This is a genomic window from Pseudomonas sp. NPDC008258 (assembly GCF_042956345.1).
Classification (GTDB): Bacteria; Pseudomonadota; Gammaproteobacteria; order Pseudomonadales; family Pseudomonadaceae; genus Aquipseudomonas.
Window position 1 is genome coordinate 112,333 of sequence record NZ_JBIBGE010000001.1, and the last position, 115,343, is coordinate 227,675.

Consider the following 115,343-nt stretch of genomic DNA (forward strand, 5'->3'; position numbering starts at 1 on the left):
CGTTGATGCCTTCGCCCTGCTTGTACAGGTTGCCGATGGCTTCGGCGATGCTCGGGTGCCACTGCGCGGCCTGCAGCACCGCGTCGGTCAGCCCCAGGCGTTCGCCACTGGCGACCGGGGCCATGCCAATGGCCGGGCGGGCGGGCACCGCTTCGGGCGCATCGCGTAACAGCGATGGCCCGATCTGGCGCAGTTGGGGGTCTATATCATCGGCTGCCTGGGCAACCGGGTGGAAGTTGATGGCCAGGAGCCCGAAGGCTCCCAGCAACAGCGGTGACAGCGGACTGCTTCGCTTCACATAGTTCCCTTACTGCTGGTCGTCCATGCCGCCGGGCGTTTGCCCGGCGGGTTTGCAGCGGCCTCAGACAACGTGGATACCGTTCTGCACCCAGAGCTGGTGGCTCGGATCCTCCTGCGCCGTATATTGGTTATAGTCGATACCGTCGGCAGTCTGGTTCCCGACCAGGCTCCAGTTGTCCGTCATGTGCACCGAGTCGTTCGCGTCCCCCTTGATGATCAGTGTGTTGTTGCCGGTTTCGGTAATGGCCACCACGTCGGCCAGGTTCAGGGTCAGGGCCACCGAACTGGTGTCGTTGAGGTCGATGATTTCGATGTCGTGCACGCGCCCGACCAGGTTGCCCAGGTCGATGCTGGCATCGCCGCCGCCCCATTGCAGGGTGTCGGTACCGGTGCCGCCGTCGACGCTGGCGAAGTTCTGGTCGACGATCACCAGGGTATCGTCACCCGCGCCACCTTCCAGGGTGATGTGCCCGCCCTGGCTGCCCACCAGGTGGTCGTTGCCGTCGGTGCCAGCCAGTACGTCGGTGGTGGCGGCCACGCTGGCCAGTGCGACTGCCTCGTCACCGCTGTCGGCCACCAGCGAACTGAAGGTGGTAAGGCCGGCAGCGTTGTCCAGGTTGATGGTCAGCGTTGCCGTGTCGGTGGTGCCGTTGGGGTGGGTCAGCTCGTAGGTGAAGGTGTCGTGCTGGCCGACCGCCGCCGAGGTCAGCCCCGAGTTGAGGGTATAGGTGTAGCTGCCATCCGCGTGCACCAGCAAGGTGCCGTAGGTACCGGCCACGCTCACCCCGTTGTAGCCCGGGATGGTGTAGGTGTTGGCCGCCGTCAGTACGCTCAGCACGGTCAGTGCCGAACCCACGTTGTCGTCGGTCAGCAGGTTACCGGTCGCCGCTGTCGCGCCACTGACCACGAACTCGGTCAGGTGCGTGGTGGTGGCGTTGACACTGGTGGTGATCGAACTGGCCAGGCCGATGCCGCCGGCGGTGACCCGCACGTGGTAGGTGCCGGCGCCCTGGTTCTGGAAGGTATACCCTGCGCCGCCGCCGAGCAGGCTGATCAGCGAGCCACCGTTCACCGATTGCACCAGCACATACTGGCCGGTGGCCGGGTTGAGCTTGAGCAGTTCGATGGTGGTGCCGTTGAGCAGGCTCAACAGGTTGGTGGAGTTGACCACCACTTGCAGGTTGGCCGTGGTATCGGCCGCAACCGTGGTGGTGTAGGTGGCCTGCCGTGTGCCGATCAATGGCAGCGTCAGCGAACCGAGCGTGGCACTGCTGGTATCCACGCGGTTGGCCAGGGTCAGGTGGCTGAAGCCGACATCGTTCACTGCGTCGACCACCGTGGCCGGCGCGGCGTAGTTGATGTTGCTCCACACCTCGTTGGCCTGCGGGCTGTCGATGCGCACGTACAGGTTGGCGGTGTCGGACAGACCGTTCGGATGCACCAGCTGGTAGCTGAACACATCCACCTTGCCGACGCTGGCCGGGCTGCCGTTGGGCGTGTAGGTGTAGCTGCCGTCACCATGGATCACCAAGGTGCCGTACAGGCCCTGCACCGTGGTGGCAGTGCCTGCGGCAACGTAGCTGCCGTTCTTCAGTACTTGCAGCACGGCGCCGCTGTCCGGGCCGCGGGCGTCCACGGTGCCATCGGTGCCCACGTCGGTAATGACGTTGCCGGAGGTGGGGGTGCCGGTGCCGGTGAACTGGGTCAGGCTGGTGGCGGTGAGGTCCAGCGTGGTGGTGACCTGGGTCACCAGGCCAATGCCGCCACTGCCCACGGTCAGGCGGTAGTCGCCTGCTCGCAGGCTACCGATATCGACCTGCAGCCCGATCGGCAGCACGATCAGGTCGAGCAGCCCCTGGGTATTGCCAGTGGCGAGGGTTACCCAGTTACCACTGGCGTCTTTGACCTGCAGGGTGAACGTGGCGTTGTTGAGCAGCGCCAGCACGCTGTTGGTGGTCAACGTCAGGGTCGGGTCGACCGTGGTGCCGGCCGCAACCGTCCAGGTGTAGGTCTTGGTGAAGCCCGACAACAGGGTGGTGAAGCTGTCGGTGTAGGTCTTGGTGGCGGTGACCGGCACCAGGTTGACAGTGGCCGTTGCCAGGTTGTCGCTGGCATTGACTGGCGCGTTGGCATCCACATCCGGCGCGGTGATGTTGACGTTGCCCGACACGTTGCCGCGCGGGTCGGCCAAGGTTACCGAGAGGATCTGGCCGTTGTCCTGAGGCGGGCTCAGGGTCACGGTGAAGGTGCCGTTCTGCTGCACCGTTGCGGTTTGCAGCACGGTACCGCTGGCGCTGCGTACGGTCACGGTGGCACCCACTTCGCCGGTACCGGTCAGGGTACCGCCGTCGGCACTGATCACCAGGTTGCCGGCCGCGGCAGGTGGGGTCAGGTCCGGTGCGGTCAGCGCGGTGCCGGTGGACACGTTGCCGGCGCCGTCGGTGAGGGTGACGCTGAGCGCCTGGTTGTCGATTTGCGCGGCGGCCAGGCTGACCACGAACAGGCCGTTGCTGCCCACCGTCGCGGTCCCCAGCACGGTACCGGCGCTGTTGCGCACGGTGACCGTGCTGCCGATCTGGCCAGAACCGCTGACCGAGGTGCCGTTGGCGTTGATGGTGGCCAGCGGTGCGGCCGGCGCGGTGGTGTCCGGGGCCGTCAGACTGGTGCTGGTGGACAGGTTGCCGGCCGCATCGGCCTGGCGCACTACCAGCAGTTGCCCGTCGTTCTGTGGCGAGGTCAGGGTGATGCTGAAGGTACCGTTGGCTTGCACCACGCCAGTACCCACCTGGCCACTCGGGCCTTGCACGGTGACGGTAGCGCCTGCTTCGCCGTTACCGGTCAGTATCGTGCCCGCCCCGTTGATGACCACGTTGGTTGGCACTGCTGGCGGCTGCACATCGACAGCCGTGTAGCTGGTGCTGCCGGACGCGTTGCCGGCGGCGTCGGTCTGGCTTACCCCCAGTACCTGGCCATTGAGCTGCGCGGCGTTGAGGTTGACGGTGAACACGCCCCCGCCATTCACCAACGCCGTGCCAAGCACGTTGTTGCTGGCATCACGCACGGTCACTGTGGCACCGGCCTCACCGGTACCGGTAAGCACCAGGCCGTTGGCTGACAGGCTGGTGACCACCGGGTTGGCCGGTGGGGTGATGTCAGCTGCCTGCAGGAAGACCGGCTGGGATTCGCCACCTAGCAGCGAGACTGCCGTCACCGAGATGTGCTGGCCGTTGAGCTGAGGCGCACTCAAGGTGATGCTGAAGCCACCATTGCCGATGTTGGCGGACCCTGCCCCGATCAGGTTGCCTGCAGCATCGTAGACGCGAATGCTTGCACCGGTTGCCGCCGTACCGGTCAGGGTCAGCCCGTCGCTGCCCAGTACCGCGTTGGTTGGCGGCTCTGGTGGCGGCACCAGCGGGGTGATGTACGTCACGGCTCCCGAGGTGTTGGGTCCGTCGGACTGCGTCACGGAAAGGACTGCGGCTGAGCCCGGCGTCGGCGAAAGGTTGATCTGGAAGTTGCCCGCGGCATCCACCACCCCGGTTCCGATCACGGTTCCGTTGATGCCGCCGATCCTGACGGTGACCGTGGCATTGGCTTCGCCCTTGCCGGTCAACGAGCTGTAGGTGTTGTCGATCGCGAGGTTGCTCACCACCGCGGGCGGTGAGGTGTCGGTGGTCTGGTAGGTAGCGGGTATCGAGGCGTTACCGGCAGTGTCCGTGGACACCACTGTCAGCAACTGGCCGTTGTTCTGTGCCGGGCTGATGGTAACGGTGAACTGGCCGTTGTCACCGACCAACACCTGGCCGACGACGCTGTTGTCCGGCCCGCGCACGGTGATGGTGCTGCCGGCTTCGGCGGTACCGGTCATCGACGTGCCGGCGGCATTGAGCAACAGGTTGCTCGGCTGTACCGGTGGCGTCAGGTCCGGCGCGGTCACCAGCAGTGGCGAAGATGGGTTGCCAGTGGCGTCCTGAGCGATCAGGGTCAGTTGCTGGCCGTTGATCTGCGGGCTGCTCAGGTCAACCACGAAGGTGCCGTCTGGGTCGACCGTCACCTGGCCCAGCAGGTCGCCATTGTTGTTGATCACGGTGACCCGGGTGCCGGCCTCGGCGGTACCGATCAGCTGGGTGCCGCTGTCGTTGATGCTGGCAATCACGGTTGCCGGTGGCGTGATGTCCACCGCCGTCACCGTGCTGATCGGCGACACGTTGCTGCTGCCGTCGGTCAGGGTGACCTGCAACACCTGGCCATTGAGCTGGGCTGCATCCAGGTTGACCGTGAAGGTGCCGTTTGCGGCGACTGTGGCAGTACCGACTTCAGTATTGCCGACATACACGCGCACCGTGGTGCCCGCTTCGCCGGTGCCGGTCAGTACATCGCCTGCCGCATTGAGCCGCAGCTCGGTTGCCGCAGCTGGCGGTGTGTGGTCCGGTGCCAGCACGCTGACGGGTTCGCTGACGTTGCCGGGTGGGTCGGCCTGCAGCACCGACAGGACCTGGTTGTTGATTTGTGCGGGTGACAGTTCGACACGGAAGCTGCCGTCGGCAAGCACCGTGCCGGTACCCAGTACAGTGCCCGCTGCGTTGCTCACGATGACGGTTGCGCCGGCTTCGCCCAAGCCGCTGACCACGCTGCCGTCGGCATTGATCACCACTTGCGTGAGCGGGGCTGGCGGCGTGAAGTCCGGGGTTTGCAGGGTTGCCACTGCCGACACATTGCCGGCCGCGTCGGTCTGGGTGAAGCTGAGCAGCTCGGCGTTGCCCAGTGCCGGGGTGAGGGTGATGGTGAAGTGGCCGCTGGCATCGACGATGGCGCTGCCGATTTGCGCGCCGCCCGGATCCGTCACGGTGACGGTTGCGCCAACTTCCCCGCGCCCGGTGAGGGTGATGCCATCACCGGAAACGGACAGCTGGCTTGGCGCCGCAGGCGGTGTGGTGTCCGGCGCCGTGATGGCGCTGGCGTCAGACTGGTTGCCAGCGGCGTCGGTCAACACCACGTGTACTTGCTGGCCGTTGGCCTGCGGCGAGTTGAGGGTGACCTGGAAGGTGCCGTCGGCGCGTACCACCGCGGTACCCAGCACGCTGCCATCTGCCGCCAGTACCCGCACGCTGGCACCGGCCTCGCCGCTACCGTTGAGCAGGCTGCCGCCCCCGGCGAAGGCCAGGTTGGCGGCGGCATCCGGCGCCACACGGTCGGGCGCGGTCAGGCTGACGCTGTTGGACTCGTTGCCGGCAACGTCCCACTGCACGGCGCTGAGCTGCTCGCCGTTGATTTGCGGGGCGCTCAGGTTGGCGCTGAAGTTGCCGCTGGCATCGACCAGCGCAGTGCCCAGGTCGATACCGCCTTCACCTTTAACGGTGACGGTGGCACCCGGTTCGCCGCGGCCACTGAGAACCAGGCCGTCGCTGGACAGTACCAGGTTGGTCACAGGCAGCGGTGCGGTGGTGTCCGGTGCCAGCAGGGTGGCCGGCAGCGAGACTGCGCCGTCGCTGCCGGTGGCGCTGACCTGCAGCACTTCGCCGTTGGCCTGGGCACTGCCCAGGTTGACGGTGAAGGTGCCGTCGTTGGCGACCGGGCTGCTGCCCAGCAATACGCCATTAGGGCCATACACCTTGACCGTACTGCCCACGGATGCGGTGCCGGTTACCGACAGGCCGTCAGCGGCCAGGACCAGGTTGTCGGGTGTTGCCGGTGCCAGCAGGCCCGGCGCGGTGACGTTTTGCGCAGGGGAGACGTTCTGTGCGGCATCAGCCTGCACCACGCTGAGGCTTTCGCCAGTGATCGCGGCCGGCGACAGGGCCACGCTGAAGTGGCCGTCGGCGCCGACGGTGGCGGTGCCCAGCACGGTATTGTCGGGTGCCCGCACGGTGACAGTTGCGCCTGCTTCGCCATTGCCTGTCAGGGTGGCACCACTGGCGGAGACCGCCAGGTTGGTCACGGCCGCTGGCGGTGTGGTGTCGGCTGCGGTGTAAGGCGCAGCCGGCGACACATTGCCCGCCGCGTCGGTGGCGCTTACCTGCAAGGTCTGGCCGCTGGTCTGGGCACTGCCCAGGGTGACCTGGAAGGTGCCGTTGCTGCTGGCCACCGCCGTGCCCAGCACGTTGCCGCTGGCATCGCGCACGGTCACGGTGCAGCCGGCTTCGGCGTTACCGCTCAGTTGCAGGCCGGTACCCGACAATGCCAGTGCCGTCGGCGCTGCCGGTGGGGTGAAGTCCGGCGCGGTCACCGCTACGGCGGTGGAGGTATTGTTGCCCGCATCGGTCTGGGTCACGCTCAGGTGCTGGGCATTGAGCTGGGCACTGGTGAGGGTGAGGGTGAAGCTGCCATTGGCTGCCACCAGGCCGGTGCCAATGATGGTGCCGTCCGGGCCGCGCACGGTGACGCTGGCGCCTGCCTCGCCGAGGCCGGTCAGGGTCAGGCCGTTGTTGTTCAGCGCCACGTTGGTCAGCGGTGCTGGCGGGGTCAGGTCCGGGGTCGCCACGTTGACCGCTGGCGAGGTGTTGCCGGCGGCGTCCACTTGGGTCACGCCGATGGCCTGGCCGGTGGCTTGCGGGGTATCGAAGGTCACCGTGAAGCGGCCATCGGCACCCACGGTCGCCGTGCCAAGCACAGCCCCCGCGGCATTGCGCACCTGCACCGTGGCACCGGCTTCGCCGCTACCGGACAGTTGCCGGCCGTCCTGGCTCAGCACCGGATTGGTGATCGCGGCAGGCGGTGTCCGGTCTGGCGTGGCCAGGCTGGCCGGGCCGGATACGTTGCCCGCCGCATCGCTGAGGGTAACTTGCAGGGGGCTGCCGCTGGTCTGTGCAGCAGGCAGGGTGATCTGGAACTGGCCGCTCTGGTTGACGGTACCGGTCGCCAGGATGGCACCGCTGGCATCGCGAACCGTGACACTGGCGCCGGCTTCGCCCTGGCCGCTGAGCACGGTAGCCGCGCTGTTGAGGCTGAGGTTGCTGGCCGCCAGCGGTGCCTGCAGGTCGGGCGTCTGCACGCTGGTCGCCAGCGACACGTTGCCGGCTGCGTCGGCCTGGGTAACGATGAGGCTCTGGCCGTTGGCCGTGGTTGGGGCAAGGGTGATGCTGTACAGGCCATTGCTGCCGACCGTACCGGTACCCAGCAGGGTGCCCTGGGCATCGGTGACCCGCACCGTGGCCCCCACTTCGCCCTGGCCGGTAAGCGAACTGCCGTTGGTGCTGAGGTTGGCAGTCGGTGCGTTCGGCGCCGTGGTGTCGTTGGCCACGACGGTGGCCGGCACCGATGGCTGGCCATCGACCGTGGCACGGGCGCTGACTTGCAAGGTCTGGGCATTGAGCTGGGCGTTCTGGAAGAACACACGGAAGCTGCCGTCGCTGCCGACGGTGGCGGTGCCCAGGGTGGTGCCGCCAGAGGTCACGGTGATCAGCGAACCGATGGTGCCGGTACCGGTCAGCAGGAAGCCGTCGGCGCTGATCGCCAGGCCGGCAGGTGTCGCCACTTCGTTGCCGGTCGGGCCTGCCACCGGCACTTCGGTGGAGGTGTTGCCTGCCGGGTCGGTGACTACCACGGTGCCGGTGTCGCCAGTGGCAAGAGGTGGGTCGACCGGCACTACGAACGTGCCGTCCGGGCCTGTGGTGCCGCTGCCGATCGGGTTGCCGTCGGCGTCACGCACGACCACGGTACTGCCCGGTTCGGCGGTGCCGCCCACCGTGCCGCCATCCGGGCTGACGGTCACACCGGTGGCCGGTTGCGGGTCGGTGGTGTCGGGTGCTGTGGTTGTTACTGGTGCCGAATCGTTACCGGCTGCATCGGTCACCACGACAGTCACGGTTTCGCCGTTGGTCTGCGGGGTGTCCAGCGGCACGCTGAAGCTGCCGTCCGGATTGACCGGGGCGGTAACGACATTGCCCGCGCTGTCGGTGACGGTGACCGAACTGGCACCCGGCGCAGTGCCGGTAACAGTCGTGCCGTCTGCGCTGACCGCCACATCGCCGGGCACTGCCGGAGGGGTGATGTCGGGTGCGGTGATCGGGGTGATGTCGGAGACGTTGCCCGCCGCGTCGGTCAGGGTTACTTCCAGCGCCTGGCCATCCAGTTGTGCCGGCGCCAGTGGTACGGTGAAGTTACCCCCCGCTGGCACTACCACGCTGCCGAGCAGGTCGCCAGCGGCGTTGCGCACTTCAACGGTGCTGCCCGCTTCGCCTGTGCCCTGGATGGCATTGCCGCCCTGGGTGATGGTGAGGCCTGCTGGTGCGGCCGGTGCGCTGCTGTCGTCGGCAGTGAAGCTGGCCGAAGGCGAGGCGTTGCCACCGCCATCGATCAGCACCACCGACAAGGTTTCACCGTTGGTCTGGGCTGGCGCGATCGGCACTTCGAAGGTGCCGTCGCCGTTCACTTGGATGGTGCCCAGCAAATCGCCGGCCGCGTTGCGTACTTCCACGGTGCTGCCAGGTTCGCCCTGGCCGCTGAGCAGCGTACCTGCGGCGTTCAGGCCAAGGCCCTGGGCTGGCAGGGGCGCCTCAAGGTCCGGCGCGGTCACGGTGTCCGCAGGCGATGGGTTGCCGGCGTTGTCCGCCTGGCTCACGGTCAAGGTCTGGCCGTTTACCTGTGGCGGGTCGATGGTCACGCTGAAGCTGCCGTCTGGCTGCACGGTGGCGGTGCCTACCACTGCGCCGGCTGTGCCGGTGACGGTGACCTGGGCACCAGGTTCGCCGGTACCGGTCAGGGTGGAGCCGTCGCCGGAGAGGGTCAGGCCACCTGGAATGGCCGGCGCCTCGGTGTCCGGCGCAGCAAGGTCTACGGCTGCCGACAGGTTGCCGCTCGGGTCACGCTGCTCTACGGTCAGCGCCTGGCCGTTGGTTTGCGCTGTGCCGAGGGTGACTTCGAACGCGCCGCCTGCGCCGACCACCACGCTGCCCAGCACGCTGCCATCCGGCCCGCGCACGGTGACGGTAGCGCCCGGCTCGCCGATACCCGTAACGAGGGTACCGCTATCGTCAATGGCCGGGCTGCCGACCACCTGTGGCGGGGTAGAGTCCGGTGCAGTGAAGTCCACCGGCCCGGCACTGTTGCCCCGGCTGTCGGTGGCATCCACGGTCAGGCTTTCGCCGTTGCGCTGTGGCGCGTTCAGGGTAACGTCGAAGCGGCCGTCGCCGCCCACGGTAGTGGTGCCTAGTACATTACCGTCAGCATCGCGCACGGTGATGATCGAGCCACTCTGGCCCTGGCCGGTCAGGTGCACGCCGGCGCTGTCGATGGCCAGGCCCGAAGGTTGCAGCGGGCCGTCCAGGTCCGGCGCGGTGATGGTTGCCGTCGAGCTGTTGCCGGCGGCATCGCGCAGCACCACGTCCAGTTCCTGGCCGTCGGTCTGCGGTGGGTTGAGCTGCACGCTGATGACCCCGTCGGCGCCGACTTGGGCATTGCCCAGCACGTTGCCCTGGGCATCGGTGACCTGCACCGTGGTGCCGGGCTCGCCGCGCCCGGTGAGGGTGCTGCCATCGTTGCTCAGTTGCAGTTCGCTCGCCTCGTTGGGCGGCGTGATGTCCGGGGCGCTGACCTGGGTCGGCAGCGACGTGTTGCCATCTGCGTCGATCGCGACCACATCCAGCAGTTCGCCGTTGGCCTGGGCAGGTGAGAGACCGATGTTGAAGCTACCGTCGTTGCCAGCCTGGATGCTGCCTATCAGGTTGCCCTGGGCATCGTGCACCTCTACCAGGCTGCCTGGCGGGGCCGAACCGCTGATGGAACTGCCATCGGCAGCCACAACCAGCCCACTCGGGCTGTCCGGTACCGCGGTGGCCGGCACGATGATGGTGAGGCCTACCGAAGGGTTGCCGGCAGCATCGGTCTGCACCAGCACCAGGGCTTCACCGGCAATGACCGGGCTGTCGAGGTTGACCAGGAATGTGCCATTTGCCGAGACGGTGCCGGTACCGATCACGGTGCCGTTGGCATCGCGCACCTCTACCGTGGCACCGGCTTCGCCGCGCCCGGAAACGACCAGGCTGCCAGCACCCGCAATGACGTTGCTGATGATGCCTGGCGGGGTGATATCCGGGGTGGCGTAGCTCAGCGACACCGAGCTGTTGCCGGCTGCATCGGTCACCCTGACCGACACGGTTTCGCCGTTGGCCTGCGCCGGGTTCAGGGTAAGGCTGAAGCTGCCGTTCTGCCCGGCGATTGTGCTGCCGATCAGGTTGCCGGAGGCATCGCGCACATCCACCCGCGCACCTGCTTCGGCCGTACCGGTCAGGGTCACGCCATCGGCCAGCGCCAGGCCGGTCGGTTGCAGCGGTGCCACATGGTCGGGTGCAGTCAGCGGGCTTGGTGTGGACACGTTGCCAGCGGCATCGGTCAGGGTTACTTGCAGGGACGAGCCGTCGATCACCGGCGTTGGCAGTGTGACGGTGAAGCTGCCGTCTGCCTGCACGGTGCCGCTGCCCAGAACCTGGCCCTGGTCGTTGCGTACTTCCACGGTCGCGCCCGCTTCGCCGCGGCCCGAGACGGTACGGCCATCGTTGCTGATGACCAGGTTGCTGGCCGGGTCCGGTGGCGTGGTATCGCCACCGTTGTCGACAATGGGGGCCGTGATCGAGCCGGCCTGCGAGGCATTGCTGGCAGCGTCGGTGGCGGTGACTTGCAGCTGTTCGCCCGCCACTTGCGGTGGGGTGAGGGTGATTTCGAAGGCACCGCTGGCACCGACCACCACGCTACCCAGCACGGTGGTGCCATCGGCCGCCAGCACGCGCACGGTGCTGCCCGCCTCGGCGCGGCCGCTTACCACGGTACCGTCGGCGGCGATTACCAGGTCGCTTGGCGCGACTGGCGGGGTAATGTCTGGCGCGCTGACCTGCACCGGCAGCGACGAGGTGCCGTTGCTGTCGATGGCCACCACGTCCAGTAGCTCGCCGTTGGCCTGGGCCGGGTTGAGCACCACGGTGAAGGTGCCTTCGGCACCGACCACGATGCTGCCGACCAGCGTGCCGTTGGCATCGTGTACTTCCACGCGGCTGCCGGCCGGGGCCGAGCCGCTGATGCTGGTGCCGTCTTCGGCGACTACCAGGCCGCTCGGGCTGGTTGGCGTGACCACCAGCGGCACGTCGTAGGTCAGGGCCTCGGAGGCATTGCCGCTCGGGTCGGTCTGCACCAGGCTCAGGCGCGCGCCTGGCAGTGCAGCCGGGTCTAGGTCGAGCAGGAAGGTCCCGTTCGCGGTTACCAGGCCACTGCCGATCAGCGTGCCGTTGGCGTCACGCACTTCGACCGAGGCACCCGCTTCGCCACGACCGCTCAGGGTAAGGCCGTCGGCGCCGACCACGATGTTGCTGACCTCGGCAGGCGGGGTGATGTCCGGAGCATCGAACTGCAGGGGTGTCGACACGTTACCGGCAGCATCCACCAGGCGAATGTCGAGGACTTCGCCATTGGCCTGGGCCGGCGACAGGGTGACGCTGAAACTGCCATTTCCGTTGACCAGGCCAGTGCCTATCACGTTGCCCGAGGCATCGCGTACCTGCACGGTGGCACCGGGCTCGCCGCTACCGCTCAGGGTAACGCCGTCGGCCAGGGCCAGGCCGGTCGGCTGGGCCGGCGCCTGCAGGTCCGGGGTTACCACCGAAGCTGGCGCAGAGGCATTGCCGGCGGCATCGGTCAGCACTACCTGCAGGGTGCTGCCGTCCTTGACGGGCGGGTCGAGGGTGATCTGGAAGCTGCCATCCGGGTTGACTGTACCGTTGGCCACTACATTGCCCTGGGCATCGCGTACCTGCACGCTGGCACCGGCTTCGCCACGGCCGCTGAGCTGGGCGCCGGCCAGGCCGACGACCAGGTTGCTCGCGGCGTCGGGTGGCGTGGTGTCGCCACCGTCGATGTCTGGCGCGGTAACGCTGCCGGCACTGGAGGCATTGCCGGCAGCGTCGGTGGCAGTGACTTGCAGTACCTCGCCGTTCACCTGCGCCGGGTTGAGGGTAATGCTGAAGCTGCCGGTGGCGCCGACCACCACGGTGCCGAGCACAGTGGTGCCATCGGCGGCCAGCACGCGCACGGTGCTGCCCGCTTCGGCGCGGCCGGTGACCACAGTGCCGTTGGCGTTGATCGCAAGCTCACCGGGGATGGCGGGCGGGGTGATATCCGGGGCGCTGACTTGTACTGGCAGCGACGAGGCACCCGTGGCGTCGATTGCCACCACATCGAGCAGTTCGCCGTTGGCCTGGGCCGGGTTGAGGATGACGGTGAAGGTACCTTCGGCACCCACCACTACACTGCCGACCAGTGTGCCGTTGGCGTCATGCACCTCCACACGGCTACCGGCCGGTGCGGTACCGGTGATACTGCCACCATCGGCAGCCACCACCAGGTCGCTCGGGCTGGCCGGCGTGGTGGTGGACGGTACTTCGAATTGCAGCGCGTCGGAGGCGTTGCCGCTCGGGTCGGTCTGCACCAGGCTCAGTTGCTCGCCCGGCTGCACGGCGGGGTCGAGGTTGACGGTGAAGGTGCCGTTGGCGCCGACGATCACACTGCCGATCAGCGTGCCGTTGGCATCGCGCACTTCGACAGTGGCACCGGCTTCGCCACGACCACTGAGCACCAGGCCATCGGCACCGACCACGATGTTGCTGACCGCGGCTGGCGGGGTGATGTCCGGCGCCGTGAACTCCAGCGGTGCCGAGCCGTTGCCGGCGGCATCCACCACACGCACTTCCAGCGCCTCGCCATTGGCCTGGGCGGGGAACAGGGTGACGCTGAAGGTGCCGTCATCATTCACCAGGCCGGTGCCGATCAGGGTGCCGGCAGCGTTGCGTACCTGCACGGTGGCGCCGGGTTCGCCGCGGCCGGTGAAGGTGACGCCATCGGCCAGGGCCAGCTCAGTGGGTTGGGCCGGGGCTTGCAGGTCTGGCGAAGCGACCGAGCCGGGTTGCGAGACGTTGCCGGCAGCGTCGGTCAGGGTTACCTGCAGTGTGCTGCCATCGGTGACGGCCGGGCTCAGGGTGATGGCGAAGGTGCCATCCGGGTTGACTGTGCCGCTGGCAATCACATTGCCTGCGGCATCGCGCACCTGCACGCTGGCACCGGCTTCGCCACGACCGTTCAGCTGGCTGCCGGTAGCGTTGACCAGCAGGGCAGTTGGCGCTTCTGGCGGCGTGGTGTCGCCGCCGTCGATGTCCGGCGCGGTGACGCTGCCGGCCGTGGAGGCATTGCCGGCCGCGTCGGTGGCGGTGACTTGCAGTACCTCGCCGTTCACCTGCGGCGGGTCGAGGGTGATGCTGAAGCTGCCGGTGGCGCCGACCACCACGCTGCCAAGTACGGTGGTGCCATCGGCGGCCAGCACGCGCACGGTGCTGCCTGGCTCGGCACGGCCGGTAACCACACTGCCGTCGGCATTAATTACCAAATCGCTCGGGGCGACCGGTGGGGTGATGTCCGGTGCGGTTATCTGCACCGGCAGCGACGAAGCGCCGCTGCCATCGATGGCCACCACATCCAGCAGCTCGCCATTGGCCTGGGCCGGGTCGAGGGTGACGGTGAAGCTGCCATCAGGGCCTGCCACCACGCTGCCGATCAGCGTGCCGTTGGCATCATGCACTTCCACGCGGCTGCCAGCAGGCGCGGTTCCGCTGATGCTGCTGCCGTCCTCGGCGAACACCAGGTCGCTTGGGCTGGCCGGGGCGGTGGTAACCGGCACTTCGAACTGCAGCGCCTCGGAGGCATTGCCGCTTGGGTCGGTCTGCACCAGGCTCAGTTGCTCGCCAGGTTGCACAGCCGGGCTCAGGTCGATGAGGAAGGTGCCGTTAGCCGCAACCACGCCAGTGCCGATCAGCGTGCCATTGGCATCGCGCACCTCGACGGTGGCGCCGGCTTCGCCGCGACCACTCAGGGCCAGCCCGCCACCGCCGATCACGATATTGCTGACCGCCGCAGGCGGGGTGATGTCCGGTGCGTCGAACTGCAGCGGCACAGAGCTGTTGCCGGCAGCATCCACCAGGCGCACGTCCAGCGCCTCACCGTTGGCCTGGGCAGGCGACAGGGAGAGGCTGAACAGGCCGTCGGCACCGACTACGCCGGTACCGATCACGGTGCCGGTGGCATCGCGTACCTGTACGGTGGCACCCGGCTCGCCGCGGCCGTTGAAGGTAACGCCATTGATCAGCACTAGCTCGGTGGGCTGCGCAGGCGGCTGCAGGTCTGGCGAGGTGACCGAGCCGGGTGGCGAAACGTTGCCGGCGGCATCGGTCAGGGTCACTTGCAAGGCGCTGCCGTCGTTTACGGGCGGGGTCAGGGTGATGGCGAAGCTGCCGTCTGCACCTACGGTACCGGTAGCCAGGACATTACCTGCGGCATCACGCACTTCCACGTTGGTGCCCGGTTCGCCGTGCCCGCTCAGGCGGCTGCCGGCCAGGTCGATGACCAGGTCGGTAGGCGCTGCGGGTGGCGTGGTATCGACACCGTCGAGGTCTGGCGCGGTCACTGCACTGGTTGGCGAGGTATTGCCCGCAGCATCGGTGGCAGTGGCTTGCAGCACTTCACCATCAATCTGTGGCGGAGCCAGGTTGATGCTGAACACACCGGTCGGGCCGACCACCGCGGTGCCCAGTTCGGTGCCGTCGGCGGCGACGATGCGCACGGTGCTGCCCGGCTCGGCGCGGCCAGTGATGACGCTGCCGTCAGCGCTTACGGCCAGCTCGGCTGGCGCAGCCGGTGCGGTGATATCGGGCGCAGTGATCTGGGTGGGGATGGACGAAACGCCATCGGCATCGATGGCCACCACGTTCAGCAGTTCGCCGTTGGCCTGGGCCGGGGTCAGTTCGATGCTGAAGGTGCCGTCGGCATTGGCAATGGCGCTACCGATCAAGGCGCCGCTGGCGTCGTGCACTTCCACACGGCTGCCGGCAGGGGCACTACCGGTGAGGGTGGTGCCATCGGCATCGATGGCCAGCCCGCTGGGGCTGACCGGGGCAGTGGTCAGCGGCACATCGTATTCGAGCGGGGCCGAGGCGTTGCCGCTTGGGTCCACCTGCAGCAGCGTCAGCTGGTCGCCGGGTTGTACGGCCGGGTCAAGGCTGATCAGGAAGGTGCCGTTGGCCGTGACTACGCCACGGCCCAGCAGGTTGCCATCGGCATCGCGCACCTCCACCGAGGCACCGGCCTCACCGCGGCCACTCAGGGTCGTGCCGCCCGGGCCGACCAGGATGTCGCTGACGGTATCCGGCGGGGTGATGTCCGGGGCGTTGAATTGCAGCGGTGCCGAAGCATTGCCCGCGGCATCCACCAGGCGTACATCCAGCGCTTCGCCATTGGCCTGGGCAGGCGACAGGGTCAGGCTGAACAGCCCGTCGGCGCCGACGATACCGGTGCCGATGAGGTTACCGGCAGCATCGCGCACCTGCACGGTGGCGCCCGGCTCGCCGCGACCGGTAAAGGTCACGCCATCGGCCAGGGCGAGGTCGGTCGGCTGGGCGGGTGGCAGCAGGTCGGCCGAAGTTACCGAACCTGGCGGCGAGACGTTGCCAGCGGCATCGGTCAGGGTGACTTGCAAGGTGCTGCCGTCTTTTACGGCAGGGGCCAGGGTGACGGCGAAGGTGCCATCTGCGCCGACGGTGCCGGTGGCGATGAGGTTGCCGGCGGCGTCACGTACCTGCACGGTGGTGCCGGCTTCGCCACGGCCGCTGAGCTGGCTGCCGGCCAGGCCGATGACCAGGTCGATAGGTGCATCTGGCGGCGTGGTGTCGCCGCCGTCGATATCCGGGGCGGTGACCGAGCTGGCCACGGACGTGTTGCCAGCGGCATCGGACGCGGTAGCTTGCAGTACCTCGCCGTCGACTTGCGGCGGGTTGAGGGTGATGCTGAACACACCGGTGGCGCCCACTACGGCAGTGCCCAGTTCGGTGCCGTCGGCGCCGACGATGCGCACGGTGCTGCCCGGTTCGGCGCGGCCGGTGAGCACGGTGCCGTCAGCACTGACGGCCAGTTCGGTCGGCGCGGCCGGGGCGGTGATGTCCGGGGCAGTGATCTGTGCGGGCAGCGACGATACGCCGCTGTCATCGATGGCAACGACATCGAGCAGTTCGCCGTTGGCCTGGGCCGGGTTCAGTTCGATGCTGAAGCTGCCGTCGGCATTGGCAATGCCGCTGCCGATCAGTGTGCCATTGGCGTCATGCACTTCCACCCGGCTGCCGGCCGGGGCGGTACCAGTCAGGGTGGTGCCGTCGGCGTCGATGGCCAGGTTGCTCGGGCTGTCCGGGGCAGTGGTCAGCGGCACGTCGTATTCGAGGGCTACCGAGGCATTGCCGCTCGCATCGGTCTGCACCAGGCTCAGGTGTTCGCCGGGTTGGGCGGCTGGGCTCAGGTCGATCAGGAAGGTGCCGTTGGCACCGACCACGCCGGTACCGATCACGGTGCCGTTGGCATCACGCACCTCGACCGTGGCACCCGGTTCGCCGCGGCCGCTCAGGGCCACGCCACCGGCGCCGACCACGATGTTGCTGACCGCGTCTGGCGGGGTGATGTCCGGGGCATCGAATTGCAGCGGTGCCGACGTGTTGCCGGCAGCGTCCACCAGGCGCACGTCGAGCGCTTCGCCATTGGCCTGGGCAGGCGACAGGGTCAGGCTGAACAGCCCGTCGGCGCCGACTACACCGGTGCCGATGAGGTTACCGGCGACATCGCGCACCTGTACGGTGGCGCCCGGCTCGCCGCGACCGGTGAAGGTCACGCCATCGGCCAGGGCGAGGTCGGTCGGTTGTGCGGGCGGCAGCAGGTCGGCCGAAGTTACTGAGCCTGGCGGCGACACGTTGCCGGCGGCATCGGTGAGGGTGACTTGCAAGGTACTGCCGTCATTCACGGCAGGGGCCAGGGTGACGGCGAAGGTGCCATCTGCGCCGACGGTGCCGGTGGCGATGATGTTGCCTGCGGCGTCACGCACCTGCACGGTGGTGCCGGCCTCGCCACGGCCGCTGAGCTGGCTGCCGGCCAGGCCAATCACAAGATCGGTCGGTGCCAGCGGCGGCGTGGTGTCGCCGCCGTCGATGTCCGGTGCGGTGACCGAGCTGGCCACGGACGTGTTGCCAGCGGCATCGGACGCGGTAGCTTGCAGTACCTCGCCGTCGACTTGTGGCGGGTTGAGGGTGATGCTGAACACTCCGGTGGCACCCACTACGGCAGTGCCCAGTTCGGTGCCGTCGGCGCCGACAATGCGCACGGTGCTGCCCGGTTCGGCGCGGCCGGTGAGCACGGTGCCGTCAGCGCTGACGGCCAGTTCGGTCGGCGCGGCAGGGGCGGTGATGTCCGGGGCGGTGATCTGGGCTGGCAGCGACGACACGCCGCTGTCATCGATGGCAACGACATCGAGCAGTTCGCCGTTGGACTGGGCCGGGTTCAGTTCGATGCTGAAGCTGCCGTCGGCATTGGCAATGCCGCTGCCGATCAGTGTGCCATTGGCGTCATGCACTTCCACCCGGCTGCCGGCCGGGGCGGTACCAGTCAGGGTGGTGCCGTCGGCGTCGATGGCCAGATTGCTCGGGCTGTCCGGGGCAGTGGTCAGCGGCACGTCGTATTCGGTCGCCGGCGACACGTTGCCGCTCGTGTCCACCTGCACCAGGCTCAGGTGTTCGCCGGGCTGTGCGGCTGGACTGAGGTCGACCAGGAAGGTGCCGTTGGCACTCACCACACCGGTGCCGATTACGTTGCCGTTGGCATCGCGTACCTCGACGGTGGCGCCAGGTTCACCGCGACCGCTCAGGGCTGTGCCACCCGGGCCGACCAGGATGTCGCTCACGGCTTCGGGCGGGGTGATGTCCGGGGCGGTGAATTCCAGTGGGATCGAGCTGTTGCCGGCGGCATCCACCTGGCGGATATCCAGCGCTTCGCCATTGGCCTGGGCCGGTGACAGGGTGAGGCTGAACAGGCCATCGGCGCCAACGGTGCCGGTGCCAATGATGTTGCCGGCCGCATCACGCACCTGCACGGTGGCACCCGGCTCGCCGCGACCGGTGAGGGTTACACCGTTGGCCAGGGCCAGGTTGGTCGGCTGGTCGGGGGCGGTGGTGTCGGGGTTGTCGACGTCTGGTGCATTGATGCCGGCAGCCGGCGAGGTGTTGCCGGCTGCATCGGTGGCGCTGACTTGCAGGGCCTGGCCATCGGTTTGTGGCGGTTGCAGGGTGATGCTGAACAGGCCGTCCGCACCGGCTACCGCAGTGCCCAGTACTGCACCGTCGGCGCCGCGCACGGTAACGGTCGAGCCAGCTTCGGCGCGACCGGTGAGGGTGGAGCCCTGGGCATCGATGGCCAGTTCGGTCGGCGCCAGTGGCGCAGTCACATCCGGGGCAGTGACGGTGCCGGGCGCCGAGACGTTGCCCGCGCCATCGGTGAGGGTGACTTGCAGGTTCTCGCTGTTGATCTGCGGCGGGTTCAGGACCACGTTGAAGCTGCCATCGGCGGCCACGGTGCCGCTGCCGATGATGTTGCCGGCGGCGTCACGGATGTTCACCGTGGCGCCCGCTTCGCCGCGGCCGGTCAGGCGCAGGCCTTCCGGCGATACCAGCAGGTCGATGGGCGTGGCCGGTGCGGTGGTGTCCGGGTCGGAACCGCCGCTGCTGCCGCCACCACCGTTGTCAGCCGTTGCTGCCGCGCCGCCGACACCCAGCAGGCTGAGCCCGGCAATTGCCCAGGTTGGCATGGCGCTACCGGCAGTGCCGATACCCGCGACCAGTTCGTCCAGCGAGGTCACATCTTCAAAGGTGAAGCCGGTGAAGGCCGTTGCATCGTACTGGGCGTGCCACAGGGTGCCGTCTTCGCCGACGAAGACGATGTCGCTGCCGACCCCGGCCTGGTCCACGGCGAAGAAGTTGCCGATGGTGACCTTTTCACCGGACTTCAGGGTCACGATCAGATCTTGCCCACGTTGGGTCACGGTGGCGATCTGGTCGGGGGCTACCGGCATCTGCACGACGCCCGGACCTTTCAGGTTGATATTGCCCCAGGCGCTCTGAGTGGCGACTTCGGATTGCTTATCGGCGACGACGATGTTTTCCATGGATGCTCCCTGCTGGTATCCGAATCCCAGGCCCGACTCTTCGGGCCACAACCGCCGTAACAGAGCCCTTGCAGGGGGTGTTTCGCGCAGTCTCGACCAGGCAGTCGAGAAATGGGTGGTTAGGGAGATATAGCAGCCAGGCAGGAAGCAACCAGAGGCTTTCTGGGTTAATCCTTTTGTAGGTAAATCTCAGCGAAGCCCCAGCCGACGGGCCAGTCGGCTCAGGTTGGCACGGTCCAGGCCCAGCTCGCGCGCGGCTCCCGCCCAATTGTCCTGGTGCCGTTGCAGGCAGGCCTCGATCACCTGGCGCTGGTAGGCGTCGACTGCTTCGCGCAGGCCGCCTTCGGGGAGTGTTGCCAACGGCAGCGGGGTTGCGGGCGAGGGCAGGGCGCCCTGTGTTGCAGGTGATGCGCGCAGGTCCAGGTCAATGGCTTCGAGCGTGAGAATGCGGGGCCGGTCGGGGTGCTGGCCCAGTGCCTTGAGTGCCGAGCGGCCGATCAGGTGTTCCAGTTCGCGTACGTTGCCTGGCCAGTCGTAGGCCAGCAGCGCTGCCTGGGCTTCGTTGCTCAGGCGCAAGCTGTTGAGACCCAGGCGCGAACGGTTCTGTTCGAGGAAGTAGCCGGCCAATAGCAGCACATCCCGCCCACGTTCGCGCAAGGGCGGTACGTGCAGCGGGTACACGCTGAGGCGGTGGTAGAAGTCGGCGCGGAAGTTGCCGTTGCGTACTTCTGCCGCCAGGTCCCGGTTGGTTGCAGCGATCAACCGCACATCCACGCGGTGCTCGCGGTCCGAGCCCAGGCGTTGCAACTGGCCGCTTTGCAGCACGCGCAGCAACTTGGCCTGCACCGTCAGCGGCAGCTCGCCCACTTCGTCGAGGAACAGCGTGCCGCCGTTGGCCAGCTCGAACTTGCCCCGGCGTTCGCCGTGCGCACCGGTGAAGGCCCCGCGAACATGGCCGAACAGTTCGCTTTCCACCAGGGTGTCGGGCAGAGCGGCACAGTTGAGGCTGACCAATGGCTTGTCGGCGCGGTTGCTCGCCTGGTGCAGGGCCTGGGCCACCAGCTCCTTGCCAACGCCGGTTTCGCCAGTGATCAGTACGGTCAGGTCGCTACCACCGACCAGGCGGATTTCTTCCACAAGGCGCTTGTGCGCCGGGCTCTGGCCAATCAGCTCTTTGTCCTGGCCGCTGGCCTGGCGGTAGATCTCGGCGCGGTGGTGTTCATCTTCGGCGCGCAGGGCAAGGTGCTCGATGCGCTCGGCCACGGTCACCGTGGCGGCGGCCAGGCTGGCGAAGGCCTGCAGGGCATCCAGCTCCAGGCTCTGGAACTGCCCGGGGGTGAGTGCGTCGAGGGTAACCAGGCCCCACGGGCGCTCATCGACCATCAACGTGCAGCCCATGCAGTCGTGCACCTCAAGGTCGGCATCCGGGGCATTGACCAAGCCGTCGTAGGGGTCGGGAAGTTCGGAGTCGCTGGCGAAACGGGTGGGCTCCGGGCGGCTGAGCAAGATCTGGAAGCGTGGGTGCTCGCTGACTCGAAAACGCCGGCCCAAGGTGTCGGGGCTCAGGCCATCAACCGCCAGCGGCACCAGCCATTCACCATCCAGGCGCAGCAGCGCGGCGGCATCGCACGGCAACAGGCTGCGCATGGCCTGCAGCAGGCGGCGGTAGCGTTCCTGGTCGGGCAGGTCGCGTGACAGGTCACTGACCAGGGGCAGAAGGGCGGTAAGCAGCGGCTTTGCGGTCATAAAGACTCCTATTGGTCAATATGACTATACGCCTGAGCGTGTCGTTTTGACATGGTTTGCTTCAACCCCCTGATTTTACTGGCGAGAAAAGTTGGCACGATTGGTGAAATAGCCAAGGCAGTCATTTGAAGCCACAGGCTCAGGAGTTGTCGCAATGCTCAATGCCGAACAACGTGCAATCATCAAGGCCACTGTACCCCTGCTGGAAAGCGGCGGCGAAGCGCTGACCACCCACTTCTACAAGATGATGCTCAGCGAATACCCCGAGGTACGCCCGCTGTTCAACCAGGCCCACCAGGCCAGTGGCGACCAGCCCCGTGCCTTGGCCAACGGCGTGCTGATGTATGCCCGCCACATCGACCAGCTGGAGCAGTTGGGTGGCCTGGTCGGGCAGATCATCAACAAGCACGTTGCCTTGCAGATCCTGCCGGAACATTACCCGATCGTCGGCAGCTGCCTGCTGCGCGCCATCGAGGAAGTGCTGGGCAAGGAAATCGCCACCCCTGAGGTGATCGACGCCTGGGCCGCTGCCTATGGCCAGCTGGCAGACATCCTGATTGGCGCTGAAGAAAACCTCTATAAAGAGAAAGAACAGGCCGAGGGCGGCTGGCGCGGTACCCGCGAGTTCCGCCTGGTCCGGCGTGAGCAGGAAAGCAGCGAGGTCGTGTCGTTCTACTTTGCCCCGGTGGATGGCAAGCCGGTGCTCAAGGCTGAACCTGGGCAGTACATTGGCCTGAAGCTGGATATCGACGGTGCCGAGCAGCGCCGCAACTATTCCCTGTCGGCGCTGTGCGATGGCAAGGAATACCGTATCAGCGTCAAGCGCGAGGCGGGCGGCAAGGTTTCCAACTACCTGCACGATGAACTGGTGGTGGGCGAAACCCTGCAACTTTTCCCGCCTGCCGGTGATTTCACCCTGGCAGCCAGCGACAAGCCGTTGGTGCTGATCAGTGGGGGCGTGGGCATTACCCCAACCCTGGCGATGTTGCAGGCGGCACTGCAAACCCGGCGCGAGGTGCATTTCATCCACTGTGCGCGTAACGGTGCGGTGCACGCCTTCCGCGACTGGATCGATGGCCTGGCGGCGCGTCATCCACAGCTCAAGCGTTTCTACTGCTATGCCGAGGCGGACGGGGGCGCTGCGGCAGACGCGGTCGGCCTGCTGAGCGAGGAGCTGCTGGCCGAATGGCTGCCGCGGGAACGTGATGTGGATGCCTACTTCCTTGGGCCCAAGGGCTTCATGGCGGCGGTGAAGCGCCAGTTGAAGGCACTGGGTGTGCCAGAGCAGCAGAGCCGTTACGAGTTCTTCGGGCCGGCGGCTGCCCTGGAGTGATGTAGCGCCTGTACCGGCCTCTTCGCGGGCTCGCCCGCTCCCACAGGTACCCCGCTCCCACAGGTACCCCGCTCCCACAGGTACCCCGCAGCATTTGAAAGCTGTGGAGCACCTGTGGGAGCGGGCGAGCCCGCGAAGAGGCCGGTACAGGCTTACACGATTACTTCCTGCCTATATATAAGGAAAGATGAAAGCGGGCTCAGCGCTTTCATCATTAATCCTGCGTTAATCACGGTATCCTTCACTCCCGGGTGTCGAGGGGCTTGCCCCTGTGCGGCACCCGGGCAGCAGCTTTTTTGCCGCCCGGGGTTGAACCGACCTCGTTACGGCCGGTCTCAGCCTCACCGGATAGTCCTGCGCAGTGCCATCGCGCCGCTTCCTCGACACGCCCAGCGTGTAGACTTGCGCCCAGGCAGGCGGACCACGCTGCCACTATCCATCGAAGGAACCGGCAATGAACGAACAAACATCGCGCCTGAATCGGGAACGGCGCTTTCTGGTGCTGTTGGGCCTGATCTGCCTGTCGCTGATCGGCGGCGCCCTCTATATGCAAGTGGTGCTGGGCGAGGCACCGTGCCCGCTGTGCATCCTGCAGCGTTACGCGCTGCTGTTCATTGCCCTGTTCGCCTTCATCGCCGCAGCGATGCCCGGGCGCCGCAGCCTGACCTTCTTCGAGGCCATGGTGGTGCTTAGCGCAATTGGCGGAATCATTGCGGCCGGCAACCATGTGTATATACTCGCCAACCCCATGGTCAGCTGTGGCATCGACACCCTCCAGCCGATCGTGGACGACCTGCCGCTGGCCAAGCTCTGGCCGCTGGCGTTCCAGGTCGACGGCTTCTGCAGCACGCCGTACCCGCCGATCCTCGGTTTGTCGCTGGCGCAGTGGGCACTTGTGGCATTCGTGCTGACCGCCATCCTGGTTCCGCTCGGTATCTACCGCAACCGACGTCAGGGTTAGACAAAAGTCCTGAATTGCATGTGGTCTTTTACGCCGCATGACAAGAGCGAAAAGTTGCCCCCCGCTTGATCCAGATCAACCACGAAGCCTTGTAGAATGCGGCTTTGAGGGCTAGCAAGCGGGGTGCGACAAACTGTCGCGAAGTTGAATTATCGAGCAGCATTGTTACGCATTCTGTAAAAGACTGTTGCTCAATAAGTCATAGTCAAGGGTTGGCGACCTCACTACAATCGCCCCCAATTTCCGTTCGGCACTGCTTGCGAGTCGCAGGATTGAAGGAAGCCCCAGCGCTCCTTTTTGCTGACTTCGTCAAGTTTCGCCCAACGGCGATACCGGGCGGATACCCCTCCGCGTTTTCCCGCACCAAATGGACTTGGTCTGAAGTACAGGCCTGTTGCCTACGAAACCATAAGCACCGCTAACACGCTTGAAGCCAAGGTCCAGCAGTCGGACCCCAGGCCGGAGCGAGTACGGGCGCAAAATGCCTCACTTGGCAGGACGAAGTGTTGGCTACCAAAACACAAATTGCATTGAAGCAAGCTGATCTAGAGGTCGTGAGATGAGTAAAAAGCGTTACCCCAGACTGTTTGGCATATTGCCCGTTTTAGGCATGCTTTTACTCAGTGGGTGCAACTGGACCCTGCTCGACCCGAAGGGCCAGGTCGGCATTGAGCAAAAGAACCTGATCCTGATCGCAACCGGCCTGATGCTGCTGGTGGTGATTCCCGTCATCATCATGACCCTGGCGTTCGCCTGGAAGTACCGTGCTTCCAACAAGGCAGCCACCTACACCCCTGACTGGTCGCACTCGACCAAGATCGAGGCCGCGGTGTGGATCATCCCGATCCTGATCATCATCGCCCTGGGTTACGTCACCTACCACTCCACCCACAAGCTGGACCCATACCGTCCGCTGGATTCGGACGTGAAGCCGATCCAGATCGACGTGGTCGCACTGGACTGGAAGTGGCTGTTCATCTACCCGGAACAGGGCATTGCCACCGTCAACAAGATCAACTTCCCGGCCAACACCCCGGTGAACTTCCGCGTCACCTCCGACGCCGTGATGAACTCGTTCTTCATCCCGGGCCTGGGTGGCCAGATCTACGCGATGGCCGGCATGACCACCAAACTGCACCTGATCGCCAACGAGAACGGTGTGTTTGACGGTATCAGCGCCAACTACAGCGGTGCTGGTTTCACCGGCATGAAATTCAAGGCTACTGCCCAATCCCAGGCCGACTTCGATGCATGGGTCGCCGAGGTCAAGCAGTCGCCGTTGAAACTGGGCAAAGCCGAGTACGAAGCTCTGGCCAAGCCTAGCGAATACAACCCAGTCGCGCTGTACAGCGAGGCGCCAGCAGAGCTGTTCCAGACCATCGTCGACAAGTACGAAGGCATGAACCGCGGCAAGCCGGTCCACGAAGAAGCAGGCAGCAAAGATCTGGCCACAACCAAGGGTGTGGAATCGAGTATGCAACCAGCTGCCGGTGCAGAGGAGTAAGAGATGTTCGGTAAACTAAGCCTGGAGGCGATACCCTATCACGAGCCGATAGTCATGGTGACGCTTGCCATGATCGCGCTCGGCGGTATCGCTGTCGTCGGTCTTATCACCTATTTCCGCAAGTGGACCTACTTGTGGAGCGAGTGGCTGACTACTGTCGACCACAAAAAGATCGGCGTGATGTACATCATCGTCGCGATGGTCATGCTGCTGCGCGGCTTTGCCGACGCCATCATGATGCGTACCCAGCTGGCTGCCGCAACCGGTGGCTCCGAAGGCTACCTGCCGCCTGAACACTATGACCAGATCTTCACCGCTCACGGTGTGATCATGATCATCTTCATGGCGATGCCGTTCTTCACCGGCCTGATGAACCTGGCGGTTCCCCTGCAGATCGGTGCACGTGACGTTGCCTTCCCGTTCCTGAACTCCCTGAGCTTCTACCTGCTGCTGGCAGGCGTGCTGCTGGTCAACATCTCGCTGGGCGTTGGTGAATTCGCCAAGACCGGCTGGGTTGCCTATCCGCCGCTCGCGGGCATCCAGTACAGCCCTGGGGTGGGCGTTGACTACTACATCTGGGCGCTACAGCTATCCGGATTGGGTACGACGCTTACCGGCGTGAACTTCCTCGTTACCGTGATGAAGATGCGCGCACCTGGCATGAAGCTGATGGACATGCCGATCTTCACCTGGACCTGCACCTGGGCCAACGTACTGATCGTTGCTTCGTTCCCGATCCTGACTGCTGCACTCGCGCTGCTGACTGTTGACCGTTATCTGGACTTCCACATTTTCACCAACGAGCTTGGTGGGAACCCGATGATGTACGTCAACCTGTTCTGGGCGTGGGGTCACCCTGAGGTTTACATCCTGATCCTGCCGGCCTTCGGCGTGTTCTCGGAAGTAACTTCGACGTTCTCTGGCAAACGCCTGTTCGGCCACCACTCGATGATCTACGCATCGGGCGCGATCGCCATCCTGGGCTTTGCGGTATGGCTGCACCACTTCTTCACCATGGGTGCCGGCGCCAGCGTCAACACCTTCTTCGGCCTGGCGACGATGCTGATCTCCATCCCGACCGGTGTGAAGCTGTTCAACTGGCTGTTCACCATGTACCAAGGCCGCGTGCGCTTCACCGCGCCGATGCTCTGGACCCTGGGCTTCATGGTCACCTTCTCCATCGGTGGCATGACCGGCGTACTGCTGGCCGTTCCGGGTGCTGACTTCGTCCTGCACAACAGCCTGTTCGTAATTGCGCACTTCCACAACGTGATCATCGGTGGCGCGGTATTCGGCTACATCGCCGGTTTCGCCTTCTGGTTCCCGAAAGCCTTCGGCTTCACCCTGAACGAGAAGTGGGGCAAAGCTGCCTTCTGGTTCTGGCTGTCGGGCTTCTACGTTGCGTTCATGCCGCTGTATGCCCTGGGCTTCATGGGCATGACCCGTCGTCTGAACCACTCCGACAACCCACTGTGGGAACCCTACCTGTACGTAGCCGTTGTCGGCGCCGTGCTGATCCTGTTCGGTATTGCTTGCCAGCTGATCCAGATCGTCGTTTCGGTTCGCGACCGCAAAGACAACATGGACGTCACTGGCGACCCATGGGGCGGCCGTACCATCGAGTGGTCCACTTCGTCGCCACCACCGTTCTACAACTTCGCTCACATGCCTGAGAAAGTTGGCCTGGACGCCTGGCACGAAGCCAAGGAAGCCGGCGTTGCGTACAAGGTTCCGGCCAAGTACGAAGCGATCCACATGCCGAGCAACACCTCCACCGGTCTGTTCATGGGTCTGTTCCTGACCGTGTTCGGCTTCGCCTTCATCTGGCACATCTGGTGGCTGGTGGGCGCGAGCCTGTTGGCAACCATCGCAGTCTTCGTTCGCCACGCTGCACGTGACGACCAGGGCTACATGGTTCCGGCCGAAGAAGTGGCGCGCATCGAAGGCGAGCGCATGAAAGCGCTGGCCAAAGCAGGTGTTCTGCCTGCCGGCGCACGTGTCGAATCGTTTGAGCGGGTGTAATCAATGTCCAGTCAAGTAATGCACGGCGGCGCTGCTCATGGTCACGACCATGGGCATGACGACCACCACCACGACTCGGGCCAGATGACCGTACTGGGCTTCTGGCTGTACCTGATGACCGACTGCATCCTGTTTGCGTCGCTCTTCGCCACCTACGCGGTGCTGTCCGGCAGTTTTGCCGGCGGCCCGTCGGGTCATGACATCTTCCAGCTCGATTTCGTAGCTGTTGAAACGCTGTTCCTGCTGCTGTCCTCGATCACCTTCGGCTTCGCCATGCTGAAGATGTTCGACGGCAAGAAAGCGGGCGTACTGGGCTGGTTGGCTGTGACCTTCCTGTTCGGTGCTGGCTTCATCGCGATGGAAATCTATGAATTCCATCACCTGATCAGCGAGGGCTTCGGCCCGCAGCGCAGTGGCTTCCTGTCGGCGTTCTTCGCCCTGGTAGGTACCCACGGTCTGCACGTGACTGCCGGCCTGATCTGGATGGCAATCATGATGTACCAGATCAACAAGCACGGCATCACGCCGACCGCCAAGACCCGCATGAGCTGCCTGAGCCTGTTCTGGCACTTCCTGGACGTGGTCTGGATCTGCGTATTCACCGTCGTTTACCTGCTGGGGGTTCTGTAATGGCTAACGCACACGACACTCATCACGAAGGTAATCACGGTAGCGTCAAGTCGTACATGATCGGCTTTGTCCTGTCGATCATCCTGACCGCGATCCCGTTCGCGCTGGCGATGACTGCCAGCCTGCCGAAGAACCTGACCGTTCTGATCATTGTTGCCATGGCCGTGATCCAGGTTGTTGTTCACCTGGTTTACTTCCTGCACATGGATCGCTCGAAAGAGCAACGCAACAACGTGTCGACGTTCCTGTTCACCGTACTGGTAATTGCACTGCTGGTCGGCCTGTCGCTGTGGATCATGTTCAACATCCACATCGAAATGATGGCCAAGTGAGGTAAGACTGCATGTCCGTTAAGCACTTTATCCAAATCACCAAACCGGGGATCATTTTCGGTAACGTGCTTTCCGTGGCAGGCGGTTTCTTCCTTGCCTCGAAGGGCCATGTGGATTTCGCCTTGTTCCTGGCGGTGGTGATCGGTACTTCGCTGGTGGTTGCGTCCGGATGCGTGTTCAACAACTGCATCGACCGTGACATCGACCACAAGATGGAGCGCACCAAGAACCGCGTCATGGTTCAGGGCGGCATGTCGCTGCCCCTCGCGCTGATCTACGCCACCCTGCTCGGGGTGGCGGGTTTCAGCCTGCTGTATGTTCAGGCCAACCCGCTGTCGGCGTTCTGCGCGCTGATTGGCTTCATTGTCTACGTCGGTTTCTACAGCCTGTGGCTGAAGCGTAAATCGGTGCACGGTACCTTGGTCGGCAGCCTGTCCGGTGCCATGCCTCCGGTGATCGGCTACTGCGCCGTCAGCAACAGCTTCGACCTGGCTGCGGTGACCCTGCTGGTGATGTTCAGCCTGTGGCAGATGCCGCACAGCTTTGCCATCGCCATCTTCCGCTTCAAGGATTACAGCGCTGCCAACATTCCGGTCCTGCCGGTGGCACGTGGTGTTCTCGCGGCGAAGAAGCAGATCGTGCTGTACGTGCTGGCCTTCGTGCTCGCCACCTTGATGCTTACCCTCGGCGGTTACGCCGGCCTCGGCTACCTGGCCGTGGCGGCTGCCATGGGCCTGTACTGGCTGTACATGGCCTGGGGTGGCTACAAGGCGGAAGACGACAGCAAGTGGGCCCGCAAGGTGTTCGGCTTCTCCATCCTCACCGTTACCGCCCTGAGCGTGATGATGGGGGTGGACAGCCAGACTGCTGCGGATGTGCTGATGACTTACGCACGCTGAAACTGCTGCCTGTTTCACGAAAACCCCGGCCAGTGTGCCGGGGTTTTTTTATGGGTGTTTTCCTGTGCCGGCCTCTTCGCGGGCCTGCCCGCTCCCACAGGTACGGCGCAAGTCTCAGGGGCTGTGGATAACCCTGTGGGAGCGGGCAAGCCCGCGAAGAGGCCGGCACAGGAAAACATAAATCCATGAATTTCAAGCAATACGTCTGAAAAAATATGACAAAACAGGAAATTGTCCTTTACAGGCATCCTGTTTCGGCACTATCTTCTGATCCAGGCCGCCACATCGGCCAGCGTCGCTCGGACGGTTCCGGGCGCTTACGTACTCAGAGGAAGCCATGGCCAACCCAGGTTCGCCGCGCCGCTTTGCGCGCATCGATCGTCTCCCCCCTTACGTCTTCAACATCACCGCCGAGCTCAAGATGGCTGCCCGCCGCCGTGGTGAGGACATCATCGACCTGAGCATGGGCAACCCCGACGGTGCCACTCCGCCGCATATCGTCGAGAAGCTGGTGCAGGTCGCCCAGCGTGAAGACACCCACGGCTATTCCACCTCGCGCGGCATCCCGCGCCTGCGCCGGGCCATTTCCAACTGGTACAAGGACCGCTACGAGGTCGACATCGACCCGGAAAGCGAAGCCATCGTTACCATCGGCTCCAAAGAAGGCCTGGCCCACTTGATGCTGGCCACCCTCGACCAGGGCGACACCGTGCTGGTGCCCAACCCCAGCTACCCAATCCATATCTACGGTGCGGTCATTGCCGGCGCCCAGGTGCGGTCCGTGCCGCTGGTGCCGGGTGTGGACTTCTTCAACGAACTCGAGCGGGCGATCCGCGAGTCGATCCCCAAGCCGAAGATGATGATCCTCGGCTTCCCGTCCAACCCCACGGCCCAGTGCGTGGAACTGGACTTCTTCGAGCGCGTGGTGGCTTTGGCCAAGCAGTACAACGTGCTGGTGATCCACGATCTGGCCTACGCCGACATTGTCTACGACGGCTGGAAAGCCCCTTCGATCATGCAGGTGCCCGGTGCCAAGGACATTGCGGTGGAGTTCTTCACCCTGTCCAAGAGCTACAACATGGCCGGCTGGCGGATCGGCTTCATGGTCGGCAACCCCGAGCTGGTCAGCGCCCTGGCGCGGATCAAGAGCTACCACGACTACGGCACCTTCACGCCGCTGCAGGTTGCGGCCATTGCTGCGCTGGAAGGTGACCAGCAGTGCGTGCGCGATATTGCCGAGCAGTACCGCCAGCGTCGTAACCTGTTGGTGAAGGGGCTGCACGAGCTGGGCTGGATGGTCGAGAACCCCAAGGCTTCGATGTATGTGTGGGCGAAGATTCCGGAGCAATATGCGCACCTGGGTTCGCTGGAGTTTTCCAAGAAGCTGCTGGCCGAGGCCAAGGTGTGCGTGTCGCCGGGGATTGGTTTTGGTGACTATGGTGATGACCATGTGCGCTTTGCCCTGATCGAGAACCAGGACCGCATTCGCCAGGCTATTCGCGGCATCCGCCAGATGTTCCGGGCTGACGGCCTGGCCCGCAATTAAGCCCGTTGGGGCCGCTTTGCGGCCCATCGCCGGCAAGCCAGCTCCCACAAGATCTTCACCGATTTCAAGGCTTGTGCAGTACCTGTGGGAGCTGGCTTGCCGGCGATGGGCTGCAAAGCAGCCCCAACTGCCTTGAAGGTGAACTTTCCACCTGCCTTCTGGCTATCCGTATTCCTATCTTAGGCACTCATTTCTCACCAAAGAGATCCCCCATGAGTGTATTCACCGCCTACTTCTGCGGCACCGGTTCGCACCGCTTCGACGACACCAACCCCAACTTCTGGAATGGCGAGCTGGTCTCGACCCTGGCCAGCAACGACCAGGGTCGCGAATTTGCCCACTGGATCGCCGTCGACGGCCCTGGCAGCGGCAACCTGCAGGATGACGACCTGTTCGTCGAACCCGGCGGCTATTTCAACTGGACCGGGCAGCTGTTTGGCCGCGGCTGGGAAGAAAACGTCAACCATGTGCTGCAAGTCATCAAAGGCGAAAGCAGCTGGCAGCGCACCGAACTCAGCGAAGAAGAATACGAGCGCCTTAAAGCTGCCGGAGTGCCCATCCCGGATGCCTCGTCTACAGCCTCCTGGTTCTGGCGCACCTACAACTATGGCGAGCGCCACCCAACACCGCAGGAACTTCAGGAACGCATCATCAGCATGTTCCGCAAACCGCGCCTGCCCACCCAGGTCAACCTGGTGGGCTGGAGCAGGGGAGGCATCAGCTGCCACATGCTGGCCAACGCCATGGCGCAAGACCCTGTACTACGCGACATACCCGTGAATATTTTTGCCATCGACCCCGTTCCCGGAGTCGGCAACGTGCAAACCGAACGCGTCACGTTGGCTGGCAACGTCAAGGAGTACGTCGGTTTCTACTCGCGGGATGAGCGCTCCAAGGGCTTCGCGTGCGTGATCCCTGCGGTCGAAAGGAATACTCGGTTGTGCGTGTATCCCATGCCGGGGCGCCATGCCACGCTAGTGGGCAACGCGTCGCTCAGTGGTGTCGGAATCGGTCGGCTGTTGGTAGAACCAGGGCTTATCGTGCGCCACTTCGCCGAGGTCTGCCTTGCACGTTGGGGGGTAAGCCTGGATAAATGCCTGGGGCTGAGCGAACCGCAGCTGTTGGAGTATCACGAAGCTATTGCAGCACGTGATGGCCAGTATCTGGACATGCGGGGACAGTCCTATACCTATATCACCGAGGGTGATAAGCAAGACCGGTTGGTGCACGAGGGCGAACAGCAGACCCGGTTCAGCCAAGTGTGCGGCGAAGGCTATGACCCTAGTGCGGGGTTGAGTGTGCAGCGCAGCGACGTCGACGCATACAAAGCGTTGCGCTGAGAAAGGCCGACGGCCAAGGCTGTGCCTTGGCCGCCGAATCTGTAGCCGGATCAACGGCAACTATTTTTGCATTGCCCCTCTATCCAGCCACCCCGGCTTGGATTAAAAATGGCGCCGCGGGCCAAGCCCCGATAACAACAACCTTCCTTCCGTGGCCTCATGTCCGACTATAACCCTTGCCTTGACTGCGGCGCCTGCTGCGGGTACTTCCGTGTGTCCTTCTTCTGGGGCGAATGCCAGTCTGCCGGGGGCGTTGTGCCGGACGACCTGGTGGTACAGATCAACCCCACCCGCGTTGCCATGATCGGCACCGACGCCAAGCCGTGCCGCTGTGTCAGCCTTGAGGGCGAGATTGGCAAAGAGGTGGCTTGTACCATTTATGCCAACCGTTCCAGCCCGTGCCGCGAGTTTGATGCCTCGTGGGAGGGTGGGGTGCACAACCCCAGCTGTGATGATGCGCGGGCGGCTTATGGGCTGCCGCCGCTGACACCGCCAGAGGCCAATGAGCCGCTTTGGCCGGATGATGGGGCTGAGGTGGCCTGAGCCATCTTGAGCGCCTGCGCTGGCCTCTTCGCGGGCACGCCCGCTCCCACAGGGACCGCACATTATTCGAGCCCTGCGCAGTACCTGTGGGAGCGGGCATGCCCGCGAAGAGGCCATCAGCTGTAAGAAGATTCTGAACCTGAAACCAAATGCTTCAGGTTGCCATGGATTAGGAATTATCCTACGACCTCAGTCGGATGCCGTCTGCTAGGCAAGTACACATCTCAGAGATAAGGTTCCTGCGTCGCCATATCTGGTGACCGGGTGTGAGAAGCCCGAAGTTCCGGGTTGCTTCTTAAACACATCCGAGATGACTATGACTAGCTTCGTACCTGATCCACCCATTACCGACCTCACCTACCAAGCCGCCAAGTCCCAGGCCACCCAGGTCATGGACAACCTCTCCGGCACCATCATCAAATATCTGGGCGCCGAAGCCCCAGCCTTGCGTTCCTCCCTCCTTGAAGACATGTCGATTCAAACCAACCAGCTGCAAGCCCTGCTAGCCCACATGAAATCGCAGGAGGTGCAGGCATGAGCGAGCACCTTAAATCCCGCACCACCGCCGGCGTGGAAAAATTCCTTGAGCTGTACCGGGTAGAACCGGGTGTGCCGCTCGACCTGGCCTTCGATGAATTGTCGGTGTTGATCGGCTGCATCAAGCACCTGAACGAAGAGGCCGAGATGGAGGGCGACAAGATCGCCGGCAGCGCGGCGCGGATTCTCAGTGCCATGGCCAAGGCGCTGATCAATGACATGGAAATGGGCTTGAATCGGGGGGATTGAGTATTGGCCCCGTGTGCCTGTCGATCGGGCCAGTAGCGGCTGACAGGTGCATGCCTTGAGGTGTTCGGCGCCTATGAGATCGAGCGCCGCCCGCGCGGCGCATCGCGAGCAAGCTCGCTCCTACGTTTGTTTCGGGCCAGTTATTCCTGTGAAGGGCGCGCGCGGCCCGTGGTGAATGCCGCAGTATCGCGTTGGACGAACCAGGCGGTAGCGCGCGCTGGCACAGGTTGTATTGGCCCGAAATAAATGTAGGAGCGAGCTTGCTCGCGATGCGCCGCGCGGGCGGCGCTCGATTTCCGCACCACCGCCAAATCCGAGGCAGGCACCTCTCAAATACAACCCAAAACCCAACACCTGCCCCACCCACCCCACATGAAGTTAAACTGTCATCTCCCCAGCAATGGACAGGAGATCCGGCGTGACCCCACCCCGCAGTTTCCCCAGTGACCTCTGCCTCGACAGCCCGCGCCTGCACTTGCGCCCCATGCGCCATGCCGATGCCGCGCAGTGGCTGGCAATCATGGCCGACCCCGAGGTCATGCGTTATTGGCACCATGCCCCATGGCAAGACCTGGCCGAGGCCGAAAGCGCCCTGGCCGCCGACCGCGAAGCCTATGCCAATGGCGACCAGCTCAAGCTCGGCATGTACCGCCGTGACAACGGCGAACTGATCGGCATGGTCCAGCTGTTCAATATCGACGACATTTCCCGTCGCGGTGAAATCGGCTACTGCCTGGCCAGCGCCGTGCAGGGCAGGGGCTACATGGACGAAGCGCTCACCTGCTTCATCGACTACCTTGCCCATACCCTGCACATGCGCCGCCTGGAAGGCGAAATCGACCCGCGCAACCAAGGCTCGGCACGCACCCTGGAGCGCCAGGGCTTCGTGCTCGAAGGCACCCTGCGGGCACGCTGGTGCGTGGCAGGTGAGCTGTCCGACTCGGGCATCTATGGCCTGTTGCTGGAACCACCTGTTGCATAGTATTACGGCGAATAGCTACTATTCGGGAATAATTCTCACTTGTGCCCCGGTGCCCCATGCCCGTAGCCGACTCACCGAGCCAGTACCCGCTTGAACAGCTGTACAGCGAGCACCATGGCTGGCTGTTCAGCTGGCTACGCCGCAAGTTGCGCTGCTCGCACAGTGCAGCCGACCTGGCCCAGGACACTTTCGTGCGCATCCTGGCCTCGCGTGATGCCCTGCTGGGCATGCGCGAGCCACGCGCCTACCTCAGCACCACTGCGCGGCGCCTGCTGATCGACCGGGTGCGCCGGCAGCAGATCGAAGCGGCCTACCTCAGTGAACTGGCCCTGGCTGCCCAGGCGCTGGAAGGGCACCAGTCACCCGAAAGCATCCTCATCACCCTGGAAGCACTGGAGCAGATCGCCTTCCTGCTCGAAGGCCTGCACGTGAATGCACGCGAAGCCTTCGTTGGTTACTACCTGGACGACCTGACCCAGCCACAGATTGCCGAACGCCTGCAGATTTCCCCGCGCATGGTGCGCAAGTACCTGGCCCAGGCCCTGATCCATTGCCACCGCACGCTGGACATTGCCGCACCGTGAACCCGTCGCGTATCGAGCAGGAAGCCGCCGAGTGGGCCCTGAGCCTGGGCGAGGGTGAACTGGATGCCGACGAGGCACGTGAGTTCGACGCCTGGCTGCAAGCCGACCCACGCCACGGCGCCACCTTGCGCCGCATGCAAGGGGTAATCAGCCAGGTGCAGGCGCTGCGCCAGCAGCGCGGGCCGGTGGGGGCCGGGCTGCGCGCCGGCATGCCCGCCCCCACACCACGTTCGGGTGCACGCCGCACGCTGCTCGGCCTGGCCTTGGCGGCCTCGTTGCTCGGCACCTTGCCGTTTGCCGGGATCTCGCCGCAGGGCTGGCTGGCCGACCTGCATACCGCGCCGGCCGAGTGGCACAGCCAAACCCTGGAAGATGGCTCGCAACTGACCTTGGCGGGCAACTCTGCCGTGGATGTCGAGTTCAGCGCCGGTGAGCGGCGCATTCGCCTGCTGCATGGCCAGGTGCTGGTGGATGTCAGCCATGACCCGGCGCGGCCGTTCGTGGTGCAGACCGACGAAGGCAGCTTCAAGGCCCTGGGTACGCGCTTTGTGGTCAGCCAAGGCCGCGCCCGCAGCGAGTTGACCATGCTTGAGTCGCGGGTCGAGGCGCGCAGTGCCGTGTCTGGCGATCAGTTGGTCGCCGGGCGCGGCGAGCGGGCCTGGGTGGCGCGTGACGGGCTCGGCCCGTTGCCGGCCATCGACCCGGCGCGGGTCGACCAGGCCTGGCAGCATCACCAGCTGGTGGCCGATGGCGTGCCGCTCGATCAGGTGCTTGATGCCTTGGCCCAGCAACGCCGTGGCGTGCTGCGTTTCGACCGCCAGGCCATGCAGGCGATCAAGGTATCGGCAGTGCTGCCGCTGGATGACAGCGAACGCGCCCTGCGCCTGTTGGCCGAGGCGTTGCCCATTCGTATCGGCGGCGTTGGCCGTTGGTGGACCACGGTCGAGCTCGTTTCACGAGAAAATTGAACAAGGTGGTTCCGCTTCTGCGCAGTGGCCCGTCAAACAAGAGGCCAACCGATCAAGAACAAGGAGCCGATCCACCATGCGCCGATTCCCTGGCCACCCCGTCCTCAGCCCGCTAGCCCTGGCCTTGCGCCTGTCCTGTGCCGGGCTGGCCCTATCCGTTGCGGCCCTGCCGGCCGTGGCCGAGGAAGCCGCCCGCCGTAGTTTCGAGGTGCCCGCCGGCAACCTGGCCCAGGCGCTTGGCAGCTATGCCCAGCAAGCCGGCGTTTCGCTGGCCTTCACGCCGGAAGCGCTGGCAGGCCTGCAAAGCAACGGCCTGCATGGCCTGTATGCGGTGGACAGCGGTTTTGCCGTGCTGCTGGCCGGCAGTGGTTACCGGGTGGAGCGTAGCGACAACGGCTACCGGCTGGTTGCCGAGCCGCAAGCGGCCGTAAGCGGTGACGCGCTGGAGCTGGGCGTGACCACGGTAGCCGGGCAGGGTATGGGCGAAAGTACCGAAAACACCGGTTCCTATGCACCGGGCCTGCTCAGCGTCGGCTCCAAGACCCCGACCAGCCTGCGCCAGACGCCGCAGTCGGTGTCCACCGTGACCCGCCAGTTGATCGAAGATCAGCAACTGACCGACATCAACCAGGCGATGAAAGTGACGCCAGGCATCGTCACCCAGAGCACCACCTTCCGCACCCAGGACTTTCTCTCGCGCGGTTTCAGCATCCAGAACCTGCAAATCGACGGCGCCGCGCCGCAGGCGTTGGGCACGGCCATGGGCTCGTTCTACTCATCGAACATTTTCGAGCTGGCCGAATTCGACCACATCGAAGTACTGCGCGGAACCGCTGCACTGTATGGCGGTTCGGGCGACCCGGGCGGCATCATCAACATGGTGCGCAAGCGGCCGACTTCGTTTAACCAGCTCAAGCTGACCCTGTCGGCCGGCAGCTGGGACAACTACCGGCAGGAATTCGACCTGTCCGGCCCGTTGGGCTGGGATGGCCGCCTGCGCGGGCGGCTGGTGATGTCCAACACCGACCGCCAGTATTTCACCGACAACCGCGCCACCGAGCGGCCGCTGGTATACGGCGTGCTTGAGGCGGACGTTACCGACGACACCATGCTCACCTTCGGTGCCCGCTACAACAAGTCCCACGAAACCGGCAGCAATAGCTCGGTGCCACGTTACAGCGATGGTGCCGACCTGAACCTGCCGCGGCACACCGGCCTGACGCAGAAATGGGCCTATGTCGATGCCACTGCGCGTGAGTATTTCGCCAAGGTCGACCACCGCTTCAACGACGACTGGAAGCTCAACGTCAGCTACACCAACACCTGGGACCTCGGGCTGTTCAAGACCGCCACCACCCTGAACGCGGTAGACCCGGTAACCAATACCGGTGCAACCTGGTACGGCACCTCGACCCGCCAGGAAAACGAGCAGCACCTGTATGACGCTAACGTCTCGGGCCACTTCCAGGCCTTTGGCCTGGACCATGAATTGGTCTTCGGTGCCGACTACCAGAAGATCGACAGCCGTTGGCTGGGGACCGCACCCTTCGCTGCATCGGGCGCGCCGGCCAACCTGTTCGACCCCGACAGCACGCCTTTCGGCGACCCCGGCAACGGGCGTGACTACAAGCGCGACTACAGCCCCAACTCGCAACGCCAGTATGGCCTGTATGGCAGCCTGCGCCTGCAGCTGGCCGAGCCGCTGCACCTGATTGTCGGCGCGCGGGCGCAGCGCTTCCACTTTTGGCAGACCTACACCAACAACCTGACGACGCCAGCGAGTATCTCCAGCCCAGAGCAACGTATCGGCACCAAGGTGACGCCGTTCGGTGGCCTGGTCTACGACCTGGATGATCAATGGTCGGCCTATGCCAGCTACTCGGAAATCTACAAACCGCAGTCCAGCAGGATTAGCGGCCCTGCCGAAACCGGCACTGCGCTGGAGCCCATGACCGGCAAGACTTACGAAACCGGCCTCAAGGGCGAGCTGTTCAACGGCGCGCTCAATGCCAGCGTGGCGCTGTACTACACCACCCGCGAGAACGAGGCGGTGCAGGACCCGAACTTCCCGGCGACCAGTGCCGGCTTCTCCGGTAGCTGCTGCTACGTGTCCAACGGCAAGGTGGTGAGCAAGGGCATCGACATGGAGCTGTCTGGCGAGCTGTTGCCGGACTGGATGCTGGTGGGGGGCTACACCTTCAACCTCAACCGCAACCGCAGTTCGGACACCCCACTGAGCACGGTGATGCCCAAGCACCTGTTCAAGTTGTACACCACCTACCGGCTGCCGGGTATCTTGAGCGACTTCAAGGTCGGCGGCGGTGTGCAGGTGCAAAGCGCCACGTACATGAGCGGTACAGTGAATCGCTACGCCAGCAACGGCGCGCTGTTGGAGCGAAACGTACCATTCGATTTCGACCAGAGCGGCTATGCGATCTGGAACGCGTTGGTCGAATACCGCGTCGATGACCACTGGAACGTCACGCTCAACGGCAACAACCTGTTCGACAAGAAGTACTACGAAACCGTGGGTACTTCGACCTATGGCAACTACTACGGCGAACCCCGCAACTTCATGGTGACCCTGCGCGGCACCTATTGAGGGTTTGGAAGCGGGGCAGGGCCTGGGTTAAGGTCGTACCCTGTCCCGTTTCCCCCAGGAATCCCCCTTGCCCGTTTTCTACCTGAGCATCAGCCTGCTGCTGTACTTGCTCGCCCTGTTCTTCGATGGCGCGCAGATGAGCGGCGATCGCCATATGCCGGCCCTGCAGATGCTGCTGTACGGGCCATGGGGCTTGCCCTTCGGCTTGCACCAATGGTTTGCCAACCCGCTGCTGGCCCTGGCCATCCTTGCCCATCGGCGTTTTCGCCGGCTGGCATTGCTGGCCGGGTTGGCGGCGGCGTACCTGGCGGCCAGCAGCTTCGGTATCACCCGCTTGCCGGATAACCAGACGTATGAATTCCATGACCTTACCGGTTTTGGTGCCGGCTTCTACCTGTGGCTGGCGGCGATTGTGGTGTTTTGCCTGGGCCAGGCGTGGCACTGCTGGAAGGCGCGCCGGGCTGATGACATGCCGGGCTGGAGCTGGCTTGATGTGGTGCTGATTGCGGCACTGGGCGTGGCGTTGTATGCGGCAACGCAGATGCCCTCGCTACGCTTTGAACCGGGCAAGGTGCTGATGCCGCCTGAGCAGCCGCAGACGTTGTGATATCCACGAGGAGGATTCGCATGATCAAGCATTACCTGGCAGGCCTGGCGCTGGCCTGCGTGCTGCCGATAGCGGTGGCGGACGATTACACACCGGCCTATGGCCAGTGCATGGACAAGGCCTCCACTACCGTGGCCATGAGTGACTGCATCGGGGCCGAGACGCAGGTGCAGGACCAGCGCTTGAACCGGGTGTACAAGCAACTGATGGGCAGGCTGGATGCCGGGCAGCAGAAGAGCCTGCGTGATGTGCAGCGCAAGTGGCTGGCCTACCGCGATGGCAATTGCCAGTTCCATGTACAGGCCAGTGGCGGGACCATGGCGCAGCTGGAAGGTGGCAGCTGCCTGATGGACATGACCCGCGACCGCGCGGCGGAGCTGGAGCGGGTGCTCAGCCCGGGGCAGTGAGTTGTCTGTACTGGCCTCTTCGCGGGTGAACCCGCTCCCACAGGTGCTGCGCAGGCTTCGGGATTACGCTGTACCTGTGGGAGCGGGCGTGCCCGCGAACACCGGCAACGCCGGTGCCATCCACCGCGCTGGGTTCTTCGCGGGCATGCCCGCTCCCACAGGTTCTGTGCAGGTTTCAGGTTCAGGCAATACCTGTGGGAGCTGGTTTACTTGCGTGGTTCGCGCAGCGCCCGGGCCTTGAGGTATTCGCGCACTTCCAAGCCATCCCCGGCAAACTCGATGCGCTCGGCCTTGGCTGCCCGCTGGTAGGCATACATCGGGTCGTAGTACTCGTTCAGCAAGCCTTCTATCCAGCCCCGGTGCAGGTCTACCGCGCCGCTGCGCTGCTGCTCTTCCAGGGCTTCGCGCAGAATCGCTGACAAGCGCTGATAGCGCTCGCCACCCAAGCGCTTGTAGATGTTGCCCATGCTTTGCAACATGCGCTCGGCAAACAGCTGGCGGCCTTCTTCCTCGCCATGAACAGCGGCGAACTCGGCACTCAGGTTGACCACATAATCACGCAGGATACGCTCAACACGGTTGGCAAAGCTGTCTTCCAGCCACACCAGCGGGTACTGCTGCATGCCCTGGTACAACTCCAGCGGCACCGTGCAACTGCCAACGATACGGCCTTCATCTTCCAGCACGAACTGCTCGATCCCGCTGGCACGCTTTTTCAGCACATCGATCGCCAGCTGGTTTTCGAAGTCGATCTGTGCCGGCTGCGCGGTGGCGCGCTTGCCGAAGCTGGAACCGCGATGGTTGGCATGGCCTTCAAGGTCCAGCACGTTGCCCAGTTGGTGCAGCACATCGGTCTTGCCGGTACCGGTCAGCCCGCCCACCAGCACGAAATCGCATTGCTCGACTGCCTGCCGGGTCGTCTCCAGCAGGAAGGTGCGCAAAGCCTTGTAGCCACCTTTGACACGCGGGTACTGAATACCCGCCTCATCGCGCAGCCAGCCCTGCACGATCTGCGATCGCAGGCCGCCACGGAAGCAGTACAGGTACCCTTGCGGGTGGGCCTGAGTGAAGGCCACCCAGGCGTCCATCCGTGCCTGTTTGGTGGCGCCGCTGACCAGCTGGTGGCCCAGGGCGATGGCGGCGGCCTGGCCCTGTTGCTTGAAGCAGGTGCCGACCTTCTGCCGCTCCTGATCGTTCATCAGCGGCAGGTTGACCACACCGGGGAAGGCGCCCTTGGCGAATTCGACGGGCGCGCGCATGTCCATCATCGGCACATCATTGAGGAACAGATGGCCAAGGTCGGTGCAGTCGGGGCGCATCAGATCACCTCGACCGCGTGGCTCTGTCGCTCGACCAGCTTACCGATCGGGGCCAGTTGCAGGCCCAGCTCGGCCGCCACGGCAAGGAACTCGGCTTCGCCCTCCGGGGCAACTGCCACCAGCAGGCCACCGCTGGTCTGTGGGTCGCACAGCAGGTGTTTCTGCTCGTCGCTGAGCGCACCAATCTTGTGGCCGTAGCTGTCGAAGTTGCGCAGGGTGCCACCGGGGATGCAACCCTCGGCCAGGTAGTGGTCGACGCTGGGCAGGCGCGGAACGGCGGCGTAGTCCAGGTGCGCGGTAAGGCCACTGCCTTCAGCCAGCTCGACCAGATGGCCGAGCAGGCCGAAACCGGTGACGTCGGTCATGGCCTTGACCCCGTCGAGCTTGCCGAAGCGGCTGCCGGGGGTATTGAGGGTGCACATCCAGTCACGTGCCAGGCCCTGGTCCTGTGCACGCAGCCTGGCCTTTTTCTCGGCGGTGGTGAGGATGCCGATGCCCAGGGGTTTGGTCAGGTACAGCTGGCAGCCGGCGCTGGCAGTGTCGTTGCGCTTGAGGTGGCGCTTGCTGACCACACCAGTGACGGCCAGGCCGAAGATGGGTTCTGGGGCGTCGATGGAGTGGCCGCCAGCCAGCGGAATGCCGGCTTCGGCGCACACCGCCCGGCCACCGCGAATCACTTCACGGGCGACTTCTGGCGGCAGCACATTGATCGGCCAGCCGAGGATGGCGATGGCCATCAGCGGGTCGCCGCCCATGGCGTAGATGTCGCTGATGGCGTTGGTGGCGGCGATGCGGCCAAAGTCGTACGGGTCATCGACAATCGGCATGAAGAAGTCGGTGGTCGAGACCACGCCACGTTCGTCGTCCAGCGCGTACACGGCGGCATCGTCGCGCGAGGCGTTGCCAACCCACAGCTTCGGGTCCAGGGCCTGGGCGCCACTTTCGGCGAGGATCACGTCCAGCACCTTGGGGGAAATCTTGCAGCCACAGCCGGCACCGTGGCTGTACTGGGTAAGGCGGATCGGCTCGCTCATACGTACCTCGGCAGGTCGAATTGTTGCGCGAGTGTAGCAAAGCTGGCCATTGCGCCTTTGCCTCTTATACTTCCCGTTGTCGGCGGATTAGTCGGCGGTTTTGTTGGCATTGTCCCGCTCTTGAACCGGAGAACACCCATGCTCAAACGCCCCTTGGCGCTCGCCGCCGGCCTCGTGCTGTCCTGCTGTGCCGTTGTCGTCCAGGCCGCTGAAACACTGCGGGTCAGCGCCATCCCCGACGAAGCGCCAACCGAACTGCAGCGCAAGTTCAAGCCGTTGGGCGAGTACCTGGCCAGGCAATTGGGCATGGAGGTGAAGTTCGTACCGGTGGCCGATTACCCGGCCGTAGTCGAATCGCTGGCCGCCGACCGGCTGGACCTGGCCTGGCTGGGTGGCTTTACCTTTGTCCAGGTGCACCTGAAAGACCCGGCTGCCACGCCTCTGGTACAGCGTGAGCAGGACGCGCAGTTCACCTCCAAGTTCATCACTGCCAACCCCGACGTGAAGAGCCTGGCCGACCTCAAGGGCAAGTCGTTCGCCTTCGGTTCCATTTCGTCTACTTCGGGCAGCCTGATGCCGCGTTATTTCATGCTCAAGCAGGACAATATCAAGCCTGAGGACTACTTCAGCCGCGTGGCCTACTCCGGCGCGCATGACGCTACCGTGGCCTGGGTGCAGGCCGGCAAAGTCGATGGCGGCGTGCTCAATGCCAGCGTGTGGCAGAAGCTGGTGGATGCCGGCAAGGTCGATACCGCCAAGGTGAAAGTGTTCGCCACCACGCCGACTTACTACGACTACAACTGGACCGTGCGCGGCAACATGGCCCCGGCGCTGAAAGAGAAAATCAAAAAGGCCTTCCTTGACCTCGACCCGGCCAACCCCGACCACAAGGCGATCCTTGACCTGCAGGCCGCCAGCCGTTTCATCGAGACCAAGCCTGAGAACTATGTGGGCACCGAGCAAGCTGCACGCGAGGCTGGCCTGCTCAAGTGACCGCTTCGAGCGTGGCCGTTCACCTGCACGGTGCCAGCCTGCGCCATGGCCAGGTACGTGCGCTTGACGCGGTCAATTTGCGCATCGGGCAGGGCGAACGTGTTGCCATCATCGGGCCGTCGGGGGCGGGCAAGTCCAGCTTGCTGCACCTTATGGCCACTGCCATCGAGCCCAGTAGCGGGCGCCTGGAGTTGCTGGGTGAACGGCCCTGGGCGTTGTCCGCCAGGGCACGCCAGCGCCTGCGGGCGCGGGTCGGCCTGGTGCATCAGGCGCCGCCCTTGCCGCCACGCCAGCGGGTGGTCACGGCGGTGCTGGCAGGCCGCCTGGGGCAGTGGGGTGTGTTGCGTGGTTTGCTCAACCTGCTGTACCCCAGCGATGTGGCAGGTGCGCGCCAGGTGTTGGCTGAGCTGGGCCTGGCCGACAAGCTGTTCGTGCAGTGCGGGCAGTTGTCCGGTGGCCAGTTGCAGCGGGTGGGCATTGCCCGGGTGTTGTATCAGCAACCGCAGCTGCTGCTGACCGACGAACCTGTGTCAGCCATGGACCCGGTGCTGGCTGACCACAGCCTGGCCTTGCTCAACCGCCATGCCCAGGCGAACGGCCTGACACTGGTGGCGAGCTTGCATGCCGTTGAGCTGGCGCTGGCACATTTTCCGCGGGTGATCGGTATTCGTGAGGGGCAGGTGGTATTTGATTGCCTGGCCGAAGCGGTTACCGAACCGATGCTGGATGCGCTTTATGCCAACGAACAACTGGCTTCGCCGCCCACCCAGGGGCCAACCCTGACCGTGCAAATCCCGCGATGCTGAAGGCCGATAGCCGCGACCCGGCCTTGCTGCCGCGGGTGCTTCTCGCTTTGCTGGCCGTGGCGGTACTGTGGCCGGGTATTCAGTTGAGCGAATTGAACCCTGGGGTGCTGTTGCAGGCCGAGAACCGACGGCAGATCGCCGTTTTCACCAGCGCTTTCTGGCCGCCCGCGCATGACGCCGAATTCCTTTCGCTGCTTTACGAAGCCACGTTGCAGACCCTCGCCGTAGCGACTGCTGGCATGGCGCTGGCGCTGCTTTTAGCAATTCCTGCCGGGCTGTTGGCTAGCCGTGCTTTGTCGCTGCGTGCAGCCTCTCGTGCCGGGCGTGCCGGATTGAGGTCGCGGCTTGTGCGCCTGCCGGTGCGCGGGTTGCTGATTTTCCTGCGCAGCGTGCCGGAAATCGTCTGGGCGTTGCTGTTCGTGCGCGCCGTGGGGCTGGGGCCGACGGCGGGTGTGTTGGCCATCGCCATCACCTACAGCGGCATGCTGGGCAAGGTCTACGCCGAAATCTTCGAATCGGTCGACCAGCGCCCGGTCCATGCCTTGTTGCAAGCCGGCAGTGGCCGGTTGACCGCTTTTCTCTACGGCATCCTGCCTAATGCAGCGCCCGAAGTGGTGTCATACACCGTGTACCGCTGGGAATGCGCGGTGCGCGCTTCGGTGGTGATGGGCTTTGTCGGTGCTGGCGGGCTGGGCCAGCAGATCGACCTGTCGATGCGTATGTTCGCCGGTGCCGAGGTGGCGAGCATGCTGCTGACGTTCCTGCTGCTGGTGATGCTGGCCGACCTGCTCAGCCGCGTGCTGCGCCGGAGGCTGGCATGAACCGGGTAATCAACCTGTTGTTGCTGGGTGCAATCGTGGCGGCGGTGCTGGCCTCGTTCGCCTATCTGGAGCTGGACCTGCATGCACTGGTCGGCAACGGTGGGCTGGGGCAGATGGGGGAATACGCCGGGCGGTTCCTGCACCCGGACCTGTCTGCCGGGCACCTGAAGGCGGTGTGGCGCGGAGCACTGGAAACCCTGGCCATGTCGGGGCTGGGCACCTTGTTGGCGATGGTGCTGGGGATGTTGCTGGCACTACCGGCGGCGGGCCGTTTCGGTTGGCCGTTGCAGGGTGCGGCGCGCTTGCTGCTGAATGCCCTGCGGGCCATACCCGAACTGGTGTGGGCGGCGCTGACCGTGCTGGCGGCCGGGCTTGGGCCCAATGCCGGTACCCTGGCGTTGGCATTGCACACCGCTGGCGTGCTGGGGCGGCTGTTTGCCGAAGCGCTGGAAAACGCGCCGCCGGAGCCTGCTGCGGCGATCCGCTTGCAGGGCGGCAGCCAGGTGGCGGCGTTCTGCTTTGGTACCTTGCCCAACCTGTGGCCGCAGTTGCTGGCCTACAGCTTGTACCGCTGGGAGAACAACATCCGCATGGCCAGCGTGCTGGGGTTTGTCGGGGCTGGTGGGTTGGGGCAGATGCTGTACACCACCCTGAGTCTGTTTCAGGAAGCCCAGGCCAGCACGGTGATCATCGGCATGCTGGTGCTGGTGTTGCTGGTGGATATGTTGAGTGATGTGTTGCGCCAGCGTTATGTGCGGGCCTGACCGATAGCCGGGGCCGCGTTGCGGCCCATCGCCGGCAAGCCAGCTCCCACAGGGATAGCGCAAGTCTTCAGGTTTTCACGCTCCCTTGTGGGAGCTGGCTTGCCGGCGATAGGGCCCTTGAGGTCATGCGCTAGGCCAGCTCCCCACGCTGCGCCTCCCGCTGCATCGAGTCCAGGTTGCGCTCGATCGTCTCGCAAATGGTGTCCATCTGGATCTGGTGCTCACTGAACTTGAACGGGCTCTGCAAATCCGTGCCGATCCGCTCGATGGCCAGCAACATGAACCCCACCACCGTCGATGCCAGCGGCGTGAACCAGCCCAGCGACTCCACCAGCCCCACCGGCACGATCAGGCAGAACAGGGTGATGAACAGCCGCGGAAAATACACATAAGGGTAGGGCAGCGGCGTATTGGCAATGCGCTCCATGCCACCTTGGGCATTGGACAGGTCGACCAATGTCGACTCCAGCCGTGCCAGGCGAATGCTGTCCAGCCGCCCGGCCTGGTATTCCCGCGCCAGCAAGGCCGCCGAACCGCCGAGAATGTCGTTGGCGAAGTTGTTCGAGCGGTTACGCCGTTCAAACTCGGCCGGCGGTATGAAGGCCATCAGCTCATCCGGGCAGCTTTCACCCTTCAAGTGAGCCGCCAGGCAGTTCACATAGGCGATATGCCGGCGCAACAGCGTGGCCTTGACCGGGTTCAGGCCGTCAGCCGGGTCATCGATCAGGGTCAGCGTCTGCCGTGCAAAGCTACGCGACCCGTTCACCAGCGCCCCCCACAAGGTACGCGCCTCCCACCAGCGGTTGTAGGCGCTGCTGTTGCGAAAGCTCACCAGCACCACCAGCGCCGAGCCCAGCAAGGTCAACGGGATCAGCGGCAGGGTGAACTTGCTGTTGAAGAACAGCATGAAGTCGATGGTGACCAGCACATCCCAGATCAGCAGCCAGAACAGCGACCAGCCGATGTAGCCGATGGTCTTTACGACCAGGCGGTACTTGCGGGTGATGATGTCTTTCACGCGGGGTACCTCGGAATGCAGGGGATGCAGGATCGGACGTCGAGGGGCGTCGAAGGTTCGGGGGCCGAATGTTGCAAGGGATTTATGAGCTGATGTGAAGAGAAAAGTCTGACCTGGTTATGAGAAGTGCCTGAATTCCCATCACGGATGAGGGGCGACAGAGTTGAACACTTCAATACTTGAAAAGGGTGTATCCGTACGGATACGATTTGGGTGAGCGCTTGGTGTTTCTCGTAGAACAGACGGAGAGTTTTGCAGCTTGGCTGTCCAGCTTGAGAGATTTAAGGGCTCAGCTTGCGATTGGTCGCAGACTGGAGCGAGCGGCGATGGGCAATCTAGGTGACTTCAAATGGCTTGGAGGCGGTATTGGTGAGCTGCGGGTCGATGTGGCAGCCGGGTATCGTGTCTATTTCACGCAAAAGGGAAACAGGCTAGTTGTGTTGCTGGTTGGCGGCGACAAGTCCACCCAAGCTACCGATATTCTCAAGGCCCGAAAGCTGCTGAAGGAGATGAAATGAGCGAAAAACTGATTCCGTTTGATATTGCAGCGCTGTTGAACAGTGATGAGGCGATCAGTGAGTACCTTAGCCAGGTGCTATCAGATGGTGATACCGAGGAAATCATTCGAGCATTGGGGCATATCGCGCGTGCACGAGGGATGACCCAGATCGCTGCTGAAAGCGGCTTGGGGAGAGAAAGCCTTTACAAGGCTCTGAGCCCTGGCGCAAAGCCGCGGTTTGACACTGTCTTGAAAGTCATTCGAGCCTTGGGTGTCGACCTTCTCGTTCAGCCGCATGCCGTGCCCCGTTAGCTGAACTGCTGCTTCATCTGCACCAGCGCCACCCGCGTGCCGTCCCACCCCTGCCGTTCCTCGATGCCGAACGGCACAAAGCCCAGTTTTGGATAAAGCAGCAAACCTGCGGTGTTTTGATTGAAGCATGACACCCAGACCTCCCGGGCAGAGTATTGCTGGCGGGCAAGTTCGATCATGGCGCTAACCAGATAGCGCGCTACCCCATGGCCGCGCACGCTGGGCACCACTACCACATTACCCAGGGCGCACACGCCGCCGTTTTCGGCTTTGTAGAAATTGGCGAAGGCCAGGATCTTGCCGTTGCCTTCCACCACCGTGGAGCCGCTGCGTTGGGCGATGGCATCGCTCAACTGGGCCGGGGTGAGGGGGTAGGTGGCTTTGGGGAACATGTGGAACAGCTCGTCCGGGCTTTGCGGGAAGCTGCAGATGGCGGGGATGTCGCCTGGCTGGACGGGGCGGTGGGTCAGGTGCATGGCAGGTCCTTCTTGCGCGGGCTGGCAGGGCCCCTTCGCGGGCAAGCCCGCTCCCACAGGTACTGCACAGGTCTCGAAGCCTACGCCGGTCCTGTGGGAGCGGGCTTGCCCGCGAAAGGGCCATCAGCCTCACATCATAAGCCGCTTTCCATCCACAAACGCGACCCGGCCGGCCTCACGGCTTGGCGGCAACCGCCACGTAGCCTTTGACCGCAGCCGGTGCCTGAGGCTTGCCCTTGTTCGCCGTCAGATACTGGAAGCGCCGCCATTCCTTGTCGATCTCGTTGAACGACATGAACACGCTGATCCGCTCCTTGCCAGCCAGGTCCGGGCGCTTGCCGGCATCGATTTCGCTGGTAGGGATGATGGCGACGTTGATCCCGACCACTTTGCCGTCATCGGCGAACACTGGCCCACCCGACATGCCTTTGGTGATCGGGCCGTCATGTACCGAGTAGAAGACGCTGCCTGGCGTGCCTTCAAGCCTTACCAGTGATGGCATTGCATGGCCCTTGCCCTGCATCGGCATCATGAAGCTGTTGAAACCCACCGCTGTCACCGCTTCGCCAGGCACATACTGGCGCCAGTGCGGCACGTTGCTGGCCTTGTGCTTGAAGAACACCACGTCACCGAGGCCCTCGTGGACCACGTTGCGCAGGAAGGGGGTGTGTTTGGCGGTTACGGCGTAATCCTCGTTCCACTGGATGGCACTGGCCATCAGCAACATTGGCAACGGGGCACCGGAGGTGACCACGAAAGCCTGGCTGTAGACGGGATCGGAAACGTACGAGGTTGGCACTCCATTGCACCCACTGAGCAGCATCATTGCCGCCATGCAGGGCGCGATTGTTTTCATGGGTCACACAGGGCGTGGTGGAAAGGGAGCGCAACTATGGCTAAGTGCCATTACGCGATCAATACTTTCGGCATATATCCGATGAATGACAGCTTAAGTAGTGGGGGGCAGGATGGCTAATAGGCTTCATGCATGGCTGCAGGCCCCACAGTCATTGGCGTGCCGTCAATTTTTACTTGTCACGGGGAAAGGGCCGGCACAGGAATAATTGATCTGATAATCGTTATCATCTAAGGTGCGATCCTCGCCCGGAGGGATACCCGTGATTAACGACGATCTGAGTCAGGTCTATGCCGAGCACAATGGATGGCTCAAGCAGTGGCTGTACCGCCGGCTGGGCTGTTCGGCGCAGGCGGCCGACCTGGCGCAGGACACCTTCCTGCGGATCCTTCAGGCCCAGCAGAAGGCGGGCGCCAGCCTCAGCCTGCAGCGCCCCCGGGCCTACCTGGCAACGGTTAGCCGCCGGCTGGTGCATGACCACTTCCGGCGCCAGTCACTGGAGCGCGCCTACCTGGAAATGCTGGCGCAATTGCCGGAGTTGTTCGCGCTGTCCGCCGAAGACCAATGGGAAATGCGCGAAACCTTGCAGCAACTGGACGCGTTGCTCGACACCTTCAAGCCGGTGGTGCGCTCAGTGTTCCTGCTGGTGCAGCTGGAGGGCCTGACTTACATCGAGGTGGCGCGTCGCCTGGGTATTGGTGAGCGCACGGTCAAGCGGCACATGGCCAATGCCCTGCAAGCCTGCATCCTGTTCGACGACGATTTCTGATGCCCAGCCAGCACCTGCGCATCACGCCGGAAGTAGCTCGGCAAGCAGCCAACTGGCACATGCTGATGCTCGACGAAGCCGTCAGCCCGGCCCAGCGCGCTGCCTGTAGCCGCTGGCGCGCGGCGGCGCCCGAGCATGAGCGGGCCTGGCAGAAGGCACTACGGGTTCAGGCCCGGTTGGGCATGTTGCCGCAGCAACTGGCCATGGGCACCTTGAACCGTGAGCGCCGCCAGGTGATGAAGCAGATGCTGGCACTGGCCATCGTCGCGCCGCTCGGTTACGTGGGCTATCGCCAGCTTGTACCGCAGTCGGCTTATGCCACCGATGTTGGCCAGCACAGGCAGATGACCTTGGCTGACGGTACCTTGCTGGACATGAACACCGATACCGCCGTGGACGTGGACTTCGACGCGCAGCAACGGCTGATCAGCCTGCGCCGTGGCGAAGTGCTGATCGACAGCGGGCCGGATAGCCATAGCACCGTTCACCGGCCACTGCGCGTTGCCACCGTGCAAGGCCTGATGGAAGCCTTGGGTACTCGCTTCATGGTCCGCCAGCGTGAGGGCACGACCCAACTGGCCGTGTTCCAGGGCGCAGTAAGGGTGACGCCTGCCCGTGGCCCAGCGCAAACACTTGAGGCCGGCCAGCAGCTGACTTTCGATGCCTGGGGGCAGGGTGCTTTGCTGCCGGCCCGTGAGCAGGACAGCCAATGGACCCATGGCCAGCTTGTGGTCGAAGAGATGCCGTTGCGCGAATTCCTCAGTGAACTGGGGCGCTACCGACCGGGTTGGTTGCGCTGTCAGGCCGATGTCGGGTACCTGCTGATCAGCGGCGCTTTCCAGCTGGACAACACCGACGCCATCCTGGCTGCGCTACCTGCCACATTGGCCGTGCAAGTGGACTACCGCACCCGCTACTGGGTTACCGTCAGTAAACGTCAATGAGAATTGGCCCGTTTTTGAAACTCGTCAGTCCTTATCTGTGGAACTGCCACACATAAAGGGACAACTTCTCAATGATCCGCTCTTCTTCACCGGTCGCCACCACCGGCCTCGCCAAGGTTCAACCACGCGTGCCCAGCTATCGTCGGCTACTCGCCCTGAGCGCCCTGGCCATTGCCCTGCAGGGTGTTGGCGCGCACGCCCTGGCTGCGACTGCGCAGGCCCCGCAAGCCTACAGCATCGCGTCCGGCAGCCTGGCCCAGGTACTTGCCCGGTTTGCCAGTGAAGGAGGGTTCACCCTTCAATACACCTCGGAACTGACCCGTGGGCTCTCCAGCCCGGGGCTGCAAGGGCAGTATGGGGTTGAAGAAGGGTTGCAGCACCTGTTGGCCGGTACTGGCCTGCAGGCCGTGCGGCGCGGCAACAACGTCTATGGCTTGCAGCCAGTTCCGCTGAGCGCCGCGTCGGGTGGCGCCGCCTTGAATCTGGAACCGCTGAACATCAATGGCGTTCAGGATAATGCAACCACCGAGGGCTCGGGCAGCTACACCTCCAGCGCTGTCACCATTGGCAAAGGCACGCACCGCCTGAAGGACATCCCCCAGTCCGTCAGCGTGGTCACGCGCAAGGCCATGGACGACCAGCGCCTCGATACCCTGGATGAAGTGCTGGAAAAGACCACCGGCATCACCACCCTGCAAAGCCCGTCTGGCGGCAAGTACATCTACTCGCGTGGCTTCGAAGTAGAAACCATCCAGTACGACGGCGTGCCACTCGACCGCCGCTACTACGCCATCGGCAGCAGCTTCACTTCCGACACGCTGTTGTATGACCGTGTCGAAATCCTGCGCGGTGCCAACGGCCTGCTGCAGGGCAGCGGCAACCCGGGGGCAGCCATCAACCTGGTGCGTAAACGGCCAAAAGCCGACCCGTTCCTGTCCGTTACTGCCAGTGCCGGTTCCTGGGATACCTACCGTCAAACTGTCGATGCCGGCGCGCCGCTCAATGCCGATGGCTCGCTGCGTGGCCGTGTGGTGGCCGGGCACGAAGACCAGAACTACTTCTACGACACCGCCGAAAGCCGCAAGAACGTACTTTACGGCATCGTTGAATACGACCTCGGCGCCGCCACCACGGTAGCAGCGGGCGCCAGTGTCGAAGACCTGCATTCCACGCCATTCTTCAGTGGCCTGCCGCGTAACAAGGACGGCAGCGCCGTGAACGTCAGCCGCTCCACCTACACGGGTGCCGACTGGAACAAATGGGATAACAAGCAGACCACCTACTTTGCCGACGTTACCCACGACTTCAACGAAGACTGGCGCCTGAAGGCTTCCGGCAGCTACATGCGCGAAACCAACTACATCCTCTACAGTTTCGGCCGGGGTGCTGTCGACCCGGCCACCGGCGACGGTATGCGCTCGCGTGCCTACATGTACGACTTCGAGAACATCAACAAAGGTGCCGACATCAACCTGACCGGCAAGTGGCGCGCCTTTGGCCGGGAGCACGAAGTGGTGGTGGGCGCCAACGCCAGTGACTTGAAGACCGACGACCTGCAAGGCGGCTTCCTGAGCCTGGGGCCGATGAACATCTACGACCCGGTCTCGCCGCAGCGCCCGACCCAGGACCAACTACTGGGCAACGGTACTAGCAACACCTACCCCGGCACTTCCAAAGGCAAGATTCGCCAAAACGGGCTGTACGCGGTCACGCGCTACAAGCTGGCCGACCCTTTGACCCTGGTAGTGGGTGGGCGCACCAGCAATTACACCTACGATTACGAACTGCACCGTTTCAACGGCGTGTCGCCAACCCCGGCCCACTCGCGCGAAAGCGGCGAGTTCACGCCCTATGGCGGCCTGATCTACGCGCTGAATGACCAGTGGTCGGCTTACGTGAGCTATGCCGATATCTTCAAGCCGCAAACCGAACTGAGCGTGGACTACGCCCCGCTCAAACCCATCGAAGGCGCCAACTATGAAATGGGCCTGAAGGGTGAGCTGCTCGACGGTCGTGTGAATACCAGCTTTGCGCTGTTCCAGGTCGACCAGGAAAACCGCGCCCAGGCCGCGCAGTGCGGGGTGAACGGTGGTGAGAACTGCTACGTGGCCGGTGGCAAGGTGCGTACCCAGGGCTTTGACGCGGAGATCAGCGGCGAGGTGCTGGACCGCCTGCAACTGTTTGCCGGCTACACCCACACCGAATACCGCAACGACCCGGCTGATGGTGAGTCCGAGGCCGGCGGCACCTTCAACACCTACACGCCCAAGCATCTGCTGCGTTTCTGGGCGGACTACAACCTGCCTGGCGAACTGGCACCTTGGACCGTGGGCGCTGGCGCCAACATCCAGAGCCGCAACTACCACGGCAACTTTGGTGGGACCGACGGGATAGCCAAGATCGAGCAGGCGGGGTATGCCATCTGGAACGCCCGGGTGGCTTACCAGATCAACAAGAACTTCAGCGTGTCGTTGAACGGCAACAACCTGTTCGACAAGAAGTACTTCTCCAGCATCGGTTGGTTGTATGCGGCGAACTACTACGGGGATCCGCGCAACTACACCGTTACCTTGCGGGCGGATTTCTAACGGCTGGCCGGGTTCCCTGTGGGAGCGGGTTCACCCGCGAAGCAGACGACGCGGTGGCTGGCACCGGCTTTGCCGGTGTTCGCGGGCTTGCCCGCTCCCACAGAGATTGCGCGAGCTTGAAGATTTTTAATAAGACAGCTGCTCGCACAGGCGCGACAATACCCTGAAGATTGCGCAATACCTGTGGGAGCGGGCGAGCCCGCGAAGAAACCAGCGCGGTGGTTGGCACCGGCTTCGCCGGTGTTCGCGGCTACAGTCCCATAGGGGCCGCATGGCGCTGGCAGCCATGGGGGTCAATTCAAGAAAACGCAGACGAAAAAAAACCGACCATAAGGTCGGTTTTTTCCGGATCTTGGTGCCCCGAGGGAGACTCGAACTCCCACTCCTTTCGAAAACGGATTTTGAATCCGCCGCGTCTACCAATTCCGCCATCAGGGCAGTGGCGCGCAGTATAGAGAGGTGCCGCTGGTCGGTCAATCGGCTTTCATGGTCAATTTTCACACATTGGGCTAAACTTCCCGGCCCTGCCGAACCGAACATCATCATGCGCGTCGCCGATTTCTCCTTCGAACTCCCTGATTCCCTGATCGCCCGCCACCCGTTGGCCGAGCGCCATGGCAGCCGTCTGCTGGTGCTCGATGGGCCGACCGGCGCGCTTTCGCACCGGCAATTCCCCGACTTGCTCGACCACCTGCGCCCCGGCGACCTGATGGTGTTCAACAACACCCGGGTGATCCCGGCGCGGTTGTTCGGCCAGAAAGCCTCCGGCGGCAAGCTGGAAGTGCTGGTCGAGCGCGTGCTCGACAGCCACCGGGTGCTGGCCCATGTGCGTGCCAGCAAGGCGCCGAAAGAAGGCGCGGTCATCCTCATCGATGGCGGTGGCGAGGCCGAAATGGTCGCGCGCCACGACACGCTGTTCGAGCTGCGCTTCACCGAAGAGGTGCTGCCACTGCTCGACCGCGTCGGCCATATGCCGCTGCCGCCTTACATCGACCGCCCCGATGAAGGCGCCGACCGCGAGCGCTACCAGACCGTGTACGCCCAGCGTGCCGGTGCGGTTGCAGCGCCCACGGCGGGCCTGCATTTCGACGAGGCCCTGCTGGAAAAGATCGCCGCCAAGGGCGTGGAGCGGGCCTTCGTGACCCTGCACGTGGGGGCGGGTACCTTCCAGCCAGTGCGGGTCGACAAGATCGAAGACCACCACATGCATAAAGAGTGGCTCGAAGTGGGCCAGGATGTGGTCGATGCCATCGAGGCCTGTCGCGCCCGTGGCGGCCGGGTGATCGCGGTGGGCACTACCAGCGTGCGTTCGCTGGAGAGCGCGGCGCGCGACGGCGTGCTCAAGGCCTTCAGCGGCGACACCGACATCTTCATCTACCCAGGCCGGCCGTTCCATGTGGTCGACGCCCTGGTCACCAACTTCCACCTGCCGGAGTCCACGCTGCTGATGCTGGTTTCGGCCTTCGCCGGCTACCCCGAGACCATGGCCGCCTACGCGGCGGCGGTCGAGAACGGGTACCGCTTCTTCAGTTACGGTGATGCCATGTTCATCACCCGCAATCCGGCGCCACGCGGCCCCGAGGATCAAGCATGAGTCGCACCTGTCGAATGTCCTTCGAACTGCTGGCCACCGACGGCAAGGCCCGTCGTGGCCGCATCACCTTCCCACGTGGCACCGTGGAAACCCCGGCGTTCATGCCAGTGGGCACCTACGGCACGGTCAAGGGCATGCTGCCACGCGATATCGAGGCCATTGGCGCCGAGATGATCCTGGGCAACACCTTCCACCTGTGGCTGCGCCCGGGTACCGAGGTGATCAAGAAGCACAACGGCCTGCACGACTTCATGCAGTGGAAAGGCCCGATCCTCACCGACTCCGGTGGCTTCCAGGTGTTCAGCCTGGGCGCCATGCGCAAGATCAAGGAAGAGGGCGTGACCTTCGCCTCGCCAGTCGATGGCTCGAAAGTGTTCATGGGCCCGGAAGAGTCGATGCAGGTGCAGCGCGACCTGGGCTCGGACGTGGTGATGATCTTCGACGAGTGCACCCCGTACCCGGCCGAGCACGATGTGGCGCGCACCTCCATGGAGCTGTCGCTGCGCTGGGCCCAGCGCTCGAAGAACGCCCACGCCGACAACACCGCGGCGCTGTTCGGTATCGTCCAGGGCGGTATGTACCAGGACCTGCGCATGCGCTCGCTGGAAGGCCTGGAAAACATCGGCTTTGACGGCCTGGCCATCGGCGGCCTGTCGGTGGGCGAACCCAAGCACGAAATGATCAAGGTGCTGGATTACCTGCCGGGCCAGATGCCTGCTGACAAACCTCGTTACCTTATGGGGGTAGGCAAACCGGAAGATCTCGTTGAGGGTGTGCGCCGCGGCGTCGACATGTTCGACTGCGTGATGCCGACGCGTAACGCGCGCAACGGCCATCTGTTCGTCGATACAGGGGTGATCAAGATCCGCAACGCGTTCCATCGCCACGATGAATCGCCGCTGGATCCGACCTGTGACTGCTACACCTGCACCAACTTCTCCCGCGCCTATCTGCATCACCTGGACAAGTGCGGCGAAATGCTGAGCAGCATGCTGAATACCATCCACAACTTGCGCCATTACCAGCGCTTGATGGCCGGTTTACGCGAGGCTATTCAACAGGGTAAATTGGCCGCCTTTGTCGACGCCTTCTACGCCAAGCGCGGGCTTCCCGTTCCGCCCCTGGACTGACTGTTCGCACACATTATTAGAAAATTACATTAGGAGTGCCCAATGAGCTTCTTGATCCCCGCCGCATACGCGGACGCAGCAGCACCCGCCGCCGGCCCAGCCGGTACCGGCTTCGAGTGGATTTTCCTGGTCGGTTTCCTGGTCATCTTCTACCTGATGATCTGGCGCCCGCAGGCCAAGCGTGCCAAAGAGCAGAAAAACCTGCTGGGCAACTTGCAGAAAGGTGACGAAGTTGTCACCAACGGCGGCATCGCCGGCAAGATCGTCAAGGTTTCCGATGACTTCGTGGTACTGGAAGTGTCCGACACTGTCGAACTGAAGTTCCAGAAGGGTGCCATCGCGGCAACCCTGCCAAAAGGTACGCTCAAGGCTATCTGAGTTACCGGTTTTATTTTCCAGTCGGGGCGCGCAACGCGCCCCGCGTCTTGAACGGGCGGCGTGATGCTGAACAAATACCCTCTGTGGAAATATGCACTGATCGTGCTGGTACTGGTGGTCGGTTTCATTTATTCCGCTCCCAACCTCTACCCGGATGACCCGGCGGTGCAGATCAGCGGTGCCAGCTCGGCGCTGCAGGTGAACCAGGCCGACCTCGATCGCGTCAGCAAGGCGCTGGTCGATGCCAAGATTGCCGTCAAGGGCGCAAGCCTGGGTGAGAAGGGCAGCGGGCTGATCCGCCTGACCAATCAGGAAGACCAGCTGCCAGCCAAGGATGTAGTGCGCAAGGCACTGGGCGATGATTACGTCGTGGCCCTGAACCTGGCCCAGACTACCCCGCAATGGCTGCGCAACCTGGGTGCAAGCCCGATGAAGCTGGGCCTGGACCTGTCCGGTGGTGTGCACTTCCTGCTGGAAGTGGACATGGACAAGGCCATGACGGCCCGCATGAAAGTCTACGAAGGCGAGGTCAAGACCTTGCTGCGCAAAGAGCGCGTCCGCTACCGCAGCCTGCCTCAGCAGGATGGCGGCATCATGCTGGGCTTCGCCGACGATGCTACCCGCGAACAGGCACGAGCCCTGATCCGCAAGAATTTCAATGACTTCGACCTGACCACCACCGAGCGCAACGAGCTTGCGGTGCTGCGTCTGGCGCTGACCCAGGCCAAAGTTGCCGAGATCCGCGAATACTCGATCAAGCAGAACCTCACCACCGTCCGCAACCGTGTCAACGAGCTGGGCGTGGCCGAGCCGCTGGTGCAGCGCCAGGGCGCCAACCGCATCGTGGTCGAGTTGCCAGGCGTGCAGGACACTGCCGAAGCCAAGCGTATCCTCGGTAAAACCGCCAACCTGGAGTTCCGCTTCGGTGCCGAGCCGGGCGCGTCCAAAGCCACTACCGAGGTGTTCGAGTTCCGCGAAGGCGGCCGCTCCGCCCCGGTAGAGCGCGGCCTGATCATCACCGGTGACCAGGTAACCGACGCCCAGGCCAGCTTCGACGAGCACGGCCGCCCACAGGTGAACATCCGTCTGGATGGTCACGGTGGCGAGCTGATGAGCCGCGCTACCCGCAGCAACGTTGGCCGCAGCATGGCGGTGATCTTCATCGAGCAGAAGCCGGTCACCCGCTACGTCAAGCAGACCGTCGACGGCGTCGAGAAGGACGTTGCCGTACAAAGCTTCGTGGAAGAGAAGAAGATCATCAGCCTGGCGACCATCCAGTCGCCGCTGGGCAGCCAGTTCCGCATCACCGGCCTGAACGGCCAGGGTGAATCGTCCGAGCTGGCCCTGCTGCTGCGTGCCGGTGGTCTGGCCGCGCCGATGTACTTCGCTGAAGAACGTACCATTGGTCCAAGCCTGGGTGCCGACAACATCACCAAGGGTATCGATGCGTCGCTGTGGGGCATGCTGTTCGTCTCGCTGTTCATCATCGCCATCTACCGCGGCTTCGGCGTGATCGCCACCATCGCCCTGGCGGGCAACATGGTGCTGCTGCTGGCATTGATGTCGCTGCTGGGCGCCACCCTGACCCTGCCGGGTATTGCCGGTATCGTGTTGACCATGGGTATGGCGGTGGACGCCAACGTGCTGATCTTCTCGCGTATCCGCGAAGAGCTGAAGGCCGGCATGTCGGTACAGCGCGCCATCCACGAAGGTTTCAACCGCGCCTATACCGCGATCATCGACGCCAACCTGACCAGTCTGCTGGTCGGCGGCATCCTGTTCGCCATGGGTACCGGCCCGGTCAAGGGCTTTGCGGTCACCATGTCCCTCGGGATTTTCACCTCGATGTTCACCGCCGTCATGGTGACCCGCGCAATGGTCAACCTGACCTGTGGCGGGCGTGACATCAAGAAGCTGTGGGTTTGAGGGAGCTGCGATGAAAACCATCAACTTCATGGGCGTGCGCAACGTTGCGTTCGCCATTACCGTGCTCCTCACCGTGCTGGCGCTGTTCAGCTGGTGGCAGAAAGGCCTGAACTTCGGCCTGGACTTCACCGGCGGTACGCTGATCGAGCTGACCTACGAGCGCCCGGCCGACCTCAAGGCGGTGCGTGCCGAGCTGGTCGACTCCGGCTTCCACGAAGCCGTGGTGCAAAGCTTTGGCGCTACCACCGACCTGCTGGTGCGTATGCCGGGTGATGACCCGCAGCTGGGCAACAAGGTCGCTGCCGCGCTGCAGAAGGCGGGCGGTGACAACCCTGCCACGCTCAAGCGTGTCGAGTTCGTCGGCCCGCAGGTGGGTGAAGAGCTGCGTGACCAGGGTGGCATGGGCATGCTCCTGGCGCTGGGCGGCATCCTTATCTACCTGGCCTTCCGCTTCCAGTGGAAGTTCGCCGTGGGTGCGATCATCTCGCTGATCCACGACGTGGTGGTTACCCTGGGTATCCTGTCGTTCTTCCAGATCACCTTCGACCTGACGGTGCTGGCGGCGGTGCTGGCGATCATCGGTTACTCGCTGAACGACACCATCGTCGTGTTCGACCGGGTGCGTGAAAACTTCCGCGTGATGCGCAAGGCCTCGCTGATCGAGAACATCAACGTTTCCACCACCCAGACCCTGCTGCGTACCATCGCCACCTCGGTTTCGACCTTGCTGGCCATTGCTGCACTGCTGTTCTTTGGTGGTGACAACCTGTTCGGCTTCTCGCTGGCGCTGTTCATCGGCGTCATGGCCGGTACCTACTCGTCGATCTACATCGCCAACGTGGTACTGATCTGGCTGAACCTGAACAGCGAAGACCTGATCCCGCCGACCAAGGCAGAAGGTGTGGATGACCGTCCGTAAGGGCTAGTCCATCACCGCCTGGCGGTGCAAAAGGCGCGAGTATTGAACTCGCGCCTTTTTTTTTGCTCCAAGGCTGGGAGAAGCGCGGGTTGATGCCCGCTGGTACGATCAGGAGGTTCACGTGAACAAATCAATGCTGGTGGGTGCGGTACTGGGTGCTGTCGGTGTTACTGCCGGAGGTGCTGTGGCGACCTACAGCTTGGTCAACAAGGGGCCTGAGTACGCCCAGGTCACCGACGTGCAGCCGATCAAGCAGCAAGTGAAAACCCCGCGTGAAGTGTGCAAGGACGTCGCCGTGACGCGCCAGGCACCGGTCAAGGACCAGCACCAGATCGCCGGTACCGTGGTGGGCGCCATTGCTGGCGGCCTGCTGGGTAACCAGATTGGTGGTGGTACCGGCAAGAAGATCGCCACCGTGGCCGGTGCGGTCGGTGGTGGTTATGCCGGCAACAAGGTGCAGGAAGGCATGCAGCAGCGTGACACCTACACTACCACGCAAACCCGCTGCAACACAGTCAATGACATCAGCGAGAAGGTGGTGGGTTACAACGTGACCTATTCCATCGGCGACCAGGTCGGCAAGGTGAAAATGGACCGTGAGCCGGGGTCGACCATTCCGCTGGACAAGAATGGCAAGCTGATCCTGAGTGAAGCTGGCCAGTGATTGATGTTGCCTGAGCGGGCCTCTTCGCGGGCTTGCCCGCTCCCACAGGTAAAGCGCTGTCCTTCAGGTTAGTGCCATCCCTGTGGGAGCGGGCAAGCCCGCGAAGAGGCCGGTACAGGTAGTGCAAAACTGTCAGGCACAAAAAAAGCACCCCGAGGGGTGCTTTTTGCGTTCTGGCAATCCGCGCTTAGCGCTTCATGCTCTCTGGCAGGTGCGGCTGGATAGCAGTCAGCACGGCCTTGAAGCACTTGATGTTGCCTGCAACGATGTGGCCCTTGTCGAGGAAGTCGTGGCCACCGTTGAAGTCGCTCACCAGGCCACCGGCTTCCTGGATCAGCAGCACGCCGGCTGCCATGTCCCACTCGGACAGGCCCGACTCCCAGAAGGCGTCGAAACGGCCAGCGGCCACGTAGGCCAGGTCCAGGCTGGCGGAGCCGGCGCGGCGGATGCCGGCGGTCTGGCCAGTCAGGGCGCGGAACATGCCCAGGTAGTTGTCCATGTCAGCCATCTGGCCGTCACGGAACGGGAAGCCGGTACCCAGCAGGGCGCCTTCCAGGCTGGTGCGCGAGCTGACGCGCAGGCGACGGCCATTGAGTTGGGCGCCACGGCCACGGCTGGCGGTGAATTCTTCCTGGCGGACCGGGTCGAGCACTACGGCGTGTTCAAGGCGACCACGGTATTTGCAGGCGATGCTGACGGCGAAGTGCGGGATGCCACGCAGGAAGTTGGTGGTGCCGTCCAGCGGGTCGATGATCCACAGGTAATCCTTGCCTTCTTCGCCGCTACCCGCGTGCAGGCCGGTTTCTTCGCCCTGGATGGAGTGGTTCGGGTAGGCCTTGCGCAGCGCGTCGACGATTTTTTGCTCGGCGGCACGATCAACTTCGGAAACGTAGTCCTTAGCCTCTTTCTCGTCCACCTTGATGCTATCCAGGCGTTCGATGGAGCGGAAAATCAGTTCACTGGCGCTGCGAGCGGCGCGCAGGGCGATATTCAGCATAGGCTGCATGGGCGGGTCACCTGGAGATGTTAAAGAAGAAAGCCGGCCATTCTAGCAGAAAACTTTGGCGGCAGAAGTGTCACATTTGCTTTCATGGCGTTACGTCCGTCGGTTCTGTAAGATCGAAGGCCCTGATTCCTGCATCTGTGAGCACAACACCTTGCTGCAAAATATTCGTGTTGTTCTGGTCAATACCAGCCACCCCGGCAACATCGGCGGCGCTGCGCGTGCCATGAAAAACATGGGCTTGTCGCGCCTGGTGCTGGTGCAGCCAAAAGAATTCCCCGCCGAGGATGCCAGTGCCCGAGCCTCGGGCGCCGACGATGTGCTGGCCAACGCCCTGGTGGTCGACAGCCTTGAACAGGCGCTGGTCGGCTGCAACCTGGTGATGGGCACCAGCGCCCGCGAGCGCAGCATTCCCTGGCCGTTGATCGGCCCGCGTGAATGCGGTGCCAAGGCGGTGGAGCATGCCAGCGGTGGCGAAGAAATCGCCCTGGTGTTCGGGCGCGAACACGCTGGCCTGACCAACGAAGAACTGCAGCGATGTCACTTCCACGTGCACATTCCCTCCAACCCCGACTTCAGCTCGCTGAACCTGGCGGCCGCAGTGCAGGTGCTCGCCTACGAGGTGCGCATGGCCTGGCTGGCCGCCGGTGAAGCGCCGAAAGTCGAGAAGGTTGACGCCAGCGAGCTGGCGACCATGGACGAAATGGAGCTGTTCTACGACCACCTGGAAAAAACCCTGGTGGGTATCGGCTTCCTCGACCCTGAAAAGCCCAAGCACCTGATGCCGCGCCTGCGCCGGCTGTACGGGCGGGTGGCGGTCGAGCGTTCGGAAATGAGCATTTTGCGCGGCATCCTCACCGAGACCCAGAAAGTGGTCCGGGGCGAGCCGCATAAACGGAAGGACTGACAGATGTTCGAACGCCTGCGTGAAGATATTCAAAGCGTATTCCACCGTGACCCGGCTGCGCGCAATGCCTTCGAGGTGCTCACCTGCTACCCCGGCATGCACGCTATCTGGCTGCACCGCCTGGGTAACGCCCTGTGGAAGCGCGATTTCAAGTGGCTGGCCCGGCTGGTGTCGAACTTCGGCCGCTGGATGACCGGTATCGAGATCCACCCCGGTGCCACCATCGGTCGTCGCTTCTTTATTGACCATGGCATGGGCATCGTTATTGGCGAAACCGCCGAAATCGGCGACGACGTCACCCTTTACCAGGGCGTGACCCTGGGTGGCACCAGCTGGAACAAGGGCAAGCGTCACCCCACCCTGGAAAACGGCGTGGTGGTAGGGGCGGGGGCCAAGGTACTGGGCCCGTTCACCGTCGGTGCCGGTGCCAAGATCGGCTCCAATGCGGTGGTGACCAAGGCCGTTCCGGCCGGTGCCACGGCGGTGGGCATCCCTGGGCGGATCATCGTCAAGAGCGAAGACAATGAAGTCGAGGCCAAGCGCAAGGCCATGGCCGAGAAGATCGGCTTCGATGCGTATGGCGTCAGCGGCGACATGCCCGACCCGGTGGCGCGTGCCATCGGCCAGATGCTCGACCACCTGCAAGCGGTCGACGAGCGGCTGGAGGGGATGTGTGGCGCCCTGACCAAGATGGGTAGCGACTATTGCGCCAAGGAGCTGCCGGCCCTGCCTGAAGACGACTTTACCGAGGTTGCCCAGGCGGCTCAGCGCGACACTCAGTCGCATTGATTGCGCCGCACTGAAATCATAGTGACATACGGGGCGTGTGCTCACGCCCCTCGTCTGCTACAATCGCGCCCGCCTCCCCGATGCAAACCCGACTAAAGCACTAGGTCTAATAGTTGACTTAAATGCTCGGGAATCGCATACTCGCACACATCCCGAAACTCCCGTGGTACCCAATAGCCATGCGACTGACTACCAAAGGCCGATACGCCGTGACCGCCATGCTTGACCTGGCGTTGCACGCGCAGCATGGGCCGGTGTCTTTGGCCGACATTTCCGAGCGCCAGGGCATTTCCCTCTCTTATCTGGAACAGCTGTTCGCCAAGCTGCGCCGCAGCAGCCTGGTTTCCAGCGTGCGTGGTCCAGGCGGTGGTTACCAGCTGTCGCGCGGCATGGAAACCATCCAGGTGGCGCAGGTCATCGATGCGGTCAATGAATCGGTCGATGCTACCCGTTGCCAGGGCCTCGGGGACTGCCATGCCGGTGATACCTGCCTGACCCACCACCTGTGGTGCGACCTCAGCCAGCAGATCCATGAATTCCTCAGCGGCATCAGCCTGGCCGACCTCGTCATGCGCCGTGAGGTGCAGGAAGTCGCCCAGCGCCAGGACCTGCGTCGTGTCGCAGGCCGAACCGCCCAGCTGGACAAGATTGAGACGTCCGCCGTCGATTGATCCCCCTGGGACGATGAGCGACGCCACCGCCTGATAGGAGAGACAAATGAAGTTGCCGATCTACCTCGATTACTCCGCGACCACCCCGGTCGACCCACGTGTGGCCCAGAAGATGGCCGACTGCCTGCTGGTCGACGGGAACTTCGGTAACCCGGCCTCGCGCTCCCACGTCTTCGGCTGGAAGGCCGAGGAAGCGGTCGAGAACGGCCGTCGCCAGGTTGCCGAGCTGATCAACGCCGACCCGCGTGAAATCGTCTGGACCAGCGGTGCTACCGAGTCCGACAACCTCGCGCTGAAAGGTGTCGCGCACTTCTATCAGACCAAGGGCAAGCACATCATCACCTCCAAGATCGAGCACAAGGCGGTCCTGGATACCGCTCGCCAGCTGGAGCGTGAAGGTTTCGAAGTCACCTACCTTGAGCCAGGCGAAGACGGCATCGTCACCCCGGCCATGGTCGAAGCCGTACTGCGCGACGACACCATCCTGGTCTCGCTGATGCACGTGAACAACGAAGTCGGCTCGATCAACGACATCGCCGCCATCGGTGAACTGACCCGTTCGCGTGGCGTGCTGTTCCATGTCGACGCTGCCCAGTCGGCCGGCAAGGTCGAAATCGACGTGCAAAAGCTGAAGGTCGACCTGATGTCGTTCTCGGCGCACAAGGTCTACGGCCCGAAAGGCATTGGCGCGCTGTACGTCAGCCGCAAGCCGCGCGTGCGCCTGGAAGCCATCATTCACGGCGGTGGCCATGAGCGCGGCATGCGTTCGGGCACCCTGCCGACCCACCAGATCGTCGGCATGGGCGAAGCCTTCGCCATTGCCAAGCAGGAAATGGCCGCGGAAAACGTGCGCATCAAGGCCCTGAGCGACCGCTTCTTCAAGCAGGTCTCCAACCTTGAAGAGCTGTACGTCAACGGCAGCCAGACTGCCCGCGTGCCGCACAACCTGAACCTGAGCTTCAACTACGTCGAAGGCGAATCGCTGCTGATGTCGCTGAAGGACATCGCCGTATCGTCCGGTTCGGCCTGCACCTCCGCGTCGCTTGAGCCGTCGTACGTACTGCGCGCCCTGGGCCGCAACGACGAGCTGGCGCACAGCTCGATCCGCTTCTCCTTCGGCCGCTTCACCAGCGAAGAAGAAGTCGACTACGCCGCGCAGAAAGTCTGCGAAGCGGTCAACAAACTGCGTGAACTGTCGCCGCTGTGGGACATGTACAAAGACGGCGTCGACATCTCCAAGATCGAGTGGGCCGCCCACTAAGCAGTCGCCGGCAAGAGCGGCTCCCCTGATGAGGAAGGAATAGCACCATGGCATACAGCGAAAAGGTCATCGACCACTACGAAAACCCACGCAACGTCGGCAAGATGAATGCCGAGGACCCGGATGTCGGTACCGGCATGGTCGGCGCCCCGGCGTGCGGTGACGTGATGCGTCTGCAAATCAAGGTCAACGAGCAGGGCGTTATCGAAGACGCCAAGTTCAAGACCTACGGCTGCGGTTCGGCCATCGCTTCCAGCTCCCTCGCCACCGAGTGGATGAAGGGCAAGACCCTGGACGAAGCCGAAACCATCAAGAACACCCAGCTGGCCGAAGAACTGGCGTTGCCGCCGGTCAAGATCCACTGCTCGGTACTCGCCGAGGATGCCATCAAGGCAGCCGTACGCGATTACAAGCAGAAGAAAGGCTTGATCTAAGTCGCCTGTTGCAAGGTAAGGAGTCCTGATGGCTATCAGCATGACAGAAGCCGCCGCCAACCACATTCGCCGCTCCCTCGACGGGCGCGGCAAGGGTGAGGGCATTCGCCTGGGCGTGCGCACCACCGGTTGCTCGGGCCTGGCCTACGTGCTGGAGTTCGTCGACGAACTGGCGGACGAAGACACGGTGTTCGAGAACCACGGCGTGAAGGTGATCATCGATCCCAAGAGCCTGGTCTATCTCGACGGCACCGAACTGGATTTCGTCAAGGAAGGGTTGAACGAAGGCTTCAAGTTCAACAACCCCAACGTGCGCGGTGAATGTGGCTGCGGCGAAAGCTTCAACGTTTGAGGCTGGCTGTGGGTACTCCTTGTCATTACGCATTGTTTGACCTCCAGCCAAGCTTCCGCCTGGACCTCGACAAGCTGGCCACTCGCTACCGCGAGCTGGCCCGCGAAGTCCATCCTGACCGCTTTGCCGACGCCTCCGAACGTGAGCAGCGCGTGGCGCTGGAAAAGTCCGCAGCCCTCAACGATGCCTACCAGACGCTGCGCAGTGCGCCGCGTCGCGCCCGCTACCTGCTGGCCATCAGCGGCCATGAAGTACCCCAGGAAGTCACGGTCCACGACCCGGACTTCCTGTTGCAGCAGATGCAGTGGCGTGAAGAGCTCGAAGAGTTGCAGGACGAAGCCGACCTTGATGGTGTTGGTGTGTTCAAGAAGCGCCTGAAGGTTGCCCAGGACACACTGAACGAGGACTTTGCCGCGTGCTGGGATGCCCCAGGCGAACGCGAGAAGGCCGAGCGCCTGATGCGCCGCATGCAATTCCTCGACAAGCTCGCCCAAGAAGTGCGCCAACTGGAAGAGCGCCTCGACGATTAACCCGGTGTCGCCCGTGATGACGCCTAAGGTATTCAGATAAGCATGGCCCTACTGCAGATTGCCGAACCCGGTCAAAGCCCTCAGCCGCACCAGCGCCGCCTGGCGGTGGGGATCGACCTGGGTACCACCAACTCTCTGGTCGCTGCACTGCGCAGCGGCCGTAGCGAGCCCCTGCCTGACGCGCAGGGTAACGTCATTCTGCCGTCCGCGGTGCGCTACCTCGAAGGGCGCAACGAAGTGGGGCAGGCTGCGCGTGATGCCGCCTCCAGCGACCCGTTGAACACCGTGCTGTCGGTCAAGCGCCTGATGGGGCGTGGCCTGGCTGACGTCAAGCAGCTGGGTGAGCAGCTGCCTTACCGCTTTGTTGGCGGTGAATCGCATATGCCATTCATCGACACCGTGCAGGGGCCGAAAAGCCCGGTAGAAGTGTCTGCCGATATCCTCAAGGTGCTGCGCGAACGCGCCGAAGCGACCCTGGGTGGCGAGCTGGTAGGCGCGGTAATCACCGTACCTGCCTATTTCGACGACGCCCAGCGCCAGGCCACCAAGGACGCTGCGCGCCTGGCTGGCCTGAACGTGTTGCGGCTGCTCAACGAACCGACCGCAGCCGCCGTGGCCTATGGCCTGGACCAGAACGCCGAAGGCGTGGTGGCCATCTATGACCTGGGCGGCGGTACCTTCGATATCTCCATCCTGCGCCTGACCGCTGGCGTGTTCGAAGTGCTTGCCACCGGTGGCGACACCGCCCTGGGCGGTGACGATTTCGACCACGCCATTGCCGGCTGGATCATCGAGCAGGCTGGCCTGTCGTCCGACCTGGACCCGGCTACCCAGCGTGCATTGCTGCAAACAGCATGCGCCGCCAAGGAAGCCCTGACAGACGCCGACGTGGTCGGCGTGAGCCATGGCGCCTGGCAGGGCGAACTGAGCCGTGCTGCCTTCGAAGCCATGATCGAGCCATTGGTTGCCCGCAGTCTCAAGGCCTGCCGCCGCGCCGTGCGCGACAGTGGCGTGGAGCTTGAAGAAGTCAGTGCCGTGGTCATGGTCGGCGGTTCTACCCGGGTTCCGCGGGTGCGTGATGCCGTGGGTACGCTGTTTGGCCGTACCCCGATGACCTCGATCGACCCTGACCAGGTGGTGGCCATTGGCGCTGCCATTCAGGCCGACACCCTGGCCGGTAACCGCCGCGAAGGTGGCGAGCTGCTGCTGCTTGATGTCATTCCGCTGTCGCTTGGTCTTGAGACCATGGGCGGGCTGATGGAAAAGGTGATCCCGCGCAACACGACCATTCCGGTGGCGCGTGCGCAAGAGTTCACCACTTATAAAGATGGCCAGTCGGCCATGATGATCCACGTCCTGCAGGGCGAGCGCGAGCTGATCAGCGACTGCCGCTCGCTGGCACGCTTCGAGCTGCGCGGCATTCCGGCCATGGTTGCCGGCGCTGCGAAAATTCGCGTCACCTTCCAGGTGGATGCCGACGGCCTGCTCAGCGTTGCTGCCCGCGAACTGGGCTCGGGCGTGGAAGCCAGCATCCAGGTCAAGCCGTCCTACGGCCTGACCGACGGCGAGATCGCCCGCATGCTCAAGGACTCCTTCGAACACGCAGGTTCCGACAAGCAGGCCCGCCAGTTGCGTGAGCACCAGGTGGACGGCGAGCGCCTGCTCGAAGCGGTACAGGGCGCCCTGGACGCCGACGGCGAACGCTTGCTCAGCAGCGACGAGCGCGACGCCATTGAGTTCCAGATGCAAGAACTACGTGATTTGCTGGCCGGCACCGATGGCGCAGCCATCGAGCAACAGACCAAGCGTCTGTCGCAGGTGACCGACGCATTTGCCGCCCGTCGCCTTGATTCGACGGTCAAAGCCGCACTGGCCGGGCGCAACCTGAATGAGATCGAGGAGTAACCGATGCCGCTGGTGACATTCCTGCCGCATGAGAAGTTCTGCCCAGAGGGGCTGACCGTGGAGGTGCCGACCGGGACCAACATCCTGGAGCTGGCCCACGACCATCACATCGAGATGGAAAGCGCCTGCGGCGGCGTCAAGGCCTGCACCACGTGCCACTGCATCGTGCGCAAGGGTTTCGACTCCCTTGAAGAAGCCGACGAGCTGGAAGAGGACATGCTGGACAAGGCCTGGGGCCTGGAGGCGCAGTCGCGCCTGGGTTGCCAGGTGGTGGTCGCCGACGAAGACCTGACCATCGAGATCCCCAAGTATTCGCTGAACCACGCTGCCGAAGCACCGCACTGAGGGCCTGTACATGAGTCTGAAATGGGTTGATGTACTTGAGATCGCAATCCAGCTTGCAGAAAGCAAGCCTGAGGTCGATCCTCGTTATGTGAATTTCGTGGACCTGCACCGCTGGGTGCTGGCATTGCCAGAATTCAGCGACGATCCGTCACGCGGCGGTGAGAAAGTGCTTGAGGCCATCCAGGCTGCCTGGATCGACGAAGCCGACTAAGCGTCACTTGCAGGTTAGGCAATCCCCCGGAACCCGCGTATAATTCGCGGGTTTAATTTTTCGTGTCACTCATATTCTGGAGTTTTCCATGGCTGTTCAACGTACTTTCTCGATCATCAAGCCTGACGCAGTTGCCAAAAACGTCATCGGCAAGATCACCACTCGCTTCGAAGAAGCCGGCCTGAAAATCGTTGCCTCGAAAATCAAGCAACTGTCCAAAGCCGAAGCTGAAGGCTTCTACGCTGAGCACAGCGCTCGCGGCTTCTTCGGTGACCTGGTTGCCTTCATGACTTCCGGCCCGGTTGTTGTTCAGGTTCTGGAAGGCGAAAACGCCATCGCTCTGAACCGTGAGCTGATGGGCGCTACCAACCCTAAAGAAGCTGCTGCCGGCACCATCCGTGCTGACTTCGCCGAGTCGATCGACGCCAACGCCGTTCACGGTTCGGACTCCGAAGCTGCTGCTGCTCGCGAAATCGCTTACTTCTTCGCTGCTACCGAGGTAACCACTCGCTAAGCGAAAGCTTACGGGTGAGGGTGAATCCATGACGACATCTACTGGCAAAATCAACCTGTTGGGTCTGACCCAGCCGGAAATGGAACAATTCTTCGACTCAATCGGGGAAAAACGCTTCCGTGCCGGCCAGGTGATGAAATGGATTCACCATTTTGGCGTGTCCGACTTTGCGGCCATGACCAACGTAGGCAAGGTCTTGCGCGAAAAGCTCGAGGCCGTTGCCGAGATTCGCCCACCGGAAGTGGTCAGTGAAGACATTTCCGCCGACGGCACCCGCAAGTGGGTGATCCGCGTTGCCTCCGGCAGTTGCGTCGAAACCGTCTACATTCCTACCGACGACCGCGGCACCTTGTGCGTATCGTCGCAAGCCGGCTGTGCCCTGGACTGCAGTTTCTGCTCCACCGGCAAGCAAGGCTTCAACAGCAACCTCACTGCCGCCGAAGTGATCGGCCAGGTGTGGCTTGCCAACAAATCCTTCGGGACCGTTCCTGCCAAAGTCGACCGCGCGATTACCAACGTGGTGATGATGGGCATGGGCGAGCCCTTGCTGAACTTCGACAACGTCATCGCCGCCATGAAAATCATGATGGATGACCTTGGCTATGGCATTTCCAAGCGTCGCGTCACCCTGTCCACCTCGGGCGTGGTGCCGATGATCGACGAACTGGCCAAACACATCGACGTGTCGCTGGCCCTGTCGCTGCACGCACCGAACGACGAACTGCGCAACAAGCTGGTGCCGATCAACAAGAAGTACCCGCTGAAGGTGCTGCTGGAATCGTGCATGGGCTACATGTCGACCCTGGGCGGCAAGCGTGTGCTCACGGTTGAATACACCCTGCTCAAGGACGTCAACGACCAGCCTGAGCATGCTGCGCAAATGATCGAGTTGCTGCGCGACGTACCGTGCAAGATCAACCTGATCCCGTTCAACCCGTTCCCGCATTCGGGCTATGAGCGGCCGAGCAACAACGCCATTCGTCGCTTCCAGGACCTGCTGCACCACGGTGGTTTCAACGTTACCACCCGTACTACCCGCGGTGACGATATCGATGCCGCCTGTGGGCAGCTGGTTGGCCAGGTCAACGACCGCACCCGCCGCAGTGAGCGCTACATTGCCGTGCGTCAGCTTTCTGCAGACGTCGAGCTGCAAGACAGCGCCGCCAGCCACTGACCGGAAACTGCCCATGAGCCTGCGCGCCGCGCTGTCGATCCTTGCGCTTTTGCTGCTGGCCGGCTGTGTGTCGGGCGGCGCCGGCGACCCTCTGGCCAGCCGCCAGGGCAGGATGGAGGCGGGGCGGGCTTATGTGCAGCTTGGCCTGGGGTATTTGCAACAGGGTTTGATCGAGCAGGCCAAGGCGCCGCTGGGCAAGGCCCTGGCCCTGGATAGCCGTGATGCCGATGCGCACGCCGCCCTGGCGCTGGTATTCCAGGCCGAAGGTGAGCCGGCTCTGGCCGAAGCACACTTCCACAAGGCGTTGCAGGCCCGCGCTGGCGACACGCGAATTCGCAACAATTACGGCAGTTTCCTTTATGCTCAGGGGCGATTTGCCGAAGCCGAGCAGATGTTTCGCCTGGCCAGTGGCGATACCCTGTATCCTGAGCGCTCACGCGTGTACGAGAACCTGGGCCTGACCGCCCTGAAGCTCGAACGCCGCGATCAGGCGCATGCGTATCTGCACAAAGCGTTGCAACTCAACCAGCGGCAACCAAAAGCCTTGTTGGAAATGGCTGAGTTGTCCTACGAAAACAGGCATTATGTGCCGGCCCGGGACTACTACGATCGTTTCAGCCAGTTGAGCGACCACGATGCCCGTAGCCTGCTGCTGGGCAGTCGCCTTGCCCGGGTGTTCGACGAGCAGGGCACACTGGCCGAGATGGGCCAGCAATTACAACGACTTTATCCCGGTACGCCGGAATATCAGCAATACCTGTCGGAGCAACGATGAACGCCGCGCATCCCGAAGTAGCAGTAGCGCCTGGCCAGAACCCCGGTGAGCTTTTGCGCCTGGCCCGTGAGAAACGGGACTGGTCTCAAGCCGAGGTGGCCCGCAAGCTCAACCTCACTGTCAGTTCGTTGAACCACGTGGAAACCGGCGCCTTCGACAAGCTGCCCGGGCATACCTTTGCCCGTGGCTACATCCGCGCCTATGCCAAATTGATGGAGCTCGACCAGGCCGCCCTGGTAGAGGCTTTCGACCGCTACACCGGTACCCACGCCAAAGGCAGCGAAGTGCACTCGCTGGGCCGTATCGAAGAGCCGGTACGCCTCTCGCACAACATACTGCGTGGCGTCAGCCTGCTGTTGCTGGTGGCTGTGGTGGGTGGTGGTTTTGTCTGGTGGCAGGACCAGGGTAGCTTGCGTGGCAAGGACCTGGCCAAGATGGCCCTGGAGCATGTCGAAGTCGAAAGCGCCGACGGCACCACCCAGATTCACCCGCTTGATGAGCCTGAAGACCAGGCCGTCACCGCTGGCCAGCAGCCCGAAAGCGCGCCGCTGGCCCTGGAGCAGGGCACTGCCGGGCAGCCTGCCGCTGTTGCCGACCAGGCGCCTGCCAGCCCGGCGCCAACGGTTGCCGCAGCGCCAGCCCCGGCACCCGCGCAACCTGCTGCCAGCACACCGGCTGTTGCGCCTGCCCCGGTAGTACCGGCTACCCCGGCACCGGCCGCAGTTGCGCCCGCAGCGCCGGCTGCAGCCGTGGCCGCCGCCGAGCCAGCCGCAGTGCCTGCCGGCAGTGCCAAGGTCTCCATCCAGTTCGTCGCCGATTGCTGGACCCAGGTCAGCGACGGCAACGGCAAGGTGCTGTTCAGCGCCATCAAGCGCAAGGGGGACAACCTCGAACTGACCGGCAAGCCGCCATTTGCGGTACGCCTGGGCTTTGCCCGTGGCGCCCAGGTCAGCTACAACGGCCAGGCCGTCGATGTTGCCCCGTTCACCAGTGGCGAGACCGCTCGCCTGAAGTTGGGACAGTAAGTCATGCACGGCGAATCTCCGATCAAACGTCGCGAATCCCGCAAAATCTGGGTCGGCAATGTGCCGGTGGGTGGTGATGCGCCCATCGCGGTGCAGAGCATGACCAACACCGACACCAACGATGTAGCCGCCACCGTCGGGCAGATCCAGCGCCTGGTCGATGCCGGCGTGGACATCGTGCGTGTTTCGGTGCCGGACATGGACGCGGCCGAGGCGTTTGGCAAGATCAAGCAACTGGTCAGCGTGCCGCTGGTCGCAGACATCCACTTCGACTACAAGATCGCCCTGCGCGTGGCCGAACTGGGCGTTGACTGCCTGCGTATCAACCCGGGCAACATCGGCCGTGAAGACCGTGTACGCGCCGTGGTCGATGCCGCCCGCGACCGTGGCATCCCGATCCGCATCGGCGTCAATGCCGGCTCGCTGGAAAAAGACCTGCAGAAAAAGTACGGCGAACCGACCCCGGCTGCGCTGGTCGAGTCGGCCTTGCGCCATGTCGAACACCTCGACCGCCTGGACTTCCAGGACTTCAAGGTCAGCGTGAAGGCCTCCGACGTGTTCATGGCCGTCGAAGCCTACCGCCTGTTGGCCAGGCAGATCGTACAGCCGCTGCACCTGGGCATCACCGAAGCCGGTGGTCTGCGTTCGGGGACGGTGAAATCCGCCGTCGGCCTCGGTATGCTGCTGGCCGAAGGCATTGGCGATACCATCCGTATCTCGCTGGCGGCCGACCCGGTCGAAGAAGTGAAAGTCGGCTACGACATCCTCAAGTCGCTGCACCTGCGCTCGCGTGGCATCAACTTCATCGCCTGCCCGAGCTGCTCGCGGCAGAACTTCGATGTGGTCAAGACCATGAACGAGCTGGAAGGGCGCCTGGAAGACCTGCTGGTGCCGCTGGACGTGGCGGTGATCGGTTGCGTGGTCAACGGCCCGGGTGAAGCCAAGGAAGCCCATGTAGGCTTGACCGGCGGCACGCCAAACCTGATCTACATCGACGGCAAGCCGGCGCAGAAACTGACCAATGACAACCTGGTCGATGAGCTGGAAAAGCTCATCCGCCAGAAAGCGGCCGAAAAGGCCGAAGCCGACGCGGCGCTGATCGCCCGTGGCTGACACACAGAATTCGTAAGGACTATTCGTGAGCAAATCGCTGCAAGCCATCCGTGGCATGAACGACATCCTGCCAGAACAGTCGCCACTGTGGCGCTACTTCGAAGGCACCGTGGCCGGCCTGCTGGACACCTACGGGTACAGCCAGATCCGCACGCCGATCGTCGAGTTCACCGAGCTGTTCAAACGCTCGATCGGTGAAGTGACCGATATCGTCGAAAAAGAGATGTACACCTTCGAGGACCGCAACGGCGACTCGCTGACCCTGCGCCCCGAAGGCACCGCCGCCTGCGTGCGTGCCGTGCTGGAGCATGGCATCACCGGCAACGGCCAGGTGCAGAAACTGTGGTACATCGGCCAGATGTTCCGCCACGAGCGCCCGCAGAAGGGCCGCTACCGCCAGTTCCACCAGATTGGCGTGGAAGTGTTCAACCTGGACGGCCCGGACATCGATGCCGAGCTGATCATGCTCACCTGGCGCCTGTGGGGCCTGCTGGGTATCCAGGACGCCGTCAAGCTGGAGCTCAACAGCCTGGGTACCAGCGAAGCCCGCGCACGCTACCGTGACGCGCTGGTCGAGTTCCTCTCGGCGCGCCTGGAGCAACTGGACGAAGACAGCCAGCGCCGCCTCAAGAGCAACCCGCTGCGTATCCTCGACAGCAAGGACCAGAACACCCAGGCGGTGCTGGTTGGCGCACCAAGGCTGGAAGACTACCTGGACGAAGAGTCCCGCGTGCACTTCGAGGGCCTCAAGGCCCGCCTGGACGCCGCCGGTATTCCGTTCGTGATCAACACCAAGCTGGTGCGTGGCCTGGACTACTACAGCAAGACCGTATTCGAGTGGGTCACCGACAAGCTCGGCGCCCAGGGTACCGTGTGCGCCGGTGGCCGCTACGACGGCCTGGTCGAGCAGATGGGCGGCAAACCGACCACGGGCGTTGGCTTCGCCATGGGTATCGAGCGCCTGATCCTGCTGCTGGAAACCCTCGGCAAGGTGCCGGAGTCCATCAGCCGCCAGATCGACGTTTACCTGTGTGCCTTCGGCGAGCAGGCCGAGCTGGCGGGGCTGCGCCTGTCCGAGGGCTTGCGTGACCGCCTGCCGGGCCTGCGCCTGGCGGTGAATGCCGGTGGCGGCAGCTTCAAGAGCCAGTTCAAGAAAGCCGACAAGAGCGGCGCGCTGTTCGCCCTGATCCTCGGTGACGACGAACTGGCCAAGCAAGAAATCGGCTTGAAGCCCCTGCGTGGCCAGGGCGAACAACAGAACATTGCCTGGGATGCTCTTGCAGGGCACCTGGAAACCGCGATCGCGCAGGCGTAACGCGGTTCAACAAGCGAATAGGCGAAAAGGAGTATTGGGGTGTCGAGTACCGATGATGATGACCTGGCAGGGGTCAAGGACTGGTGGAACCGTAACGGCAAGCCGCTGCTGACCGGCGCCTTGCTGGCGGGCGTGGTGGTGTTGGGCTGGAATACCTGGCACAAGTACCAGAACAACCAGTCGCAAGGTGCCTCGCAGCTGTATCAGGCATTGCTTGAGACCAGCCTGACGCCGACTGGCCAGCCAGACGCCACCAAGGTTGCGGAACTGGCCGGCAAGCTCAAGAGCGAGTTCGGCGGCACTGCCTACGCCCAGTACGGTAGCCTGTTCGTGGCCAAGGTCGCGGTCGAGAGCGGCAAGCTCGACGACGCCGCTGCCGAGCTGAAAAGCGTGCTGGACAAGCCGGCCGACGTGACCCTGGGCGAGATTTCGCGCCAGCGTCTGGCGCGTGTGCTGGCCGCTCAGAACAAGGCCGAGGATGCCCTCAAGCTGCTCGACGGCGACGCCGACAAAGCCTTCCTGGCCAGCCGTGAAGAGTTGAAGGGCGACCTGCTGGTACAGCTGGGTCGTGCCGACGACGCACACACTGCTTACGAGAAAGCCAAGGCTGCGCTGTCTGATGAGGCGGCGGTCGGTGGCCTGCAATTGAAGCTGGATGACCTGGCTAAAGGGGACGCGTAAGTGATCGGTTGGAAACATGCAGCAGTGCTGACCCTGGCCGTATTGGCCGCAGGTTGCAGCAGCAACAGCAAGAAGGAACTGCCCCCGGCCGAGCTGACCAAGTTCACCGAGGAAGTGGTGCTGAAGAAGCAGTGGAGCCGTTCGATCGGTGACGGCCAGGGTGAAACCTACAACACCCTGGTACCGGCCATCGAGAACGACCGTATCTACGCTTCCGACGTCAACGGCGAAGTCTTCGCCCTCGACCGCATCACCGGCGACGTGGTGTGGAAGAAGGACCTGGAGCTGCAGGTTTCCGGCGCTGTTGGCGTGGGCTACGGCCTGGTCATGCTCGGTACCCTCAAGGGTGAAGTCATTGCCCTGGATTCCAGCACCGGTGAAGAGCGTTGGCGCTCGCGCGTGACCAGCGAAGTGCTGGCCCCGCCTGCCAACAACGGTGACGTAGTGGTAGTGCAGACCCAGGACGACCGCCTGATCGGCCTGGATGCCGCCACGGGCGACCGCCGCTGGATCTACGAAAACTCCCCGGCCGTGCTGACCCTGCGTGGCACCGGTGCACCGATCGCCACCAACCGCCTGGCCGTCGCCGGCCTGTCCACCGGCAAGGTGGTGGCGGTGGACATCAACAACGGCGTGCCAGTGTGGGAAAGCCGTGTGGCCATCCCTAAAGGCCGCTCCGAGCTGGACCGTGTGGTTGATATCGACGGCGGCTTGCTGCTGTCTGGTGGTACCCTGTACGTCAGCACCTACCAGGGCCGTGTAGCGGGCCTGGACCTGGAAAGCGGCCGCGAGCTGTGGCAGCGCGATGCCTCCAGCTATGTGGGCGTGGCCCAGGGCTTCGGTAACGTCTACGTCAGCGAAGCATCGGGTACCGTGGAAGGCGTGGATGAACGCTCCTCCAGCGCCCTGTGGAGCAACGACAGCATGGCTCGTCGCCAGTTGACCGCGCCTGAAGTGTTCAGCAGCTACGTTGCAGTGGGTGACTTCGAGGGTTACCTGCACCTGCTGAGCCAGGTGGATGGCCGCTTCGTGGGCCGCGAACGTATCGACAGCGATGGCCTGCGCGCCCGCCCACTTGTGGTCGGCGACACCATCTACGTCTTCGGCAACAGCGGCAAGCTCGAGGCACTGACCATCCGCTGAAGCTATGCTTGAAGCCTTGGCGGGCTTCAAGCCGCGGCGTAGGACACGCCGCCCGTACTCCGGCCGCTGCCTTGCAGCGGCCTTTGCATTTTCAAGAATTCAAGAGTGGAGAGCCGATGGTTCCCGTAATCGCCCTGGTGGGCCGCCCGAACGTCGGCAAATCCACCATGTTCAACCGCCTGACCAAAACCCGCGATGCCATCGTGGGTGACCTGTCGGGCCTGACCCGTGACCGCCAGTATGGCGATGCCAGCTGGCAGGGTCGTTCCTTCATCCTGATCGACACTGGCGGTATCACCGGTGACGAAGTAGGCATGGACGAGAAGATGGCCGAGCAGTCGCTCATGGCCATCGAAGAAGCCGACTATGTGCTGTTCCTGGTCGATGCCCGCGCCGGCATGACCGCCGCCGACCAGATGATTGCCGAGCACCTGCGCAAGCGCAACAAGTCGGCGATTCTGGTCGCCAACAAGATCGACAACATCGACGCCGACGTCGCCCGCGCCGAGTTCTCGCCGCTGGGCATGGGCAATGCCATTCCGGTGGCAGGCTCCCAGGGCCGCGGCATCAACGCGCTGATGGAAAGCGTACTGGGTCATATTCCTCGCGACGCAGAGGAAGAGGCCCTGGACCAGGAAGTCGCCGAAGGCGAGGAAGCGGTTCGCATCCCCGGCCCGAGCGAGAAAGATGGCATCAAGATCGCCATCATTGGTCGCCCGAACGTGGGTAAATCGACCCTGGTCAACCGCATGCTCGGCGAAGAGCGCGTGGTGGTCTACGACCAGCCGGGCACCACCCGTGACAGTATCTATATCCCGTTCGAGCGCGATGGCGAGAAGTACACCTTCATCGACACCGCCGGCGTGCGCAAGCGCGGCAAGATCCACGAAGAAGTCGAAAAGTTCTCGGTGGTGAAGACGCTGCAGGCGATCAAGGACGCCAACGTGGTGATCTTCGTCATGGATGCCCGTGAAGGCGTGGTTGACCATGACCTGAACCTGCTGGGCTTTGCCCTGGAAGCAGGCCGAGCCATCGTTATTGCCTTGAACAAGTGGGACGGCATGGAGCCGGGCGAGCGCGCCTACGTGAAGACCGAGCTGGAGCGCCGGCTGTTCTTTGTCGACTTCGCCGACATCCACTTCATTTCCGCCCTGCACGGCACTGGCGTGGGCAACCTGTACAAGTCGGTGCAGGCCGCGTTCACGTCGGCTGTTACCCGTTGGCCAACCAGCCGCCTGACGCAGATCCTCGAAGATGCTGTGAGCGAGCACCAGCCACCGCTGGTCAACGGCCGCCGCATCAAGCTGCGTTATGCCCACCTCGGTGGTGCCAACCCGCCGCTGATCGTGATCCACGGCAACCAGACCGAGAGCATTCCCAAGTCGTACTCGCGTTACCTGGAAAACACCTACCGCCGGGTGCTGAAGCTGGTCGGTACGCCGATCCGCATCGAGTACAAGGGCGGTGAGAACCCGTACGAGGGCAAGAAGAACACCCTCACCGACCGCCAGGTCAACAAGAAGCGCCGCTTGATGTCGCACCACAAGAAGGCCGAGAAGAAGCGCCGCGACAAGCGCTGATTCCGCGTCTGCTTCTTCGCGGGCTTGCCCGCTCCCACAAGTACTGCACAGCTATTGAAACCTGTGGAGGACCTGTGGGAGCGGGCAAGCCCGCGAAGAGGCCCTTTGATCCAGCGCAATCCCCTATTGTTTCAACCTTTTTCCTGACCGCTCGATCCGCTATGCTCGGACTCCACCCCGTGCCGGATACACCCCAGGAAAGAGGGCTCCATGATCCGCAGCAAACTGCCGAATGTCGGCACGACCATCTTTACCACCATGTCCCAGCTCGCCGTGCAGACCGGCGCGCTCAACCTGTCCCAGGGTTTCCCTGACTTCAACGGCCCCCAGGCCCTGCTAGATGCAGTGGGCCGGCACGTGGCCGCCGGGCATAACCAGTATTCGCCGATGACCGGCCTGCCGGCCCTGCGCCAGCAGGTAGCGGCCAAGGTGGCGCGGCTGTATGGCGCACAGGTGGATGCCGACCAGGAAGTGACCATCACCCCCGGTGCAACCGAGGCAATTTTCTGTGCCATTCAGGCAGTGGTGCATGCTGGTGACGAGGTGATCGTCTTCGACCCTTGCTACGACAGCTATGAACCGTCGGTGGAGCTGGCCGGTGGTCGCTGCGTGCATGTGCAACTGAGCGACGGCGACTTCCGTATCGACTGGCAGAAGTTCAGCGATGCCCTGAGCCCGCGCACGCGCATGGTCATCCTCAACTCGCCGCACAACCCCAGCGGCGCGCTGATCACCCGCGAAGACCTTGACCAGTTGGCAAAGCTTGTTGCCGACCGCGATATCTACCTGGTCAGCGATGAAGTCTACGAGCACCTGGTGTACGACGGTGTGCGCCACGCCAGCGTGCTGGCCCATGAGCAGCTGTATCAACGCGCCTTCGTGGTCAGCTCGTTCGGCAAGACCTACCACGTGACCGGCTGGAAGACCGGCTACGTGATCGCACCCCCGGCGCTGAGCGCCGAGCTGCGCAAGGTGCACCAATACGTGAACTTCTGCGGCGTGACGCCGTTGCAGTGCGCGCTGGCCGACTTCATGGCCGAGCACCCCGAGCACATCGATGAGCTGCCGGCGTTCTACCAGGCCAAGCGCGACCTGTTCTGCGGTTTACTCGAAGGCTCACGTTTCAACTTTACCCGTACGACGGGCACCTATTTCCAGTTGGTGGACTACTCGCAGATCCGCCCCGACCTGAACGATGTCGAGATGTCGCTGTGGCTCACCCGCGAGCACGGGGTGGCGACCATCCCGGTGTCGGTGTTCTACCAGCAACCCATCCCCGAGCAACGCCTGGTGCGCCTGTGCTTTGCCAAACGTGAGGAGACGCTGCGTCAGGCAGCGGAACGACTATGCGCGATCTGAGTACCTTGCCGAACCTGAAAGTCGCCCTGGTGCAAACCACCTTGGCCTGGCACGACCGCGAGGCCAACTACGCGCACTTCGAGGTGCTGCTGGAGCAGGTGGGTGAAGTAGACCTGGTGATCCTGCCGGAAATGTTCACTACCGGCTTTTCGATGCAGTCGGAAAGCCTGTGCGAGCCGGAGAACGGCCCGACCTACAAATGGCTGAAGGCCCAGGCGAAAAAGTGCAACGCGGTGATTACCGGGAGCGTGATCATCCAGGCTGCAGATGGCAGCCACCGTAACCGCCTGTTGTGGGCGCGCCCGGATGGCGAAATCCTGCACTACGACAAACGCCACCTGTTCCGCATGGCCGGTGAGCACAAGCACTACACCCCCGGCGAGCGCCAGGTGCAGTTCGAGCTCAAGGGCTGGCGGATTCGCCCGCTGATCTGCTACGACCTGCGCTTCCCGGTGTGGAGCCGCGATGCCCAGGATACAGACCTGCTGCTGTACACCGCCAACTGGCCAGCTGCGCGACGCCAGCACTGGAACCGGCTGTTGCCGGCGCGGGGGATCGAGAACCTGTGCTATGTGGCGGCGGTGAACCGGGTGGGTACGGATGGCAAAGGCTTTGCCTATTCGGGGGACAGCCAGGTGCTGGACTTCCAGGGCGAGAGCCTGCTCAGTGCCGGGGAGGCGGACGGGGTGTTCACTGCGGTGTTGAGTGCGGCGGAGCTGGCGGCCTACCGGGCCAAGTTCCCGGCCAACCTGGATGCCGATACCTTCGAGCTGCACTGACAGCAGGACCGGCCCTATCGCCGGCAAGCCAGCTCCCACAGGTACTGCACAGGCCTGAAGACTTGTGCAGTACCTGTGGGAGCTGGCTTGCCGGCGATAGGGCCAGTGCTGACTACATCAATTAAAGGTCAGTACACATCTCGCCGATACCGCCCATCCTCGATCAGCTGCTGCACAGCGGCTTCACCCAGCATGCCATTGAGCGCTGCATCCACCCCGGCTGCCATCCCTTGCAGGCTGCCACACACATACACACAGGCGCCATCTGCAACCCAGCGCTTGAACTCATCAGCCTGTTGCAGCAACACATCCTGCACATACAGCTTCTCGGCCTGATCCCGCGAGAACGCAAGGTCCAGACGTGCCAGATCACCGCTGTCCAGCCAGCCTTGCAGCTCATCGCCACACAGCAAGTCATGCGCCCGGTTGCGCTCGCCAAACAGCAGCCAGTTACGCTGCTCGCCGGCATTGACCCGTGCGCGGATCAGGCTGCGCAGGCCGGCCAGGCCCGTGCCGTTACCGATCAGGATCATCGGTGCAGCCGTCTCCGGCAGGTGGAACCCGCTGTTACGCCGCAGGCGCAGGCTCAGTGTGCCGTTCAGCGGCAGGTATTCGGTCAGCCAGCCCGAACCCAGGCCGAGGTTGCCATCCGCGTGGCGTTCCTGGCGAACGATCAGCTCCAGTACGCCATCGCTGGCAATGGAAGCGATCGAGTATTCGCGGCCGCCGATCGGTGCCAGCGCATCTACCAGCGCCTGCGGCTGCAAGCCGATCAGGTGATCACGACGGCCTGGCAATTGGCGACCTGCGAGGGCCTGGGCGAGGGTTTCGCCAAGGCCATTGACCTGCACCTTGGCCCCGGCGTCCAGTGCCATGCCGTTCAGGAACGCGTCAACGCGTGGCTGCCCATTGAGTGGCAGGATCTCTACCAGGTCGCCAGCCTCCCAGCTGGCAGGCTCTTGCGGTTGCAAGCCCAGCAGGTACACCGGCTGACCCTGGCTGCCCGGGTTCAACAGCTCGCGGCGCACCAGCGACCAGTTGCCAAAGCTTGGCGGCTGCCAAGCGGCCACCGGTTGGGCACCGGTCAATTGCGCCAGTTCCTGCTGCCACTGCTGCAGCGCGGCTTGGTCGGCATTGTCCACTTCTACCGGGCTGAATGCGCTGCTGGCACCGCGCTCACCCAGCCACGCCTGCAAGCGGCGGGCGAAGCCGCAGAAGTGCGGGTATTGGCGGTCGCCGAGGGCGAGCAGGGCGTAGCTGAGGTTGTTCAGTGCCCATGGCTGGCCGAGCACCTTGCGCTCGAAGGCTCGGGCGCTGTCGGGTGCTTCGCCGTCGCCAAACGTACTGACCACGAACAACGCACGGCGGGCCTGGCGCAGGTCGTCTTCACGCAGTTCGGCCAGTGCCCGTACCTGCACCGGCAGGCCGGCGGCCTGCAACTGGCCGGCACTTTGCCAGGCCAGCTGTTCGGCAAAGCCGCTTTGGCTGGCGAAACCGATCAGCCAGCTGTCGCCGCTGCCGTTGCTGCTGGCGACGTTGCCACGGGCTGCACGCACCTGGCGCTTCTTGCGGCGGCGGTCAAGGTAGAGCAGCCAGCCGGTGACGAAGAACAGCGGCATGGTCAGGCTGGCGATGGTGACGATGATGCGCCCTGGCAGGCCGAAGTATTCGCCGACGTGCAGGGCGTAGACGCTCTGCAGCAGCTGGGCCTTGAAGGATTTGTCGGTGTAGCGGTCGTGCTTTTTCACCTGGCCGGTGGCCGGGTCCAGCATCAGGGTGTTGAAGGCGCGTGGGTGGTCGGCGTTGTCCAGCAGGTAGAACAGGTTGGCCGGCTGGCCGCCAACCGGTGGCAGGCGCAGGTTGTAGGCGGCAAGGCCTGGCCCTGCGGCTTGCTTGAGGTTGGCCCAGATGGCGTCATAGTCGACCACCAGCGGCGGGGCGTTCTTGTCGACCTGCTGGGGCCCGTGACGGCCACGGCCTTCGCCGCGTTTTTGTTGCTGGCCAGCGGCCGGCGCGTCGGCCAGCAGTTTGTTCAGGCCTTCGCGGTACCATTCGTAGGACCAGAATAGCCCGGTCAGGGCGAACAGAAGATAGAACAGCAGGCACCAGGTACCGGCTACAGCGTGCAGGTCCCAGTTGAAGGCGCGGCCTTTCTTGGCCCAGTCGAAGGTCAGCCAGGTGCGCCAGTCCAGCGCTTTGCGCGGCCAGCGCAGGTACAGGCCGGAGAGGCAGAAGAACACCAGCATCAGGGTACAGGCACCGGTGATCTGCCGGCCGGTGTCGCCCATGGCCAGGAAGCGGTGCAGGGTAAGCATGAGGTTGAAGAAGTCTTGCCCGGCTACTTCGCCCTTGAGTTCACCGGTGTACGGGTCGGCATAACGCAGCGTGCCACGGCGCTCGCCGGGTGCTGGCATAAAGAAGATCCGTGCGGCATTGCCTTCGCGAACGTCGACCCACAGCATCGACACCTTGTCGTGTTGCTGGGCCTCGACGCGCTGGACCAGCTCGGCGGGCGGCAGCACGCCTTCGGCGCGCACTTCTACCTTGAGCACATCGGCATTGAACGCTCGGAGCAGTTCTTCCTGGAACGAGTACAGCGCCCCGGTAATGCCCATCAAGGCCAGCACCAGGCCAGCGGTGATGCCAAAGAACCAGTGCAATTGGAACAGCGTCTTCTTCACCACATCTCTCACCTTGTGTTGCGGCCGCTACCTGCGCGGCGTGCATTATGCCTTGATACACAAAAGCCCCGCTCAATGGAATGAACGGGGCTTGGCGGTCTTTCGTTAGAAGTGGAAGCTGGTGGTCAGCAGGGTAGTACGACCGGCCGCCTGGTTGGCGAAGTGGGTCGAGTAGGCCTTGTCGTAGTACGTCTCGTTGGTGAGGTTCTGTACGTTCAACTGCAGGTCGATGTTCTTGGTCAGCTTGTAGCTGGCCATTGCATCGTAGCGCCAGTAGGACGGTACATACGTCGAATTGGCAACGCTGCCCCAGACCTTGTCAACGTAGAAGGCACCTGCACCGAAGGTAAGCTTGTCGGTGACCGCGTAGGTGTTCCACAGGCTGAAGGTGTTCTTCGGCGTGTTGCCCAGTTCGTTGCCGTTAGTGGGTACATCCACGTATTGGCCGTTGGTCAGCACCTTGCCGCCATCGACCTGCTCGCTGTCCAGGTAGCTATAGCCGGCAAACACTTGCCACTTGTCGGTGAGTTTCCCGGAGGCCGACAGTTCGATACCGTCCACGCGGGTCTTGCCGGCGTTTTCATAGGTATTGAGGTCGGTCAGAACGCGGGTGTTTTCCTTCTCGGTACGGAAGATGGCGGCGGTCAGCGACAGGCGCTGGTCCAGCAGATCCCACTTGGTACCGATTTCGTAGTTGGTGGTCTCTTCCGGTTTCAGGTCATTTTTAACGGTGGCGGTGGTCACCGGGTTGCCGTCAGTACCTTCACCCAGCATCGAGCCAGGCGGGGTCGCCGAGGTCGCGTACGAAACGTAAATGCTGCCGTTGTCCGCAGGCTTCCACACCAGGCCGATCTGGCCGGTGACGAATTCGCTGGTGTCTTCACCTTTGTTGGCTACACCGCTGGTTACGGTGGTGTTGCCCGCTGCGTCGTAGGTGCGGAACTTGGTGGTGAAGTGGTCATAGCGCAGGCCAACGTTCAGCAGCCATTGCGGGTCGAGTTCGATGGTGTCGAACATGTACAGCGCGCGGGTGGTGCTGCTGGTGTCGGTGCCGGCGTAGTTGCGGGCGATGGTACCGGTCCAGGCATCATCCGGGTTCGGGTTGCTCAGCGAGGTGCAGCTGCCACCATTGCTCGGCCCGGTGCAGGTGCTGATCTTGCTGTTTGGCGAAACGGTGTAGGTCTGCCGGTCAGCGTCTTCATGGGTGAATTCCACGCCAGTGGAGAAGCTGTTCTTGAAGCCGCCCAGCACGAACTCGCCAAACAGGTCGGTCTGGTTGGTGGTGGTGGCGGTGTTGCCCACACGGGTGTTGGCGCGGCGCCATACGCCATCGTTGATCACGTTGCCAGCACTGTCGTCGGGCTGGGTCAGAACGTAGTCCTGCATGCTGTTGCCGTGGCGCAGGGTGTTCTTGATGGTCAGCGAGTCGCTGAGGTCGTGCTCGACCGTGATGGTGCCGATGTCGCTGCGGGTCTTGCGGAAGTCGCGACCGGTCAGGCCGTAGAAGTTGCTGCTATCGCCGCCGTCGGTAGGCTTGTCAGGGCTGGCTGCGGTGTGGGTCTTGCCCACCGAGTAGCCGTAGGGAATGCCCGAATCCGGCAGGTCATCGCTTTCAACGTGATAGAAGTCGAGGTTCACACGGGTTGGTGTGCCCAGGCCAAAGGCCATGGAAGGCGCGATACCCCAGCGGTCGTAGTTGACCTTGTCACGGCCGGCAACGTTGCTTTCGTGGGTCATGAGGTTCAGTCGGCCGGCTACGGTGTCGCTGAACTGGTAGTTGCCATCGAAGGTGTAGCGCTGGGTCTGGTCGGAGCCCCAGGTGTAGGCGCCATTCAGGTCGTTGCCCAGGTGTGCTTTTTTGCTGACCAGGTTGATGCTGCCGCCAGCAGAACCGCGGCCACCCATGGCCGAGTTCGGGCCTTTGCTGACCTCGACCGACTCCACGGCGAAAATTTCGCGGGTTTGCGCGCCAGTGTCACGTACGCCATCGATCATGGTGTCGCTTTGCGAATCGAAGCCGCGGATGAACGGGCGGTCGCCTTGCGGGTTACCGCCTTCACCAGCACCCATGGTAATGCCAGGCACGGTACGCAGGGCATCCTGCAGGGTCAGGGCGTTGGTGTCCTTGATCACTTGCTGCGGGATCACGGTGACCGAGCGTGGAGTGTCCACCAGCGGCGCGGTGTACTTCTGCGAGGAGGCCTTCTCGACCTTGTAATCGGTGCTGGACTGTTCAGCCTTGCCATTGACGCTGGTGGCGTCGAGGGTGACTGCGCTGTTGGCGGCAGGATCGGCGGCGTAGACCGACGTGGCGCTAAGGGCGACACCGATGGCAGACACGATCAGGCGTGGTGAACTCACTGCAGATGGTACGGACTGGCGCATTGCTAAGGACCTTCCCCAAGGTGTTGAGGCGGCGGATCTTAATGTAAGCAATTGTGACTAACAATTGAGATTCGTTACCATTCGTGAAGAATTTACATTCTTTACAATTTGCCTTTACAGTTTTTTCACGCTGAAACGTCTAAAGCGGCGAACGGGGCTTGTGAAGCGTAAAAGGGAATCAATATCATTGGCCCTTTACAATTCCTGACGGTGCCGCTCCCATGCTGCTTCACATCCCCGGCCTGTTCGATGGCGATGAACTGGCCCGTATCCGCGAGGCGCTGGAGCAGGCTGACTGGGCCGATGGCAAAGTGACTGCCGGTTACCAGTCGGCCAAGGCCAAACACAACCTGCAGTTGCCAGAAGGGCACCCGTTGGCCAAGGAAATCGGCACAGCGCTGATCGACCGCCTGTGGAAAACCCCGCGCTTCATGTCGGCCGCCCTGCCGCACAAGGTGTTCCCGCCGCTGATCAACTGCTACCGCGAAGGCGGCAACTTCGGTTTCCACATCGACAACGCCCTGCGCCAGCCCAAGGGCAGCCCGGAGCGCGTGCGTACCGACCTGTCTTCCACGCTGTTTCTCAGCGACCCGGACAGCTACGACGGCGGTGAACTGGTGATTCAGGACACCTATGGCGTGCAGCAGATCAAGCTGGCCGCCGGTGACCTGGTGCTGTACCCCGGCACCAGCCTGCACAAGGTCAACCCGGTGACACGTGGCCAGCGCTATGCCGCGTTCTTCTGGACCCAAAGCCTGGTGCGCGAGGACAGCCAGCGTGCGCTGCTGTTCGAGATGGATAACGCCATCCAGCAACTGACCGCCGATGTGCCCGACCACCCGTCGTTGCTGCAACTGACCGGCACCTACCACAACCTGCTGCGCCGCTGGGCCGAGGTCTGAACCGTGTCTTACCTGTTGCGACGTGAGGAAGTGGTGGATGTGGCCGGCTTGCAGGCCATGCTTGAAGAAAGCCCCGGCAAGGCCGCCCAGGCAATCCTGGCCGCGGCGGGGCAGGGCGCGGTCGAGGCGCAGTTGTTGCTCGGGCAGATCCTGCTGGATGGGCGCGGTATCCAGGAAGATGCCACCGTGGCCCGGCGTTGGTTCGGCATTGCCGCACAAGGTGGCAGTGCCATGGCGCACAACATGCTCGGGCGTTGCCTGGAGCATGGCTGGGGCGGTGAGGTGAGCCTGGCGCAGGCCGCTGTGCACTATGCCCGCGCAGCGGATGCCGGCCTGGACTGGGGCCTGTACAACCTGGGGAACCTGCTGGCCACCGGTCGCGGGGTGCCGGCCAACCAGGCGCAGGCACTGATGTGTTACGAGAAGGCTGCTCAAATGGGGCACGCCAAGTCGATGAACCTGTATGGGCGCTACCTGGAACAGGGCATTGCCACGGCACCCAGCCCGGCGCGGGCGGTGCGCTGGTATCGGCGCTCGGCTGAGGCGGGGGATTTTCGCGGCATGTTCAGCCTGGCACTGGTGCTGTTCGAGCGTGGGCAGGTGGCGGAGGCTGCGCCATGGCTGGAGCGGGCGCGGGTAGAAGGCAACATGAACTTCCTGCGCGCTGCCCTGGTGACCTTGCAAGGTGCGGGGCCGTTGTTCATGGCCTTTGCCGTTCGGTATGCCGAGGAAATCGAGCGCCGCCAAGCCTGAGGTTGGCTGCATTGGCCCCGCCGGCAAGCCAGCTTATGCCGATGGGGCCAGTAGAGGGCCACGGGGAAGGAGTTGTAACTGCGATCATGGTTGCGCCACGTTTACTTTCCGCCTGTCGGCAACATCAGCCGTCGAGAGCGTGAGGAAACGTTTATGAAAAACCTGATCAAAGACGAAGCACAGGTGCGCTTGTGGTTGATTAGAGAGGACCACATTTGCCCGATCTGTATCAACGACAGTGGGTTCATGCAGGTTGTCGAAGACGATGTAGCGGGTGAGGTTTTCACCCTTATTGCCTGGGAGCATCCTGCAATCGGCGGGGATGTTGCGTATGAGATACACACCGAGTCGGGTAAGCAGATAACCGGTGCGGGTGGCAATGCCCTGCAAGAGGCAAGCGAACTGCTGCCATGGCCAGTACCTGCGTTCCGTATCGTCAACCAGAACGTCAGCTTCGAACATTCGCGGTTGTACGGCATCCAGTTGCAAACGCTGGATTCGCGTTTTGTCTCGGCTAACGACCGAGTAGGCACCACTTCCAGGGTGAAAAGGAGTGCCAGCTCATGGTCTGACTTTTTCTCCATTTCGCCCCACAAGACAGTTACCCGATACCACTCCGAGCCTGGGCTGCAACTCCGTATGCTGGAAACCGAAGACGCGCAGCCCGGTGATTTCCTGCTGGAGTGGATCGACACTTCGGCTGTTGGCGAGCAATGAAAAAAGGGGCTTTCGCCCCTTTTTCAGTTACAGGTAGTAGGCCTTCAGCGGCGGGAAGCCGTTGAACTCCACTGCGCTGTAGCTGGTGGTGTAGGCACCGGTGGACAGCCAGTACAGGCGGTCACCGATGGCCAGGTTCAGCGGCAGGCCGTACTTGTAGTTCTCGTACATGATGTCTGCGCTGTCGCAGGTCGGGCCTGCGATGACCACTTCTTCGGCTTCGCCTTTCTTCTCGGTCCAGATCGGGAACTTGATGGCTTCGTCCATGGTTTCGATCAGGCCGGAGAACTTGCCCACGTCGGTGTAGATCCAGCGCTCGACGGCAGTACGCGACTTGCGCGCAACCAGCACCACTTCGCTGACCAGGATACCGGCGTTGGCGATCAGCGAACGGCCTGGCTCCAGGATGATTTCCGGCAGCTCGTCACCGAAGTCTTCCTTCAGGAAGCGGATGATCTCTTCGGCGTAGGTTTCCAGGCTGTTGGTACGGGTGATGTAGTTGGCCGGGAAGCCGCCACCCATGTTGATCAGCTTCAGCTCGATGCCGTCTTCTTCCTTCAGGCGCTCGAAGATTACCTTGACCTTGGCGATGGCGGCGTCCCACACGCTGATGTCGCGCTGCTGCGAACCCACGTGGAAGGAGATGCCGTAAGGCACCAGGCCCAGGTCGCGGGCAAGGATCAGCAGGTCCATGGCCATGTCGGTCTGGCAACCGAATTTACGGGACAGTGGCCAGTCGGCCGTGGTGGAGCCTTCGGTCAGGATACGCACATACACTTTCGAGCCCGGTGCGGCCTTGGCGATGTTGCGCAGGTCGGCTTCCGAGTCGGTGGCGTACAGGCGCACGCCTTTCTCGTAGAAGTAGCGGATGTCCTTGGACTTCTTGATGGTGTTGCCGTAGCTGATGCGGTCGGCGCTGACGCCACGGCCCAGCACTTTGTCCAGTTCGTAGATCGAGGCGATGTCGAAGCTCGAACCTTTCTCTTTGAGCAGGTCGATGATTTCGACGGCCGGGTTGGCCTTGACCGCGTAGTAGACCTTGGCGAATTCGAAACCGGCGCGCAGGTCGTCATAGGCCTGGCTGATCATCTGGGTATCGATGAGTACGAACGGGGTTTCCTGCTTGTCGGCGAACGCCTTCATTTTCTGGAAGGTGTCACGCGCGAAATAGTCTTCGACCTGGATCGACATGCTCAGGGACTCCATGGGCAAACTGAAAATTTAAGTGGCTGCAAACTGAACGTCCTCCGTATCCCCACTTTGGTTCGCCTACTCAGTACTTGAGCCGGATGGATCGTTTCCAGCATGGACGTTCGGCGCGCACTTTAGGGCGTGAAGAATGCAGAATCAACAGGTAATCCGGGCGTGATCGACGTGGATCGACGACCAGCCATTTGAATAACCGACCCATGTGACCGGCTGATGTTCCCCACGGTGTTTCAAGCGTAAAAAATTGTGGAATAGATCGCGTTGGCCCCTTCGCGGGCACGCCCGCTCCCACAGGCATCGCGGGCTTTCCGTGGGAGCGGGCGTGCCCGCGAAAGGGCCTCAAGTGTTCATATTTATGGCCACAATTTCCTGGTACCCCCGTACAGGAAATTACGCATAAATTTTTTGTTACCGACTGGCGGATTTGCTGGTTTTGATGAGAAACATTACTATTCGCACCCTTATCCGCCTCCCTGATGACCCAGACCGTGTCCGGACACAAAGGCTTTCTCGACCATTACCATGAGCTGATCGGTACCTGGACGCGCAAACTGCGCAGTCGTCAGCAGGCCGAAGACCTCACCCACGATGCCTTCGTCCGGGTACTGGAAAACCCGCGTGAGCAGGTCGAGCAGCCGCGCGCCTACCTGCACCAGACCGCACGTAACATTGCCGTGGATGGCTTCCGCCGCGAGGACCGCCGCCAGTCCCTGGCGCTGGACGCTTTCGACGAGGGCGGTAGCGGCAGCGGCGACCCGGAGGCCTATGTGCATGCCCTGGAGTTGGCCGACAGCGTCGAGCGGGCGCTGGCCGAGTTGCCGCTCAACTGCCGGCAGGTGTTCATCTGGCAGAAGCTCGAAGGCCTGACCCAGGCCGAGATCGCCGAGCGCATGGGGTTGAGCAAGAACATGGTCGAAAAGTATATGATCCGCACGCTCCGGCATTTGCGTGAGCACCTGGATGTGTCGGCATGAAGAGTCAGGAGACCTTTTCGATGAAACAGCACGGTACCGATACCGTCCGCGAGCAGGCGGCCGCATGGTTTGCCCGCGTGCAGGATGCGCCTCGGGATGCCGGGCTGCAGAAACAGCTGCGCGCCTGGTTGGCGAGCGACGAGCGCCACCGGGAAGAGTACGAACACCTCAGCCGCGTGTGGCAGGCCGCCACCCTCATTCCACGCCAGCGCCTTGAAGCACTGTGCCAGCCGGACCCGGTGCAGCAGTTGCCTCGTCGGCGTTTTGTGCGTCAGGCGCTGGCCGCCAGTGTGGCGCTGCTGGCGTTGGGCCTGGGATGGGGCGGTTGGCACTACCAGCAACTGAACCACCAGGGCAGCTTGCAAACGGCCTTCAATGAGCGTCGCCAGGTCGAATTGCCGGATGGCTCGCACCTGGAGCTCAATGGCAGCACACAGTTACAGGTCGACTTCAGCGCTGGCCAGCGGCATATCCGCCTGAGTGCCGGTGAGGTGATGTTCAGCGTCGCCCACGACAGTGACAGGCCGTTCGTGGTCGACACCGCCCAAGGCCGCGTGACGGTGACCGGCACCCGCTTTGACGTTCGCCTTGACCCGGCCAGCACCCGGGTAGCCGTGGAGCAAGGCTCGGTGCGTGTGCAGGGCAAAGGGGCGTCGCTTGCGCAGCTTACGGCCGGGCAGGGGTCGCATATAGATGTACAAGGTGTGGTGAGCGCACCTTATGCAGTCAATGCTGGCGCCGTGACCGCCTGGCGCCAGGGCAAGCTGGTGTTCGACAACGCCACCCTGGCCGAGGTGGTCGCCGAGGCCTCACGCTACCGCAGCCAACCGTTGCGGGTCAGCCCTGGCAAAGTCGCCCAGATGCGCCTTTCCAGCACCTTCAGCACCGACGACACCGACGCGCTGCTGCGGGCCTTGCCGAGCATCCTGCCGGTGGCCATCAAAGCCCATGAAGACGGCTCCCGCGAAATAATTGCGAAATAGATTCAGGTTTTTTTTCGCTCGTTCGTCTTCCTCGCCAGCTGCAACTGCCAAGCATTTCCATTTGCACGCGGTTGGCGTTTATTCCGCACTCAGGAAGTTTCGACGACGTGAACAACAACAAGCCTTTCCCACGCTTTCGCGCTTTGGCGCTGGCCCTGGCGGTCAGTGCCGTGGCCGTCAACAGCCAGGCTGCACAGGCCGGCGATAGCATCCAGATTCAGGCTCAACCGCTGGGTTCGGCGCTGAGCCAGCTTGGCCAGCAGACCAACCTGCAACTGTTCTTCAGCCCGGAGTTGGTGGCTGGCAAGCAGGCCCCGGCGGTGTCTGGCAACCTGGCGCCGGTGCAGGCCCTGCAACAGTTGCTGCAAGGCAGCGGGCTGACCTTCGAGATGTCCCAGGACACCGTCGTGGTAAAGCCGCTGCCGACTGCCCTGGACCTGGGCAGTGGCAGCCTGGAGCTGGCCCCCACCGACATCAAGGTAGTCGGTGACTGGTTGGGCGATGCCCAGCAGAGCGTGGTGCAGAACCACCCTGGCGCGCGCACCGTGGTGCGCCGCGAGGCGATGGTGGAGAAGGGCACCATGAACGTGCGCGATGTGCTGCGTGGCATCCCGGGTGTGCAGGTGCAGGACTCCAATGGCACCGGCGGCAGTGACCTGTCGCTGAACGTGGGGGTGCGCGGCCTGACCTCGCGCCTTTCGCCGCGCTCCACCGTATTGATCGACGGCATCCCGGCCGCCTTCGCGCCGTATGGGCAGCCGCAGTTGTCGATGGCGCCGATTTCCTCGGGCAACCTCGACAGCATCGACGTGGTGCGGGGTGCAGGCTCGGTACGCTATGGCCCGCAGAACGTGGGCGGGGTGATCAACTTCGTGACCCGGGCGATTCCGGAAAAGGCCTCGGCGGAGCTGTCCACTACCCTGGAAACTTCCCAGCGTGGCGGCTGGAAGCACACCGAGTCGGCCTTCGTCGGCGGCACGGCGGACAACGGCATGGGCGTGGCGCTGCTGTACACCGGGGTGAACGGCAACGGTTACCGTGAAAGCAACAACGGTAATGACATCGACGACGTGATCCTCAAGACACATTGGGCACCCACCGACGTCGACGAGTTCTGGCTCAACTTCCACTACTACGATGGCCGCGCCGACATGCCAGGTGGCCTGACCCAGGCCCAGTACGACAGCAACCCATATCAGTCTGTGCGCGACTACGACTACTTCGCCGGCCGGCGCAAGGACGTTTCGTTCAAGTGGCAGCGCCAGCTCGACGATGCCACCCAGTTCGAAGTGCTGACTTACTACACCGACAGCTTCCGCGGCAGTGCCATTGCCGCGCGCGACATGAAAACCCTGTCGTCGTACCCGCGCAACTACCACACCTTTGCGATTGAGCCGCGTGTTTCGCGTATCTTCTTTGCCGGGCCGACCACCCAGGAAGTCAGCGTGGGTTACCGCTACCTGAAGGAAGCGATGCGCGAGCAATCGACCCGCCTGGCGCTGATCGACAACGTGCCCACCGTGACCCCGACTTCCGACGGCCACGTGTTCCAGGACCGTAGCGGCGGCACCGAGGCCAGCGCCTACTACATTGACGACAAGATCGACGTGGGCAACTGGACCATTACCCCGGGCATCCGCTTCGAGCACATCAACACCGACTGGCGCGACCGCCCGGTGCTGGATGCCAACAACCGCCCGGTAGCGGAGAAAAAGCGCAGCATCACCAGCAACGAGCCGCTGCCGGCGCTGAGTGTGATGTACCACATCTCCGACGCGTGGAAGGTGTTCGCCAACTACGAAACCTCGTTTGGCAGCCTGCAGTACTTCCAGCTGGGGCAGGGCGGCACCGGCAACAGCACGGCCAATGGCCTGGAGCCGGAAAAGGCCAAGACCTACGAAATCGGTACGCGCTATGACGACGGTGGCTTTGCCGGTGAGCTGACTGCGTTCTACATCGACTTCGACGATGAACTGCAGTACATCAGCAACGATGTGGGCTGGACCAACCTCGGGGCGACCAAGCACCAAGGTATCGAGGCTTCGGTGCGCTATGACCTGGCCGGGCTGGACCCGCGCCTGGATGGCTTGTCGGTGAGTGGTGGGTACACCTTTACCCGCGCCACCTATGAGGGTGAGATCCCGGGCTTCAAGGGCCGTGACCTGCCGTTCTACTCACGTCAGGTGGCCACTGCCGGCGTGCGTTACGCAGTCAACCGCTGGACCTGGAACCTGGATGCCTACGCCCAGTCCAAGCAGCGCGCACCGGGTACCGGGATCAATGCCGATGGCAGTTTCAATGGTGACTACATCACCGAGCCGAGTGCGGATGGGCAGTATGGTGATATCCCGGGCTACGTGACCTGGCATGCCCGTGGTGGGTATGAGTTCGGGCCAGAGATGTCCAACCTGAAGTTGGCCGCAGGGGTAAAGAACCTGTTCGACAAACAGTATTTCACCCGCTCCAGCGACAACAATGCCGGCTTGTATGTCGGGGAACCGCGTACCTTCTATGTGCAGGCCAGTGTAGGGTTCTGACATCTGTGTAGTCCTCTTCGCGGGCTTGCCCGCTCCCACAGTACAGCGCAAGCCTGAAGGCTTGTGAAATCCCAGTGGGAGCGGGCGAGCCCGCGAAGAGGCCGGCACAGGCAGCCAGGTTCAGGGTTCTGATCAGAGACTGCCGGGGCCGCTTTGCGGCCCATCGCCGGCAAGCCAGCTCCCACAAGTACAGAGCCAGTTTCAAGGCTTGCACTGTAACTGTGGGAGCTGGCTTGCCGGCGATGGGGCGCAAAGCGCCCCCAGCAATTACGAAACCACCGCCTCTGCCGGCGAGACAATGCTGGTCTTGGCCCCACGCGAGCGCCCCGAACTCAGGTAAGCCGCAATCGACTCTTGCGTCACCTCGCCCAGAAACACCTGCTCGGCATCCAGCACAGGCAACCACGCCCGGTTGAACTCGTACATGCGCGACAGCAGGATGCGCAAATGCTCATCATGCGACGCCGTGGCATTGAACGGCCGCAGGAAGTCACCGCACGTACCTTGCTGGCGATGTATGTCACGCCGGCGCACATAACCCAGCGCCTTGTTCTGTGCATCGGTCACCACCACGTAGCGGCGGTCGTGCTCATCCAGTAGCTCCAGTGCATCGCTCACGGGCGTTTCCGGGCTCACCGACGGGGCGTTGTCTGCCGCATCCTCGGCCCGTACCAGCAGCAGGCGCTTGAGCGTGCTGTCCTGGCCAACGAAGTTGCTCACAAAGTCGTCCGCCGGGTGCGCCAGCAGGGTGTCCGGGTGGTCCAGCTGCAACAGCTTGCCGGCACGGAAGACGGCAATCTTGTCGCCCAGCTTGATCGCCTCGTCGATGTCGTGGCTGACCATGATCACGGTTTTGTTCAACGCCCGCTGCATCTCGAAGAACTCGTTCTGGATCATTTCGCGGTTGATCGGGTCGACCGCGCCGAACGGCTCGTCCATCAGCAGCACCGGCGCTTCTGCAGCCAGCGCGCGGATCACGCCGATACGCTGCTGCTGGCCACCGGACAGCTCACGCGGGTAGCGCTGCAAGTACTGCTTGGGCTCCAGCTTGATCATGTGCATGAGCTCGCGAGCACGCTCGTGGCATTTCTGTTTGTCCCAGCCGAGCAGGCGCGGGACCACGGTGATGTTCTCTTCGATGGTCATGTTGGGGAACAGGCCGATCTGCTGGATCACGTAGCCGATGTGGCGGCGCAGGGTCACTTCGTCCAGCCCGGTGGTGTCTTCACCGTTGATGAACACCTGCCCCGAGGTCGGCGTGATCAGGCGGTTGATCATTTTCAGCGTGGTGCTCTTGCCGCAGCCCGAAGGGCCGAGGAACACGCAAATCTCGCCTTCATTCACGGTGAGGCTTACCGAGTCGACGGCTTTGACGTCCTTGCCGTTGACGTTGAAGGTTTTGCTGAGGTTCTTCAGTTCGATCATGGGCGCAGTCCTTCTGGAGTCAGGGCACGTTGCAGGGTTTGCAGCAGCAGGTCGGCAATGATGGCCAGCAGGCTGACCAGCACGGCGCCAACCAGCAGCATCGACATGTCGCTGCGGCTGATGGAGGTGAGGATAAGTACGCCCAGGCCGCCGGCGCCGATGGTGGCGGCGATGGTCATGACACCGATGTTCATGACCACGGCCGTGCGTACGCCGGCAAGGATCACCGGCACGGCGATGGGCAGTTCGACCATGCGCAGGCGCTGGCCGAACGTCATGCCGATGCCGCGAGCGGCCTCACGGATACCGGGCTCGACATTGGTCAGGGCCAGGTAGGTGTTGCGCATGATCGGCAGCAGCGAGTACAGGAACACCGCGGTAATGGCCGGTAGCGGGCCAAGCCCTTGGCCGAACTTGGAGTAGAACGGCAGCAACAGGCCGAACAGGGCAATCGAAGGGATGGTCAGCAGCACCGTGGCGCTGGCCTGCAATGGGCCGGCGAGTGCCGGAAAGCGGGTCATGAGAATGCCAAGCGGCACCCCGACGAGGATCGCCAGGCCTACCGCGATGCCCACCAGCATGATGTGTTGCCAGGTCAGTTGCAGCACCTGGGCCCAGTCCAGGTGGCTGAAGGTATCGATCAGGTTCATGGCTGGCCCTCGCTGTTCAGTGGGTGCTCACGCAAGAACGCGGCGGCAACGGCGGTCGGGTTCTGGTGCTCGACGTCGACCTTGGCGTTGAGCTGGCGCATGGTTTCGTCGTCCAGCTGCTCGGCAAGCGGCTTGAGCAGGCCGGCCAGTTGCGGGTTGGCGTCGAGCACGGCCTTGCGTACCACCGGGGCGGCGGTGTAGTCAGGGAAGTAGTGCTTGTCGTCTTCCAGCAGCTTGAGGTCGAAGGCGTTCAGGCGGCCATCGGTGGTGTACACCAGGCCGGCGAACACCTGGTTGTTGCGCATGGCGGTGTACACCAGGCCGCCGTCCATCTGGCGGATGTTGCGACGGTCCAGCGGCAGCTCGTACATCTCGCGCAGGCCGACCAGGCCGTCGGGGCGGTTGGCGAACTCGGTGTCCAGCGCCACCAGGTGGGTGCGCTGGCTTTCGTCACGCAGCACCTGGTTGAGGTCGCTGATGGTGTTGATTTGCGGGTAGGCCTCGGCTACCTGCTTGGGCAGCCCCAGCGCATAGGTGTTGCTGAACTTCGACGGGGTCAGCCAGATCAGGTCTTTCTTCGCATCCAGTGCCTTCACCCTGGCGAAGGTAGCTTCGGCACTGGGCATGCGCTCGTCGATATGGTTGTACGACACAAGCGACACGCCGGTGTATTCCCACATCAGGTCGAGCTGGCCGGTTTCCTGGGCCTGGCGCGCGATGTTGCTGCCAAGCCCGGTGGTGACGCGCACGTCGAAGCCGTTGGCACGCAGGTATTGCGCGGTGATTTCGGCGAGCACGGTCTGTTCGGTGAATACCCGCGCGCCGATGCGCACCAGCGGTTTTTCAGCTGCCTGGGCAAATCCTGCGAACAGCAGGGCCGCGCCCAGCAGCAAGGCGATTCTCTTCTTCATACGTTCCCTATCCTTATTGGGCCAGGCCACGTTCCAGCCAGCGTTTGCTGGAGAAACTCACCGCCGCATCAAGCACCAATGCCAGCAGTGCGGTGCACGCGGCACCCAGCAGCAGCTGTGGCTGGTTATTCAGGGCGATGCCGGGGAAGATCAGGCTGCCCAGGCTGTTGGCGCCGATCAGGAACGCCAGCGGCGCGGTGCCCACGTTCAATGCCAGGGCCACGCGTACACCACCGACGATGATGGGCACGGCATTGGGCAACTCCACCTGCCACAGTTGCTGGCGCGGGGTCATGCCGATGCCGGTGGCGGCTTCCTTGAGCGAGGCAGGGACGTTTTTCAGGCCCTCGTAGGTGTTACGCACGATGGGCAGGAGGGAGGCGAGGAACAACGCGAAGATCGCAGGCCCGGCGCCGATGCCCAGGATACTGAGCGCGATGGCCAGAACGGCCAGGGGAGGGATGGTGTTGCCAACGTTGAAGAACTGCATGAAGCGCTCGGCTTTGTCGACCCGGTGCGGTCGACTCAGCGCAATGCCAGCCGGGATGCCCACGGCCAACGCCGCCGCCATCGAAGCCAGCACCAATACCAGGTGCGCTTGCAGGTAGAACCCAAGATCGTCGCGATACCGCGCGATCGTGTCGATGCCGATCCAGTGGATCAGCAGGGCCAGGATGACGAGCACGGTGGCGCATCCCAACAGCCCTTTACCGTAGCGTTTAGCCACAGGCGGACTCCTTGTGTTGTCGGCGAGCACACTTCTTTTTTGCCGGCCAGTCCTGGCGGCGGTTGGTGTGTTCGCGAGTAGCAGCGAGATGCAAGCCGAAGGCTGCGATCAGGCCATGAGCCGAACCCCGTCGGGCCCGAAAATGCTGATGAAACCAGTCCCCAACCTAAGCGGGTTGCAGGGGAGTGGACGTCTCCGTGGGCGTAAAGGTTCCCATCTGGGGCGGCATTTGGCCAGCGTTAATCACTGGGTGATAGGAAAATTGGCGAGAAAAAACAGCGGGCAAATGCGCTGTAGGCGTTGAAATAACTGCCTTGTGGCCTTTTGTCGTGATAAAGCGATGGTCTGTTGAATTTGTGGTGTCAGTGCTGGCGCTATCGCCGGCAAGCCAGCTCCCACAGGTATTGCGCAGGGCTTGGGTACCGTGGAGCTTTTTGTGGGAGCTGGCTTGCCGGCGATGAGGCCGGACCTGCAACCACTCAAGCAGCAGGTTTTGGTCCAGGCTCAACTTCAGGTATGATATCGCCCCTTTTAAATCCCCCAGTCAGGCGATTTCCCATGACCAACCAGGCCGCCGAAGTCGCGAAGCGCCGCACTTTCGCAATCATTTCCCACCCCGACGCCGGTAAGACCACCATCACCGAGAAGCTGCTGCTGATGGGCAAGGCCATTGCCGTCGCCGGTACCGTGAAGTCGCGCAAGTCCGACCGCCACGCCACCTCCGACTGGATGGAAATGGAGAAGCAGCGCGGCATCTCCATCACCACCTCGGTGATGCAGTTCCCGTACCGCGAGCACATGATCAACCTGCTCGACACCCCCGGCCACGAAGACTTCTCGGAAGACACCTACCGCACCCTGACCGCGGTGGACTCGGCGCTGATGGTGCTGGACGGCGGTAAAGGTGTAGAGCCGCGTACCATCGCCCTGATGGACGTGTGCCGCCTGCGCGACACACCAATCGTCAGCTTCATCAACAAACTCGACCGTGACATCCGCGACCCGATCGAACTGCTCGACGAGATCGAAGCCGTCCTGAAGATCAAGGCCGCACCAATCACCTGGCCGATTGGTTGCTACCGCGATTTCAAAGGCGTGTACCACCTCACCGGCGACTACATCGTGGTGTACACCCCGGGCCATGGCCATGAGCGTACCGAAGCCAAGATCATCCAGAAGCTGGACTCGGACGAAGCCCGTGCCCACCTGGGCGACCAGTACGATTCGTTCGTCGAACAGCTGGAGCTGGTGCAGGGCGCCTGCCACGAGTTCAACCAGGAAGAGTTCATCAACGGTCAGCTGACCCCGGTGTTCTTCGGTACTGCACTGGGCAACTTCGGTGTCGACCATGTGCTCGACGCGGTCGTCGACTGGGCACCGCGCCCGCTGGGCCGCGTGACCCACGAGCGCACCGTGGAGCCTGTTGAAGAGAAATTCACCGGCTTCGTGTTCAAGATCCAGGCGAACATGGACCCGAAACACCGCGACCGCATCGCCTTCATGCGTATCTGCTCGGGCAAGTACGAGAAGGGCATGAAGATGCGCCACGTGCGCCTGAACAAGGACCTGCGCATCGGCGATGCGCTGACCTTCTTCTCCTCCGAGCGTGAGCAGCTGGAAGAGGCCTTTGCCGGCGACATCATCGGCCTGCACAACCACGGCACCATCCAGATCGGCGACACCTTCACCGAAGGCGAGGCGCTGGGCTTCACCGGTATCCCGCACTTCGCCCCGGAACTGTTCCGCCGCGTGCGCCTGAAAGACCCGCTGAAATCCAAGCAGCTGCGTCAGGGCCTGCAGCAGCTGGCCGAAGAGGGTGCGACCCAGGTGTTCTTCCCCGAGCGCAGCAACGACATCATCCTGGGTGCGGTAGGTGTGCTGCAGTTCGACGTGGTCGCCAGCCGCCTGAAGGAAGAGTACAAGGTCGAGTGCGCCTACGAGCCAATCACTGTGTGGTCGGCGCGCTGGATCAGCTGCGACGACAAGAAGAAGCTTGAGGAATTCCAGAACAAGGCCATGGAAAACCTGGCCATCGACGGTGGCGGGCACCTGACCTACCTGGCCCCGACCCGGGTCAACCTGGCGCTGATGGAAGAGCGCTGGCCGGACATCAAGTTCCGCGCTACCCGCGAGCATCACTAAGTATTGGAATTGGGGCTGCTTTGCAGCCCTTCGCGGGCGCGCCCGCTCCCACAGGTATCGCATAACCTTCAGATGAAGTGATTCCCTGTGGGAGCGGGCGCGCCCGCGAAAGGGCGCAAAGCGGCCCCAATTTCAATTGCCTGCCTTGATACTGGTCCAGATGCGGGTACGAATGCGGTCAATCTTGGCTGGCATCGCCTCCAGCGCATACAGCTTGCCCATCACATCCTCGCTCGGGTAAATCATCGTATTACCCTTCATCGCCGGCTCCACCAGCCCGTCAGCCTTGAGGTTGCCGTTGGCGTACTGCACATGGTTGCTGATGTTGGCCATCACGTCCGGTTGCAGCAGGTAGTTCATGTAGGCATACCCGGCTTTTTCATCCGGCGCATCGGCCGGCATGGCCACCATGTCGAACCACATCGGCGCGCCTTCCCTGGGTATCGAGTAACCCACCTTCACCCCGTTCTTCGCCTCTTCGGCGCGGTTCTTCGCCTGCAGTACATCGCCCGAGAACCCCACCACCACGCAGATATCGCCATTGGCCAGGTCGCCGGTGTACTTCGATGAGTGGAAATAGCTGATGTATGGCCGTACCTGCATCAGCAATGCCTTGGCCTTGTCGTAGTCCGCCGGGTTCTGGCTGTGGTGCGGCAGGCCCAGGTAGTGCAGGGCAATCGGCAGCAGTTCGGGGCCGTTGTCCAGTACGGCGACGCCACAGCTTTTCAGCTTGCTCATGTACTCGGGCTTGAAGATCAGGTCCCAGGAGTCCACCGGCGCGTTGTCGCCAAGCACGGCCTTGACCTTGTCGATGTTGTAGCCGATGCCGGTACTGCCCCACAGGTACGGGAAACCGTACTGGTTACCCGGGTCGTTCACCTCAAGTGCCTTGAGCAGCACCGGGTTGAGGTTCTGCCAGTTGGGCAGCTGCGATTTGTCCAGGCGCTTCAGGGCTTTACCCTGGATCTGCCGGGCCATGAAATGGTTGGAAGGGAACACCACGTCGTAGCCAGAGTTGCCAGTCATCAGCTTGCCGTCGAGGGTTTCGTTGCTGTCGTACACGTCGTAGGTGGGCACGATGCCGCTGGCCTGCTGGAAGTTCTTCAGCGTGTCGGGGGCGACGTAGCTGGACCAGTTGTAGATCTTTACCGTTTCGGCGGCGCCGGCCACGCTGGCGGCCAGCATAAGGGGGGCGAGAAGGAGCATGCGCATGTCGGGGTTACCTTGCTTTGTCTGTTGTTATCGAAGGCAGGCGATCAGCGGATCAGAAGATAAGGACGTAGGTCTTGCGTACGGTCTCCTGGATATCCCAGGTGCCGGTGCTGTTGGCCGGTAGCATCAATGCGTCTCCGGCTTCTATGACCAGGGGCTCGCCACCGTCGGGGGTGAAGGTGCAGCGGCCCTTGATGAAATGGCAGAACTCCTGTTGCACGATCTGCCGCCGCCAGCGCCCGGGGGTGCACTCCCAGATGCCGGTTTCCACGCCATCGCTGCGCTCCACGCAGGTGACCGAGGCCACGGCCACGGGGTCGCCAAGCGGTACTGCGACCGGGTTGGAACTGTCCAGCGCAACGCTGAGGGTGTTCTTGAACTGGGTGATGCTCATGACCGGTGGATCCTGTGTTTGGGAAAGGGAAGTCAGTGCATGAAGCCTTCCATGAAGTCCGCAAGCGAGCTGGCCAGGCGCCGCCTCCAGGGCGCACTGGCGGGGTTGGCGAGGGTCCGGTCCTCGTGGACGAAGCTTTGGATGATTGCGTTGTAACCCAGCCAGCGGCAGGGCTCAGGTGGCCAACTGGCCAGGCTCGACACCGGGCGGTTATCAAGTACCCAAGGTTGTGCGGTCAGTTCGTTGTGCTGGTTGAGTATCAGTGCCGCCAAGGTGCGCCCGCCCAGGTTGGTGGCGCCGACGCCTTCACCGCCGTAGCCGCCAGCCAGGGCGATGCCACGTTGCCGATCACACAGCATGTGCGGCCGAAAGCGTCGGGCCATGCCCAGGTTTCCGCCCCAGGAGTGGGTGATACGCACGTGTTTTAGCTGAGGGAACAGCTCGCTGAACAGGTAGCGGCGTAGCTCGATTTCGTTCTCATCGAGGTTGAAGTTTTCGCGCAGGCGGCCGCCGAAGCGGTAGCCGCCCCGGGCACCGAACACCAGGCGGTTGTCTGCAGTGCGTTGGCCATAAGTGACCTGCCGGCTGCTCTCGCTGAAGGCCTGGCCCAGGCCCAGGCCGATCTGCGCCCACGTCGACTCCGGCAGTGGCTCTGTCGCCACCAGCAGGCTCTGTACCGGCAACTGGTGTTTGCCCAGCGGCGGCAGGCTGGCGGCATAGCCTTCAATAGCGGGCACCATCCAATGGCAGCGAATCCGCGCCAGTGGCGTGCGCGCTTCGCCGCGCTGCCAGTCTATGGCAGGGGTGTTCTCGTAGATCGGTACGCCCAGCGCTTCCACCGCCCGCGCCAGGCCGCGCACGAGCTTGGCTGGCTGGATGGTTGCGGTGTGCGGGCTGTAGATGGCACCGAAGGCATTGCTGATCCGCAGTTGGGTGTCCAGTTGCTCGGGGCGCAGCCAGCGGTAGTCGTCCTCGGTCATGCCTTGGCGATACAGGTCGTCGAGGTAGGCACGCAGGCTGCGTTCCTGTTCCGGGTAGCGCGCGGCGCAGTACAGCACGCCGCCTTTGCGGTAGTCGCAATCGATACCTTCGCGTTGCAGCACACGCTGTACTTCATCAGGGATGCCTTGCAGCAGGTCGATGCTGGCGCGGCGCTGTTGTGGCGACAGGGTGGCGAGCAGGCGGTCTTCACCCAGCAAGTTGCCCATCAGCCAGCCGCCATTGCGCCCGGAGGCGCCAAAGCCGGCGATATTGGCGTCGATCACCGCGATGTTCAGTTGTGGTGCCTGGCGCTTGAGGTAGTAGGCGGTCCACAAACCGGTGTAGCCGGCGCCGATGATGCACACATCCACGTCCAGGTCTTCACGCAGGGCCGGGCGGGCGCACAGCGGCTCGTCGAGCTGGTCCATCCACAGGCTTAGCGTGCGCAGGGGTTGCATCGGGTTCGGCTCCACATCGGTCAAGGTCTGTGGGCGATCCTAGAACTGTCAGCTGGCGGCTGTCTTACGTGCGTGCACGCAGGGAAATTTGCTTCAGGTAGGCCTTGGGCGTGAGCCCGGTGTGTTCACGGAAGCACTTGTAGAACGCCGACAACGAATTGAACCCGGCGTTGAACGCCAGGTCGTCGATTGGCGCTTCGACGCTGTCGTCGTCCAGGCTGGCCATCAGGTGTTGCAGGCGGGCCTGGTTGACGTAGCGGTAGAAGCTTTGCCCGAGCACCTGGTTGAGCAGGTAGGAAATCTGGTTGCGGCTGTAACCGCTGGCGTCGGCGACTTGCTGCAGGTCCAGTTCCGGGTCGAGGTAGGGGCGCTGGCGCTGGAAGTAGTGCTCCAGGTCCTGGGCCATGGTCGACAGCTGCCGGGGTGACAGGCCGAGGCGGCTGGTGGCCGGGCGCGGGCCGCTGCTGCCCGGGCCATTGCCGTTCTGGCGCACCAGCGTGGCGTATTCGTTGACCCGCCAGATCAGCCCGTCCTTGACGGTGATCGCCTCGCTGGACTGGAACGCCACCAGGCCGTCGCCACCCTGCACCGTGACCTGGTACTGGATGAACGCGGTGCAGCCATCGACCCGGATGCGGTCGCTGTGGACGATGTCTTCGCCGGCTTCATGGGGCAGGCAGGCGCGCACGTAGTCGCGCAGTTCCTGGTAGCCGAGCACGCGGTTCTGGAAAAAGTCGTGGTACTGGATGTCGGGGTGGTAAAGCGCGATGACGCCGTCGAGGTCGCGGTGCTTCCAGCACAGGTGGTAGCGCAGCACGGTATCGGCGGTGATCGGGGTCTGGGCGGGGTCATCGGGCAGCGTCATGAACGGATCATGCCTCGTCGCCCGGCCACGTTACAAGAATGCAGAACACCTGATGCACGGGGCGCAGTCGCGCATTTTGCACGGTCCCGGTTCAGCTGGGCGTTCTAACCCATTGATTTGCATAGATGTCATTTTTTGTCACAACTGGCACAGCCGCTGCAAAGGTTACTGCGCGAATGGAATTCTCGCTCACAACATAAGGCGCACACATCATGATCACCCCTGCCGATTACCCCGCTGTCGATACGCAAAGCCGCTCAGGTGTTTCCTGGGCGGCGATCTTCGCTGGCGCCGCCGCCGCTGCGTCGGTGTCCCTGATACTCGTGGTACTGGGCGCCGGGCTGGGATTTGCGGCCGCGTCACCGTGGGCCGACGAAGGTGCAAGTGCAAAAGCCCTGGGCGTTTCAACCATCATCTGGTTACTGGTGACGCAGATCATCGCTTCCGGCCTGGGCGGCTACATTGCCGGTCGGTTGCGAGTGAAGTGGGCCAACCTGCATGGCGATGAAGTGTATTTCCGCGACACCGCGCATGGCTTTTTGTCATGGGCCGTGGCGACCTTGGTAGCGGCGATGCTGGTACTCGGTGCTGCGGGCAACCTGATAGGTGCCGGGGCCAGTGCAGCCTCCCAGGCGGCTACCGTTTCGGTAGCGGCGGGTGGTGCTGCGGCAGCGGGTGGCAACAACGACTCCATGGGGTATTTCGTCGATAGCCTGTTCCGTGGCGATGGTCCGGCGCCGGTCAGCGACGATGCGGCCAACGGCGTAGCCGCGCGCATTCTGGCCAGGGGCGTAGCGGGTAATGGTGCACTGCCTGCCGAAGATCGCGCCTACCTGGCGCAGCTGGTAGCCCAGCGCACCCGTTTGACCCAAGCCGAAGCCGAAGCCCGTGTCGACCAGGTGATGGCACAGGTACAACAGCTGAAAACCGATGCCAAGCAAGCGGCGGATACCGCTGCCAAGGTGGCTGCCTGGACTGCGCTGTGGACATTCATTGCCCTGCTTTGCGGCGCATTCTTCGCCAGCCTGGCTGCCCTTTACGGTGGCCGTCAGCGCGACCGCGTGCAGTGGCTTGAAGGCGACTATGTAGCCCATCGCACCATTCAACGTTAAGCAAGGAGAACTGCCATGCGCTCGATATTACTGTGGATGATTGGCGTACCGATTCCGGTCATCATCCTGATTGCGCTGTTCATGCATTGAGGTTTTGGGGCCGCTTCGCGGCCCATCGCGACACAAGGCCGCTCCCACATTGTTCGGTGTACGCAGGCCCTTGTGGGAGCGGCCTTGTGTCGCGAAAGGGCTGCGCAGCAGCCCCGGCGATCTAAAGCCTAGAGAAACTGCTCGGCATAATGACAAGCCACCTGCCGTGTACTCACCTGCCGCAACGCCGGCACCTCCTTGGCACAGCGCTCGCTCGCATGCGGGCAGCGCTTGTGAAACGCACACCCGTCCGGCGGGTTCAGCGGGTTGGGCAGCTCCCCGGCAATGCGGATCTTCGGCTTCAACGGGTCCGGGTGAATCGCCGGTGTCGCCGACAGCAGTGCCTGGGTATACGGGTGCAGCGGCTTCTCGTAGATGTCCTCTTTAGGCCCCATCTCTACCGGCCTCCCCAAATACATCACCAGCACGTGATCGGCCACATGCCGCACCACCGCCAGGTTGTGCGAGATGAACACGTAGGCGGTGTTGAACTCCTTTTGCAAGTCCATGAACAGGTTCAGCACCTGGGCCTGGATCGACACGTCCAGCGCCGAGGTTGGCTCGTCTGCCACCAGCACTTTGGGCTGCAGCATCATCGCCCGGGCCAGGGCGATACGCTGGCGCTGGCCACCGGAGAACATGTGCGGGTAGCGCTGGTAGTGCTCGGGGCGCAGGCCGACCTGCTCCATCATTTTCTGCACTTTGTCGCGGCGCTCGGCCTTGCTCAGCGACGTGTTGATCAGCAGCGGCTCGGCCAGCTGGTCACCAATCTTCTGCCGTGGGTTAAGCGAAGCGTAAGGGCTCTGGAACACCATCTGCACGTCACGGCGCAATTGCTTGCGCTCGGCCTTGCTGGCGCCATTCACCTCGGTGCCGGCGATTTGCAACGAGCCGGACGACGGCTCTTCGATCAGGGTCAGTGCACGGGCCAGGGTCGACTTGCCACAGCCAGACTCGCCAACCACGGCCAACGTCTTGCCGGCTTCCAGTTCGAACGACACACCGTTCAGTGCACGGACCAGCGCGTGGCCTTTGAACAGCCCACGGGAGACTTCGTAATGCCGGGTCAGCTCCCGGGCGGATAGAACGACGGCCATCACGCCACCTCCTGGTTCAGCGGGTAAAAGCAGCGCACCAAACTGTAAGCCTGGGGATCAAGGGGCGGGCGTTGGTGACGGCAGTTGTCCTGCACATAGGGGCAGCGCGGCGACAGCAGGCAGCCAACAGGGCGGTCGTAGCGGCCGGGGACGATGCCGGGCAGGGTGGCCAGGCGCTCGGCACCGATGCTGTGCTCGGGGATCGCCGCCAGTAGTGCTTCACTGTAGGGGTGGGCGGGCACGTCGAACAATTCCGGCACCTGGCCCACTTCCACGGCCTGGCCCGCGTACATCACGCACACGCGCCTGGCCGTTTCGGCCACCACGGCGAGGTCGTGGGTGATCAGGATGAGCGCCATGTTGCGCTCTTTCTGCAAGTTGACCAGCAGCTCCATGATCTGCGCCTGGATGGTCACATCCAGTGCCGTGGTCGGTTCGTCGGCGATCAGCAGCTTGGGCTCGCCGGCAATGGCCATGGCAATCGCCACGCGCTGGCTCATGCCGCCGGACAGCTGGTGCGGGTAGGCATCCAGGCGGCTTTCGGCCGCTGGGATTTCCACTTTCTTCAATAGCTCAAGGGCGCGCTGGCGAGCTGCCTTGCCCTTCAGGCCCAGGTGCTGGCGCAGCACTTCCTCGATCTGGTAGCCCACGGTGTAGCTGGGGTTGAGTGCGGTCATCGGGTCCTGGAAGACCATGGCGATGTCCTTGCCCACCACCTTGCGCCGCTGGCGGCCGCTGAGCTTGAGCATGTCGGTGCCGTCGAAGCTGAGGGCGTCGGCGGTGATGCGCCCGGGGGCGTCGATCAGGCCCATCAGGGCCATCATGGTCACGGATTTGCCCGAGCCCGATTCACCGACAATGGCGAGGATCTCGCCGGCCTCTACCGCCAGGTCCAGGCCATCGACCACGGGTACCGCGGTGGCGTCGCCGAAGCGCACGTTGAGGTTTTTGATCTGCAACAGTGACATGGCGTTCTCCTCAGGCGGCGTTCTTGAGTTTCGGGTCCAGCGCATCGCGCAGGCCGTCGCCCATCAGGTTGATTGCCAGCACGCTCAGCAGAATGGTCAGGCCGGGCAGGCTCACCACCCACCAGGCGCGCTCGATGTAGTCACGCGCCGAGGCCAGCATGGTGCCCCATTCCGGGGTTGGCGGTTGCACGCCCAGGCCGAGGAAGCCCAGCGCGGCAGCGTCGAGGATTGCCGAGGAAAAGCTGAGGGTTGCCTGCACGATCAGCGGCGCCATGCAGTTGGGGAGTACGGTGACGAACATCAGCCGTGGCAATCCGGCACCGGCCAGCCGTGCGGCGGTGACGTAGTCGCGGTTGAGTTCAACCATTACCGCAGCGCGGGTCAGGCGCACATAGGAGGGCAGGGAGACAATGGCGATGGCGATCACGGTGTTGATCAGGCCAGGGCCGAGGATGGCGACGATGGCCACGGCCAGCAGCAGCGACGGCAAGGCCAGCATCACGTCCATCAGGCGCATGATCGACGGGCCGAGCAACCTGGGGAAGAAACCGGCCAGCAGGCCCAGCAGGATGCCGGGAATCAGCGACATCACCACTGACGACAGGCCGATCAGCAGCGACAACCGTGCGCCCTGGATCAGGCGCGAAAGCAGGTCGCGGCCCAGTTCGTCAGTGCCCAGGATGAACTGCCAGGTGCCGCCTTCCAGCCATACGGGTGGGGTCAGCAGGAAGTCGCGGTACTGCTCGCTGGGGTCATGTGGGGCGACCCACGGCGCAAACAGCGCACAGAACACCACCAGGCACATGAAGGCCAGGCCCATCACTGCGCCTTTGTTGCGCGCAAAGGCTTGCCAGAATTCTTTGTACGGCGAGGGGTAGAGCAGGCTCTGGTCCACCGGGCTGGCCGGCGACACGGAGTTGGGAATCGGGCTAGTCATGGCAAGGGCCTCAGCGCTGATGACGGATGCGTGGGTTGGCCAGGCCGTAGAGGATGTCCACGACGAAGTTGACCAGGATTACCAGGCAGGCGATCAACAGGATGCCGTTCTGGACCACGGGGTAGTCACGGGCGCCGATGGCTTCGATCAGCCACTTGCCGATGCCCGGCCAGGAAAAGATGGTTTCGGTCAGCACTGCGCCGGCCAGCAGCGTGCCGACCTGCAGGCCGAACACGGTCAGTACCGGTATCAGGGCATTGCGCAGGCCATGCACGAACACCACGCGGGCCGGCGATAGGCCCTTGGCACGGGCGGTGCGGATGTAGTCTTCGCGCAGCACTTCAAGCATTGACGAGCGGGTCATGCGGGCGATCACCGCCAGCGGGATGGTGCCGAGCACGATGGCCGGCAGGATCAGGTGCATCACCGCGTCCTTGAACGCGCCTTCTTCGTCGCTGAGCAGGGTGTCGATGAGCATGAAACCGGTTTTCGGCTCGATGTCGTAGAGCAGGTCGATGCGCCCGGATACCGGGGTCCAGCCCAGGCTTACCGAGAAGAACATGATCAGGATCAGGCCCCACCAGAAAATCGGCATCGAGTAGCCGGCCAGCGAGATGCCCATGACCCCGTGGTCGAACAGCGAACCGCGCTTGAGCGCGGCGATCACCCCGGCCAATAGGCCGACGATGCCGGCAAACAGCAGGGCGGCGAAGGCCAGTTCGAGGGTGGCGGGGAACAGGGTAAGGAACTCGGTCCATACGCTTTCGCGGGTACGCAGCGATTCACCGAGATCGCCCTGGGCCAGCTTGCCGACGTAGTCCAGGTACTGGGCCGGCAGTGGCTTGTTCAGGCCCAGGCGCTCCATGGCCTGGGCATGCATTTCGGGGTCGACCCTGCGCTCGCCCATCATCACTTCCACCGGGTCGCCGGGGATCAGGCGTATGAGCGCGAAGGTCAGCAAGGTGATGCCGAAAAAGGTCGGTATCAGCAGGCCAAGGCGCCGGGCAATAAAACTCAACATTGTCGGGGTTACCTCTTCAGGCCGCACGGCAAACAGCGCGCTACGGCAGTGCCGCCGGTTCCCGTATGGGTTGCCGGCGGTCGTTGTTGTTCTACTTCACCTTGGTGGTGGCGAAGTTGTTTTTGGCCAGAGGGCTGATCACGTAGCCCTCCACGTTGTCACGCATGGCGGTGAACATCTTCGGATGGGCCATGCTGATCCAGGGTTGGTCGTCATCGTACACCTTCAATGCCTCGCTATAGAGCCTTGCGCGTTCGTCGTTATCGATCACTTCGCGTGCGCGGGTGACCAGCTCCTGGAATTTCGGGTTGCACCAGCGCGCGTAGTTCTCGCCGGTCTTGGCCGCTTCGCAACTGAGCAGTGGGGTGAGGAAGTTGTCCGGGTCGCCGTTGTCGCCAGCCCAGCCGGTGGACACCAGGTCGGCTTCGCCTTTCTTGGCGCGGCGCAGCATTTCGGCCCATTCCATCACGCGGATATCAAGCTTCAGGCCGATTTGCTTGAGGTCGGCTTGCAGCATCTCGGCAGACAGACGCGGGTTAGGGTTGGTCATGCCGCCGCCGTTGCGGGTGAACAGGGTGATGACCGTACCCTCGGGTACGCCAGCCTCCTTGAGCAGGGCGCGCGCGTTGTCGAGGTCACGTGGCGGGTTCTGGTTGGCCTTGTTGTAGCCGATCATGGTAGGCGGGTAGGGGTTGACGCCCACCAGCGCGTTGCCTTTGCCAAACAGCTGGTCGACGTGGGTCTGGCGGTCGAAGGCCATGTTGATGGCTCTACGTACACGCACATCGCTGAGGTATTTGTGTTGGGTGTTCATGGCGATGTAGCCGGTGACCAGCGCTTCGGTCTCGGCCACCTTCAGCTTCGCGTCGGCCTTGATTGCCGGCACGTCTTCAGGCTTGGGGTAGAGCGCGACCTGGCATTCATTGGCGCGCAGTTTTTGCAGGCGCACGTTGCTGTCGGTGGCGATGGCGAAAATCAGGGCATCGGCCGGTGGCTTGCCGCGGAAGTAGTCCGGGTTGGGTTTGAAGCGGACCTGGGCGTCCTTGTTGTAGCGCTGGAAGATGAACGGGCCGGTGCCGATCGGCTTGCTGTTCAGCTCGGCGGTTTTACCGGCCTTGAGCAACTGGTCGCCGTATTCGGCGGAGTAGATTGACGTGAAGCCCATGGCCATGTCACGCAGGAACGGTGCTTCGGGCCGGGTGAGGGTGATCACCACGGTGTGTTCGTCGGTCTTGTCCACCGACTTGAGCAGGTGCTTGAAGGCCATGCTCTCGAAGTACGGGTAGCCGACGCTGGTCTTGTCATGCCACGGGTGCGCAGGGTCAAGCTGGCGGCGCAGGCTCCACAGCACATCATCGGCATTGAACGTGCGCGTGGGGGTGAAGTAGTCGGTGCTGTGGAATTTGACGCCCTGTCGCAGGTGGAAGGTGTAGGTCAGGCCGTCTGGTGATATGTCCCAGCGTTCGGCCAGCGCCGGTTCGATGTCGGTGGTACCTGGCTTGAAGTCGACCAGGCGGTTGAACAGCGTTTCGGCGGTTGCGTCGAACGTGACGCCGGTAGTGTATTGCACAACGTCGAACCCTTCCGGGCTGGCTTCGGTGCACACCACCAGCGGCTTGGCCGCCAGCTGCGTGGCGCTGCCCAGCACCAGCGCGGCCAGAGCCAGGCGTAATGGTATCGACTTGATGAAAGCTTTCTGCATGGGTTGGAGACTCCCTGCTTTTGCATTGATTCCAGCGTAGCTGCCACGGCCCACCGCGAGCGGGCCGTGGCGCCAGCGGTCAGAGAATGTTGAATGGAATGGTGGTGACCACGCGGAACTCATCCAGGCTGCCGTCACCCTGGGCCTTGCTGGCGCGGTGGGTGGTGTAGGTGGCACGGATGCTGGTGTCTTTCAGCGGCCCGCTCTGCACCGCGTAGCTGGTGCCAATGCCCCACTCGTAGTGGGTTTCGCCGTCCAGGCCGTTCACGTCGTAGGCCGTGCCGCGGTAATGGGTACCGTCGATGCCCCAGCCACGAGCGTTGTACAGGTTGAACTTCAGGCCCGGCACGCCGTAGGGCGCCATGTTCAGCACGTAGGAGATCTTCAGCGATTTCTCGTTGGGGCCGTTGAAGTCCGACAGCAGTGAGTTGGCCAGGTAAATGCCGTTGGTTTCGTGCAGGTAGTCGAAGTACTCGTTGCCGTTGACCTGCTGCCAGGAGGCGCCGAGGGTGTGGGCCTGGTGGGTCAGGTCGAGCGACAAGCTGTAGGTGTCGTTGTCGATCTTGCCCATCTTCTGGCTGCCGGCATCGACCGTCTTGTAGTAGTTCAGGCCGGTGCTAAGGCTGAGTACTGCGCTGTCGCCCAGCACGTGGTTGGCGCCGAAGTAGTACTGGTTCCAGAAGTCGTCGACCTTGGTGGCGTACAGGCTGGTGCTAAGGCTCTTGAACGGCTGGTAGTTGACGCCGGCGGTGCTGGCCCGGTCGGTTTCCACGCCGGTGGCGCTGTATTCACTGCGGAATTTGCTCAGGCTTTGCTCGGTGCGTGGCGAGACGCGGTCGAAGGTGCCCAGGTCGAAGCTGAGGTTGTCGAACTCGGCGCTGTGCAGGAACGCCCCCTGGAAGCTGGATGGCAAGGCGCGGTTGCCGATGTAGGCGATCATTGGCGTGTCCACCGACTGACGGCCCAGGGTAAGGGTAGTGTTGGACACGCGTGCCTTGATGTTGCCCAGGCCCAGTTTGCTCCACTGGCCGATGGGGTCGCCATCGCTGTGGGTGAGGGTGCGGTTGTTGGGGCCGGCGACCGACTGGCGGTTCTGTTGCAGGGCAATGGCGTTGTAGCCGGCGGCCTCGACGGCAAAGCCCACGGTGCCTTCGGTGAAGCCGGAGCTGTAGTTGAGGATGGAGCCCTGCACCCAGTTCTCACGGCTATGCGTGTCGTGGCGGGTGCCGTCGTTCTTGTAGTACTTCCACAGCGGCGCACGTGCGGCGCGTTCGCGGGCGTACCAGTTGCGGGTGCTGCCGGACAGGCTCTGGCCGTCGATGAAGCCGCTGGCTTGCGCTTGCTCGCTGTTTTCTTTGAGGGTGAGCGGGATGTAATCCTGGCTTTGCGGGTCGGCCTGGGCCACGGAGGACAAGGCACTGATGGATAAGGCCAGTGCGGTCAAGGTGAAGACTCTCAAGGTTAAAGCTCCTTTTTATTTTCTAGTTATTGCCGGCCTTGTGGGCCGGATGGTTGTTGCGGTGTTGCCAGGGTTGCCACGGGATCGCCGGGCAAAAATGGGGAGTTGTGTTGGTTGTGCTGGCCCTTTCGCGGGCTCGCCCGCTCCCACAGGTAGGGCGCAGAGTCCGAACCTGAGGTGATCCTGTGGGAGCGGGCGAGCCCGCGAAGAGGCCGGTTCCGGCTAACGCTTAATCAACACTCACACCGGAAAAATCATTGCGCCCAAACGGGCTGACCTTGAACTCGGAAACCTTGGCACTGAGCGGTTGGTTGACCGTGGAGTGCGCCACCGGGGTAATCGGCACCTGCTGTTTGAGCCGCTGCTGGGCCTGCTGGTACAACGCGGTGCGTTGCGTGCGGTCAGTGACCTGCTTGGCCTGCCTGACCAGGCTGTCGTACTGCGGGTCGCACCACAGCGAGTAGTTGTTGCTGCCGATGGCGTCGCAGCTGTAGAGGGTGCCCAGCCAGTTGTCCGGGTCGCCGTTGTCGCCGGTCCAGCCGATCAGGGCGATATCGTGCTCGCCGCTTTTCATGCGCTTGATGTATTCGCCCCATTCGTAACTGACGATGCGTACCTTGAAGCCAAGCTTGTTCCAGTCGGACTGAAGCATTTCGGCCATCAGCTTGGCGTTGGGGTTGTACGGGCGTTGTACCGGCATGGCCCACAGGGTGACCTCGGTACCCGGCTTGACCCCGGCTTGCTGCAAGAGCTGCCTGGCCTTTTCCGGATCGTATGGCGCGTCTTTCAGGCTTTCGTCATAGGACCACTGGGTAGGCGGCATGGCGTTGACCGCCAGCTGGCCGGAGTCCTGGTACACCGCCTGGATGATGGCTTTCTTGTTCACCGCCATGTCCATCGCCTGGCGCACTTCCAGGCGATCGAAGGGTGGATGCTGGGTGTTGTAGGCGATGTAGCCGAGGTTGAAGCCTGGCTGTTGCAGCACCTGCAACTGGCTGTCGGTCTTCAGCGCCGGCAGGTCGGCCGGGCGAGGATGCAGGGTGACCTGGCATTCGTTGCGGCGCAGCTTCTGGATGCGCACCGAGGGGTCGACGTTGATCGAGAACACCAGGTTGTCGAGTTTCACCTGGTCCGGCGCCCAGTAATCCTTGTTGCCCTTGTAGCGGATCTGCGAATCCTTCTGGTAACGCTGGAACACGAACGGCCCGGTGCCGATCGGTTGCTGGTTGATGTCGCTGGGGCGACCGCTGGCCAGCAGTTGCTCGGCGTATTCGGCAGACAGTATCGAGGCGAAGCTCATGGCCAGGTTCTGGATGAATGCGGCATCGACCGTGTTCAGCGTGAACACCACGGTCAGCGGGTCGGCCTTCTCGACCCGGGCGATGTTCTTGTCCAGGCCCATGCTGACGAAATAGGGAAACTCGGTGGGGTAGGCCTGGCGGAACGGGTGGCCCTTGTCGAGCATGCGGTTGAAGGTGAACAGCACGTCGTCTGCGTTGAAGTCACGGCTTGGGGTAAACGCCTTGTTGCTGTGGAACTTCACCCCTTCACGCAGGTGGAAGGTGTAGCGCAAGCCATCGTCGGACACGTCCCAGCGGCTCGCCAGGGCAGGGTGCACGGCGGTGCCGCCGCGCTCGAACTCGACCAGGCGGTTGTAGATCGGCTCGGCCGCGTCGTTGTCGGTGGCCGTGGTGTACTGGGCGGTGTCGAAACCGGCAGGGCTGCCTTCGGAGCAGAACACCAGGTTTTTGGCCAGCACGGCCGGGGACTGGCTGAGCAGGCCCAGGGCCAGCAGGGTGGACAGGCAGGTCAAATGGCGCATGGCAAATCCTTTTTCATCTGTTTGCGCCGCCTCGTGGTACGAATGGCGGCAACAGTTCGCCGACCCCGCAGCGGTTGGCCGCAGGACGACATGAAGAGGTGGCGAGGGTGAAGGGCACCCGCCGCTCGGCGGGTGCCAGGGCTAGCCTATTTGTCCACGCTGACGCCGTAGAAGGCGTTCAGCGCGAACGGGCTGATCTTGAAGTCCTTCACCTTGGCGCTCATCGGCTGGTAGACGGTGGAGTGGGCGATCGGGGTGATCGGTACCTGCTCCTTGAGGATGTGCTGCGCCTTTTGGTACAGCTCGGTGCGTTTGGCCTGGTCGGAGGTGGCCTTGGCCTGCTTGATCAGGTCGTCGTAGGGCTTGTAGCACCACTTGGAGAAGTTGTTGCCGTCGATGGCATCGCAGCCGTAGAGGGTGCCCAGCCAGTTGTCCGGGTCACCGTTGTCGCCGCTCCAGCCAATCAGCATGGCGCCCTGTTCACCGCCTTTGGAGCGTTTGATGTACTCACCCCATTCGTAGCTGACGATTTTTGCCTTGATGCCGATCTTGGCCCAGTCGGATTGCAGCATTTCGGCCATCAGCTTGGCATTGGGGTTGTACGGCCGCTGCACCGGCATGGCCCACAGGGTGATCTCCGTGCCTTCCTTGATGCCGGCCTCCTTGAGCAGCTGCTTGGCCTTTTCGGGGTCGAACGGGGCGTCCTTGATGCTGTCGTCATAGGACCATTGGGTCGGCGGCATGCCGTTGACTGCCAGTTGGCCTGCACCCTGGTAGACCGACTCGATGATCTTTTTCTTGTCCACGGCCATGTCCAGCGCTTGGCGCACCTTCAGCTGGGCCATGGGGTTGGGCTCGTTGCTGCCCTTGATCTTGTCCATCACGTTGTAGGCGATGTAACCGAGGTTGAAGCCGGCCTGCTGTGGCATTTGCAGGTTCTTGTCGGCCTTTAGCGGTTCGATGTCGGCCGGGCGCGGGAACAGCGTGACCTGGCATTCGTTTTTCTTCAGCTTTTGCATGCGCACCGACGCATCGGTGGTGATGGCAAAGATCAGGTTGTCGATCTTCACATCATCGGGCTGCCAGTAGTCCTTGTTGCCCTTGAAGCGGATCTGCGCGTCCTTCTGGTACTTGCTGAACACGAACGGGCCGGTGCCGATCGGCTTCTGGTTGATGTCGGCGGCTTTGCCGTTTTTCAGCAACTGATCGGCGTATTCGGCGGACTGGATCGAGGCGAAGCTCATGGCAAGGTTCTGGATGAACGCGGCGTCCACTTCGTTGAGAGTGAACTGCACCGTGTGCTCGTCGAGCTTCTCAACCTTGGCGATGTTCTTGTCCATGCCCATGTCGGTGAAGTACGGGAACTCGGTGGGGTAGGCCTTGCGGAAGGGGTGGTCCTTGTCGAGCATGCGGTTGAAGGTGAACAGCACGTCGTCGGCGTTGAAGGGGCGGGTGGGCTTGAAGTAGTCGGTGGTGTGGAACTTGACCCCTTCGCGCAGGTGGAAGGTGTAGGTCTTGCCGTCGTCGGTCACTTCCCATTTGGTCGCCAGGCCCGGGATGACTGCGGTACCGCCACGTTCGAACTGGGTCAGGCGGTTGAACACGGTCTCGGCCGAAGCGTCGAAGTCGGTCCCTGTGGTGTATTGCCCCGGGTCGAAGCCTGCCGGGCTGCCTTCGGAGCAGAACACCAGGTTGGACGCGGCCAGGGCCGACGGTGCACCGGTGAGCAAGCCTGCGCCTAGCAGGAACGGAATGACTGCGTGTTTGAGCATGGTGGCCTCATTGTTGTCATTTTTTGGATGAGGTGGCCTCGTGAGCCGACCTGCCGATACTTATGCAGGGGGTGTTCCCATTGCAACAGGTAGAAGGATAGTTGGCGCCAGAAAAGTAGTACGACCGTACATGGATGTCGCATCGGTATAACTTTCGGCGAAGTTAAACGTTTGCGTAGGCAAAATGATGGCTTTTTGCGGGATGTTTCGGGGCGGGAGTAAATGTAGGAAGCACCTTAAAGGTGCGTAGGAAGGGGCTGAATAGCGCTGATTTTGCGCTTAGGTATGGTTCGTGTGGGAGCGGGCGTGCCCGCGAACACGGGCGAAGCCCGTGCCATCCATCGCGTAGGCTTTTTCGCGGGCATGCCCGCTCCCACAGGTACGTAGTAACTGTTACGGCATCTGCACTTCGATAAGCCCATCGGCATTCATGCTGACTTCACTGGTACCCGCTTCGATATCCGGCGCTGGTGCCGCCTCGTCAGCCCCCATCGCTTTCATCGCCATCGGCGCACTGCGCAGGTACGGGCGCGGGTAGCCGCTGCTGTTCAGGTTCAGGCTGACCACTTTATAGCCCTTGCCACCCAGCGCCTCGGTGGCCAGTTGCGCGCGCGCCTTGAAGGCATCGACCGCGTCCTTGAGCAGTGCGTCTTCGCTGGCCTTGCGCGTGGTCGGGGCGATGGAGAAGTCCATGCCGCCCATTTTCAGCTCTTGCAGCAGGTCGGCGGTAAGCTGGGACAGGGCCGGGAAGTTGGCGCTTTCCAGGCGCAGCTCGGCGCGCTCGCGCCAGCCGGTGATCTTCTGGCCTTTGCTGTCATACACCGGGTAGCTGTTGCGGCTGCCCTGGCTGATCTTCACATCTTTGACCTGGCGCGACTGCTGTACGGCCTTGTTCATGGTTTCGGTGATCTGCTTGGCAAGCTTGCCCGGGTCGGTGTTCTGCGCTTCGCTGTACAGGGTCACGACCATCAGGTCGCGCGGTACTTCCTTGCTGACTTCGGCGCGCAGGGAAACCTGGTTGTAACGCGGCTCATCGGCAGCCAGCGCCGGCAGGCTGGCAAGCAGGCCGCAAGACAGGGCAAGGGCGGCGCCGCGACGTGGGATTTGCATGTGGTACTCCTTGGCAATAAAGGGCGTGGGTTCTGGCCATCCATTCCACGCATGGCCCATAAGACCGGCATCAGTGTAGTGGGTTCAAAAGTGCCATCATGAACCTGTGACAAAGTGTGGCGCTTTGCCGCATCGCTGCAGCGATGCGCCCGGCTTCGGTATACTCCAGCCGATTTTTCTGGAGCACTCATCAGGAGAGCTCATGCTCGCCGCCGTACAACCGCTGTCCGCTACCCGCCAGAATCTCTGGCGCCTGACCGTCATTCGAGTCCTGGTCCTGGCTGCCCAGGCCGGCTCCGTGGGCGTTGCCTACTGGACCGAACTGCTGCCGTTGCCGTGGCTATCGCTGGCTGGCACCTTGGCGTTGTCCTCACTGCTGTGTGCGTTCACGGCGTTGCGCCTGCGCCTGTCGCTGCCGGTCACCGAAATGGAGTACGCCCTGCAACTGGCGTGCGATCTGCTGATTCACAGTGCCTTGCTGTATTACTCGGGCGGTTCGACCAACCCGTTCGTGTCGTATTACCTGGTGCCGCTGGCGATTGCTGCTGTTACCTTGCCGTGGCTGTATTCGCTGATCCT

Annotated in this window: 92 protein-coding genes and 1 tRNA gene (2 of these 93 only partly in view); 63 read left to right on the forward strand and 30 right to left on the reverse strand. The window is 63.2% G+C overall.

From position 1 onward, the window contains the following. From ACFY9W_RS00530 to norR, 3 genes are all read right to left on the reverse strand, one after another. Positions 1–298: the 5' portion of a TolC family outer membrane protein gene (locus ACFY9W_RS00530; RefSeq protein ID WP_391124334.1), read on the reverse strand. 1,139 nt of this gene lie to the left of the window's left edge; the window shows 298 of its 1,437 coding nt (coding positions 1–298); its start codon is at positions 296–298; the stop codon falls past the left edge of the window. Positions 299–361: 63 nt separating this feature from the next. Beyond that, complete coding sequence (locus ACFY9W_RS00535) at positions 362–19,300, reverse strand: BapA/Bap/LapF family large adhesin (RefSeq protein WP_391124337.1); 18,939 nt, start codon at positions 19,298–19,300, stop codon at positions 362–364. A gap of 189 nt (positions 19,301–19,489) precedes the next feature. Further along, the gene (gene norR, locus ACFY9W_RS00540) at positions 19,490–21,046 is read right to left on the reverse strand and encodes a nitric oxide reductase transcriptional regulator NorR (RefSeq protein WP_391124340.1); all 1,557 of its coding nucleotides are present in this window, start codon (positions 21,044–21,046) and stop codon (positions 19,490–19,492) included. 154 nt (positions 21,047–21,200) lie between these two features. Between norR and hmpA the strand changes: the two genes are divergently transcribed. The 18 genes from hmpA to ACFY9W_RS00630 all read left to right on the forward strand — a co-directional run bounded on the left by hmpA (position 21,201) and on the right by ACFY9W_RS00630 (position 39,092). Continuing rightward, positions 21,201–22,379, forward strand: a complete 1,179-nt coding sequence (gene hmpA, locus ACFY9W_RS00545) for an NO-inducible flavohemoprotein (RefSeq protein ID WP_391124343.1) — start codon at positions 21,201–21,203, stop codon at positions 22,377–22,379. Positions 22,380–22,833: 454 nt separating this feature from the next. Next, positions 22,834–23,340, forward strand: coding sequence for a disulfide bond formation protein B (locus ACFY9W_RS00550; RefSeq protein ID WP_391124346.1), 507 nt, complete (start codon positions 22,834–22,836; stop codon positions 23,338–23,340). Positions 23,341–23,899: 559 nt separating this feature from the next. Then, positions 23,900–24,844: a ubiquinol oxidase subunit II gene (cyoA, locus tag ACFY9W_RS00555; RefSeq protein WP_391124349.1), complete on the forward strand. Its 945-nt coding sequence runs from the start codon at positions 23,900–23,902 to the stop codon at positions 24,842–24,844. A 3-nt stretch (positions 24,845–24,847) separates the two neighbouring features. Next, complete coding sequence (gene cyoB, locus ACFY9W_RS00560; RefSeq protein ID WP_391124352.1) at positions 24,848–26,866, forward strand: cytochrome o ubiquinol oxidase subunit I; 2,019 nt, start codon at positions 24,848–24,850, stop codon at positions 26,864–26,866. Positions 26,867–26,869: 3 nt separating this feature from the next. After that, complete coding sequence (gene cyoC / locus ACFY9W_RS00565) at positions 26,870–27,496, forward strand: cytochrome o ubiquinol oxidase subunit III (protein ID WP_016484942.1); 627 nt, start codon at positions 26,870–26,872, stop codon at positions 27,494–27,496. After that, positions 27,496–27,828: a cytochrome o ubiquinol oxidase subunit IV gene (cyoD, locus tag ACFY9W_RS00570; RefSeq protein WP_391124354.1), complete on the forward strand. Its 333-nt coding sequence runs from the start codon at positions 27,496–27,498 to the stop codon at positions 27,826–27,828. The genes cyoC and cyoD overlap by 1 nt, the downstream gene beginning before the upstream one ends. A gap of 11 nt (positions 27,829–27,839) precedes the next feature. Continuing rightward, a complete protein-coding gene (cyoE, locus tag ACFY9W_RS00575) occupies positions 27,840–28,727 on the forward strand; it encodes a heme o synthase (protein ID WP_012270561.1) in 888 nt (295 codons plus the stop codon). A 337-nt stretch (positions 28,728–29,064) separates the two neighbouring features. Then, positions 29,065–30,273 carry an alanine transaminase gene (gene alaC, locus ACFY9W_RS00580; RefSeq protein WP_391124357.1) on the forward strand — a complete coding sequence of 403 codons (1,209 nt, stop codon included), beginning with the start codon at positions 29,065–29,067 and terminating at the stop codon, positions 30,271–30,273. A 212-nt stretch (positions 30,274–30,485) separates the two neighbouring features. Beyond that, complete coding sequence (locus tag ACFY9W_RS00585; protein WP_391124359.1) at positions 30,486–31,613, forward strand: hypothetical protein; 1,128 nt, start codon at positions 30,486–30,488, stop codon at positions 31,611–31,613. A gap of 159 nt (positions 31,614–31,772) precedes the next feature. Then, a complete protein-coding gene (locus ACFY9W_RS00590; protein ID WP_391124362.1) occupies positions 31,773–32,156 on the forward strand; it encodes a YkgJ family cysteine cluster protein in 384 nt (127 codons plus the stop codon). A gap of 316 nt (positions 32,157–32,472) precedes the next feature. Next, positions 32,473–32,694, forward strand: a complete 222-nt coding sequence (locus tag ACFY9W_RS00595) for a hypothetical protein (RefSeq protein WP_391124365.1) — start codon at positions 32,473–32,475, stop codon at positions 32,692–32,694. Next, positions 32,691–32,942, forward strand: coding sequence for a DUF3077 domain-containing protein (locus ACFY9W_RS00600; protein ID WP_391124367.1), 252 nt, complete (start codon positions 32,691–32,693; stop codon positions 32,940–32,942). Before ACFY9W_RS00595 ends, ACFY9W_RS00600 begins: the two co-directional genes overlap by 4 nt. A 418-nt stretch (positions 32,943–33,360) precedes the next feature. After that, the gene (locus tag ACFY9W_RS00605) at positions 33,361–33,924 is read left to right on the forward strand and encodes a GNAT family N-acetyltransferase (RefSeq protein WP_266028538.1); all 564 of its coding nucleotides are present in this window, start codon (positions 33,361–33,363) and stop codon (positions 33,922–33,924) included. A gap of 56 nt (positions 33,925–33,980) precedes the next feature. Next, positions 33,981–34,508 (forward strand): sigma-70 family RNA polymerase sigma factor, encoded by a 528-nt coding sequence (locus tag ACFY9W_RS00610; RefSeq protein WP_391124371.1) that lies wholly within the window; start codon positions 33,981–33,983, stop codon positions 34,506–34,508. After that, the gene (locus ACFY9W_RS00615; RefSeq protein WP_391124374.1) at positions 34,505–35,476 is read left to right on the forward strand and encodes a FecR domain-containing protein; all 972 of its coding nucleotides are present in this window, start codon (positions 34,505–34,507) and stop codon (positions 35,474–35,476) included. The genes ACFY9W_RS00610 and ACFY9W_RS00615 overlap by 4 nt, the downstream gene beginning before the upstream one ends. A gap of 76 nt (positions 35,477–35,552) precedes the next feature. Continuing rightward, positions 35,553–38,078, forward strand: coding sequence for a TonB-dependent siderophore receptor (locus tag ACFY9W_RS00620; protein ID WP_391124376.1), 2,526 nt, complete (start codon positions 35,553–35,555; stop codon positions 38,076–38,078). A 67-nt stretch (positions 38,079–38,145) separates the two neighbouring features. Further along, the gene (locus ACFY9W_RS00625) at positions 38,146–38,685 is read left to right on the forward strand and encodes a hypothetical protein (RefSeq protein ID WP_391124379.1); all 540 of its coding nucleotides are present in this window, start codon (positions 38,146–38,148) and stop codon (positions 38,683–38,685) included. Positions 38,686–38,705: 20 nt separating this feature from the next. After that, complete coding sequence (locus ACFY9W_RS00630) at positions 38,706–39,092, forward strand: lysozyme inhibitor LprI family protein (RefSeq protein ID WP_391124381.1); 387 nt, start codon at positions 38,706–38,708, stop codon at positions 39,090–39,092. Positions 39,093–39,298: 206 nt separating this feature from the next. Here the strand turns inward: ACFY9W_RS00630 and mnmH are convergent, their stop codons facing one another. Both mnmH and selD read right to left on the reverse strand, forming a co-directional pair. Next, positions 39,299–40,411 carry a tRNA 2-selenouridine(34) synthase MnmH gene (gene mnmH / locus ACFY9W_RS00635; RefSeq protein WP_391124384.1) on the reverse strand — a complete coding sequence of 371 codons (1,113 nt, stop codon included), beginning with the start codon at positions 40,409–40,411 and terminating at the stop codon, positions 39,299–39,301. Next, complete coding sequence (gene selD, locus ACFY9W_RS00640) at positions 40,411–41,445, reverse strand: selenide, water dikinase SelD (RefSeq protein ID WP_391124387.1); 1,035 nt, start codon at positions 41,443–41,445, stop codon at positions 40,411–40,413. The genes mnmH and selD overlap by 1 nt, the downstream gene beginning before the upstream one ends. Positions 41,446–41,583: 138 nt before the next feature. On the opposite strand from selD, the gene ACFY9W_RS00645 reads away from it, so the two are divergent. The 4 genes from ACFY9W_RS00645 to phnE are packed head-to-tail and all read left to right on the forward strand — an operon-like array spanning position 41,584 to position 44,829. Beyond that, positions 41,584–42,438, forward strand: coding sequence for a putative selenate ABC transporter substrate-binding protein (locus tag ACFY9W_RS00645; protein ID WP_391124390.1), 855 nt, complete (start codon positions 41,584–41,586; stop codon positions 42,436–42,438). Beyond that, positions 42,435–43,244: an ATP-binding cassette domain-containing protein gene (locus ACFY9W_RS00650; RefSeq protein ID WP_391124393.1), complete on the forward strand. Its 810-nt coding sequence runs from the start codon at positions 42,435–42,437 to the stop codon at positions 43,242–43,244. The genes ACFY9W_RS00645 and ACFY9W_RS00650 overlap by 4 nt, the downstream gene beginning before the upstream one ends. Further along, on the forward strand, positions 43,238–44,065 hold the full coding sequence (locus ACFY9W_RS00655; protein WP_391124396.1) for an ABC transporter permease subunit: 828 nt from the start codon (positions 43,238–43,240) through the stop codon (positions 44,063–44,065). The genes ACFY9W_RS00650 and ACFY9W_RS00655 overlap by 7 nt, the downstream gene beginning before the upstream one ends. Then, positions 44,062–44,829 (forward strand): phosphonate ABC transporter, permease protein PhnE, encoded by a 768-nt coding sequence (gene phnE / locus ACFY9W_RS00660; RefSeq protein ID WP_391124399.1) that lies wholly within the window; start codon positions 44,062–44,064, stop codon positions 44,827–44,829. The genes ACFY9W_RS00655 and phnE overlap by 4 nt, the downstream gene beginning before the upstream one ends. Positions 44,830–44,959: 130 nt before the next feature. Here the strand turns inward: phnE and ACFY9W_RS00665 are convergent, their stop codons facing one another. Then, positions 44,960–45,847: a bestrophin family ion channel gene (locus ACFY9W_RS00665; protein WP_391124402.1), complete on the reverse strand. Its 888-nt coding sequence runs from the start codon at positions 45,845–45,847 to the stop codon at positions 44,960–44,962. A 224-nt stretch (positions 45,848–46,071) separates the two neighbouring features. Here ACFY9W_RS00665 and ACFY9W_RS00670 point away from each other — a divergent pair, with 224 nt between their 5' ends. Continuing rightward, positions 46,072–46,365: a type II toxin-antitoxin system RelE/ParE family toxin gene (locus tag ACFY9W_RS00670; protein WP_391124800.1), complete on the forward strand. Its 294-nt coding sequence runs from the start codon at positions 46,072–46,074 to the stop codon at positions 46,363–46,365. Further along, a complete protein-coding gene (locus tag ACFY9W_RS00675; protein ID WP_391124405.1) occupies positions 46,362–46,658 on the forward strand; it encodes an addiction module antidote protein in 297 nt (98 codons plus the stop codon). The genes ACFY9W_RS00670 and ACFY9W_RS00675 overlap by 4 nt, the downstream gene beginning before the upstream one ends. Here the strand turns inward: ACFY9W_RS00675 and ACFY9W_RS00680 are convergent. Continuing rightward, complete coding sequence (locus tag ACFY9W_RS00680; RefSeq protein WP_391124408.1) at positions 46,655–47,134, reverse strand: GNAT family N-acetyltransferase; 480 nt, start codon at positions 47,132–47,134, stop codon at positions 46,655–46,657. The two genes, ACFY9W_RS00675 and ACFY9W_RS00680, sit on opposite strands and share 4 nt — an antisense overlap. A gap of 175 nt (positions 47,135–47,309) precedes the next feature. Continuing rightward, on the reverse strand, positions 47,310–47,957 hold the full coding sequence (locus tag ACFY9W_RS00685) for a trypsin-like peptidase domain-containing protein (RefSeq protein WP_391124803.1): 648 nt from the start codon (positions 47,955–47,957) through the stop codon (positions 47,310–47,312). 295 nt (positions 47,958–48,252) lie between these two features. Between ACFY9W_RS00685 and ACFY9W_RS00690 the strand changes: the two genes are divergently transcribed. From ACFY9W_RS00690 to ACFY9W_RS00700, 3 genes are all read left to right on the forward strand, one after another. Further along, positions 48,253–48,759 carry a sigma-70 family RNA polymerase sigma factor gene (locus ACFY9W_RS00690; protein WP_391124411.1) on the forward strand — a complete coding sequence of 169 codons (507 nt, stop codon included), beginning with the start codon at positions 48,253–48,255 and terminating at the stop codon, positions 48,757–48,759. Next, on the forward strand, positions 48,759–49,703 hold the full coding sequence (locus ACFY9W_RS00695) for a FecR domain-containing protein (protein ID WP_391124413.1): 945 nt from the start codon (positions 48,759–48,761) through the stop codon (positions 49,701–49,703). The genes ACFY9W_RS00690 and ACFY9W_RS00695 overlap by 1 nt, the downstream gene beginning before the upstream one ends. 71 nt (positions 49,704–49,774) lie before the next feature. Continuing rightward, positions 49,775–52,291, forward strand: a complete 2,517-nt coding sequence (locus tag ACFY9W_RS00700) for a TonB-dependent siderophore receptor (protein WP_391124416.1) — start codon at positions 49,775–49,777, stop codon at positions 52,289–52,291. Positions 52,292–52,644: 353 nt separating this feature from the next. Here the strand turns inward: ACFY9W_RS00700 and ACFY9W_RS00705 are convergent. After that, positions 52,645–52,729 (reverse strand) — tRNA-Leu (locus ACFY9W_RS00705). Positions 52,730–52,835: 106 nt separating this feature from the next. Here ACFY9W_RS00705 and queA point away from each other — a divergent pair. The 6 genes from queA (at position 52,836) to ACFY9W_RS00735 (ending at position 58,902) form a co-directional block, all read left to right on the forward strand. After that, on the forward strand, positions 52,836–53,885 hold the full coding sequence (gene queA, locus ACFY9W_RS00710; RefSeq protein ID WP_104834019.1) for a tRNA preQ1(34) S-adenosylmethionine ribosyltransferase-isomerase QueA: 1,050 nt from the start codon (positions 52,836–52,838) through the stop codon (positions 53,883–53,885). A gap of 14 nt (positions 53,886–53,899) precedes the next feature. Continuing rightward, complete coding sequence (gene tgt / locus ACFY9W_RS00715; RefSeq protein ID WP_014589748.1) at positions 53,900–55,015, forward strand: tRNA guanosine(34) transglycosylase Tgt; 1,116 nt, start codon at positions 53,900–53,902, stop codon at positions 55,013–55,015. A 42-nt stretch (positions 55,016–55,057) separates the two neighbouring features. Next, positions 55,058–55,393: a preprotein translocase subunit YajC gene (gene yajC / locus ACFY9W_RS00720; protein WP_056795769.1), complete on the forward strand. Its 336-nt coding sequence runs from the start codon at positions 55,058–55,060 to the stop codon at positions 55,391–55,393. 63 nt (positions 55,394–55,456) lie between these two features. Then, the gene (secD, locus tag ACFY9W_RS00725) at positions 55,457–57,319 is read left to right on the forward strand and encodes a protein translocase subunit SecD (RefSeq protein WP_060501849.1); all 1,863 of its coding nucleotides are present in this window, start codon (positions 55,457–55,459) and stop codon (positions 57,317–57,319) included. 10 nt (positions 57,320–57,329) lie between these two features. Then, positions 57,330–58,238, forward strand: coding sequence for a protein translocase subunit SecF (gene secF, locus ACFY9W_RS00730; RefSeq protein ID WP_009682047.1), 909 nt, complete (start codon positions 57,330–57,332; stop codon positions 58,236–58,238). Between the two features lie 121 nt (positions 58,239–58,359). Continuing rightward, entirely contained in the window at positions 58,360–58,902 is a 543-nt protein-coding gene (locus tag ACFY9W_RS00735; protein ID WP_054887558.1) for a glycine zipper 2TM domain-containing protein, read from the forward strand. A gap of 187 nt (positions 58,903–59,089) precedes the next feature. Here the strand turns inward: ACFY9W_RS00735 and suhB are convergent, their stop codons facing one another. Then, positions 59,090–59,908 carry an inositol-phosphate phosphatase gene (suhB, locus tag ACFY9W_RS00740; RefSeq protein WP_391124422.1) on the reverse strand — a complete coding sequence of 273 codons (819 nt, stop codon included), beginning with the start codon at positions 59,906–59,908 and terminating at the stop codon, positions 59,090–59,092. Positions 59,909–60,059: 151 nt separating this feature from the next. Here suhB and trmJ point away from each other — a divergent pair, with 151 nt between their 5' ends. The 21 genes from trmJ (at position 60,060) to ACFY9W_RS00845 (ending at position 78,768) form a co-directional block, all read left to right on the forward strand. Then, the gene (gene trmJ, locus ACFY9W_RS00745) at positions 60,060–60,812 is read left to right on the forward strand and encodes a tRNA (cytosine(32)/uridine(32)-2'-O)-methyltransferase TrmJ (protein WP_391124425.1); all 753 of its coding nucleotides are present in this window, start codon (positions 60,060–60,062) and stop codon (positions 60,810–60,812) included. 3 nt (positions 60,813–60,815) lie between these two features. Further along, positions 60,816–61,601, forward strand: coding sequence for a serine O-acetyltransferase (cysE, locus tag ACFY9W_RS00750; RefSeq protein ID WP_391124428.1), 786 nt, complete (start codon positions 60,816–60,818; stop codon positions 61,599–61,601). Positions 61,602–61,780: 179 nt separating this feature from the next. After that, positions 61,781–62,272, forward strand: a complete 492-nt coding sequence (iscR, locus tag ACFY9W_RS00755) for a Fe-S cluster assembly transcriptional regulator IscR (RefSeq protein ID WP_008092572.1) — start codon at positions 61,781–61,783, stop codon at positions 62,270–62,272. Positions 62,273–62,318: 46 nt separating this feature from the next. After that, complete coding sequence (locus ACFY9W_RS00760) at positions 62,319–63,533, forward strand: IscS subfamily cysteine desulfurase (protein WP_391124432.1); 1,215 nt, start codon at positions 62,319–62,321, stop codon at positions 63,531–63,533. Positions 63,534–63,580: 47 nt separating this feature from the next. After that, complete coding sequence (iscU, locus tag ACFY9W_RS00765) at positions 63,581–63,967, forward strand: Fe-S cluster assembly scaffold IscU (RefSeq protein ID WP_003248539.1); 387 nt, start codon at positions 63,581–63,583, stop codon at positions 63,965–63,967. Between the two features lie 28 nt (positions 63,968–63,995). Further along, on the forward strand, positions 63,996–64,319 hold the full coding sequence (gene iscA / locus ACFY9W_RS00770; protein WP_060511418.1) for an iron-sulfur cluster assembly protein IscA: 324 nt from the start codon (positions 63,996–63,998) through the stop codon (positions 64,317–64,319). Between the two features lie 8 nt (positions 64,320–64,327). Beyond that, on the forward strand, positions 64,328–64,849 hold the full coding sequence (gene hscB / locus ACFY9W_RS00775; protein ID WP_391124437.1) for a co-chaperone HscB: 522 nt from the start codon (positions 64,328–64,330) through the stop codon (positions 64,847–64,849). A 42-nt stretch (positions 64,850–64,891) separates the two neighbouring features. Next, positions 64,892–66,754, forward strand: a complete 1,863-nt coding sequence (gene hscA / locus ACFY9W_RS00780; protein WP_391124440.1) for a Fe-S protein assembly chaperone HscA — start codon at positions 64,892–64,894, stop codon at positions 66,752–66,754. A gap of 3 nt (positions 66,755–66,757) precedes the next feature. Then, positions 66,758–67,099 carry an ISC system 2Fe-2S type ferredoxin gene (gene fdx, locus ACFY9W_RS00785; RefSeq protein ID WP_012270595.1) on the forward strand — a complete coding sequence of 114 codons (342 nt, stop codon included), beginning with the start codon at positions 66,758–66,760 and terminating at the stop codon, positions 67,097–67,099. Between the two features lie 10 nt (positions 67,100–67,109). Further along, on the forward strand, positions 67,110–67,310 hold the full coding sequence (iscX, locus tag ACFY9W_RS00790; protein ID WP_003248529.1) for a Fe-S cluster assembly protein IscX: 201 nt from the start codon (positions 67,110–67,112) through the stop codon (positions 67,308–67,310). Positions 67,311–67,398: 88 nt separating this feature from the next. Further along, entirely contained in the window at positions 67,399–67,824 is a 426-nt protein-coding gene (gene ndk, locus ACFY9W_RS00795; RefSeq protein ID WP_008092560.1) for a nucleoside-diphosphate kinase, read from the forward strand. 28 nt (positions 67,825–67,852) lie between these two features. Then, entirely contained in the window at positions 67,853–68,998 is a 1,146-nt protein-coding gene (gene rlmN, locus ACFY9W_RS00800; protein ID WP_012270596.1) for a 23S rRNA (adenine(2503)-C(2))-methyltransferase RlmN, read from the forward strand. 13 nt (positions 68,999–69,011) lie between these two features. Beyond that, positions 69,012–69,773, forward strand: a complete 762-nt coding sequence (pilW, locus tag ACFY9W_RS00805; RefSeq protein ID WP_391124445.1) for a type IV pilus biogenesis/stability protein PilW — start codon at positions 69,012–69,014, stop codon at positions 69,771–69,773. After that, positions 69,770–70,798, forward strand: a complete 1,029-nt coding sequence (locus ACFY9W_RS00810; RefSeq protein WP_391124448.1) for a RodZ domain-containing protein — start codon at positions 69,770–69,772, stop codon at positions 70,796–70,798. The genes pilW and ACFY9W_RS00810 overlap by 4 nt, the downstream gene beginning before the upstream one ends. Before the next feature lie 3 nt (positions 70,799–70,801). Further along, positions 70,802–71,911 (forward strand): flavodoxin-dependent (E)-4-hydroxy-3-methylbut-2-enyl-diphosphate synthase, encoded by a 1,110-nt coding sequence (gene ispG, locus ACFY9W_RS00815; RefSeq protein WP_201198628.1) that lies wholly within the window; start codon positions 70,802–70,804, stop codon positions 71,909–71,911. A gap of 25 nt (positions 71,912–71,936) precedes the next feature. Next, positions 71,937–73,226: a histidine--tRNA ligase gene (gene hisS / locus ACFY9W_RS00820; protein WP_391124452.1), complete on the forward strand. Its 1,290-nt coding sequence runs from the start codon at positions 71,937–71,939 to the stop codon at positions 73,224–73,226. 39 nt (positions 73,227–73,265) lie between these two features. Then, complete coding sequence (locus tag ACFY9W_RS00825) at positions 73,266–73,907, forward strand: tetratricopeptide repeat protein (protein WP_391124455.1); 642 nt, start codon at positions 73,266–73,268, stop codon at positions 73,905–73,907. Then, positions 73,908–75,050: an outer membrane protein assembly factor BamB gene (bamB, locus tag ACFY9W_RS00830; protein ID WP_003248513.1), complete on the forward strand. Its 1,143-nt coding sequence runs from the start codon at positions 73,908–73,910 to the stop codon at positions 75,048–75,050. It begins immediately after the preceding gene. Between the two features lie 116 nt (positions 75,051–75,166). Further along, complete coding sequence (gene der, locus ACFY9W_RS00835) at positions 75,167–76,630, forward strand: ribosome biogenesis GTPase Der (RefSeq protein WP_391124458.1); 1,464 nt, start codon at positions 75,167–75,169, stop codon at positions 76,628–76,630. Between the two features lie 210 nt (positions 76,631–76,840). Next, positions 76,841–77,989, forward strand: a complete 1,149-nt coding sequence (locus tag ACFY9W_RS00840) for a methionine aminotransferase (protein ID WP_391124461.1) — start codon at positions 76,841–76,843, stop codon at positions 77,987–77,989. Continuing rightward, positions 77,977–78,768 (forward strand): amidohydrolase, encoded by a 792-nt coding sequence (locus tag ACFY9W_RS00845; RefSeq protein ID WP_105946964.1) that lies wholly within the window; start codon positions 77,977–77,979, stop codon positions 78,766–78,768. Before ACFY9W_RS00840 ends, ACFY9W_RS00845 begins: the two co-directional genes overlap by 13 nt. 128 nt (positions 78,769–78,896) lie before the next feature. Here the strand turns inward: ACFY9W_RS00845 and ACFY9W_RS00850 are convergent, their stop codons facing one another. Next, complete coding sequence (locus ACFY9W_RS00850) at positions 78,897–81,452, reverse strand: PepSY domain-containing protein (protein WP_391124465.1); 2,556 nt, start codon at positions 81,450–81,452, stop codon at positions 78,897–78,899. Positions 81,453–81,554: 102 nt separating this feature from the next. After that, positions 81,555–83,834 carry a TonB-dependent siderophore receptor gene (locus ACFY9W_RS00855; protein ID WP_391124468.1) on the reverse strand — a complete coding sequence of 760 codons (2,280 nt, stop codon included), beginning with the start codon at positions 83,832–83,834 and terminating at the stop codon, positions 81,555–81,557. A gap of 221 nt (positions 83,835–84,055) precedes the next feature. Between ACFY9W_RS00855 and ACFY9W_RS00860 the strand changes: the two genes are divergently transcribed. The 3 genes from ACFY9W_RS00860 (at position 84,056) to ACFY9W_RS00870 (ending at position 86,206) form a co-directional block, all read left to right on the forward strand. Further along, the gene (locus tag ACFY9W_RS00860; protein ID WP_391124471.1) at positions 84,056–84,736 is read left to right on the forward strand and encodes a Fe2+-dependent dioxygenase; all 681 of its coding nucleotides are present in this window, start codon (positions 84,056–84,058) and stop codon (positions 84,734–84,736) included. Between the two features lie 3 nt (positions 84,737–84,739). Next, the gene (locus tag ACFY9W_RS00865) at positions 84,740–85,489 is read left to right on the forward strand and encodes a tetratricopeptide repeat protein (protein ID WP_391124474.1); all 750 of its coding nucleotides are present in this window, start codon (positions 84,740–84,742) and stop codon (positions 85,487–85,489) included. Between the two features lie 153 nt (positions 85,490–85,642). Continuing rightward, positions 85,643–86,206: a hypothetical protein gene (locus ACFY9W_RS00870; RefSeq protein WP_391124477.1), complete on the forward strand. Its 564-nt coding sequence runs from the start codon at positions 85,643–85,645 to the stop codon at positions 86,204–86,206. Positions 86,207–86,233: 27 nt separating this feature from the next. Here ACFY9W_RS00870 and ACFY9W_RS00875 read toward each other — a convergent pair whose 3' ends face one another. Further along, complete coding sequence (locus ACFY9W_RS00875) at positions 86,234–87,397, reverse strand: type III PLP-dependent enzyme (RefSeq protein ID WP_016713187.1); 1,164 nt, start codon at positions 87,395–87,397, stop codon at positions 86,234–86,236. 494 nt (positions 87,398–87,891) lie between these two features. Between ACFY9W_RS00875 and ACFY9W_RS00880 the strand changes: the two genes are divergently transcribed. From ACFY9W_RS00880 to ACFY9W_RS00890, 3 genes are all read left to right on the forward strand, one after another. Then, on the forward strand, positions 87,892–88,389 hold the full coding sequence (locus tag ACFY9W_RS00880; RefSeq protein ID WP_391124480.1) for a sigma-70 family RNA polymerase sigma factor: 498 nt from the start codon (positions 87,892–87,894) through the stop codon (positions 88,387–88,389). A 20-nt stretch (positions 88,390–88,409) separates the two neighbouring features. Continuing rightward, positions 88,410–89,372, forward strand: coding sequence for a FecR domain-containing protein (locus tag ACFY9W_RS00885; RefSeq protein WP_391124483.1), 963 nt, complete (start codon positions 88,410–88,412; stop codon positions 89,370–89,372). A 107-nt stretch (positions 89,373–89,479) separates the two neighbouring features. Then, positions 89,480–91,909, forward strand: coding sequence for a TonB-dependent siderophore receptor (locus ACFY9W_RS00890; RefSeq protein WP_391124486.1), 2,430 nt, complete (start codon positions 89,480–89,482; stop codon positions 91,907–91,909). Positions 91,910–92,176: 267 nt separating this feature from the next. Here the strand turns inward: ACFY9W_RS00890 and ACFY9W_RS00895 are convergent, their stop codons facing one another. The 4 genes from ACFY9W_RS00895 to ACFY9W_RS00910 are packed head-to-tail and all read right to left on the reverse strand — an operon-like array spanning position 92,177 to position 95,622. Next, positions 92,177–93,334: a betaine/proline/choline family ABC transporter ATP-binding protein gene (locus tag ACFY9W_RS00895; protein ID WP_391124488.1), complete on the reverse strand. Its 1,158-nt coding sequence runs from the start codon at positions 93,332–93,334 to the stop codon at positions 92,177–92,179. Beyond that, positions 93,331–93,984 carry an ABC transporter permease gene (locus ACFY9W_RS00900; RefSeq protein WP_274081956.1) on the reverse strand — a complete coding sequence of 218 codons (654 nt, stop codon included), beginning with the start codon at positions 93,982–93,984 and terminating at the stop codon, positions 93,331–93,333. The genes ACFY9W_RS00895 and ACFY9W_RS00900 overlap by 4 nt, the downstream gene beginning before the upstream one ends. Further along, on the reverse strand, positions 93,981–94,895 hold the full coding sequence (locus tag ACFY9W_RS00905; protein ID WP_391124493.1) for a glycine betaine ABC transporter substrate-binding protein: 915 nt from the start codon (positions 94,893–94,895) through the stop codon (positions 93,981–93,983). The genes ACFY9W_RS00900 and ACFY9W_RS00905 overlap by 4 nt, the downstream gene beginning before the upstream one ends. Before the next feature lie 13 nt (positions 94,896–94,908). After that, on the reverse strand, positions 94,909–95,622 hold the full coding sequence (locus tag ACFY9W_RS00910; RefSeq protein WP_043196954.1) for an ABC transporter permease: 714 nt from the start codon (positions 95,620–95,622) through the stop codon (positions 94,909–94,911). A 558-nt stretch (positions 95,623–96,180) separates the two neighbouring features. Between ACFY9W_RS00910 and ACFY9W_RS00915 the strand changes: the two genes are divergently transcribed. Beyond that, on the forward strand, positions 96,181–97,764 hold the full coding sequence (locus ACFY9W_RS00915) for a peptide chain release factor 3 (RefSeq protein ID WP_391124496.1): 1,584 nt from the start codon (positions 96,181–96,183) through the stop codon (positions 97,762–97,764). Between the two features lie 132 nt (positions 97,765–97,896). Here the strand turns inward: ACFY9W_RS00915 and ACFY9W_RS00920 are convergent, their stop codons facing one another. The 4 genes from ACFY9W_RS00920 to ACFY9W_RS00935 all read right to left on the reverse strand — a co-directional run bounded on the left by ACFY9W_RS00920 (position 97,897) and on the right by ACFY9W_RS00935 (position 101,674). Continuing rightward, positions 97,897–98,976, reverse strand: coding sequence for an extracellular solute-binding protein (locus ACFY9W_RS00920; RefSeq protein ID WP_391124499.1), 1,080 nt, complete (start codon positions 98,974–98,976; stop codon positions 97,897–97,899). A gap of 52 nt (positions 98,977–99,028) precedes the next feature. Beyond that, positions 99,029–99,370 carry a cupin domain-containing protein gene (locus ACFY9W_RS00925; RefSeq protein ID WP_391124502.1) on the reverse strand — a complete coding sequence of 114 codons (342 nt, stop codon included), beginning with the start codon at positions 99,368–99,370 and terminating at the stop codon, positions 99,029–99,031. Positions 99,371–99,402: 32 nt separating this feature from the next. Then, positions 99,403–100,809 carry an FAD-dependent oxidoreductase gene (locus ACFY9W_RS00930; protein WP_391124505.1) on the reverse strand — a complete coding sequence of 469 codons (1,407 nt, stop codon included), beginning with the start codon at positions 100,807–100,809 and terminating at the stop codon, positions 99,403–99,405. A 64-nt stretch (positions 100,810–100,873) separates the two neighbouring features. Further along, positions 100,874–101,674: a helix-turn-helix domain-containing protein gene (locus ACFY9W_RS00935; protein WP_391124508.1), complete on the reverse strand. Its 801-nt coding sequence runs from the start codon at positions 101,672–101,674 to the stop codon at positions 100,874–100,876. A gap of 212 nt (positions 101,675–101,886) precedes the next feature. Between ACFY9W_RS00935 and ACFY9W_RS00940 the strand changes: the two genes are divergently transcribed. Next, positions 101,887–102,786 (forward strand): hypothetical protein, encoded by a 900-nt coding sequence (locus ACFY9W_RS00940; RefSeq protein ID WP_391124511.1) that lies wholly within the window; start codon positions 101,887–101,889, stop codon positions 102,784–102,786. A gap of 218 nt (positions 102,787–103,004) precedes the next feature. Here ACFY9W_RS00940 and ACFY9W_RS00945 read toward each other — a convergent pair whose 3' ends face one another. From ACFY9W_RS00945 to ACFY9W_RS00985, 9 genes are all read right to left on the reverse strand, one after another. After that, a complete protein-coding gene (locus ACFY9W_RS00945) occupies positions 103,005–103,973 on the reverse strand; it encodes a dipeptide ABC transporter ATP-binding protein (RefSeq protein WP_391124514.1) in 969 nt (322 codons plus the stop codon). Further along, entirely contained in the window at positions 103,973–104,941 is a 969-nt protein-coding gene (locus ACFY9W_RS00950) for an oligopeptide/dipeptide ABC transporter ATP-binding protein (RefSeq protein WP_391124517.1), read from the reverse strand. The genes ACFY9W_RS00945 and ACFY9W_RS00950 overlap by 1 nt, the downstream gene beginning before the upstream one ends. Before the next feature lie 10 nt (positions 104,942–104,951). Next, complete coding sequence (locus ACFY9W_RS00955; RefSeq protein ID WP_391124520.1) at positions 104,952–105,878, reverse strand: ABC transporter permease subunit; 927 nt, start codon at positions 105,876–105,878, stop codon at positions 104,952–104,954. Positions 105,879–105,888: 10 nt separating this feature from the next. Continuing rightward, entirely contained in the window at positions 105,889–106,899 is a 1,011-nt protein-coding gene (locus tag ACFY9W_RS00960) for an ABC transporter permease subunit (protein ID WP_391124522.1), read from the reverse strand. Between the two features lie 91 nt (positions 106,900–106,990). Continuing rightward, positions 106,991–108,601: an ABC transporter substrate-binding protein gene (locus ACFY9W_RS00965; protein ID WP_391124525.1), complete on the reverse strand. Its 1,611-nt coding sequence runs from the start codon at positions 108,599–108,601 to the stop codon at positions 106,991–106,993. A gap of 79 nt (positions 108,602–108,680) precedes the next feature. Beyond that, positions 108,681–110,060 carry an OprD family outer membrane porin gene (locus tag ACFY9W_RS00970; RefSeq protein WP_391124528.1) on the reverse strand — a complete coding sequence of 460 codons (1,380 nt, stop codon included), beginning with the start codon at positions 110,058–110,060 and terminating at the stop codon, positions 108,681–108,683. A 229-nt stretch (positions 110,061–110,289) separates the two neighbouring features. Continuing rightward, positions 110,290–111,882, reverse strand: coding sequence for an ABC transporter substrate-binding protein (locus ACFY9W_RS00975; RefSeq protein WP_391124531.1), 1,593 nt, complete (start codon positions 111,880–111,882; stop codon positions 110,290–110,292). Positions 111,883–112,028: 146 nt separating this feature from the next. Next, positions 112,029–113,654 (reverse strand): ABC transporter substrate-binding protein, encoded by a 1,626-nt coding sequence (locus ACFY9W_RS00980; RefSeq protein WP_391124534.1) that lies wholly within the window; start codon positions 113,652–113,654, stop codon positions 112,029–112,031. A gap of 393 nt (positions 113,655–114,047) precedes the next feature. Continuing rightward, complete coding sequence (locus tag ACFY9W_RS00985; protein ID WP_391124537.1) at positions 114,048–114,764, reverse strand: SIMPL domain-containing protein; 717 nt, start codon at positions 114,762–114,764, stop codon at positions 114,048–114,050. A gap of 202 nt (positions 114,765–114,966) precedes the next feature. Here ACFY9W_RS00985 and ACFY9W_RS00990 point away from each other — a divergent pair, with 202 nt between their 5' ends. Beyond that, on the forward strand, positions 114,967–115,343 hold the beginning of the coding sequence (locus tag ACFY9W_RS00990) for an ATP-binding protein (RefSeq protein WP_391124540.1). Its footprint extends 880 nt past the window's final position; 377 of the gene's 1,257 nt are visible here — the first part of the coding sequence; its start codon is at positions 114,967–114,969; its stop codon lies beyond the right edge, outside the window.

Coding starts and splice junctions, on each gene's coding strand:
- ACFY9W_RS00535 (WP_391124337.1), bottom strand. CDS start 19,300: ATGGAAAACATCGTCGTCGCCGATAAGCAATCCGAAGTCGCCACTCAG.
- norR (WP_391124340.1), bottom strand. CDS start 21,046: ATGACCGCAAAGCCGCTGCTTACCGCCCTTCTGCCCCTGGTCAGTGAC.
- hmpA (WP_391124343.1), top strand. CDS start 21,201: ATGCTCAATGCCGAACAACGTGCAATCATCAAGGCCACTGTACCCCTG.
- ACFY9W_RS00550 (WP_391124346.1), top strand. CDS start 22,834: ATGAACGAACAAACATCGCGCCTGAATCGGGAACGGCGCTTTCTGGTG.
- cyoA (WP_391124349.1), top strand. CDS start 23,900: ATGAGTAAAAAGCGTTACCCCAGACTGTTTGGCATATTGCCCGTTTTA.
- cyoB (WP_391124352.1), top strand. CDS start 24,848: ATGTTCGGTAAACTAAGCCTGGAGGCGATACCCTATCACGAGCCGATA.
- cyoC (WP_016484942.1), top strand. CDS start 26,870: ATGTCCAGTCAAGTAATGCACGGCGGCGCTGCTCATGGTCACGACCAT.
- cyoD (WP_391124354.1), top strand. CDS start 27,496: ATGGCTAACGCACACGACACTCATCACGAAGGTAATCACGGTAGCGTC.
- cyoE (WP_012270561.1), top strand. CDS start 27,840: ATGTCCGTTAAGCACTTTATCCAAATCACCAAACCGGGGATCATTTTC.
- alaC (WP_391124357.1), top strand. CDS start 29,065: ATGGCCAACCCAGGTTCGCCGCGCCGCTTTGCGCGCATCGATCGTCTC.
- ACFY9W_RS00585 (WP_391124359.1), top strand. CDS start 30,486: ATGAGTGTATTCACCGCCTACTTCTGCGGCACCGGTTCGCACCGCTTC.
- ACFY9W_RS00590 (WP_391124362.1), top strand. CDS start 31,773: ATGTCCGACTATAACCCTTGCCTTGACTGCGGCGCCTGCTGCGGGTAC.
- ACFY9W_RS00595 (WP_391124365.1), top strand. CDS start 32,473: ATGACTAGCTTCGTACCTGATCCACCCATTACCGACCTCACCTACCAA.
- ACFY9W_RS00600 (WP_391124367.1), top strand. CDS start 32,691: ATGAGCGAGCACCTTAAATCCCGCACCACCGCCGGCGTGGAAAAATTC.
- ACFY9W_RS00610 (WP_391124371.1), top strand. CDS start 33,981: ATGCCCGTAGCCGACTCACCGAGCCAGTACCCGCTTGAACAGCTGTAC.
- ACFY9W_RS00620 (WP_391124376.1), top strand. CDS start 35,553: ATGCGCCGATTCCCTGGCCACCCCGTCCTCAGCCCGCTAGCCCTGGCC.
- ACFY9W_RS00630 (WP_391124381.1), top strand. CDS start 38,706: ATGATCAAGCATTACCTGGCAGGCCTGGCGCTGGCCTGCGTGCTGCCG.
- mnmH (WP_391124384.1), bottom strand. CDS start 40,411: ATGCGCCCCGACTGCACCGACCTTGGCCATCTGTTCCTCAATGATGTG.
- selD (WP_391124387.1), bottom strand. CDS start 41,445: ATGAGCGAGCCGATCCGCCTTACCCAGTACAGCCACGGTGCCGGCTGT.
- ACFY9W_RS00645 (WP_391124390.1), top strand. CDS start 41,584: ATGCTCAAACGCCCCTTGGCGCTCGCCGCCGGCCTCGTGCTGTCCTGC.
- ACFY9W_RS00655 (WP_391124396.1), top strand. CDS start 43,238: ATGCTGAAGGCCGATAGCCGCGACCCGGCCTTGCTGCCGCGGGTGCTT.
- phnE (WP_391124399.1), top strand. CDS start 44,062: ATGAACCGGGTAATCAACCTGTTGTTGCTGGGTGCAATCGTGGCGGCG.
- ACFY9W_RS00675 (WP_391124405.1), top strand. CDS start 46,362: ATGAGCGAAAAACTGATTCCGTTTGATATTGCAGCGCTGTTGAACAGT.
- ACFY9W_RS00680 (WP_391124408.1), bottom strand. CDS start 47,134: ATGCACCTGACCCACCGCCCCGTCCAGCCAGGCGACATCCCCGCCATC.
- ACFY9W_RS00685 (WP_391124803.1), bottom strand. CDS start 47,957: ATGCTGCTCAGTGGGTGCAATGGAGTGCCAACCTCGTACGTTTCCGAT.
- ACFY9W_RS00695 (WP_391124413.1), top strand. CDS start 48,759: ATGCCCAGCCAGCACCTGCGCATCACGCCGGAAGTAGCTCGGCAAGCA.
- ACFY9W_RS00700 (WP_391124416.1), top strand. CDS start 49,775: ATGATCCGCTCTTCTTCACCGGTCGCCACCACCGGCCTCGCCAAGGTT.
- queA (WP_104834019.1), top strand. CDS start 52,836: ATGCGCGTCGCCGATTTCTCCTTCGAACTCCCTGATTCCCTGATCGCC.
- tgt (WP_014589748.1), top strand. CDS start 53,900: ATGTCCTTCGAACTGCTGGCCACCGACGGCAAGGCCCGTCGTGGCCGC.
- yajC (WP_056795769.1), top strand. CDS start 55,058: ATGAGCTTCTTGATCCCCGCCGCATACGCGGACGCAGCAGCACCCGCC.
- secD (WP_060501849.1), top strand. CDS start 55,457: ATGCTGAACAAATACCCTCTGTGGAAATATGCACTGATCGTGCTGGTA.
- secF (WP_009682047.1), top strand. CDS start 57,330: ATGAAAACCATCAACTTCATGGGCGTGCGCAACGTTGCGTTCGCCATT.
- suhB (WP_391124422.1), bottom strand. CDS start 59,908: ATGCAGCCTATGCTGAATATCGCCCTGCGCGCCGCTCGCAGCGCCAGT.
- cysE (WP_391124428.1), top strand. CDS start 60,816: ATGTTCGAACGCCTGCGTGAAGATATTCAAAGCGTATTCCACCGTGAC.
- iscR (WP_008092572.1), top strand. CDS start 61,781: ATGCGACTGACTACCAAAGGCCGATACGCCGTGACCGCCATGCTTGAC.
- ACFY9W_RS00760 (WP_391124432.1), top strand. CDS start 62,319: ATGAAGTTGCCGATCTACCTCGATTACTCCGCGACCACCCCGGTCGAC.
- iscU (WP_003248539.1), top strand. CDS start 63,581: ATGGCATACAGCGAAAAGGTCATCGACCACTACGAAAACCCACGCAAC.
- iscA (WP_060511418.1), top strand. CDS start 63,996: ATGGCTATCAGCATGACAGAAGCCGCCGCCAACCACATTCGCCGCTCC.
- hscA (WP_391124440.1), top strand. CDS start 64,892: ATGGCCCTACTGCAGATTGCCGAACCCGGTCAAAGCCCTCAGCCGCAC.
- fdx (WP_012270595.1), top strand. CDS start 66,758: ATGCCGCTGGTGACATTCCTGCCGCATGAGAAGTTCTGCCCAGAGGGG.
- iscX (WP_003248529.1), top strand. CDS start 67,110: ATGAGTCTGAAATGGGTTGATGTACTTGAGATCGCAATCCAGCTTGCA.
- ndk (WP_008092560.1), top strand. CDS start 67,399: ATGGCTGTTCAACGTACTTTCTCGATCATCAAGCCTGACGCAGTTGCC.
- rlmN (WP_012270596.1), top strand. CDS start 67,853: ATGACGACATCTACTGGCAAAATCAACCTGTTGGGTCTGACCCAGCCG.
- pilW (WP_391124445.1), top strand. CDS start 69,012: ATGAGCCTGCGCGCCGCGCTGTCGATCCTTGCGCTTTTGCTGCTGGCC.
- ACFY9W_RS00810 (WP_391124448.1), top strand. CDS start 69,770: ATGAACGCCGCGCATCCCGAAGTAGCAGTAGCGCCTGGCCAGAACCCC.
- ispG (WP_201198628.1), top strand. CDS start 70,802: ATGCACGGCGAATCTCCGATCAAACGTCGCGAATCCCGCAAAATCTGG.
- der (WP_391124458.1), top strand. CDS start 75,167: ATGGTTCCCGTAATCGCCCTGGTGGGCCGCCCGAACGTCGGCAAATCC.
- ACFY9W_RS00840 (WP_391124461.1), top strand. CDS start 76,841: ATGATCCGCAGCAAACTGCCGAATGTCGGCACGACCATCTTTACCACC.
- ACFY9W_RS00845 (WP_105946964.1), top strand. CDS start 77,977: ATGCGCGATCTGAGTACCTTGCCGAACCTGAAAGTCGCCCTGGTGCAA.
- ACFY9W_RS00855 (WP_391124468.1), bottom strand. CDS start 83,834: ATGCGCCAGTCCGTACCATCTGCAGTGAGTTCACCACGCCTGATCGTG.
- ACFY9W_RS00860 (WP_391124471.1), top strand. CDS start 84,056: ATGCTGCTTCACATCCCCGGCCTGTTCGATGGCGATGAACTGGCCCGT.
- ACFY9W_RS00870 (WP_391124477.1), top strand. CDS start 85,643: ATGAAAAACCTGATCAAAGACGAAGCACAGGTGCGCTTGTGGTTGATT.
- ACFY9W_RS00875 (WP_016713187.1), bottom strand. CDS start 87,397: ATGTCGATCCAGGTCGAAGACTATTTCGCGCGTGACACCTTCCAGAAA.
- ACFY9W_RS00880 (WP_391124480.1), top strand. CDS start 87,892: ATGACCCAGACCGTGTCCGGACACAAAGGCTTTCTCGACCATTACCAT.
- ACFY9W_RS00885 (WP_391124483.1), top strand. CDS start 88,410: ATGAAACAGCACGGTACCGATACCGTCCGCGAGCAGGCGGCCGCATGG.
- ACFY9W_RS00895 (WP_391124488.1), bottom strand. CDS start 93,334: ATGATCGAACTGAAGAACCTCAGCAAAACCTTCAACGTCAACGGCAAG.
- ACFY9W_RS00900 (WP_274081956.1), bottom strand. CDS start 93,984: ATGAACCTGATCGATACCTTCAGCCACCTGGACTGGGCCCAGGTGCTG.
- ACFY9W_RS00905 (WP_391124493.1), bottom strand. CDS start 94,895: ATGAAGAAGAGAATCGCCTTGCTGCTGGGCGCGGCCCTGCTGTTCGCA.
- ACFY9W_RS00915 (WP_391124496.1), top strand. CDS start 96,181: ATGACCAACCAGGCCGCCGAAGTCGCGAAGCGCCGCACTTTCGCAATC.
- ACFY9W_RS00920 (WP_391124499.1), bottom strand. CDS start 98,976: ATGCGCATGCTCCTTCTCGCCCCCCTTATGCTGGCCGCCAGCGTGGCC.
- ACFY9W_RS00925 (WP_391124502.1), bottom strand. CDS start 99,370: ATGAGCATCACCCAGTTCAAGAACACCCTCAGCGTTGCGCTGGACAGT.
- ACFY9W_RS00930 (WP_391124505.1), bottom strand. CDS start 100,809: ATGCAACCCCTGCGCACGCTAAGCCTGTGGATGGACCAGCTCGACGAG.
- ACFY9W_RS00935 (WP_391124508.1), bottom strand. CDS start 101,674: ATGACGCTGCCCGATGACCCCGCCCAGACCCCGATCACCGCCGATACC.
- ACFY9W_RS00940 (WP_391124511.1), top strand. CDS start 101,887: ATGATCACCCCTGCCGATTACCCCGCTGTCGATACGCAAAGCCGCTCA.
- ACFY9W_RS00945 (WP_391124514.1), bottom strand. CDS start 103,973: ATGGCCGTCGTTCTATCCGCCCGGGAGCTGACCCGGCATTACGAAGTC.
- ACFY9W_RS00950 (WP_391124517.1), bottom strand. CDS start 104,941: ATGTCACTGTTGCAGATCAAAAACCTCAACGTGCGCTTCGGCGACGCC.
- ACFY9W_RS00955 (WP_391124520.1), bottom strand. CDS start 105,878: ATGACTAGCCCGATTCCCAACTCCGTGTCGCCGGCCAGCCCGGTGGAC.
- ACFY9W_RS00960 (WP_391124522.1), bottom strand. CDS start 106,899: ATGTTGAGTTTTATTGCCCGGCGCCTTGGCCTGCTGATACCGACCTTT.
- ACFY9W_RS00965 (WP_391124525.1), bottom strand. CDS start 108,601: ATGCAGAAAGCTTTCATCAAGTCGATACCATTACGCCTGGCTCTGGCC.
- ACFY9W_RS00975 (WP_391124531.1), bottom strand. CDS start 111,882: ATGCGCCATTTGACCTGCCTGTCCACCCTGCTGGCCCTGGGCCTGCTC.
- ACFY9W_RS00980 (WP_391124534.1), bottom strand. CDS start 113,654: ATGCTCAAACACGCAGTCATTCCGTTCCTGCTAGGCGCAGGCTTGCTC.
- ACFY9W_RS00985 (WP_391124537.1), bottom strand. CDS start 114,764: ATGCAAATCCCACGTCGCGGCGCCGCCCTTGCCCTGTCTTGCGGCCTG.